A 113,542-nucleotide genomic window follows, 5' to 3' on the forward strand; every position below is an offset into this window, starting at 1 on the left:
AGGCGGTGGCCGACAAGTGGGGTGTGGGACCTGTGTGGGCGGGGGCAAAGTGGTGTGGTTCGAGGGCTGTTGTGGAAAGACCTCCGGGTGCTGAGGCGAGAAGAACTGTTCGCGGAACTGCTGCCGCGTGTGCTGGGCGGGCCCGAATTGACGGCGAGCCTGGCCAGAACCGGCGCCGTGGGTGTGGAGCATCTGCGAAGTGCCGCGGAAGCGAGGCGTGTCGAGATTCTGGGGCAGGCCCGGGAGGCGGAGAACGCTTATCAGCAGGCCGTTTCCAGAAGTCGCTTCGAGGTCCGGCTCCGCAAGCTGCTGGTGGCGACCGGCGTGCTGACGCTGCTGATGTTGCTGACGGCGGCGACGGCATTCGGCTGGAGCGAAGCGCTCAAGGATGCTCTGGCCCATCACCGTCCCGTTACGGTCACGGCCGCCGCGGGCAAGGGTTCCGGACTCCTCCTCGGTGTGGCGGTGATCGCCGCCGGGATGGCCTTCGTACCGTGGTGTGTCTACTACGTTGTGTCGTCCGATGTGCGGGCAGGCGTACCGGCGGCCAAAGGCCGTCAGCTGCTCGTCACCGCGGGGCTCGCGTATTTCTTCCTGGCGGTGACGTGCGCGATGTTCGTCGGGATTTATCCGACGGAGGTCGCCTGGCAACTCGTGCACGATCGGCCGGTGAAGGACCCCGGTGGCTACGGCTGGGGCGGCTGGTTCACGCTGGGCGCGGTGTTGTTGTTCGTGATTCCGCCGCGGCGGCTGCGAAGGCTCGCGAAGAGCGAGTCCGGGCGGTCGTTCTCCCTCTCCCACTCGATCGCCGTACTCGCGCCACGGGAACGGAAGCAGGCGGTAGGGCAGGCCGCCGCCGAGTGGCGGGAGGCCGTACAGCAGGCGTTGCTGAGCTCCTTGCGGCAGGAGATCAGCGACCACACCGAGCGCGTCTTCTCCACGGAGCTCACCATCAGTGACGCCCCTGGCCTGAGGCAGCTCCGCGCCGGCCATGAACATGTGGAGACGCTGGCCGACGAGCAACTGGCCATGATCAGCGCGGGGATGGAGGGCGGAAGCATCGCCCTGTCGGGCCCACGCGGAGTGGGCAAGACGCAACTGCTGCGGATCTTCTGCGAGGGCGATGGGGAGGGTGCCTCGGGGCACTTGAGCATCGTCGAGCCGGTTCCGGTCCTCTTCGACCGGCGGGAATTCATGCTCCATCTCTTCTACAAGCTGTGCGACCGCGTGATCCAGGAAGGCCTCGGCACGGCGCCGGAAGCCGCACGGCACCAGAGCTCGATCCGCTATCTGCAGACCCGCTCGGACGAGGCTGCCCTCAGCGCCGGCTGGCGCAGCTGGAGCCTGTCGGCGAAGAGAGCGACCTCGCTCGCCCAGCAGCCGCAGACGTACCCCGAGATCGTGGACAACTTGAAGCGGTTCCTCGGCCGGACCGCGCTGGAACTGGACGAACAGAACCGGCGGCTGGTCATCGGCATCGACGAACTCGACCGGATCGAACCGGCCGCCACCGCACGCACCTTCCTGAACGAACTCAAGGCCGTGTTCGACGTGCCGAAGTGCCTGTTCGTGCTGTCGGTCTCCGACGAGGCGCTACGGGAGGCCGAGTTGGCGCCGGTCGGCCGACGGGACGCCTTCGACAGCGCGATCGACGAGGTCATCCGGGTCGAACCCCTCGACCAGAGGACAGCCGAACGGCTGCTGGGCCGTCGGGTGGTGGGGCTGCCGGTCCCTTTCACCGCGCTCTTCTACTGCATGTCGGGCGGCATGCCGCGCGACCTCCTGCGGACGGCGCGCGCCGCCGTCTCCTACGTCTCGCCGCAGCAGGCGCACACCCTTGCCGACGTGGCCGTCAGCCTGGTGCACCGCGAACTGGACCGCGTAGCCAACGCTGCCGGCGGCCCCGCGGAGCCGACCGAGCTCGCACAGCTCTTTCGCGCGGACGTGATCGCCGAACACGGCGGACTCGGCGAACTGGGTCGCGTGATCCACGAGCAGGCCGGGACGACCGGCGACCGCGCCCGTATGGGCGCGACGCTGGCCAACCGCGCCTACCACCTCGACACGGTGCTGAGGTTCTTCACGACGGACCTCGACCGAGACCGGATCACCAGGGCCTCGGCCCCCGCCTTCTCCGGTTCCTTCTCGGCCCTCGCGCGAGCCCATCGCGAGATCGGCACGGCCGACACGCTGGCCCGGTCCACACTTCGACGGTTCAGAGAGGCTTGGTCGTTGCCCTTACCGCCTGCCATACCTCCCGTCTAAGTGAGGAGACTCGTGGGACGGAGACTCGCGGGGCTCGGGGGACTCGGCGGAAGGGGCGATGGTACGGCGGTCACCGTGCCCTTCCTCCACGGTCGGCCGCAGCCCCTGCGTAGGGTGGATTTGCAGGAAAGAGTTCAGCGACGAGCGCGTGGGATGATGTCTTCTCAGGGAAAAAAGTGGGTGCCTCGGGAGGTACCGATTGATTCACTTGCATTTGTTGGTAAATCTTGGCGTAAACGGAGTCTGCGGTACTGGGTGCTCCGTTCACTTGTCACGCTCTTCCTGTTGTTGATGACGTGCATGATGTTCGCCATGGCTGCAGGTATCACTATCGGTTTCATTGACTCCGGAGTCTCACCCTGGATATTGATTCCGATTGTGCTGGCGGCCAGTGCACTGAGCGGTTTTAAGACCGGCCGGTCAATGGCCCGAAATGAGCGTGAGCGGTCAGTCGTCCGTGATTACGAACTGTGGGCAGAGGACGCGCGTGAGAGGCGAAGCCGTACTCGACGGGTAGGCGCTGGTTCCGGAGCTCTTGGGTACGGCTTGAGCGCATTGGGTCCTTTTGGTGCGCTTATGATTGTTGTCTGCATGCCCGTGGCAGTGGGCACCTTTCCGGTGGTCCTTTGGTACCACCTGAAGCCACTTCTGCCGGGGGAACTTCGCGCCCGGCGCAAGCTGGCCCGTTGGCTGACGCTCCAAGGCCGTCAAGACGAGATTCCCGCGAGCTGGGGAATGCCCTGATCCGATTGTCAGGTGATGGACGGCTGTTGTCGGGCCCACGGTCGCGGAGCCTGACCCTCACCCGTCAGCGGTTCAGACCGTGTTTGAGATCTACCGTGGCTCGTTGCTGGTGTGATCGTTGAGCATGCCGTGAGCGGTGCTGGGGTTGGTATCCGTCGGACTTGACGGACGAGCAGTGGGCGTTGGTGGAGCCGTTGCTTCCGCCAGTGAGGGTGGGGCCCAAGGGCGGGCGTCGGGAGAAGCATCGACCCGGAGGGAAAGATGGCCGCGGTCGAGACGACGTACAAGCTGAAGTAACCATGCCCGACGGCTCGGCAGCTCCGACGCCGTCAGGCATCTCTATGCGACACCAGTCCCCTCCTGATCACCTGCCGCGTCACCGCCGGCGCGGACCAGGAGCGCCCGCTGTTGTGCACGGAGCTGAAGGCTCCCGCCGCCACATGCCAGCTCACGTTCCCCGTGACGCCGACGAAGCCAGCCGCCCAGCGCACGCCCCCGCCGCCGCTCCTGATCGGTCCAACTTCTCTTTACTTGTTTTTTCAAGGGCGCGCCTTCGGCGCGCCCGCGCGGCCTTGCCGCTCGGCCCGGCGTGCGGCCTTCGGCCGGTCCGGTCCGGCGACAAGCGCGCGGCACCCCAGCCCGCCCCCGACCAACCAGAGAAGCCCCCGCGAATCGCCGCGAGGGGCTTTTGTCGTCTCTCCCGTCGGCCACCGAGAGGCGAGCCGCACGGAGCGTGGCCCACGCTCCCCAACCAAGGCGCCCACACCGCTCGGGCCGATCCGACAGGTGCTCACTGTCCTCAGGCACGTCGGTGAGTCTCGTGCGCCCCTTGCGAGCTTCCGAGCGCCATCACCCCGGGACTACCGGTACAGCAGGGCCGCGACCGGGAATGCTCCCAGCCCATTCACACCTGTGCCAACGAGCACACATAGTCAGGAGGCCTGCCACATGAGCCCCGTACGCCGGTTCGTCACTGCGGGAGCAGCAACCGTCCTTCTCGCACTCGGCAGTATCATGCTAGCCACCCCCGCTCAGGCCGCCCCCGACCCACTTGGAGGGCTCACGAGCCCCGTCGGGTACGTCTCCGACTCAGTCGCGGGCCTCCTCGGGAAGGGGGATTGAACGGCTAGAGCCCGTCCGACGGTTCCGAGTCCGTGATCTCTCACGCCGGTTCCTCACGGAGGCCAACGCAACCCACCGTGGCACACAGCATCGTGACAAACCCTCACCTGGGGCCGGTGGTACCAGGGGCGCTATAGCGCACCCCTGGACCCCGCCCAGCGTGGGAACCTCACGCGCGAATGCGGGTTTCTTCGTGGCCAAGATCCGTGCGCGCGTGAGGTCACCACGCACGTTGACCAGCCACTTTCCCCCCGTAACTGGGTACGGAACCAACTTCCCCCCGTGAGCCGGCACCGGAGTCCTTGGCTGATTGCCCGGCGCAGTTCAGCACCGGTCGCCGGTGTCCGCGCCTGTTGATGTCAGCCTTTGATGTCAACCATCACCCAGGGCTTGGCAGGTAACACTTCTTCGCGTGGGGCCGCGACGAACCGCAACCTGATCTGGCCGACGACGGATAGAGGCGTACTCGGTGGCCTCCTATTTTTCGACCTTCGTCACGCGATAGGCGATCATACCGACTGCTCCGGTCGCATTCTCGGTGTCAATCCTGACTTTCCCCGGGGCGTGCTGTATCCGCTGAGAGACGGTTACACCATCGCACGGCACGTCCCGATGTATCGGGGGCTTCAGGGACACCGAAAGGCTCACTTTTCCGCTGCCCATGCAGACGACGGCGAGCTCGTAAGATTTCCCTCGCGTCATGGCTGACTCTGCGTGGATTCCGTCGCTGGCACGCTCCAGGCCGGATTCGACGAACAGAGGGTCACTGTCGTCGATTGTCTGAGTCCCAAGCGCTTCTTTGGCTCGCTCGCCAAGTCGTTTCTCATCGATCGTCGGAGCAGCCGAGTGACTTCTACTGGGCTCACTCGCCGGCCTGTGATCGCCCCCGGAATCACTAGTGCAACCAGCAATCAGGCCGATGGGCAGAAAAACGCTGCAGAAGAGGAGTTTTCGTTTGATGTGCCGATATCGACAGGTCACGCGTTCGTCACCCACCATTTCCAACCGGTAGAGTTAGTCGGAAGCTTTGCTGTTCCCGATCCCAGCTTGACCTTACGGCAACGATCTCCGCTTGTCCTCCACTTGGTCCACGTCTCCTTGTATCCCCAATCGCCATACTGAAGGTTCCCGTACTTGTTGCTCGGCACATCGTGACTGTACTCGTGGCCCGTCGTTATGGAGACCTTCCCGACCACCCTGATGCCGTATGTCGCCTTCGATTTCGCGATGATGGCGTTCGCGGATGCCTCGATGCTCCCGCTTAGCTCAATCGACACCTCACCCGACTTCTCGACTTTCACCTTCATGGTTCCGCCGGGGCCATCCTTGTAGTGCGTTCCGTTCCACCAAGAAGCAATGAAATAGTTGTCCTTATCAGACACTTCGTACCACGTTTTGACCGGATTGTCGCAGTAGTGCGGTCCGACCACATCGTCTTTACTCTCCGGCAATGCACTCAGCTTGTTTTCGGTAGCAATTTCGCTTGACGTCATGGAGGGCACCTCAGTTACATCATTGGACGTATCCTGAGTTCCAACTTGATCTGATGTGACAACCCCAGATGCTGGGTCGTTCGGGACTTCCTGGGCGTGTGCTGTGGTGGCTAGTGCCGCTGTCAGGGCCAGAGCTGCTGCCGGGACGAGTACACGCTGAACTGATGCCATTCGCATCGATGTTCCCCCTCATTTTTCGACGCCTGGTCTTGGCGGTCACCGGAAATCTATGGCGCTGTCATGGCCATGAGAAGTAGAACGTCGAAGTTTTGAGTAAGATCTGAGCTTGGCGTTTGTCGTCTATCGTCCGTGGTCGGACATGGCCTCGAACTTGCTGACGTTTTCGGCTGAGTGCCTGACGTGAGACCGCGTTTGAGATCTAGGTCGGCGGCCTCTCGGAGGGTGCTCTAGGCTCGGCCAGGTGATCTCCGACAAGTTCCCCCTCGTCGGCGGCTTCAGGGAGCTGGAGTACGGCAGTCCGGACGGGCCGTCGATCCGAGCTGCTGTGCGCATGGCGGCGCCGAGGTGGGAAGGCGATCTGGTTCGGTACCTGCGTGGCGGCGCGACCTTGGTCGCCACGCCTTCAGCCGTGCCTGACGTGCTGAGCGAAATGGGCGCGTTCATCGGAGGGCTGCACCTGCTCACAGACGGACATTGGCTGTGGTACTCCGACTTGGCCCACTACGTGGGGCGCTACCACGTGGAGCTCGACCCGGCGTTCATCGAGCACGCGCGGAGCAACAACTGGACTGCTCCGCAGGTCAGCGACGAGCGCCTCGAAACGATGGTGACGTTGCTCATCGGAGACGAAGTTGAGCCGAACTGATGTTGCTGCCCGCGCCTGGCTATCAGGCCGAAGTTCGGGTCAACGGGCGCCGACCCGCTCGTGAAGCCGGCCTCACCCGGGTCAGGCGGCGGACCATGATGCCGATCATCGCCCAGCGGAGCATCGTCTCGGAACGGGCGGGACTGGTCTCGTAATCGCGGGCCAGGCGTCGGTGGGCGGTGAGCCACGAAAAGGTACGTTCTACCGCCCACCGCTTCGGCTGGACTTGGAAGCCCCGTTGGTCGAGGTCCTTGCGGACGATCTCCAGCTCCCGGCCAAGCACGGTGGTGCTCCAGTCGACCAGGCGGCCGGCGAAGCCCTGGTCCGCCCAGATTTTCTTGACCCCCGGGTGGTCGAGGCGGGTCCACAGCAGTGGTCGGCGGCCGCCATCGCGGTCCTGGACGCTCGCCGCGACGACGTGCACGGCCAGCAGCAGGCCGAGGGTGTCGGTGACGATGAACCGCTTGCGGCCCTTGACCTTCTTGCCCGCGTCGAATCCCCTGGTGGCAGCGGGAACGGTGTCGGCAGTACGGACGGACTGCGAATCGATCAGGCCCGCGCTTGGCTCAGCGTTACGGCCGTCGGCTTCGCGAATCTGGCCACGCAGGGCGTCGTGGATGCGTTCGACCGTTCCGTCGTCGTGCCACCACGTGAAGTACCAGTAGACCGTCGGCCACGGCGCGAAGTCCTTTGACAGCTGCCGCCAAGCGCAGCCGGTCCGCACGACATAGAAGATCGCGTCCACGATCCGCCGCCGCGGATGCTTCTCCCGACGCCCGCCCTTGGGCCCCACGTCTCAGATCCAAGACCCCGAACCGGGCTCCGCATATGGAGGGCATTGAAAAGCGGCACCGAGCAAAGCTTCGGTCCGCTTCCCCTCGTTGATAACCGTGTCCCTCTCGCCGGTCGCCGGTAGCGCGGTCAACAAGCTGCGAGTCGGTCGAACCGGTCATGACGCGTCCGTCGCGCAGTGTCTTCACGCCTACCACTTCACCAAGGCAAGGGCTCCGGGCGGCGGTTCCACCACCATCCGTGCTCTGAGGCGGTGTCCTCGGGCCCGGTCAGCTCTTTGCGGAGCAGACCGGGGTCCTCGACGGTCAGCTGGGTGAACAGGGCGTCCAGAGGCTCAAGGGCATTCTGCAGCAAGGCGGATGCGTTCTCCGGGAGTTGACGGTGCACATGCTCCAGTTTGTCGCGCGATTCGAGGCGTTGACGGAAGAGGGCGGGCGGATACCACCCGGAGGGCGCCCAGCCGGCCTCCATCTGCCGGACTAGTTTTTCCCAGGCCCCCAGGGAATTGCTTGCCCTCCAGATTGGCGTTCCCGGGGTGCTGGCCTCCTCCGGGTGCATGTGGTGCAGGTGCTCTGCGAAGGCATCGGCGAGCGGGGTGGCGATCTTCAGCTCGCTAACCACTTCGGGGATGCGAGCCACGGTGACATGCGAAAGCCGGGCGACGGGAGCCTCGATCCTGTCGATCCTGAAGCGGGGCTCTTCGTCGTCGGGCTCGTACAGACGTGCTCGCGTGACAAGCCCGTCCTCCGTGGCCAGCCAGTACGCGCTCGGCGGCGCTTCCTCAGCGGGAAATAGGACCACGGTGCCTGCCGTACGGGCGAAGGCAGACGCCAGATCGCGCTCCGGGGGCTGTGGTTCCACGGACTCCTGGGCGTAGATGTCCAGGGACGTGGACACATCGCCCGGCACCGGTGCCATATCGCAGAACACCAGGGCGTCCCAGTTGCGCAACTCCTGGTCGGTGTCCTCGTCGGCGACGTCCACCTCCTGCACTCGCACGTGCAGGCACTGCGCGAGAGCCGTAGTGACAGCGTCGAGAGCCAGGGGCTCCACAGTGAGGAGGTTGTACGTCATGGTGGATAGGTCCCGTTGTAGATGTCCAGGGCCTTCTGTACGGCCTGTGGGTTGTTTACGAAGCGCGGGGCATGTGCCAACTGCGGTGCTGCACTGATGTCGCCCTTGGCCTTCGAGATCTGCTGGAGGGCGGCGTATTCGTTCCGGTCGAGCTTGGCGATGCCCTTGCCGCTGTCGGGATACACCCTGCCCGTCGGTTCGACGCCATAGGAACGCCCGTTGACCTCGTAACGGAAAGTTTGATCATTCCATGTACCCTTGCCAGCCGCGATGTCAGCGATGTCCTGATTGATGTGCTGCTCGTAGCCGCGGAGGATGACGCTGTTCACCTCGCTGACATTCTTGCCGCTATGAGCCGCCCCTGAGACGGTATGCCGAGCGTTCGGGGTCATAAGACTCTTATCGGCCGCAGGACCCTCGACGCCGTCGGCCACAGGCCACGGCCCCCTTCCCGGCCCGTTCCCTCCAGCGCCGGAGTCACCAACCCTCATCGCGTAACGCTCACCAGCAGTGAGGTCACCGGAGGCGCCCGCAAGATCACCCGGAACCCCGGCCATGGCCATGCGAGAGCCGGCGAGATCGACATCGATGCCGCCGAAGAGGCCGGACAGACCGCTGGCCCTGACCGTCTGGTAGGTGGCCCCGGCCCCGCCCAGCAAACCGCCGGTGAGTGCTCCGTACACCCCAGCCTGGCGGGCCTCGTCGAGGTTGATGCCGCTCTTCTGCTCACCCAGGGCGATGGCCGTGGGCTGGGCGACGGCCAGGTCCACGGTGATGGACTCCACCCCGCCGAAGGCTGCGGTGGCCAAGGTGGTGCCTGCGATGGCGGCGACCTCCTCGGTTACCGCCACGCCCAGGGAGGCGGCGAGCTCCGTGACGCCCGCGGCCGCGGCCGCCGCGGCGCCCTCGGAGAGGCCGGCGGTGAAGACGGCCAGCGCGGTGCCCGCGACGAGCGTCGCGCCGACGATCTCCAGCTCGTGTTCGAGGTGCTTCTTCGCGCCGTGTACGGCGTCGGCGTATGCGTCCAGCGCCTTGGCCATGTCCCGGGCCGCGTCCGGCAGGTCCTTCAGCCAGCCGCGGCCGTGGTCGTAGTAGCGGCGCCAGAACTTGTCGAAGGCGTCGATCGACTCGCCCTTGTTGTCCTCGATCAGCGCGCGGGCGGCCTTGTTCGAGGCGGCCGTGATGTCCTCGACGTCGTCGGCGAAGGCCCGCCACACCCGCGCGGCCTCCCGCAGCCCGTCCTCGTCGGCGTCCGGCCACCACATGCCCGTCAGGTCCTGGACGACCTTGCGGGCCTTGTCGGCGACGCTCACTGGCCGCCGCCCGTGTCGTGGTGCCCGAACATGCCGCGGATGAGTTCTTCGTTGTCGATGTGCTTGTCGGCCATGTCGACCAGGCCCGCGTGGATGCTGGCCAGACCCTCGATGAGGATCTGAGCCGAGTGCTCGACCGGCTTGACGTGCGGGCCGTAGGCGGCGTGGAACTTCTGGCCCTGCTCGTCGTCGCCCCACGGGGCGCCCGCCGCGGCCAAGCCGTTTTTGAGCTTGGTCAGTGCGTGTGCAAGGGCAACGCTTTCGCGGTGGAAGGCGGGCGCCGCCGTCTTGATGTCATCGACCTTGATATCGAGTATCTCGTCCTTGCCGCCCATGACTTCGCGTCTTCCCCCTCCGTCAACTGCACGGGCGTTCGAGCCTAGTTGGCGGTTGGTGGTTCACGACTGTGAGCTGAGCAAAGCCGGGGCAAAGATCCGTTCGGTGGTCGTGAGCTCCCTCACTAGCCGTCATCGGGGTCGGACTTGCTGAGGTGATGAGGGATTAGACGCTCCAGAGTTCCGACGCAGCCCCGCTAGGCGGGCACAGGGCAATCCAAGCAGCGAAAAGTTCGAGGGATGCTGCCTGAGGTGGTCGTACTGGCTTCGAACTCGGAGAAGCCGCCGCTCTCGTCGCGATACACCACGCCAATCCCGTGTTCGGCTAGCAGGTTACGGAGGTCCTCGCGGGGGAGCTCGGGGGTGAGAACCATCAGGTGAAGCGGCTGGCTGTGGGTGATACTTCGCAAGTGGTGGCGTGCCAGCAGGAGTTGAGCCATGGCTTCCGCGATTGACTCGCTGGCTGCGCTCCCGGTCGGTTCATAGACCGTGTTGCGTGCGGGGTTGTAGAGCTCGAGCATGAGTTGAGCCGTTGCGTCGCGCATGGACACCTCTAGCTGGCCGATCGTTTCTCCTGCGGCCAGAGAGCTCGCTTCGAAGGTGTCCGCCAGGTCATCACGAGCAGCAGCCACATGGTCAGCGTCAGACAACTGGACCCGCTGACGCTTCTGACGTCGGTAGGTGCGGGTGAGCTTGGCCGCGGTGCGGTTGAAACGGGAGCGGGGATGAGTGGCGCGGGGGAGGGTGTCCTCATCCCGCCGGATGTACAGGCCGGTAGGGCGTAAGCGGAAGACGATTACGTTGCGATCTGCACCTAATTCATCCTTCGCTTCCCGTATTTCGAACGGCTTGCGCTCATCGACCTTGAATTCCCCTATGTATCTATGTGTCCGTGTATCGCTTCCGGGGACCTTGCCCGCGGCGATGAACAGGTGCAGGGTGCGACCCTTGTCGATGTGCTCCAGGATTGACTTGTTGCCACCCTCTAACGCTTGATCTCCGCGCTTCCCGACGCCGGTATAGGTGAATATGGGGCCAATGTCATCATCCTCGGCGAGCCACCCATCGCGGTACCCGAAGCGCTCGCCGACCTTGCTGTCGGAGAAGATGAGGACGTTCCGCTTCTCGACTGCTGGGCAGATTCCGGCATAGCCGGACCCGCCAAGTACGGGATGTATTTCTGCGCGCGTAAGGATCTGGCCGGGACGAAACCCGGACGTGTGTGTTGTCATGATCCGAGGTTAGTCGTTTCACTGGGCACAGAGTGGCGGATCTGACGCACGTTGCTCGTTATGACGTTGTGATGCTGTACGGCCCAGGTGAGGATGGTGCCATGGGTGACGCGACGGCGACGGTCTTAGCAGCTGGCATCGGTCTCATAGCAGCAGTCATCGGGGCTGTAATCGCGGGGAGGTATGCCGAGCGGGGAGCAAAGGTCGGTGGGCGCAAGGCTGTTGAGGCTGCGCTCGCACAGGTTCACGGGGAAGCGGCAGCGGAGCACTGGCAGTGGGTGCGTAGCCAGCGGTACCAGTCCTTCGCCTCTCTCCTCGCGGCCTATACGGCCCTTGATGAAGTGCTCGCACGCATCACACCTGAGGTCAGGGGTGGAGCCCCACTTGATGTCGCAACCAGAGATGAATTGCGGCGGGCCGCGCTGGAAATGCAAGACAAGACAAGTCTATTGGCGTTGTGGGGACCGGATGAGGCAAGGGTGCTGGCATACGCCTTGACGCGGAAGGCGGTTGCGGCCGTTAGTTCCGTGCTGCAAGTAGAGCGAGCAACTTCCGAAGGTCGGAGCCGCGACTGGTCGAACTATGAACAGACCAGAAGTGGCATGACCGAGGCCTATGCCACTTTCCTCCAGAGAGCCGGGGAGATAATTCGCGATCCTATGCAGACTGTTAGTTAATTCGACCTGTGGTCTGGGCGATTGTGCCTATGAAGTTCTTCCAGGTGGCCGCGCTGAGCGTCAGTTGCGGCCCTGAGATGACCTTTGAGTCGCGCACTGCAATGACCCCGGCAAGCGCGGCCATCTCCAGGCACTCACCCCCCATGCCGTTGCTATAGCTGCTTCTGCGCCACGGGATGCTGGACGACGGCATCATCGGGAGTGCTCCTCCAAGAGTTTTGTGATCAGCCAGACCGATCGTTGCGGGCTGAGAGCCAAGGCCCTGAGGTGGTCGAACGCCTTCGTGTAGAGGGTCACGTCCTTGGGTTCTTCGAGGTAGACCGAGTCGGTTAGTCCCTCTCGGTAGACCACGTCTGGGTCCTCCTGCTCCGGGAAGCCGAGGATCGTGAACGATCCCGTGGTGGGATAGGCGCCCGCGTCGAACGGCAAGACCTGCACCGTCACGTTCCTCAACTTCTGGATTTCCAGCATACGTTCGAGCTGGCGGGTCATGACCTGGCGGCTGCCGACCGTGTGCAACAGCGCACTCTCGTGGACGACTGCCCATAGATCAGGGGCGGTCTCGCTGGTGAGGAGCTCTTGTCGCCGCATCCGGACGTCGACCATGCGCTCAATGTCTTCGGGGGTGTGATCGATCCATGCGCGGCTCAGCTCGGATGCGTACTCGTCAGTCTGTAGTAGGCCGGGGATGAACTCGGCTTGATAGGTGTGCAGCTCGGAAACTGCCTGTTCGAGGCCGACGTACACAGAGAACCAAGCAGGGATCGCGTCGCTGTGCCCGTGCCACCACCCCTTCGTCTTGGACTCCTTGGCCAGCGACTTCAGAAGATCACGCAGTTCATCGGCCGTCCCGTAGAAGCGGCACAGGGCGTCGACATCCGAAGGTTGGACGCGCCCTTGTCCCGTCTCCATGCGGTTGACCTTGGAACTGCTCCAGTCCAGCTCCTTGCCGACCTGGCTGCAGGTCAGCCGGCTCTCTTCGCGTAGCCGCTTGAGCTCGATTGCAAGACGGCGACGGCGAGCGGTAGGCGATCCGGCCATGGCAACTCCTCGCGAGGTAGCGGAAGTTCCATCCCATCGGAAGGGGCGCGAAAGGCCAATCACTCTATAGAGGGAATCCCGTCGTGCACGTTGCACGACGGGACATGCGCTGAAACTCTGTTACTGAGAGTCATTGGTTGGAACACCGTGCGCTACGAGGAAAGGTGGTCGAAGATGATCTACGTAGGCAGTGGCGTCGGACGAGAGCCCTGGGTGCACACATTTCTTGCCCAGCCAGGTGAACTCTCTGAATTACGGCGGACCTTGAAGCTCCGCCTCATCCTGTGGGGGCTCCCCGATCATGTCGACGCGGCACAGATCTGCGTATCAGAGCTGGTAACCAACGTCATCCAGCACGTCGGGGAGGGAACGCCCACCATGCTGCGCATGGCGCTCAATGAGCCGTATCTGCGCTTGGAAGTTGAGGATCCCGATACGCGGGCGTTGCCCACCCTCCTCGCTGCCAGTAGTGCGCTGGAGTCGGGGCGAGGAGTAGCGCTCGTCGACACCCTGACCGATCACCGCTGGGGTGTCTTTCTCCGAGGGAACTCGAAGGTGGTGTGGTGTGAGCTCGTTACGGATGCTTCCGTCGCCTGTGGTTCGACGAACGGCCCTCGCGTCGCGCGGGCCGGGGCGATTCTCGACCTGTATGGATCGTGGCAACTGCCCCACGCGAGAACCATGTCCCATGGGAGCAGGGTGCTCGGGGCGGCAGCGGCAGAGGAGGCCGCCATCGGGGTCATGGCTGACGTACTGCACTGGCTGCATGCACACGGGCATGACCCTGATGACGTACTCGACCGGGCGCAGACTCACTTCGAGTCTGAGATCGGTGAGCCGGTGTGAGGGCTGAGTCGTCGGCTAGCCCGCCGTGATACCCGAGTACGACCACACATCCGCTGGCAGCTGCTCATGCAGCTGCCAGGTGATGGCCATGGGCTTGCTGCCCTCATGCCCGGCATACGTCGCCGGGCCGAGCAGCATCCAAGGTTGGGCCTTCCCGATGTCGGTGTCTTTGTAGCGCCGCATGAACAGCAGGACGTGGCTTCCGCGTTGCTTGTGCTGCTGGTAGCGCAGACCTGTGGGAGAGGTGGCTGCGGTCGTGCTCTGCGACTCCCAGTGGAAGAGGGAGGGGCTCAACGCGTAGTCCTTGTACCGAACCGTGGGGGAGAAGTCCTTCTCGTTCTTCTCAAGGGTGATCAGCAGGGCGTCCGTCTGGTTCTGCTCGTCCCACAGGACGCCCTGCGCAAAGGATCCCGGCATCTGGCCGCCCAGGCGGGCGACACCAAGCGCGGCCAGGATCTCCGAGCGGTTGTATGCGCTATGGATCTTCAGAGGGATGTGGGCGTGCGGACCCTCCAGAGGAAGGGGGAAGTGGTCGGCTTGCCCCATGACATGGGCGAGTACCTGTCGCAGTTCGCTACGGAAGGCTCGCTGCTCGCGGAGCGATTCAAGCCCTTCCGCGTAGGAGTTGAATCCTCCGGCCTTGTCCCAGAGGTTGAAGAACAGCATGCGCGCGTACGTTTGGTACTTCGCGTTCAGTGAGTCGTACGTCGGCGCGTCATCGCTCAACAAGCGCATGTACGCCTCTGCGCGTTCGCCGTCGTCGACGTGCAAGAACGCGTGCACACGCTTCAACAGGTCCTCTTCGCCGGCTTGTTCAGGAAGATCAGCCAGTCCAGAGCGACGTAGGACTGTCGTCCACGAGTTGCTCGACTTATACAGCTCCCGGATTTCACGGCGACTCTCCTTGAGGTAGTCGGCGAGGACCGGGGTGTCGAAGGCCCTCACTTCCTTGGCGAGGGTCTGGACGGTCGCCTTGATCTGGGTGCGAATGTTGTCCAGCACCAGCTGCTTGGACTTGCCCTCAAGGATGATCTGGCAGCCGGACGGCAGCAGAGGGAAGTCGTGTTCGGCGTGCTCAAGGAGCCGGTTGCGCGACAGGTTGGTCATTGCGCGGAACTGCTCCTCGAACCGGAACTCGGCACGATGTTGGCCGATGAAGTCGAGCACGGTGAGCACGGGCTTGTCCGGGGTCCGGCGCAGACCTCGACCGAGTTGCTGAAGGAAGACGGTAGCGCTGTTCGTGGGGCGCAAGAGGAGGATCGTATCGACGTCCGGGATGTCCAAGCCCTCGTTGAAGAGGTCAACGGAGAAGATGACTTGGATCTCTCCCGCCCTGAGCTGGGACAGAACGTGGTCACGGACCTCGGGCTTGGACGCGCTGTCCAGGGCTTCAGCCTTGATGCCTGCGTCCTGGAAACACTTCGCCATGAAGTGAGCATGTTTCCTGCTGACGCAGAAGCCGAGTGCTCGCATGTTCATCGGGTCGGACACCTTGTCCCGCACCTGCTTGATGACGATACGGGCGCGCGCAAGGTCCCCGGAGAACAAGTCACCGAGCTGGCTCTGGTCGTACGTACCCGAGCGCCAGTTGAGGCGGGTGAGGTCCGTGCCGTCGGGCACACCAAAGTAGTGGAACGGGCAGAGGAGGTCGTTGTCGAGGGCCTCCCACAGCCGCATCTCGGCGGCGATTCGGCCATCGAAGAACTCGTCCTGCACATTCAGGCCGTCTGCGCGCTCGGGAGTCGCGGTCAGGCCGAGGAGCTGCTTCGGCTTGAAGTGGTTGAGAACGCGGCGATATGTCGTGGCCGTAGCGTGATGGAACTCGTCGATGACGATGATGTCGAAGTGTTCCGGGTCGAACTGGTCGAGTCGCTGATCGGTGAGCGACTGAACGCTGGCGAAGACCTGCTTCCAGTCACGGGGTAGCTCGCCGCTGAAGAGCACTTCGCCGAAGGACGCGTCGTCGAGCACTTCGCGGTACATACGGAGCGACTGCCTCAGGATCTCCTTGCGGTGTGCCACGAAGAGAAGCCGTGGATACTCCCTGGCGCCCCATTCCTTGTGCAGGTTGCGGTAATCAAGGGCAGCCATGACCGTCTTACCCGTACCGGTCGCAGCGACAAGCAAGTTGTGATGGTGACCGCGTACCTCACGCTCGACTCGCAGTCGCTCTAGCATGTCGGCCTGGTGCGGGTGGGGGCGAACCTCAAGGCCCGAGAGGCTGATCTTGGCGTCTTGGCTGGACGGCGAACCGCCCGCCACGATCAGAGCCTCGTCCAACTTGCGGGCGTCACGATCGGGGTCATACGACTCGAAGGCGATGTCATTCCAGTACGCGTCGAAGGTGGCCTCGAATTTGTTGAGCACGACTGGAGTGGCCACGGATGACAGACGTACGTTCCACTCCAGGCCGTCGAGCAGTGCGGCCTTCGAGAGGTTGGAGCTGCCTACGTACGCCGTGTCGAAACCGCTCTTGCGTCGGAACAGCCAGGCCTTCGCGTGGAGGCGGGTCGAGCGGGTCTCGTAGTTGACCTTTACCTCGGCGCCGAAGTCGCGGACGAGCCGGTCGAGTGCGTGGCGGTCGGTTGCGCCGATGTAGGTAGTTGTGATGACTCGGATGGGGACGCCGCGTTCCGCAGCGGCACGGAGAGAATCTTCGAGGACGCGCAGGCCGTACCACTTCACGAAAGCGCACAGCAGATCAATGCGGTCTGCTGTTGCCAGCTCAGCGCGCAGCTCACTGCCGAGGCTCGGATCCTCGGGGGAGTTGGTGATGAGCGCGGTTTCCGATAGCGGCGTGAGTGGGCGTACCGCGTAGACACCGGGGGCTTCCCGCTCGGCGAGTGCCAGCAGCTGCCGGGGCCCATCGGCAATGGTGCCTATGACTTCGTCCACATCCGGATCTGGTGCGTGAGCGGCCAATGACTGCAGGATCTGGTTGGCAACGGTCACCCGCTTGTCCTGGGGCAGTTGACTGAGCCTGCGCCCCACGGCCTCGCTGATGTGGCGTGCCAGCACGTGGGGCGCGGACTCTTCGCTGACCTCTTCGTCGATTGCCTTCCAGCCCGCGGCTTCGAGCCGCTCCATCAGGTCATGCAGAGTCCGCGTGATGAGTTGCTCGTAGACACCTGCGACCGGCTGTGCCGGGTCCCCCGATTCCGCCACGACTGCTCCTTCGATCCCTTGCGCTTGATCTCTCGCGTCGGTGTGGATCTGTTCTAACAGGAGTCACTGACAATCGAAGCGCTTCTGCTGAAAGGTGATCGTTTTCAGGCAGGCACCGCACGTCTTTACTGCCGCAAGCCCCATTAGCAGGCGTGTCGCGGGCACGTCAACCTCGGTTGTTCAGGATGGCCGCACATGGTTCCCGAAGCCGAGACTTCAGGCATCGACCACAAGAGCCTCAGGGCTTCCAAGGGGGAACAGAAGACGATGCGTATGAACAAGAAGGTCGCGGCCACGGTCTCGGCGTTGGTGATGACCACAGGGCTGCTGGCCATGTCCGGAGCCACCACCGCCAGCGCCGCGGACGGCTGCAACACGGACGTGGTGTCCGGGACCGCCCGCTCGGCGACCGGGGGCAGGGGCCAACTCTTCGAGCTGAGGTACAACGGCTCCGGGACCAATACTTGTGCCTGGGGCCGTGTTACCAACGGCTCTCCCGGCATGCACGTCTGGGTGGACCGGAGCAGCGATGGCGGCCGCACCTGGGAGCCGCAGCTTGGCTGGCGGGAGATCGACGCCGGAACCAGCGTCCACACCGAAGCCTGGCGTGACAGCAACGGCAAGCTGATGCGGGCCTGCGGCGACTCCGGCTACAACACGCCGATCACCTGCACCGGCTGGTACTAGGGTCTGTCGGGAATGTGCTGGTCACGACCCTCATTGAGGGCTGTGACCAGCACCGCCGCCTCGTAGCGAACGGCGAGGTGATGCCTGTCTCGTGGCCACGGCCCGGTGATGCTTGAGGCTGGATCCCATACTTGGCTGCCTGGCGCTCGATCGCTGCCGCCGGATCCACATGGGCGTCTGGTCCGGCTTGACGCCCCGCGCGGCTCTACGCCCCGTGACACCCCTCATAAACCCGCCCCGACCCGCACCAACAACCCGCCCCCCTCTGCGGCGGCCACTCCACAGCCCGCCCCCGAGCCGCCAGCGTCGTCGCATACTGCGGCAACAACTCCGCCTCCCCAGGCGAAGCCATCTCCGAAGCCGCGAACGCCTCGTACGACGGCACCGTCCCCGTCACGATCCCCAAGTTCGGCGTACCACTCGCTGCCAGCTCCCGCAGTGACCCTTCTATAGTCGCCAGGTGCTCCTCATGCGACGGGTACTCGGCGGCCAGCGTCGGATACGCCTCCACCAGCTCCGTCAGCTCCCCCGCCGGCCAGTGCAGGACCGCCACCGGGAACGGGCGCGACAAGGCTTCCCGATACGTCCCCAACTCCGCCCGCAGACGCGAGATCTCAGCCGCCAGTTCCGCCGGATTGTCCGAGCCCAGCGACCACACCCGCTTCGGGTCGTGGAGCTCGTCCAAAGAAACAGGGGACGAGTGGAGCAGGTCCGCCACCGTGTCCCACTCGTCGTGGGCGACGCCCAGCATCCGGCGTACGCGGTGGCGGCCGAACAGGAGCGGGTGCGTCGAGTACGGGGGCTCCTCCACATCCGTCAGGAGCACACGCGCCCCCTCCGTGAAGGTCTCCTCAGCCGCCTCCAGCTCGTCGTGGGCCTCCAGGGACTCCGCCACGATCACCCAGGGGGCCGGGTCGCGCGGGGACGCCGCCCGGATCCCGTCGATGATCGCTCGGGCCTCGGCCTCGTGGCCGTACTCCCACAGGTTCGAGGCCTTGAGGGCTCGTACCAGGTAGGGGTTCTCCAGGCCCGCCTGGGACGACAGCAGGCGGTCGTAGAGCGTGGTCGCGGCGGGGCGGTCGCCGGACAGTTCCAGGTGGGCCGCGGCCTGGATGAGCAGGGCCTCGGCGTCCTCGGGGTACAGGCCGGCGGTTCGCTCCAGGCGGGCCGCTTCGGCGGTGTGGTCGACGTTCTCGGCAGGCGTGTCGGGGCGCATGAGGGAAACCGTACTGCCCATCCGTGTCGAAGAAGAGGTATGTGCTGGTCAAAGGGCAGGGATCACGTGACCTGCTCGGGACGCCCGCTCGACGCCCACACCATCGTCCCCAACCCCGCCGCCACGAGGCCCGCCCCTACATACAGCGGAGCCGTGTAGCCCAGGCCCGCGCTGATGGCGACCCCGCCCAGCCACGCCCCCACCGCATTGCCGACATTCGACGCCGATACGTTCGCGCTCGCCGCCAGCGGTACGCCGTGGGCGGCGTCCGTGACGCGGGTGATCATGCCGGGGACCTGGGCGAAGCCGAAGACGCCCGTGAGGAAGACCAGCACGACGGAGGCGGCCGGGCTGTCCGCCAGCAGGCCGAACAGAGCGAGGGTGACCCCCAGCGCCGCCAGGGAGATGATCAGCGTGAGGTCGCGGTTGTGGTCCGCGGCGCGGCCGCCGGCCAGGTTGCCGAGGACCAGGCCGCTGCCGTAGACGACAAGGAGCCAGGCCACGTCCGTGTCCGAGAAGCCGGTGACCTCGGTGAAGGTGTAGGCGAGGTAGCTGAAGGCGCCGAACATGCCGCCGTAGCCGAGGGCGGTCGCGGTGAGGGTCAGCCAGACCTGGCCGGAGCGCATCGCCCGTAGCTGAGCTGTCAGGGAACCCCTCGACTCGGCGGCCCTCCCCGCCCATCCCGGCACCAGCACCCCGATCGCCACCGCCGCCGCGACCCCGATCCCCGTGATCGCCCAGAACGTCGCGCGCCAGCCCCAGCGCTCGCCCACCAGGGCGCCGAAGGGGACCCCCAGCACGTTCGCCACCGTCAGACCCGCGAACATCACCGCCACCGCCCGCGATGCCCGTTCCGGTGGGACCAGGCGGCGGGCGACGAGGGAGCCGATGCCGAAGAACGAGCCGTGGCACAGGGCGGCGACGATGCGGCCGAGCAGCATCACCGGGTAGTTCGGCGCGAGGGCGGAGAGGAGGTTGCCGACGACGAACAGGACGACCAGGCCGGTGAGAACCGGCTTGCGGGGCAGCCCCGCCGTCGCGGCCGTCAGGGCTATCGCGCCCACCGCGACGGTCAGGGCGTAACCGGAGATCAGCCGGCCCGCCGCGGCCTCCGACACGGCGAGGCTCCGGCCCACCTGTGGCAGGAGCCCCGCGATCACGAACTCCGTCAGGCCGATCCCGAAGCCGCCGAGCGCGAGCGCCACCAGCCCGGCCGGCATCCGCGACGAGGCAGACGAGGCATCAGAAGCAGGGGGGACCCCCGTGGCCTCGTACGGAGACGTCAGATCGTCACCCCGTCTATCTGCAAGGTCTGCACCGCCTTCCCCGCGATCGACACCGAGACCGACTTTCCGCTCAGGAAGGTGTCCGAGTACGACTTGTACAGGTCGCCGCCGGTCGTCACCGTGTTCCAGCGGGGGACGAGGCCGCCCGAACCGCCCGTCACCGTGGTGAAGTCGGAGAGGTTGAAGGTGAAGGTCTGGGCCGAGGTCGAGGTGTTCAGCGCCACGATCACCAGGCGCTTCGCGCTCGAGTCGTAGGCCGCGACCGCGTTGCTCACACCCGTGTCGAGGATCTTCATGCCGGGGCGGATGTGCCGGCTGAACTGCGCCATCGTGTAGTACTTCGTCTGCACCGCGCCCGCCTGCAGCGTGTTCGCGTCGTACGCGATCATCGCCCAGTTCGAGGACGGGTCCATGACCTGCCAGTAGACCCAGGCGGTCGGGTGCAGCCAGCGGAAGTCGTAGAGGAGGTTGAAGGCGAGCGTGTAGCCGGTGCCGTCGTTGTCGCCGGTCTCGGAGTTCCAGAGGGCCTTGCCCGCCGTCGTCACCACGTCCGTGTAGAGCAGGTCCCGGCGGCCGCCGGAACCCTGGTAGCCGTGGACGTTGACCCGGTTCACATAGCCCTTCGTCGTCGACGAGAAGGAGTTCCACGTCGTGCGGGCCAGGTCGTAGCTCGTCTCGTCCGAGGCCGAGATCTTCGTGCCCGTCAGGCCCCGCTTGTCCAACTCGCTGCGGACGTACGGCAGTACGGCGGACTGGACCGTCGAGTCGATGTGGCAGCCCTCCTGGGTGCCGGTCGCCGTCCACCAGCTGGAGCTGGGCTCGTTGAAGGCCTCGACCGTCGCGAAGTTCACGCCCCAGTTGTTCTTCGCGTAGAGGGCCACCGCCGCGAGGTGGGAGGCATGCTGGCGGTAGTTCCAGGACTGGAGGTTGTTGCCGCCGTCGGAGGCACCGGACGGGTTGTGGTTCAGGCACATCCACCACATGGGGGAGTTGGCGAACAGCTCGGTGGTCGCCCCGCGCGCCGTCGCCTTCACCAGCATCGCGCGCTGGGTGGCGTCCGCCGTCCACTTCCACGCCGAGGACGTCGGGTCCTCGTTGTTCCAGTCCTGCCAGTAGCCCTCGATCTGCTTGAACGCCGGGATGTTCGGGGACGCGACCATGCTCGCGCCGCTCACCGTGTTCGAGCTGCACGCGCCCAGGTTGTAACGGGCGATGTTCAGGCCCAGGCCGGGGAGCGTCGTGCCGTTGTACGCCGTCGACTTGGTGGTGAAGAAGATGTCGGCGAAGTCGTCCCGCGCGCCGAACACATTGGCCCACCAGGCCAGGGAGGTGCCCCAGCCCTCCCAAGTGCCGTACGAGGTTCCGGGGCTGACGGCGATCGTGGCATCCGCGCGTGCGGTGCCGGTCGCGAGAGCGCTGCCGAGGAGGGTGCCGCCGGCTGCGGTCAGCAGGGTTCTGCGTCGGATCATGGCTTCTCCGCCTTCGCTGGGCGACCTGGCCCGTCAGGTCACTGGAGGGAAGCATCGGGTGTGACGGGTGGGGTTGTCGAGAGTTGTGCCAGCCCTTTCTAAAACCTATGTATGAAGTCCCGAACAGCCCCTGTCGTACGGCCGGCGCCGTGCGGGTCTGGTGACTTCGACGTCCGGCCCTTATCGTGCGGGCGGCCCGGTGAAGGAGGCGTACGGATGCGCGTTCCGGTCGTGCAGCACACCACCCGGCGGCAGCGCGCACGCCGCCGACGTGCGCTGTGGACCGGCGGCGAACTCCTCGTCACCGCGGGCCTCGTGCTCCTGCTGCTCGTCGTCCACCAGCTGTGGTGGACCAACCGGGAGGCCAGGCGCGGCGCCGAGCGCAAGGTGGAGGTGCTGGAGCGGGAGTGGGGCGGCGGGGGCACTGGCAAAGGTGACGACTCCGGTACGTCCGTCCCGGCCGCGACGCCCCAGCCGCGCACCGGCACCCGTACCCGCCAACAGACCACCACCGCCGCCGCGCAGCCCCGCCCCTCCTGGTCCCAGGCCTACGCCATCCTCACCATCCCCCGCCTGGGCCTGCGCGTCCCGGTCGCCGAGGGCGTCAGCAAACAGAACGTCCTCAACCAGGGGTACGTCGGCCACTACCGCGGCACCGGGCAGCCCGGCCAGGCGGGCAACTTCGCGCTCGCGGGGCATCGGAACACGCACGGCGAGCCGTTCCGGTACATCAACCGGCTGCGGGCGAAGGACGTCGTGGAGGTCGAGACGAAGACCGCGACCTACATCTACGCCGTCGACGAGACGCTCCCGCAGACCTCGGCCCGTGACTCGGGTGTCGTACGCCCGATTCCACGCTCCATCGTCGAGCCCCGCTACGGGTACTCCGAGCCCGGGTACTACATCACGCTGACGACCTGCACTCCGGAGTACACCTCCAGGTACCGGCTGGTCGTCTGGGGCAAGCTCGTTTCCATGCGCCCCCGTTGAGCCCCCGCGGAGTGACGCCCGGACCGGTCACGCCCGGACCGTCCGCTCCCGCAGCACCAGCACGGCCACGGCCGCCAGCAGGGCCAGGCCCGCCGACACCAGCAGCGCGATGTTCGCTCCGTGCCCCAGACCCCCGCCCGACGACGTCACGATCGCGATCGTCAGGGCGACGCCGGCGCAGGAGCCGATGTAGCGGAACGTCTGCTGGGCGCCCGAGCCCATGGCCGCGCGGGCCGCCGGTACCGACTCCACCGACAGCAGGGGCAGGGCGGCGTTCAGCAGGCCGCTGCCGATGCCGCCCAGGATCAGGCCGGGCAGGAGGCGCTGCCAGGAGCCCGAGTCGATCGCGCCGAGCATGGTCAGGACGCCCGCCGCGTGCAGGGCGAAGCCGACGGCGAGCTGGTGGCGGGGCGGGACGCGGCCCGCGAGACGCTTCGCCTGGAGCGCCACCGTGAAGGACAGGCCGGACCAGAGCAGGAACAGCCAGGCCGTGTCCATGGGGGACAGGCCGAGCATCTGCTGGAACAGGACCGGCAGGAAGCTGAAGAGGCCGATCACCGCGAGGCCCGTGAACAGCCCGCCCGCGGACGAGGCCAGGAAGCCGGGTCGGCGCAGCAGGCCCAGGTCGATCATCGGGGTCGCGGTGCGGTGCTCCACCAGCGCGAACACGGCCATCAGCACCACGGCCGCCAGGAACAGCAGACCCACCTCGGCGCGCAGCCAGCCGTCCCGGCCGAGCGTGAGGGCGGCGACCAGGGACACCAGTGCCAGGCCGAAGGTCAGTGCGCCCAGGATGTCCGGACGGCCGCCCCTCGGTGAGCGGGATTCCGTCAACGTACGCGTCCCCAGGGCCGCCACGATCACCGCCGCCGCGCCCAGCACGCCGTATGCCACCCGCCAGTCGGGCATCGCGCCCGCGAGGAGTGGCCCCGCGGCGATGCCGCCGCTCACGAAGGCTCCCCATACGCCGGTCGCGTGCAGTCGGCCTCGGGGAGTCGGGAAGGCTTGCACCAGCAGGCCCAGGCTGCTCGCCAGGATCGCCGCGCTGGCGGCGCCCTGCGCTATGCGGGCCAGCGTGAACTGCAGCGTGGTGGAGGCCAGGGCGCCGAGGGCCGTGGTGAGGCCGAGGGCGAGGGTGCCGATGAGGAAGATCCGGCGGCGGCCGTAGTCGTCGGCCAGGCTGCCGGCGACCAGGAGGAGGGCGGCGAGGCCCAGCGGGGTGCCGTTGATGAGCCAGGCCTGCGCGGAGAGCGAGGTGTGCAGGGCGAGGGCCGTGTCCCGGAGCGTGACCACCGGGGCTGTGTACGTCATCAGGGTCACGGCCGTGGCCGCGCTGGTCAGGGCGAGGGTGGCACGGGGATGCGGGGGCGCCTCCGCGTGCGGGGCGGCCTGCTCTGGGCGCGGGGCGGGTGGCTTTGCGTGCGATGCGCCGCCTACCGCCTCCTGCACCTCGGCCCCTTCGGCTCCCGTGAGAGTTCGGTCATTGAACCTAGTCATGTCCTGAACCGTAACACCGTAGGTTCGGTCATTGAACCAAGCTCGCGAAAAATGGTTACAGTGGACGCCATGGCACTCGGCAAGGACTACGCGACACAGGAGTGCTCCATCGCCCGCGCGCTGGAGATCGTCGGCGAGCGGTGGACGCTGCTCGTCATCCGCGACGCGCTCTACGGCGTGCGCCGCTACAACGACTTCCTCGTCCACCTCGGCATCCCGCGCGCGGTCCTCGCCGCCCGCCTCCAGTCGCTCACGGCGGAGGGGATCCTGGAGAAGCGGCGCTACCAGGAGTCACCGCCGCGGGACGAGTACGTCATCACCGAGCGCGGCATCGCCCTGTGGCCGACCCTCCGCTCCCTCGGCCTCTGGGGCCGCGAGCACTACACCGAGACCCAGCTGCGCTACTTCCGGCACGCCGACTGCGGTACCGAACTCGGGCCGTACGGCGAATGCCCCGCCTGCGCAACCGTCGTACCCGTCGAGGACGTCCTCATGGAGCCGGGAGCCGGACTCGATCCGGACCCGGCGGATCCGGTCAGCCGGGCGCTGCTCAGGCCGCGGAGGCTGTTGCAGCCCCTGGAACTGCCCGTCGAGAGCGATCAGGTATAACCGAGGCAGACGAACAGAACAGACGAGTGGCAGTACGACGCGTACGAGGGGGCAGTCATGATCCGCAGCCGGATGCCGCTGCGTCCCGTCGCCGTACTGCTGCTCCCGCTCCTCGTCCTCCAGGTCGCGCTGCTCGACACCGGCAGCCTCACCGCCACCGTCGCGCTCGCCGCGACCGCCGCGGCCGGCTCCGCACTCGCCGCCTGCGCCCTGCTCACCGCGCGCTGCGCACCCGCGGTGCCGCCCACGCGCGTGCGCACCGCCATCCGCGACCGTGCCCGCCGTACGGCATTCCTGCCGCAACGCGACCCCGACGCCAAGGGGCGCACCAGGCCCCGAGCCCCCGGATCCGCCCTTCCGGCGACCGCCGCGTAGGGCTCACCGCACGTAGCCGGCCCCGCGCGGGTCGTCATGCCGCCCTGTTCCAGTACCGGCACGACGAGACCCCCGGAGGGCTCATCCATGTCCGTTTTCTCTGTCTTCGCCGACCTGGTCGGAGACTTCGCCGACCTGCTCCAGCCACTGTTCGGTGCCTCGGCGGCGGCCGCCGCCATCGTCCTGTTCACCGCTCTCGTACGACTGCTCGTACACCCCTTGTCCCGGGCCGCCGCCCGCGGGCAGAAGGCCCGGACCGCGCTGCAGCCGAAGATCGCCGAGCTGCGGAAACAGCACAAGAAGGAACCCGAGAAGCTCCAGAAGGCGGTGCTGGAACTGCATGCCGAGGAGAAGGTGTCGCCGGTGTCCGGGTGCCTGCCGTCGCTGCTGCAGCTGCCGGCGTTCTTCCTGCTGTACCACCTGTTCTCCAGCACGAGCATCGGCGGGCAGGCGAACGAACTGCTCACGCATCAGCTGCTTGCCGCTCCGCTGGGTGGGCGGTGGGCGGATGCCCTCGGGGGCGGTGGGGTGTTCGGGGGTGCGGGGCTGGTCTACCTCGGACTGTTCGCCCTGGTCACTGTTGTTGCCGTCTTCAACTACCGGCGTACGAAGCGGATGATGGCCGCCAACAACCCCCTCCCGGTGCAGGACGGCGAGTCCGTGCCGGGGCTCGGTGCCATCAGCAAGGTGATGCCGTTCATGTCCTTCTTCACCTTGTTCACGGTGGCGGTGGTGCCGCTGGCCGCCGCGCTGTATGTGGTCACCAGCACGGCGTGGAGCGCTGTGGAGCGGGCGGCCCTCTACTCCTGATCCAGTGGTTACGGTCCAGTCCGTGAACCGGGTATTGCGGACTGGACTGTGACCTTGGAGGATCGACCAGTCCTCCGATGGCTGCACCCATCGGTCGGGCGCCCCGCGATCGAGGGAGATTGTGATCATGAAGCTGCTGCGAGTCGGTACGGCGGGATCGGAGACGCCTGCGCTGTTCGACGCCGACGGGGTTCTGCGGGATCTGTCCGGTGTCGTGACCGACATCGACGGGACGTTGCTCGCCGACGACGAGGCGCTCGGCCGGATCCGCGCCGCCGCCGACGCCGGCGAGCTGCCCGCGCTGGATGCCACCGGGCTGCGTGTCGGGCCGCCCCTCGCACGGATCGGCAAGATCGTGTGCATCGGGCTGAACTACCACGACCACGCCCGCGAGACCGGGGCCCAGCCGCCCGCCGAGCCGGTGGTCTTCTTCAAGGCCGCGGACACGGTGGTCGGGCCCTACGACACGGTGCTGGTCCCTCGCCGGTCGGTGAAGACGGACTGGGAGGTCGAGCTCGCCGTCGTCATCGGGCGTACGGCCCGCTATCTGTCGGACGACGAGGATCCACTGGCGTACGTCGCCGGATACGCGGTCGCGCACGACGTGTCCGAGCGGGAGTTCCAGATCGAGCGGGGCGGGACCTGGGACAAGGGCAAGAACTGCGAGACCTTCAATCCGCTGGGGCCCTGGCTGGTGACGGCGGATGACGTTGCCGATCCGCAGGATCTGTCGTTGAAGCTGTGGGTCAACGGGGAGTTGAAGCAGGACGGGACGACCGCTGAGCAGATCTTTTCCGTGGGGGAGGTTGTGCGGTACGTCAGCCAGTTCATGACCTTGTACCCGGGGGATGTGATCAATACCGGGACGCCGGCGGGGGTTGCCATGGGGGCGCCTGAGCCGAAGCCGTATCTGCGGGGCGGGGATGTTGTGGAGCTCGAGATTTCGGGGCTTGGACGGCAGCGTCAGGAGTTCAAGGACGCGTAGTCGCTCCGCTGGGAGAGCCGGGGAACTGCGCTGGGTCGTTGTCCGCGGGCCGTGTGTGGCTGGTCGCGCAGTTCCCCGCGCCCCTGAAGGGGCGCTCCGGTCACGCCTTGTGCAGGAACTCCTCCAGGGCCTCCACCACGAAGCGGTGATCTGCCAGTTGGGGCAGGCCTGAGACCGTGACCGCGCCGATCACGCCCACGCCCAGGACGTTGATCGGGAAGGAGCCGCCGTGGGCCGCGTACTCGTCCGGGTCCAGGCGGGAGGAGTCCTCGAAGGTGCTGCCCTTGGCGCGGAAGCGGGCGCCGACCAGGTAGGAGGCGGAGCCGAAGCGTTCGACCACCCGGCGCTTGCGGGTGATCCAGGCGTCGTTGTCCGGGGTCGAGCCGGGCAGCGCCGCGTGGAAGAGCTGCTGGCCCGCGCGGTGGATGTCGATCGCGACCGGGGCCTGGCGCTCGCGGGCCATCTCCACGAGCAGGGAACCCAGCGCCCAGGCGTCGTCGTAGGTGAACTGGCTGAAGACCAGGTGCCGTTCCTGCGCCTCCAGTTCCTCCAGGGGCGGGGTGAGTTCCGGGTGGAACTTCGGGGTGATCTCCTGGTTGTGCGTCACAGCGCCACCGCCACTCCGTCGCGGGCCGAACGGCGGGCCGCCTCGAGTACGTCGAGGGCGGCGGCCGCCTCCAGAGCGGTCACCGGGTTGGGACCGTCGTCGTTGAGGGCCCTGGTCACGGCCGCATAGTAGGCCGGATAGTCGCCGGGGAGGGTGGGTTCGGGGCGGCCTCCTCCGGTCAGTGGGGAGTCGCCGGATCCGATGCGGCCCCACAGCGACTCGGGTTCCGTGCCCCAGTCGGCGGTCGTCTGCGGGCGCCTGCCCTCCCGCAGGGCCGCCTCCTGGGGGTCGAGGCCGTACTTGACGTAACCCGCCTGCGAGCCCAGCACCCGGAAACGCGGGCCGAGTTGGGCGGTCGTCGCGGAGACGTACAGGTGGGAGCGGACACCGCTCGTGTGCGTGAGGGCGATGAACGTGTCGTCGTCCGTCTCGGCGCCCGGACGGCGGATGTCTGACTCGGCGTAGACCTGTGCCGCTGGGCCGAAGAGGACCAGCGCCTGGTCGACGACATGGCTGCCGAGGTCGTAGAGCAGACCTCCGATCTCTGCGGGGTCGCCGGACTCGCGCCAGCCGCCCTTCGGCTGCGGACGCCAGCGCTCGAAGCGGGACTCGAAGCGCCACACGTCGCCCAGCTCGCCCTCGGCCAGCAGCTTGCGGAGGGTCAGGAAGTCGTTGTCCCAGCGGCGGTTCTGGTAGACGGAGAGCAGCAGGCCGCGGTCCTCGGCGAGGGCGGCGAGCTCGCGTGCCTCGGCCGCCGTGCCCGCGACGGGTTTGTCCACGACCACCGGGAGGCCGGCCTTCAGGGCGGTCGTCGCCAGCGGGACATGCGTCCTGTTCGGGGACGCGATGACGATCAGGTCCAGCTCGGCGGCGCGGTCGAACAGTTCGTCGGGGGTGGCCGCGATCCGTACGTCCGGGAACTCGGCGCGGGCCTGCTGCTGCCGCTCCGGGTTCGAGGTGACCACGGTGTCGAGAGTGAGGCCCTCGGTGGCGGTGATCAGCGGGGCGTGGAAGACGGAGCCCGCGAGGCCGTAGCCGACGAGGCCCACGCGCAGAGGAGTACCAGTCATGCTCCCCACTTTGGCAACACTGTTGCTAAAGTGCAAGTGGGGGAGAATGGAGGCGTGGACAGGACGAACGCAGGGGCGGCGGCAGGGGCAGGGGCCGTGCGGGCGGGGATGGCGGGCTCCGCCGGCGTCAATCTGCCGGTGCTGCGCAGCCACAACACGGCGCTCGTGCTCGATCTCCTGCGCACGGCCGGGGCGGAGGGCATCAGTCGGCTGGAACTCGCCGAGCGGACCGGGCTGACCCCGCAGGCCGTCAGCAAGATCACCGGACGGCTGCGGGACGAGGGGCTGGCGGCGGAGGCGGGTCGCAGGGCCTCGACAGGAGGTAAGCCCCCTACGGTGCTGAGGCTGGTGCCCGAGGCGGGCCACGCCGTCGGGCTGCACCTGGACCGCGACGAACTGCGCGCGGTACTGGTAGACCTCACGGGAACCGTGGTGGGGGAGCGGCGCGCCTCGCTGGACCTGGGGGCGGGGGCCGAGGCCGTCGTCGCCGCGGTGGCGGGGGAGGCGGGCGCGCTGATGATGGGGGCCTCGGGCGCCGGTTCCGTCCTCGGCGTCGGTGTCGCGCTCCCCGGTCCGCTCGACCACACGCGGGGTGTCCTGCACCGCGTGACGGGATTCCCCGAGTGGGACGGCTTCCCCCTGCGGGACGCGCTCGCGCGGCGGCTCGGGGGGCCGGTCGTCGTCGACAAGGACACCAACGCGGCCGCGCTGGGACTCGCCGTCGGGGGCGAGAGCGGGTCCTTCGCCTATCTGCATCTCGCTACGGGGCTCGGCGCCGGGCTGGTCATCGGCGGCGCCGTGCACCGGGGCGCCCGCACCGGGGCCGGGGAGTTCGGGCACCAGGTCGTCCAGCTGGACGGACCGCCGTGCGGCTGCGGCAACCGCGGCTGCATCGAGGCGCTGTGCCTGGCCGCGGTGGCCCGCGGCGCGGTCGACGAGGCGGCGCACGTCCTCGGCATCGGCGCCGGCAACCTGGTCGCACTGCTCGACATCGACCTCGTACTCCTCGGCGGCCGCACCGTCACCGCCGCCCCGGATGCCTTCCTACGAGGGGTGCGCACTGTCCTCGTCGAACGCGCCGGCCGCCTCGGCGAGGCCCCGGTACCGGTCCGCCTCGCCTCCGGCGGCATCGCCGAGGGAGCGGCACAGCTGGTACTGGCAGGACTCTTCAGCCCGTCCGCCGTTTGAGGACGAGGCTTTTGCCGTCCCGATCCCCCACCCCCCGGCTGGGGGCCAACCAGCCCGTCCGCCGTTTGAGGACGAGGCCGTTCAGGCCGAAAGCGGGGGTCTGGGGGCGCAGCCCCCAGGGTCGGGACGGGAAGGGGCGGAGGGGGCGAAACACGCACGTGCGGACGGCGGCAGCCCCGTGCACGCATGCGCTGAACGAGCGGACCTGACGGGCCGTACGGAGCGGCACCGCTCCACGCCCGCCGGCACCCGGCAGAGTCACGTGTCCATGCGACCCTGCACGCCCGTCTCCCTCTGCCTGGCGGCAGCCGCCCTGCTCTCCGCGGCACCCCCGGCGCACGCGGCCCCCGTTCCCAGCTGCGCCGCCCCCGACGACCGCCGCTTCCCCCTCACCACCCGCATCCACGGAGGCCCCGACACCTACGAAGCGGGCGGCGGATACGGCATCTGGTATCTCGACCTCACCAACACCACCACCCGGACCTGCGGAAACATCCACCCGGTTGTCGTGCTCGTCGATGACAAGCACGCGCTGAAGCCCTCGCAGCCCCGCCTGGAGTTCTACGACGGCGCCCAGGTGCACCCCGTCCAGTTCGAGACCACGGACGAGGACGAACTGGTCGGCGCCTTCGACGACGGCTTCCCCGGGTTCACCGTCGGCCCCGGACAGACCGTCACCGTGAAGATCCGCCTCGCGCTCACCTCGGACGCCGCACCCAACGAGGTCACCGCCGACGCAGCCGTCGTCCAGCGCCACAACGACGACGGCGACTGGGTCGGACAGTCCAACGACTACGCCTTCCGCATCCACAACGACGCGAGCCCCACCCCCACCCCCTCCATCACGGGTACCGGCACCACCCCGCCCAGCCGCGCCCCCCGCCTCCCCTTCGCCGACGAACTCGCCCGCACCGGACTGGGCACGCCCGGCGTCGCCCTCGCCACCGCCGCGGTCCTCGTCACCGGCGGCGCGCTGCTGCTGGCCCGAAGGCAGCGCAGGCGCCGCTGAGACGCCCATTCCGCAAGATCCGGCCAGTGTCTACGCTGGGGGCGCACACGCAGCACCGCGCACATGCGTACGGCAGGAGATCCCGCACATGGCAGACCGCAGGCCCATCGAGTCGTGGCTCACCGACATGGACGGTGTGCTCATCCACGAGGGCGTACCGATCCCCGGCGCCGACGACTTCCTCAAGAAGCTGCGCGAGTCCGGCAAGCCCTTCCTGGTCCTCACCAACAACTCGATCTACACCCCGCGCGACCTGCACGCCCGGTTGCGCCGCATGGGACTGGACGTGCCGGTCGAGTCCATCTGGACCTCGGCCCTGGCCACCGCCCAGTTCCTGGACGACCAGAGGCCGGGCGGCTCGGCCTACGTCATCGGCGAGGCAGGGCTCACCACGGCCCTGCACGACATCGGGTACATCCTCACCGACCACGAGCCGGACTACGTCGTCCTCGGCGAGACCCGGACATACTCCTTCGAGGCCATGACCAAGGCCGTACGGCTGATCAACGACGGCGCCCGCTTCATCTGCACCAACCCCGACGAGACCGGCCCCTCCACCGAGGGCCCGCTGCCCGCCACCGGCGCGGTCGCCGCACTGATCACCAAGGCGACCGGCAAGCAGCCGTACTTCGCGGGCAAGCCCAACCCGCTCATGATGCGGACCGGGCTCAACGCCATCGGGGCGCACTCCGAGACCAGCGCGATGATCGGCGACCGCATGGACACCGACGTACTGGCCGGCATGGAGGCCGGAATGCAGACGTTCCTGGTTCTCACGGGGCTGACCCGGCCAGAGCAGGTCGAGAACTTCCCGTACCGGCCGTCCAAGGTCGTCGACTCCATCGCGGACCTCGTCGACCGGATCTGAAACCCTGCTTGACCCATTCGGAGCAATGCGGCCCCGCTGAGGATGCGGGGCACGGGCCCGCGGGGGAGTCTCCAGATATCTGGAGGTTTCACGATGGGTTCACTGCGTCTCACTCTCTGTACAGGGGTCCTGGCCGTCTGCGCCCTCACCCCACCGGTGTACGCCGCCGACACGGGCGGAGCCGGTATCTCGGTGAGCCCCTCGTCCCCCGCACCCGGGGCGGACGTGGCGCTCCGGGTGACCGGCTGCTCCGCGAAGGCGGCGAGCGCGGCGTCCAGGGCGTTCGTCGCGGACGTACGACTCGTGGACGCCGACGGCACCTTCACGGGGGACACCCGCGTCCGCGCCTCCGCCGAGCCCGGCTCCTACGACGTGAAGGTCATCTGCGCCGGCTCCGTGACCACGGCCAAGATCACCGTCGTACCCCAGTCCCAGTCGCAGCCGCCCTCGCACCTCCCGGCGTCCCCCGTCGCCCCCGTCCACGCGGGCGGCGGTGGCACCGCGCACTTCGCCACCGTGGATGTCCGCGAGGCCGGACCCGGCACGGGGCAGGAGGTCACCGGGCTGGTGCTCGTGGGCGCGGCCGTGGCCGCGGTGGCGCTCCTGAGCGCGCGCCGGAGCCGCGGAACGGACTGATCCCATGTCCGACGACGAACACTCCTCCGGCTCCGGGCGTCTCCTGATGGGCCTGACCTGGGCGGTGCTGCTGCTCGCGCTGTGGCAGTGGGGGCGGCAGGTGACCGAGGTACGGCAGGACCTGTCCGCGCCCGCCACCGGTGACATGGCCGCGGTCGGACGGCCGCCGGATACGGAACTCCCGCCCGCCGCCCGCCCGTTGGGGAACGCGCTGCCGCAACGCATCGACATTCCCGACCTGGGCGTCCGGGCGCCCGTGGTGCCCCGCGGCCTGGACCGGCAGGGGGCGATCGATCCGCCGCCCTTCGACCGGGCGGACACCGTCGGGTGGTACGCGGGCGGGGCAAGACCGGGCGCCGCCGGTGCCGCGCTGATGGTGGGTCACGTCGACACCGAGACCCGGCCCGCCGTCTTCTACAAGCTGAGCTCCCTGCGGTCCGGCGAGACCGTCCGCGTCATCCGCGACGACGGCAGGGTCGCCGAGTTCACCGTCGACGACGTCCAGGTCCAGAGCCGCGACCGCTTCGACGCCCGGCAGGCCTACGGCCAGCACCGGCCGGGGCGCGCCGAACTGCGGCTGATCACCTGCGGGGGCACCTTCGACCAGGACAGCGGCAGCTACACGGCGAACGTGATCGTCTCGGCATACCTCACGGGAACCGGCCACTGACCCACCCTCACCGGGCCACCCGCACCTGGCCCGGCCGGCGGCCTGCTCCCCCCGGAGCCGCCGACCGCGCTGGTCCTCAACCGCGCGCGCACGGGCTGCGGGAGTGCTGTGTCTTTCCGGGGGCTGGCCCCCGGGCTCCCGGCGGTGGGGCGGGTTGGTCGGGGTGTGGTGCTGGGTGTCGGTACCTGGCCCGGCCGGCGGCCTGCTCCCCCCGGAGCCGCCGACCGGGCTGGTCCTCAACCGCGCGCGCACGGGCTGCGGGAGTAACCCGGCGACCGGCACGGGAGGTTCAGTGGGCCATAGTGGCAAGGATCGGCCGAGGGCTGGGGCCGTCTGAGAAGACTCTAGAACGGATGAGCGCCAGAGCCTAGAGGTTGAATGACGCCAGGTTCCGTTACGGTGGCTCTCCGTCATACACGCTGGTGACCGACGTTCCACTGAGGGTTGTACGACGACCTCCGGACCGCCCCCGGGCTTCCCGGCGCAGCTCGTCGTCGTCCGTCACCCGCTCGACCACCGCCGGCGCGACCCGGTTCAGCGGCAGTCGGCGTCGGCGCGCGTACTGCCTGAGGCTCGCGAACGCCTGGTCGGCGTCGGTGTTCCAGCGCTCGGCGACCATGCTCTTCGCCTGCTGAGGGGCGTGGGGCTGTATCGATTTGCGGCTCCGCCACGTGAGCGCGACCAGCCACGACAACGCCGCAGACGGCACATCGCCGCACATCTCGCGGAGCGCTCAGCACCCACCCTCGCCATGGGGCTGTAACAGCTCGCCGACAAGGTTCGGGCGACCTCGTGGCGAGGCGGGCCGTATGTCAGGATTGGGACCTGGACCGGTGCACCCAAGGGGGAGTTGGATGTACGGCATGAGGGGGGCCGGAATGAGGGCTTCCGCGGCGGTGCTGGGGGCGGCGCTGCTGGTCGCGGGGTGTTCCTCCGGGGGTGGCGACGACAAGGACGCCGGTGCGAGGATCACCCAACAGCCCAAGGACAGCGACCCGTTCTGGGTCAACCCGGACGGCAACGCGGCACGTCAGGTCGCCGCCTTCGCCAAGTCCGGCAAGGACTCCGAAGCCGAGCAGATCCGCAAGATCGCCGAGCAGCCGACGGGAGAGTGGATCGGCCCGGAGAACCCCGAGCAGGAGGCCCAGGGCTTCACGGAGGCCGCCGACAAGGCCGGCCGCACAGCCCTTTTGGTCCTCTACAACATCCCGCACCGCGACTGCGGCCAGTACTCCCAGGGCGGCGCGGCCGACGGCGACGCCTACCGCTCCTGGATCGACGGGGTGGCCGCGGGCATCGGGGACCGAGCGGCCATGGTGATCCTCGAGCCGGATGCCGTACTGCACCTGGTGGACGGCTGCACCCAGTCGCAGTTCCAGGAGGAGCGCTACAGCCTCCTCAACTACGCCGTCACCAAGCTCAAGTCCCTGAAGAGCTCCAAGGTCTACCTGGACGCGGGCAACGCCGGCTGGGGCCACCCCGACCAGATCTTCCAGCCCCTCCAGCGCGCGGGTGTCGCCCAGGCCGACGGCTTCTCGGTCAACGTCTCCAACTTCTACTCCACCCAGGACTCCATCGCGTACGGCAAGCAGCTGTCCGCAAAGGTCGGCGACAAGCACTTCGTCATCGACACCAGCCGCAACGGCAACGGCCCGTACACAGAAGGAAAGGCCGACGAGAACTGGTGCAACCCGCCGGGCAGGAAACTCGGCGAGACCCCGACGACGAAAACGGCGGACCCACTGGTGGACGCGTACCTGTGGGTCAAACGCCCAGGCGAATCGGACGGCACCTGCAAGGGCGGCCCCAAGGCAGGCGAATGGTGGCCGACCTACGCACTGAAGCTGACGGAAGGGTCAGGGTCTTAAGGAGCGCGGGGCTGTGACAAGCCACAGCGCTCCCGCACCCGAAAAGACAACCCGCGGGAGCGCTACGGCACCCTCACCCACTGCGCCTTCGACGGCGTCCCCTGATCATCATCGACGAACAGCATGTACCACCCGGACGTCACCATATTCCGATTCTTCGGCACAGTAACCGTGATCTTGTCACCGGAAACCTTGTAGTCCAACGCAATGGACCGTTGATCCACGTCCGTGACGTGAGTGGACGCACTGGGCCGAATCAACCGCACCTTCTTGATCGCTGAAGCCTGCGGAGACGTGAACGTCCCCGACCCACCCCGAGCGATGGTCTGCGGTCCCCCGGACAGCGACGGCCGCGAATCCCGATAAAGATAGGGCGGGGTGTAAATCTCGATCCGCTGCTCGAACTTCCCCGGCTTGGTGTTCGCCTTGTCGCCGTACAACGAGTCCGACCCGAAGAACATCACCCGCCCGTCCGGCAGCAGAATCGACCCGGAGTGGTAGTTACGCCCCACCTCGGGATCGGCGACCTGCTTGAACGTGTTGGTGTCCGGGTGATACAGCCGGGCCTGCAGGATGTTGGAGTCGCCGCGCCCGCGATAGTCCTCCGACCCGCCGGACACCAGCACCGTGTCGTCGGGCAGCACTGAGGACTGCGGATACCGCGTCCCCTTCTCCAGCGTCGGCCCGTCCACGAACTTGGGGTTCTTGTCCTTCAGGTCGATCAGCCGTGTCTTGTTGCTGGACAGCTTGGACTCGCCGACCCCGCCACCGCCGATCACCATGTACTTCTCGTTCTGCGCCGGAGGCAGCAGCACCGTGCCGGACGTCTCCATCTTGTTGGCGTCGCTCAGCCCGGGCAGCTTGCTGAATGCATTCGTATCGACGTCCCAAATACCCGGAACACGGCCCACGTTGTCCGGCCCGTACCCCGCATTCGACCCCGAGTAGAAGATCTTGCCGTTCTGCATCAGGAACAGCGCCGGGTAGGTCGGGAACTGCCGGATCGTGGACGTGTACGTCCACTTCTTGGTCTTCGGATCGAAGACCTCGTTCTTGCCCGGCACCAGCTGCCCGATGTCGTCGAGACCGGACACACTGAGGATCTTGCCGTCGGACAGAGTCGTCAGCGTCGGGTACCAGCGCGCCTCGTTCATCGGGTCGACCTTGATGTACTTCTCGGCGACCGGGTCGAACTCGAAGGCGTCCCGGATCCCCTGGAAGTCCTTCTTGTCGAGGGCGAGCTTCTGCGCGATGCCGTACGTGTTGCGTGCGTCGGTGCCGGTCAGGCCCTGGATCCGGTAGTTGTCCTGGGTACCGGTCTCGTACTTCGTCCCGCTCTGCTTCGCCTCGACGTAAATACGCCCCAGGCCGGGGTCATTGCGCAGGAACTTGCCGGTCTTCGGGTCGAAGACCTTCTTCGCGCGCGGCACGAGCACCGGGTCCTTCGACACGAAGGTCTTGCCGTTCTCCTTGCCCGTGAACTTCGTCCCCGCGGGCAGAGTTATCGGCTTGTCCGGGTTCTCGTTGTGCACCACCATCAGGCCGCCGGCCTTGGTGACGTCACCCTTCAGCTTCTCGTACCGCTTCGTCCCGCCCGCGATCAGCAGATTGCCGTTCGCCAACTGCGTGTGGCCGGTGCAGAACAGGTCCTTGGGCGTCGGGATCTTCTTGATGGTGCCCTTGACCGGGTCCCAGATGCGGGTGTCGAACTTCTTCGCGTTGAAGTTGTCCTGGTTGTTGCCCGAGCCCGCGATCAGCAGCACCTTGCCGGTGCGCAGCAGCGCCGCGTGGATGGTGTCCTGGCGGTATTCCGGCGGGAACTCGATGATGTCCCAGTGCCCGTTGTCCGCCTTGTACTCGGGTCTGTTGATCTTGTACTCGTGGTATTTCTCGGTCCCGACGCGGTAGAGCCACGGCCCGTTCATCCCGGCCAGCGCGAGTACCACCGCCGTACCGATCGCGAGTCGACGGGCGCGGCGGCGGCCTGCACGGTCGTTCATTCCTTACGTCCCCCAAATCCACCGAGAGCGATCTGCATCGTCTGGTCATTGCCTGCACCCGGACCCCCGCCGGAGGCGGCCCAGGTGGGCTTCTGCCCCGAGCCGTGCGGCGAGTGCGGCGCGTGCTGCCCGGGCAGCGGCTTCGGCTGGTACGCCGTCGCGGGCGCCGCCGAGTCCTGCGGCTCCTCGTACAGCGGCGCGGGCGGCTGCTTCTTCGCCTGCCTGAGGCCGTACCGCCAGGCGAAGATCGGCGACGCGGTGATCAGCAGGGCGAACGTGGCCCAGATGATCATTGCCGGGTGCGAGTGCCCGAGTGTGAAACCGGCGGCGATCGAGCCGCCGAAGACCAGGATGAAGAACAGGTGGATCCGGAAGGTCCCGAACAGCGTGTCCGGGCTGGCCGAGTCGCCCTTGGGCGTCACCACGAACTTGCTCTTGCGGCGCAGCACGGTGTCCATCAGGGAGCGTGCGTAGATCGGCGCCGACAGCGCCGACATCATCATGCCCGCCACACCGCCGGAGCCCTCGGGCTCGTGCGGGGAGACGTTGTGCCGGCGGTTCCAGACGTACAGGCCGATCTGCAGCGCGGACGCGTTGCCGTACAGCATCAGCCAGACCGTCGGGTCGATGTTCACACCCGAGGCGCCCAGGCCCAGGAACAACGCACAACTCAGCGCCGCCAGGATCCAGTTGAGGGCCGACATCGGGTAGAAGATGATCATCATCGTGTAGTTGAAGAGCTTGCCCGGAGGCAGTGAGAACCAGCCCTTCCAGTACTGCTTCAGGATCGTCTCGTACGTGCCCCGGGACCAGCGCAGCTGCTGGGTGAAGAAGTCCGTCCAGGCACCCGGGCCCTCGCCCACCGCGAGCACGTCCGGTGTGTACACCGACCGCCACTTCTTCCCCGTCGCGGGGTTCCTGTGCCGGTGGATCTCGAAGCCGGTGGCCATGTCCTCGGTGATCGAGTCGTACAGGCCGCCGATCTGCTTGAGCGCCTTGATTCGTACGGCATTTGACGTACCGACGAACATCGGGGCGCCGTAGCGGTTTCCGGCTCGCTGGATGAGGGCGTGGAAGAGGAACTGCTGGGATTCCGCCGCCTTGGTGATGGGGTTGTCGTAGTTGCCGTACACCTGTGGGCCGATGACGAAGCCGACGTCCGGGTCGCGGAAGAAGCCGAGCATCCGCTCCAGGTAGTTCGGCAGCGGCACGTGGTCGGTGTCGACGGAGGCGAAGAAGTCGTAGTCGTCGCCGTGCGCCTCGAGCCAGGCGTTGTAGTTGCCGTGCTTGGTCTTGGCGCGGTGCGGGCCCTTCTTCTGGTTCCACTTCTCGACGCCCTTGCGGGAGAAGTGGTGCACGCCGAGGCGCTCGCAGACCGCCTTCACCTCGGGGTCGTCGCCCTCGTCGAGGAGCCAGATGTGCAGAAGCCCCCGGTGGCGGAGCCGCACGGCCGCCTCCAGGGTCTTCGTCACCATCTCCAGGGGTTCCTTGCCGGGCACGTACGTCGTGATGAACGCGACTCTCGTGCCGGTCTCGGGCACCACCGGGATCGGGTCGCGGGCGACCAGCGTGGCGTGCGCGTTCGACAGCACGTTCATGCAGCGGAAGAACTCGATCAGACCGATCGAGACGAGCATGACGACGTCCAGCGTCGGCAGGAAGCTGAAGGCGGGGTAGTCGCGTTCGGTCCAGTGCTCCGGCTGCAGCAGCCAGCCGAGCAGGATCAGTGAGAGCAGCGGCGCCGCGCCCAGCATCAGGGCGGCGCGCAGCCGGTGCGGCTCCTGCGAGAGCAGCGAGCGGTACTGCACCTTGTACGGCTTGTTCGGGTCGGGCTGGGTGAGGGGACCGGCAAGCCGGCTGTAGTGCTCGTAGTCGTATCTCGGCAGTGTCTTCTTGATGCGGCGGAACTGGCCCGTCTGGCTGTTCCGCTGCGATGGCATCCTCAGCTGGGTGGTTTCTGACGGGTCGAAGTTTTGCCGGGCGCCCGTCGGCGTCGACGTCATGAGTCATCCCCCCACACGCAGGTCAACCGCGTGTTGTGTTGGTTCCTTCCGCCCGCGGTCGAGTCCCCCTCGACTCTCCACGGACGTATCAGTGACCGGCCGCAGTCACCACACCTTCCACACCCAGAGACATGGAACCGCGACCTTCCGGTTGCATGATGCCCCCCTCGGCATCCGCTCGTGAACGGGGCCCCTAATCCCCGCGAACCCGGCAACCGCTTACTTGCCCCCCAACTGCCGCGTATCCGCAGCATCTTGGAGAACAGGGTTCTACGGCGTTCATCATGATCGCAAGATGCGAAACGCGGTGTTTACCGGTCATACGCGTTCATTGTGGCGCGTGTGGGGGTCCTGTGGACCAGTTGTGGACAGCCGGGTGCGGATGTTGCCGAAGTGCTTTCTTATCGCCTCCTCCGCCCGTACCGAGTCGCCCGACCGCACCGCGTCGAGGATGTCCCGGTGCTGACTGCAGGTGACCTTCGGGTCCTGGGGCGCGCCTCCCAGATCTGTCTGTACGCGGTGGAAGGCGTCCCAGAACGCCTCCAGGACCTCGCCGAGGAGCACGTTGTCCAGCCCCCGGTACAGGGTGGCGTGAAAGGCGCGGTCGGTGTCCGCGAGGCCGGCGCCTCCTTGCGCGGCCTGGTCTTCCATACGGTTCACGAGGGCGTCGAGTTCAATGAGGTCCGGCTCCGGGATCCGCCCCGCGAGCCGGGAGACGAGCCCTGTCTCGACCGCCTCGCGCAGTTCGAGCAGCTGGAGCAGGGAGTCCTCTCCCCGGTAGTGCCCGGCGACCGTGCGGAAGGCGAGGCCCTCGATCATGGGGGCCAGCGACATCGGGCCGACATACGTGCCGAAGCCGTGCCGGATCTCCACGATGCCCATCGCCTGCAGCGCCTTCAGCGCCTCGCGCACCGAGTTCCGGCTCGCGCCGAGGAACTCCATCAGCTCGGGCTCGGTCGGCAGCGGGGCCCCGGAGGGCAGCCTGCGGTCGACGATCAGCTTCTTGATCCGCTCCTGGAGGTCACGCGCTGCCATGGCCAGAGGGTATCCGGCCAAGCGCTCCGCGGAAGTGGCTCGATGGGCCGCCGATCGCCTACGGCGCCGTCATGACTGTTCGCGCCCACGCGGCGAAGCCGCCGATTGCCACAGCCCAGCGCCCTTCAGGGCCGCTGCCGGGCCTTTGCTGTCTGTGTGCGGCCGGGGACTCGTACCCCGGACCCGCTGCTGGTCCATTTCCCGGGGTGCCCCCCGGACCTTCAGCCGCCTGTGTGGCGCCGTGAGGAATCCGGCGTGCGGGAGTGGAGGCCGGCCGATGGCGAAGGCCCCCACTTCCGCCGGGGGGCTTTGCTGTCTGTGTGCGGGCCGGGGAGTCGAATCCCGGACCTGCTGATGCTGCGTCTCCCGGGGGAGGCCGTCCCGATGGCGAAGGCCCCCACTTCCGCCGGGGGGCTTTGCTGTCTGTGTGCGGGCCGGGGAGTCGAATCCCGGACCTGCTGATGCTGCGTCTCCCGGGGGTGAGGAATCCGGTGTGCCGGAGTGGAGCCCGCACCAATGGCGAAGGCCCCCCGCGCTTGCGGAGGGCCTTGCTGTCTGTGCGCCGCCAGGGACTCGAACCCCGGACCCGCTGATTAAGAGTCAGCTGCTCTAACCAACTGAGCTAGCGGCGCCTGCTGACGTCGTAACTCTACCGGACGGCCGGGGGTGCTCCGGACCACCCGCCCCCCTGGCCCCCCGGGTCACGGACGGCCCTTGTACATCATTCGGACCGTCAACATGCGCGTCGGGAAGAGGGTTGGGAAACTGATCATCGTGGACAGGCGCGGTCATTTTCATCTGGAGTGTGAGGGGAATCGCATGGCGACTCCGGTATTCGAGGAATTCGATCCGGCAAGCGACTGCGACTGCCCGGGATGTGCCCACTGGCGGAGTGTTCTGCCGTTTTCGCGGGCGGGCCGGCACCCGGCGGCCCGCCGGGCAGTGATCGTGGCGGCCGCCGCGTCCGCGGCCCTCGGCGCGGGGCACGTGGCACCGGCGTTCGCCGCCCCGCAGCTACCGCCCGGACCGGGCGTTTCCGCAGGCAGCGAGGTTGTCACCCCGCAGGGCCCCCGGGCCCGGCTGCACGGCCGCAGCGGGCCGCCCATCGAGCCCGCGAGTGAGGTCAAGGCGCCCCAGACCACCCGCGCGGAGATCATCACCCGGGCCAAGAAATGGGTCGACGCGAAGGTGCCGTACAGCATGGAGGCCTACTGGTCCGACGGTTACCGGCAGGACTGCTCGGGCTATGTCTCGATGGCCTGGGGACTGCCCGGAAACGAATGGACGGGCACCCTCGGCCAGTTCGGGGAGCGCGTCAGCAAGGAGGAACTGCAGCCCGGCGACATTCTGCTGTTCCACAATCCGCAGAACCCGGAGAGGGGCTCGCACGTCGTCATTTTCGGCGGCTGGAAGGACTACACGCACACCTCGTACCTCGCCTACGAGCAGCGGCCCCCGCGGGCCCGCCGGAAGGACACCCCGTACGCCTACTGGAACCAGGCGAACCGCTATGTCCCCTATCGCTACAAGGGGCTCAAGGAGGACGCGGCGGCGGGTCCGGACAAGCCGAAGCCGCCGGCCGCCGCGGCGACGCCGTACCCGGGAGCGGCGTATTTCGGCCCCGGCGCGAACAACAAGTACGTGACCCAGCTCGGGCAGATGCTCGTCGCGCGCGGTGCCGGGCCGTTCTACACATTGGGCCCCGGCCCGCGCTGGTCGGACGCGGACCGTCGGGCCACCGGGGCCTTCCAGCTGGCCCAGGGCTGGAGGGGCGCAGACGCCCGCGGGTTGCCGGGGCCGCTGACCTGGGAGCTGCTGGCGTCGGGCGAGGGCAAGGACATCGCTGCGGTCGAGGCGCCCGATCCGCAGGTGCCTTCGTCCCACGGAGTGCCGGGCTACCCGGGGCGGGCGGTGTTCCGCCCGGGCGCCTCCAACCCGTACGTCACCCAGCTGGGGGAGCAGCTGGTGAAGAAGGGATTCGACAAGTACTACACGGACGATCCGGGGCCGGACTGGGACGAGGAGGACCGGCGCAACGTCGAGGACTTCCAGCGCTCCCAGGGCTGGCGGGGCGGCGCGGCGGACGGCGTCCCGGGCCCGGAGACCTGGCGGCGGCTCTTCTCCTGAGCGGTTCCGCCGGTACCGGCTCTTTGTCTTCCCAGCGGTTTGAGCAGTTTGTTTCGACCCACCTGTTGTGACGCATCTGGCGCGGAGGCTGGAGGCACGCATGAGTACGACGACCACTTCACAGACGCCCGAGTCCGAGGGGCCGGGCAGACCCGGTCGCCTCATCCAGAACGAGGCGACCACCGAGATCCCCGTCCATCTGCTGTTCCGCGACGAAGCGGCCCCGGTGTCCGTGCCGCTCAGGCCGACGGTGGTCGGCCGCCGGCAGGGGACGGGCGAACAGCCGCGGTTCCGGCGCCCCATGCCGGCGACGCCACGAGCCGCGCCCGAGGTCGACCCCGACCTGGGCGAGCGGCCCGCCAGGGTGCTGCCCGCGACGGCGGGCGTGCTCGCCGGGGCCTGCGGGGCGGCCGGCTGCGTGGCGACCTCGTGGTGGGCCGGCGTCCTGCCGTCCCTCGCGGTGACGGCGCTACGGCTGCCGACGGAACCGGGCGCCGGACTCGGCCCCGCGCAGTGGGCGGCCTATGCGGGCGCCGCAGCACTGGGCTTCTTCGGGTTCGGCGGCCTCGCGCGCGGCCGGACCGGACGGGCCTGGGTGCTCGGGCTGTACGGCCGCTACCGGGGCACCGTCCGGCGCACCGGCCTGATGTGGGTCAACCCGCTGCTGCTGCGCCGCCGGGTCGACGTACGGCTGCGGCACTGGCGCAGCGAGGAGATGCCCGCGGCCGACGGCAACGGGGTCGCGCTGCGCGTGGTGGTGCTGGTGGTGTGGCGGGTGCGGGACACCGCGCGGGCGGTGCTGGGCATCGAGGACCACGAGACCTATCTGCGCGAGTGCGTGGAGGCGGCCCTCGCGCGCGTTGCGGTGGAGGCGCCGGGGGCGTCGAAGGGGTCGGTGGAGGTGGTCACGGAGGCGCTGACCCGGCTGACGGCGGCCGACGCGGCGCCGGTCGGACTCGAGGTCTTCTCGGTGCAGCCGGTCCGAGTCGAGTACGCCCCCGAGGTCGCCGCCGCGATGCAGCGCCGCCGTATCGCCGCACTGGACGCCGAGCAACGCGCGACCGTGCTCACCTCGGTCGTCGACTCGGTGGAGGACACCGTGACCCGGCTGACCGTGCGCGGCCTGGTGGAACTGGACGACTACGAACGCAAGGCGCTGGTCAAGGACTTGACGGTGGCGTTCTGCGCGGGCCGGGGGGAACCGGGCGCCTGATTGGTATGGACATGCCCTTCATATGGACACGGCCAAGGAGTGGCAATAATCTGAGACTTGGTCTAGACCTGCACGCCTCACAGAACTTCCCCCACGTTCTTCAGGAGCGGCAGCATGCGCAAAAAGACCAAGTGGTACGCCGCCGCGCTCGGACTCACCACGGCAGGAGCCTTCGTGCTCTCCGCCGGAGGCGCGAGCGGCCACGGCTACACCGACCTCCCCGTCAGCAGGCAGAAGCTCTGCCAGAACGGCACCGTGACCAACTGCGGCGAGATCCAGTACGAGCCGCAGAGCGTCGAGGGCCCCAAGGGCTTCCCCGCCGCCGGACCGGCCGACGGCGCCATCTGCTCCGGCGGCAACTCCCGCTTCTCCCAGCTCGACAGCCCGAAGACCCCTGCGGGTGGCGCCTGGCCCACCACCAAGGTCACGGGCGGGCAGAGCTACACCTTCCGCTGGCAGTTCACCGCCATGCACGCCACCACCGACTTCAAGTACTACGTCACCCGGCAGGGCTGGAACCAGAACCACAACCTGGCCCGCTCCGACCTCAACACGACACCGTTCCTGACCGTCCCGTACGGCGGTCAGCGTCCCCCGGCCACCCTCTCCCACAGCGGCACCCTGCCGTCCGGTCTGAGCGGCCACCACGTGATCGTCGCCGTATGGACGATCGCGGACACGGGCAACGCGTTCTACGCCTGCTCGGACGTCACGTTCTGATCCCGAACCCGCCCTACGGGGTCCCCCGGATCTCTGAGCCTTTCTTGAGCGAAACCCGCACTACCCGCGGGTACGTTCCTGACACGCCGACCGAACGGTGGCGGCGTACCCAGACCGGGGGACCTCATGGACGTGTTCTTCTACCTCGTACCCAGCCTCATGATCGCCATCGCGCTCACTGCCCTGATCGGCCTGCTGCTCCGCGCCCGGCGCATCCGCAGCGCCTGGAACAGCGGGCTCACCGCCGAGGCGCGCTGCCTGAACACGTACACGACGACCAGCGGGGGCGGCGGCGACACCTCCGTGAGCACGACCCTCCACCACGTCTACGAGTTCACGACCCGCGAGGGCCGTCCGGTCCGTTTCGAGGAGAGCAACGGGCCGCGGACGATCGTCACCGGCGACATCGTCACGGTGCGCTACGTGGCCGAGCATCCGGAACAGGCCACGGCGAGGCCGCCCCAGCCCGGCCGGCTGCTGGCCGAGCAGGGCTGCATGCTGGCCTTCTTCGGCGTGTTCATCGCCTTCTGCGTCTTCTTCATGCTTGCGTTCCACCTGATGTCGGACGGCTTCGACGCCCCCTTCGGCTTCGGCGACGGCGACGGCGTGGACGACACCACCAACACCGTCGTCGTGGACGGCGTCACGATGACCCCGTGACCCTCCACATCTGACGGTCCATCAATTACCGTGCGCTGCCATGGAGTCGAAGGCGCGCACGGTCGCGGAACTCGTCGCCGGCCGATGGGGCGACCACCGTCCGGGCCTGTGGTGCGAGGGGCGGGTGCTCACCCACCACGAGGTGGCCGCCGGTGCCGCAGCCCGTGCGGCCCTGCTGGCCGACCTGCTGCCGCGCGGCGCCGAGCCGCATGTGGGGGTGCTGCTCGACAACACCGCTGAATATCCCCTGTGGCTGGGCGCGGCAGCGCTCGCGGGGGCGGCGGTCGCCGGGATCAACCCCACCCGCAGGGGCCCGGAGCTGGCCCGCGACATCCTGCACACGGAGTGCCGGACGGTCATCACCGAGCGTGGCCGCCTCCCGCTCCTCACCGGCCTCGAACTCCCCGGCGTACGCCTCCTGTTGACCGACAGCGAGGAGTACGACGACCTGCTCGCGTCGTATACGGACGCCGAACCGGACGCCTCCCGAGCGACTCCCGACGACCGCCTGCTCCTCTACTTCACCTCGGGCTCGACCGGTGCCCCGAAGGCCGCGATCTGCACCCAGGGGCGGCTGGCCGCCGCGGGAGCCTCGCTGGTCGGCCAGTTCGGGGTGCGCCCCGAGGACGTGCACTACATCTGTATGCCGATGTTCCACGGCAACGCGGTGATCGCCGACTGGGCGCCCGCGCTGGTGGCCGGCGCGGGCGTGGCGCTGCGGCGGCGCTTCTCGGCGTCGGGGTTCCTGGCGGACGTACGGCAGTACGGGGCGACGTACTTCACGTATGTGGGGCGGGCCGTGCAGTACATCCTGGCCACCGAGGAGCGGGAGGACGACCGGGACAATCCCCTGCGGCTGGGCTTCGGCACGGAGGCGGGCGCGTGGGACGCGGCGGCCTTCGAGCGGCGGTTCGGGGTGCGGCTGGTGGAGGGGTACGGGTCGTCGGAGGGCGGGGCGGCCGTGCAGTGGTCGCCGGGGACGCCGCCGGGTGCGGTCGGGCGGGCGGCGCCCGGCCTCGTCGTACTCGATCCGGAGACGCGCAAGGTGTGCCCGCCCGCCGTGTTGGACGCGGCCGGGCGGTTGCTGAACGGGGACGAGGCCATAGGGGAGCTGGTGAACCAGGGGTCGAACCCCTTCGAGGGGTACTGGCGCAACCCCGCGGCGGAGGCCGAGCGGCTCCGCGACGGCTGGTACTGGACAGGCGACCTCTTCTACCGGGACACCGACGGCTACCTCTACTTCGCCGGCCGCACCGACGACCGCCTCCGCGTCGACAGCGAGAACCTGGCCGCCGCGATGATCGAGAACATCCTCGCCCGGTACGAGGGCGCCGACGCCGTGGCCGTGTACGCCGTGCCCGATCCGGTGACCGGGGACCAGGTGATGGCGACGATCGCCGGGAGTTTCGACCCGGCGGGTTTCGCCGGCTTCCTGGCCGCCCAGCCGGACCTCGGGACGAAGATGGCGCCCCGGTTCGTGCGGGTCGTGGAGCGGATGCCGGTCACGGCCACGAACAAGATCCACCGGGCCCAGCTCAGAAGGGAGGGCTTCCGCTGCGCCGACCCGGTGTGGTGGCGCCCGCCCGGCGAGCAGACGTCCCCCTACCGAAGGCTGACCAGAAAAGACCGGAAAGCCGCCGAAGGACCTCTCGCCCCCACAAGAGACCCCACCTGAGGGCGCGCGGGCGACGAAGCCCCCACCGCGCACGGCGTCACAGCCGGGGGCCGGCTTCCTCGCCTGCGGCCACTCGTGCCGGCGGTGTGGGTGGCGAAGACTCCCCGCGTCGCGGCGTCTCCGCCGGTGGCTGACTTTGTCGCCCTGCGGCTGCGACAGCGGCCGGTGCAAGGGGGTGTGGGTGGCGCGCCCCCGCGTCGCGGCGTCACAGCTGGGGGCCGGCTTCTTCACCCTGCGGCTACTCCGCTGGCGGTGTAAGGGGGTGTGGGTGGCACCCCCCCGCATCGCGGTGCCACAGCCGGGGGCTGACTTCTTCACCCTGCGGCCACCCCTGCCGCCGGTGTAAGGGGGGTGTGGGTGGCGAAGCCCCCACCGCGCGCGGCGAAGCCGCGCAAAAACGACGATGGCGAGACCGGTTCGCGCTTTCCGCGAACATGCCTCGCCATCGCCATCGTGCGCCGCCAGGGACTCGAACCCCGGACCCGCTGATTAAGAGTCAGTCCGGATCGCCCTAGATCGCCAGGGACAGCAGGACCGGCGCCGCGTTCCGGTTCAGGGTGTCCGCGGCCTGGCGGAGGCGGTGGGCGTCCCCGACCGGGAGGGAGAGGGCCAGGCAGCCGACCGCGGAGCCGGCGCTGATCGGGACGGCCGCGCAGACCGTGCCGACCGCGTACTCCTGGAGGTCCAGGTGGGGCACGGTGGGCGGCTGGGACTCCAGGCGGGAGAGCAGCAGCCGGTCGCTGGTGATCGTGCGCGAGGTGAGGCGGGCCAGCTTGTGGCGGGAGAGGTGGTCGCGCCGGCTGTTGTGGTCCAGCTGGCCCAGGAGGCTCTTGCCGATCGCGGTGGCGTGGGCGGAGTACCGGAAGTCGACCCACTCGTTGACCACCGGGGTGGTCGGGCCGTCGGCGTACTGGGCGATCTTGACCTCGCCGTCCACGTACCGGCTCAGGTACACGGCCGCGCCCACAGAGTCGCGCAGCCGGTCCAGGGTGCGCTGGAGCTTGTCGCGCAGTGCCTGCTCGCGGCCCTGTGCGGAGCCGAGGCGGGTGAGGGCGTCGCCCGTGACGTAGGCCCCGTCGGTGATCTGCTCGACGTAGCCCTCGCGGCGCAGCATCCTCAGGAGGGTGGTCAGCCGCTCCGGGGTGAGGCCGGTGAGCCTGGCGAGCTCGGTGTCGGTGACTCCGGTGCTGTGCCGTGCCACGGTCTCCAGGACACGCAGGGCGTCCTGGGCCGAGTGGTACGGCGCGGTCGGCTCGTGCTTCAGCGCCACGGTGGTCCCCCTGCACTCGCTCTACAACTGGGCCGTATTGCGGACAGTGAATCTCTTCCACAGTAACGGTCAAGCGGCTTGTTGTGAGCGGTTGTTGACGAGATTAAGACCCCGGCGCACGGCTCTCAGCAGGAGCGCAGACACTCTGGCATATGCCCTCGTCATGCCCCGGAGCCCGGACCTCGGAGATTGAATCGTGTTCAACCCCTGAAGCGGCGACATCGCGCCGGAAATTTCCCCGCTCCGGGCCCGGGGCGAGACGGTCACCCGCTGTGAGAGCTTCTTCCCGGGCAGATCAGGTCGTGGTGAAGGTTGGCGACGACTGCCGCCTCCAGCCGGGTGCGCAGCCCCAGCTTCTCGATGATGTGCGCGACATGGGCCTTGACCGTTCGCTCCGCGATGCCCAGTTGGCGGGCGAGGAGCCGGTTGGGCAGCCCGCCTCCGAGGAGGACCAGGACCTGTCGCTCGCGGTCCGTCAGCTCATTCACGGCCGGTTCGGTCTCAACCGGCTGGAATGCGAGCCGACAGGGGCAGTGTGAATCTCCGGACTCGTGCGGTGTGTTGTGGCAGTGGTATTGCGTTGCATCCTTGATCGGCACGGTGATGGCTACCTTCCCCGTTTTCCTTCACCTTCGCTCGACACTCTAGGGCAGAGTCTTCGCGTTCGCGATCAATTAGCGGGATCCCCAGGCAAGTGAAAGGGGATGGGGTTCAGTTGAGGAAGGCGGGCAGTTATTCGCCGTCTTTGCCTGGTCGGTGAAATGCCGAAGGCGTGGGACGGCCCGCCTTCTGCAGGCGGGCCGTCCCGGGAGTGCGGGGTGCAGTCGCAGCTCAGGCCTTGACGCAGACCTTCGCCTCGCTGCGCACCGGGTTCGACTCGTCGAGGGGGGAGTTGACGTAGGCGAAGGCGCAGATGTTCTGCTTGCCCCTCGGGTTCGTCTCCTTCAGGGCCTTGGTGTACACCTTCTTGGCGGTGCCGCGGGCGGTGGTGTGCTTGATGTGGTTGTTGTTGATGCTGATGCCGACGACCACGACCTGGGACATCCGTACCTTGCACTCGCCCGAGGCCGCGCCGTTGGCGGTCCCGCCTGCGCTGACGGCGACGTAGACGCGGCACTTGTAGCGGGCCGGGCCGGTGGCGACCCACTTCCCGTACGCGTCCTTCCCGACCACGGCGGCCGGACCGGAGTGCGCGGTGTCGGCGGACGGTACAGCGGTGGCGGCCGGGCTCGCCGCGCCCAGCAGTGCGAGGGACGCGGCGGCTGCCAGGCCTGCGGCTGCGGTGCGGCCAACGGAAGTGCGGCGAGCGGTGGTCAATGCCATGGGGGGATACCTCCAAGTAGCCGGAACCGGTGACTTGGTTGAAATTCTTCAACGCCGTGTTCCCGGTTGCCATTGGGACTTGGGGAGGTGTCCACAAGTGCAATGCCCTTATGGGCAGTCGCGTTCAGGGAAGCGTGTGAAGGAAAAGTCACCCACCCTTCACGCGACCGCCCAGGGCCGGTTACAGGACGGCGCTCAGGAATTGCCGAGTGCGCTCGTGGTCAGGCTCGGTGAATATCTTCTGCGGAGAACCGGACTCGATTACCCGGCCCGCGTCGAACATGAGGACATCGTCGGAGATGTCCCGCGCGAAGTTCATCTCGTGGGTGACGCAGAGCATCGTGATGTCCGTCGTGTGCGCGATGTCGCGCAGCAAGTCCAGCACCCCGGCCACCAGCTCGGGGTCGAGTGCGGAGGTGACCTCGTCGAGCAGCAGCACCTGGGGGCGCATGGCGAGGGCGCGGGCGATGGCGACGCGCTGCTGCTGGCCGCCGGAGAGCTGGGTCGGGTACTTGTCCGCTTGCTCGGTCAGGTCGACCAGCTCGAGCAGCTCCCGCGCCCGCTCCTCGGCCTCGTCCTTGGACAGGCCGAGGACATGCACAGGGGCCTCGGTGATGTTCCGCATGACGTTCATGTTGGGGAACAGGTTGAACTGCTGGAACACCATGCCGATGTTCTTGCGCACTTCGCGGACGTGCTTCTCGCCGGCCGGGACGAGCCCGTCGCCCCGCACCTCGTGCGTGAGGTACTCGTTGCCGACCTTGATGGTGCCCTCGTCGGGCTTCGTCAGGGTCATCAGCAGCCGCAGGATCGTGGTCTTGCCCGATCCGGACGGGCCGATCAGCGTGACGTGCTTGCCGGACGAGACGGTGAAGTCCAGTGAATCGAGGACGGTGTTGGCGCCGAAGCGCTTGGTGACCTTGTCGAAGCGGATCAGCTCGCTGCCGTCCACCGCGGGGTTGGCCGTTTCTTTCGAGAGGCTGCTGTCAGTGGACAAGGCGACGCTCCAGGACTCGCAGGAGAAGGGACGCAGGGTAGGAGATGACGATGAAGGCGATGCCAACGATCGTGATGGGCTCGACCGTGTGGAAGGTCTGGGCGGAGTACTGCCGGGCCTCGCCCAGCATCTCCAGCACACCGATCACGAAGATCATCGGAGTGTCCTTGAGCATCGCGACGACGTAGTTGCCCAGCGCCGGTACAACGCGCCTGATCGCCTGCGGCAGGATCACCGCGAACCAGGTCCGGGTGCGGGGCAGGTTGAGCGCCGTGGCCGCCTCCCACTGGCCCGCGGGCACACCGTCGATGCCGGCGCGGTACACCTCGGCGGTGTACGTCGAGTAGTGCAGGCCCAGGCCGATCACGCCGGTGCTGAATGCCGAGAGCGTGAGCCCCCATTCGGGCAGCACGTAGAAGAGGAAGAACAGCTGCACCAGCAGCGGGGTGTTCCGTACGAACTCGGTGACCGCCATCACCGGCCAGCGCACCACGACGTGTTCCGAGCGCTGCAACATGGCCCACACCAGGCCGAGGGCGAAGGCGAGCACGGCGCCGAGCGCCAGTGCCTCGAGGGTGACCAGCAGACCGTGCCAGAACATCGGCATGAAGTCGCTGACCGCGTTCCAGTCCCACTTCACCGGACAACACCTCCACCGGGAGTCGCGCCCGACCGCGCGAAGTCGTCGACCTGGCTGCCGTTCATCCGGGCCCGCAGGCCCTCGCGCTTCTGCGGGGCCTGGCCGATGCCGGCCTTGGCGTGCCGCTCCACGACGCGCATGCCGCGGGTGAGGACGAACGCCAGCACGAAGTACATGACGAGGATGATCGTGTAGACGGGTGCGCTCTGGCCGGTGGCGTTGCGCACCAGCGAGGCGCCGAAGGTGATGTCGCCGACGCCCATGATCGAGACCAGGGCGCTGCCCTTGAGCATCTCGATGAGCAGGTTGTTGAACGGCGGGACCATCCCCGGCCAGGCCTGCGGAAGGATGATCTTGCGCAGTTGCTGGGCGGGGCTGAAGCTGAGCGCGATGCCCGCTTCACGCTGGGCCGGCGCCACCGCTTTGACAGCACCTCGCACGACCTCCGAGCCGTATGCGCCGTAGCTCAGGCCAAGGGCCAGCACCGCGGCCCACATCGGGACCAGCTGCCAGCCGAAGCCGATCGGCAGCACGAAGAAGATCCAGAACATCAGGATCAGCGCGGAGGTGCCGCGGAAGATCTCGAAGTACGCGCCGGAGAGGAAGCGCACGATCCACAGCCGATGGGTGCGCGCCAGGCCGATGACGAAGGCCACGACGGCGGCGAGTGCGGCGCTGTAGACGGTGAGCTGGACGGTGACCCATATGCCGTTGAGGAGGAGTTTCCACAAACCCCAGCTGATTTCGCTCATGGCTTGCACTTCTCCTTGGCGGTGATGGTCGTCATCTGGTCCTTCGTGAAGCCGAAGGGCCGCATGACCTCCAGGAGTTCACCGCTCCGCTTCATCTTGTGCAGCTCGCGGTTGAAAGCATCGCGGAGATGGGTCTCGGGGCTGCGGAACGCGAAGGCGCCGACGTCGATGACCGGCTTTCCCTTCACATACGGCGTGACCTCCGGTGTGCCCTCCACCTTCCGGGACTTGCTCTGGTTCACGACATTGCGCACGGTGACCGCCGTGCCGACGAAGACATCGACACGGCCCTGCTCGACCGCGAGGAGGCCGGCCAGCTGGTCGGGCAGGGTCGTGATGTGCTTGACCCCGGCCTCCTTGGCGTAGTCGATCTCCGCGTAACCGAGGCCGGTGGCCATTCTGGCGCCGGTCCTGGCGATGTCCTTGTAGGTGCGGAGGTTCTTCGGATTCCCCTTCGGCACGATGAAGGAATCGAGCATCTGGTATTCGGGGTCGGCGAAGATGACCTGATCGCAGCGCTCCGGAGTGATGTACATGCCGGCCGCGACGCAGTCGAACTGAAGGGAATTCAGGCCGGTGATCAGTGAGCCGAACTCGGTCGCGAACGGCTCTACGTTCTCGACCCCGAGCCGCTTGAAAATGCGCTCGGCGACGGCCGGCGCCTCGCCCGTCATCTTTCCGTCCTTGCCGATGTAACCGAAGGGCTGTTCGCCCGCCAGGCCCAGCCGGACGACGCCTTTCGCCCGCAGTTGGTCCAGCAGATGCCCGCCGTCGCCGGTGTCCGCCGTCGCCACCCTGCTGCATGCGCTGGTCGCGCCCATCGTGCCCACCGCGCCGAGCGCCGCTACCCCCGCGAGCAGCGAGCGGCGCCGGATGCCTCTTGTGTCGTTTCTTGTGTCGCTTCCTGAGTTCTTGCCCTGTGGTGGAGCCATGGGCGCGCGTCTACCCAGACCGATTGCACCTATGCCGTCTGTTTGCGGCCCCTGATGAGGGTGCGGCGCAAGACGACAAAAGAGACGTACCCGATGCCCGGCGCGGACATCGGGTACGTCCTCGGGTGAGCCGTCGTGAAGCGGTCACTGCTTGACAGAGGCGGCTACCACTTCATGCCGACGGTGGCGTTCTCTTGGTACGGCGCAGTCAGCGTCAGCCTGCCCTTCGGCATGTTCTTGCAGGTGAACGTCTTCGCGGGCCAGCGCTCGCGGATCTCTCCGCTGCACAGGATCCTGCCGTTCTGGCGCAGGTCCCAGCCGTACTTGTACGGCTTGTTGCCTCCGGTGAGGTCGACCGTGACCTTCACGGTCCCCTTCCCGGGGTGCACCTTGGCGAGGACGCAGTTGCCCGGTCCGCCGCTGCACGTCTTGGTCGCCGTCGCGGCCTCGGCGGGGGTGGCGCCGAGGGCCGTTCCGGCGGCCATGGCGACGGCCAGGACTCCGAGCAGGGTCTTGCAGGGACGGCGTGCGGTCGTCGAGGTCATCGGGGCGCCTCCTGAGCGGGATGTGCTGATGCTTCACAAGAGGTCACGCGTGGCGTCCTCCTGTGCGGGCACCAAGAGTCTTGTGGCCCGGGCACCACCGCTGCCATTGACTCTTGGGGAGGTGACCGAACGTGCAACGGCGGCGGGGGCGTGGCATACAGGGCTGAGCAGACCCAGCTGAAGGCAGGTCCACAGGAGGGCACATGGCCGACCGTCACATCGAAGTCTCGCTGGTCAAGCGGGGCGTCCACTGCACGGCGAAGCTCCTCGACGAGCGCGCGCCGCACACCTGTGCGGCGGTGTGGGACGCCCTTCCACTGAGTGGCGAGGTCTATCACGCCAAATACGCACGCAACGAGATCTACGCGCTGTTCCCGCCCTTCGCCGACCGGGAGCCACCCCTGGAGAACCCGACGGTCACGCCGATCCCCGGCGACCTCTGCTACTTCTCCTTCGCCGGCACGGAGCTGGGCACCAAGGCCTACGGCTACGGCACCGACGTACGCCCCGGCACCACGGTCGTCGACCTCGCCCTCTTCTACGAGCGCAACAACCTGCTCCTCAACGGGGACGTGGGCTGGGTTCCGGGAATCGTCTGGGGCCAGGTGACCGAGGGCCTCGACGTGATGGCCGAGGCCTGCAACGACCTGTGGCGGTCGGGGGCGGCGGGGGAGACGCTCAGCTTCCAGCGGGTGTGAGGTCACACTCGTCTCACCGCAGTTCGGCGGTCGCGAAGTGGCCGGGGCGGCGGACGCGAGGCGCTCGCTGAAACGCATGAAACACCAGCTCAAAGCATTCCAGGGCAGGCTCCGACCCAGGTTCACCGGACCCTGCGTGGCGTCCCGGCAACCTCCGCCCCGAACAGCGCATGCGCCGCCCGCAGCACCAGTGCGTCCCGGTGCCGCGCCGCCACCAGTTGCAGACCGATCGGCAGACCGTCCCCGTCCGTCCCGACCGGGACGGTCGCCGCCGGCTGCTGGGTCATGTTGAAGGGGTACGTGAACGGGGTCCACCCGGTCCAGCGCCGGTGGCCGGAGCCCTTCGGCACCTCGGCGCCCGCCTCGAACGCCGTGATCGGCAGCGTCGGGGTGACGAGGAGGTCGTAGGACTCGTGGAAGCGGCCCATGCGGCGGCCGAGTTCCATACGGACGTCGACCGCGGCGAGGTAGTCGAGGGCGGAGAGGCGGGCGCCCGCCGCGCAGATCTCCCTCAGGCCCGGGTCGAGCAACTTGCGCTGCTCGGGGCCCAGTTGCTGGGTCACCCGGGCCGCCCCGGAGAACCACAGGGTGTGGAAGGCGTCCACCGGGTCGGTGAAGTCGGGGTCGGCCTCGGTGACGTACGCGCCGAGTTCGGCCAGCCGTTCCACCGCCCGCCGTACCGCGGCCGCCACCGCGGGCTGCACCGCCACCTGGCCGCCGAGGGACGGCGAGTAGGCGATCCGCAGGCCCTTCACCCCGCCGGACAGTCCGGCGACGAAGGAGTCCGGCGCGGCGGGCAGCGCCGACCAGTCGCGGTGGTCGGGCACCCCGATCACGTCCAGGAGCAGGGCCGCGTCCGCCGCGTCCCGGGTCATCGGGCCGACGTGGGCCAGGGTGCCGAAGGCACTCGCCGGGTAGAGGGGCACCCTGCCGTACGTCGGCTTCAGGGCGAAGATGCCGCAGAAGGCCGCCGGGATACGGACGCTGCCGCCGCCGTCCGTGCCCAGCGCGAGGGGCCCCGCGCCCAGCGCCACGGCCGCCGCCGCGCCGCCGCTGGAGCCGCCCGCGGTGCGGGTCGGGTCGTACGGATTGCGGGTGACCCCGGACCGCGGCGAGTCCGTGACGCCCTTCCAGCCGAACTCGGGGGTCGTGGTCTTGCCGATGAACACGGCTCCCTGCTCGCGGAGGCGGGCGACGGAGGGGGCGTCCTCGCCCCAACCACCGTGCTCGGAAATCGTCTTGGAGCCCTTGAGGGTGGGGGCGCCGCGCAGCAGGATGATGTCCTTGACCGTTGTCGGGACCCCGTCCACCAGCCCTTTCGGTTCGCCGCGCCGCCATCGCTCCGTCGACTCCCGGGCCTGGGCGAGGGCCTCGTCGGCGAGCAGCCGCACGAAGGCGTTCACCTCCGGCTGGATCCGCTCGGCCCGCTCCAGTGCGGCCCGCGTGACCTCCTCCGGACTGAACTCGCCCTTGCGGTAGCCCTCGACGATCCGTACGGCGGTCAGCTCGGTGAGGTCGAGGTCGAGGTCGAGGTCGAGATCGCGGTGCGTCATCTGCCCTCCATCGCTTGGCGGTTCAGCGTCCTGGTACGTACCCGCGCTTCTTGTCCACCACGTTCAGCAGAGGTCTGCCCGCCTCCCAGCGCTCGTACAACTCCACGAACTGAGTGCCGAGTTGATCGCGCCAGCCGATCGTGTCACCGCTCATGTGCGGGGACACGATCAGGCCCGGGCACTCCCACAACGGGCTGTCGGGGGTGAGGGGTTCGTGCTCGAAGACATCCAGCGCGGCGCCCGCGATCCACCGCTTGGCCAGCGCCTGGGCGAGCGCGTCCTCGACGACCAGACCGCCGCGCCCGATGTTGATGAAGCGCGCGGAGGGCTGCATCACCCCGAAGCGGCGCGCGTCGAACATGCCGTGCGTCTGCTCGGTGAGCGGGGCGGCCGCGATCACCCAGTCGGCGCGGGCGATCAGCCGGTCCAGGTCGTTCGGGCCGTAGATGCCGGTGTGCGGGGTGCGCCCGACGATCGCCGTCGTCATGTCGAGCGCCTTGAGCGTGCGGGCGATCGTACGGCCGATGGGCCCGGAACCGACGACGCACGCGCGCGTGCCCGCGACCCGCTGCGTCTCGCGGTGCCGCCAGGTCCGCTCCCGCTGCAGCTCCCAGGTCCGCGGCAGGTCCTTGGCCATGGTGAGGACGAGCGCGGCGACGTACTCGGCGATGGGCTGGTCGAAGACACCGCGTGCGTTGGTGACCACGGTGTCGGAGGCGGCGAGTTCCGGACACATCAGGTGGTCCACGCCCGCGCTCGCCGTGTGCACCCAGCGCGGCCGCGGGCCCTCGCCCGGCCAGGCGGAACGTACGGCCCGGGAGGCGAAGTCCCAGACCAGCAGGACGTCCGCGTGCGGCAGCCGCTCGGCGAGCGTCGACTCGTCCGTGTGCTCGATCCGGGCGCGGCCGGTGAGTCTGCCGAGGCGGGGCAGTGGGTCGGTGTCCAGGACGAGAAGCGTCGGGGTGGTCATGCGGAAAGCCGTTTCTACGGGAGGTTGCGGCCGTCTGACATGGGAGGTTTGACCACGCTCGCACCCGAACCTACCTTCGTCAACACGGGTGCGATGGGGGGTCCGTTGCTCCGCTGTTTCTCACGGTGAGGCGGTGGCGCCATGGGTGCCATGGATGTTTCCTTTCTCGGCGGACCACTTCCCCAGCGGGGTGTGGGTGTGGTCGCCCCCTTCGACTTCGCTCTGGACCGCGAGCTGTGGCGCTGGGTCCCGGACGACGTCTCGCTGCATCTGACACGGACGCCGTTCGTGCCGGTCGAGGTGAGCCTCGACCTGGCCCGGCTGGTCAGCGAGCACGAGACGCTGGACGACGCGGTCCGCACCCTGAACGCGGTCGGGCCGGAGGTCGTCGCGTACGCCTGCACCTCCGGCAGCTTCGTCGGCGGAATCGCCGGGGAGCGCGCGATGTGCGCGGCGATGACCCGGGCCGGTGCGATCCCGTCCGTCACCACCTCGGGCGCCCTGCTGGAGGCCCTGGTGGCGCTCGGCGCCCGGCGGGTGGCACTGGTGACGCCGTACACCGTGTCGGTGACACGCGCACTGGAGGAGTACGTCGCCGAGGCCGGCGTCAAGGTCACCGGACGCGCGTACATGGGCCTGACCCGGCACATCTGGAAGGTCCCGTACCGCGATGTGGTCGCCATGGCCCACAAGGCCGTTCGACGGCCGGCCGACGTCCTGTTCATCAGCTGCACCAACCTCCCGACCTACGACGTCATCCCGCAACTGGAGGCCGAACTGCGCATCCCGGTGATCTCGGCCAACCAGGTGACGATGTGGGCTGCGCTGTCCCGACTGGGTACCCGGGCGGTGGGACCGTATCAGGCGCTGATCGATCCGGCGGCGCGCTCCGGTCCCGTACTGCCACAGCTCCCGGACGGTGAACAGCAGCAGGAAGGCAGGTCATGACGGCACTCGGATTCCTCTATCCCGGCCACTCCGCCGAGGACGAATACCCACGCATCGAGCAGTTGCTCGGCAGCAACATCCGCCTCGACGTCGTCCACACCGACATCGGCGAGGACGCCCACCGGGTGGACGCGTTGCGGGAGATGGGCTCGGCCGACCGGCTCGCGGCGGGGGTCGAGGAGCTGCGCATGGCGGGCGCGGAGTCGGTGGTGTGGGCGTGCACCAGCGGGAGCTTCGTCTACGGCTGGGAGGGCGCCCAGGAGCAGGTGCGCGCCCTGGCCCGAGCGGCCGGGCTGCCGGCTTCGTCGACGTCCTTCGCCTTCGTGCACGCGCTGCAGGAGGTCGGGGCGCGGCGGGTGGCGGTCGGTGCGACCTACCCCGAGGACGTGGCCGGCCTGTTCGCGGACTTCCTGCGGGCGGGCGGCGCGGAGGTGACGTCCGTCCGCGGCGCCGGGATCATCACGGCGGCGGAGGTCGGCACCTGGGGCGAGGCGGAGGTGTTGCTGCTGGCTCGCGAGGCTGATCGGGCGGATGCGGAGGCGGTTCTGCTGCCGGATACGGCGCTGCACACTGCTGCGCACATTCCGGCGCTGGAGAAGGAGCTGGGGAAGCCGGTTCTCACCGCCAACCAGGTCACTGTGTGGGAAGCCTTGCGGCTGGCGGATCGGCGGGTGAATGCGCCGATGCTGGGGGCGTTGTTCACTCGGGAGCCGATCGTGCAGGTCTGAGGTTTTTCGCCCCCGCCGCCCCTACCCGTCCCGTCCCGTCCCGTCCCGGGGGCCAGCCCCCGGGCCCCCGCTCCTCAAACGCCGGAGGGGCTGACTTCAGGCCCCAGGGAATAAAGCGGAGAGTGCCTCCTGTTACCGCTGGACGGACAGCAAGGCCGAAAACAGGAGGCACTCACCGTGACGGCAGACGAGAACGTGGCGGCGGACGGTATCCGAGGGACGGCACAGGGCACCGCCCCGGTACCCCTCTCCGTGCTGGACCTGGTCACCGTCGGCGCCGGGCGCACGGCCAGCGATGCCCTCCGTACCAGCGTGGCACTGTCCCGCCTCGCAGAGAACCGTGGCTTCCACCGGTACTGGGTCGCCGAGCACCACTCCATGCCGGGCGTCGCCTCCTCGTCCCCCGCCGTGATCCTCGCCCACCTCGCCGCCCACACCGAACGCATCCGGCTCGGCTCCGGCGGTGTCATGCTCCCCAACCACGCGCCGCTCGTCATCGCCGAGCAGTTCGGCACGCTGGAGGCCATGGCTCCGGGCCGCATCGACCTGGGCCTCGGCCGCGCCCCCGGCACGGACGGCGCCACCGCCGCGGCCCTGCGTCGCACGGACCGCCTGAACGAGGGCGCCGACGACTTCCCCGAGCAGCTGGCGGAGCTCACCCGCTTCCTGGACGACGACTTCCCGGACGGTCACCCGTACCGCCGTATCCACGCCGTGCCCGGCCCGATCCAGTCGACCTCGCCCGGCGGTGTCCAGTCCCCCCACCGTCCGCCGCTGTGGCTGCTCGGCTCCTCCGGCTTCAGTGCCCGCCTGGCCGGCGTCCTCGGCCTGCCCTTCGCCTTCGCGCACCACTTCTCGGCGCAGAACACCATCCCGGCGCTGGACCTGTACCGCGAGTCCTTCCGGCCCTCCGCCGTCCTGGACGCCCCCTACGCCCTCATCGGCGTCTCCGCGCTCGCCACCGACGACGAGAAGGAGGCCCGCCGCCAGGTCCTGGCCGCCGCCCTCAACATGGTCCGCCTGCGCACCGGCCGCCCCGGCCTCGTCCCGACCCCCGAGGAGGCCGAGGCCTACGAATTCAGCCCGATGGAGCGGGAGTTCGTCGACTCCTGGAACGCCAACGTCATCCACGGCACCCCGGACGAGGTCCGCACCGGCCTCGACGACCTCCAGAAGCGCACCGGCGCCGACGAGTTGATGATCACAGGCAACGCCCACAGCGGAGACGTACGACTGCGCTCGTACGAACTCATCGCGGAGGCTTACGGCTTCCCGACCACCTGATCCCGCTCGGGGCAGCGGGGCCAAGTGGTCCGGCGCCGTGATCCGGCCGGCAGGCCTCGGTGGAGGGCGGGTCGTCGTCCGTTTGATGTTGGGCGCGCGGCCGGGAGTGGGGTGGTTCGGTGGTGTGATCACACAGCACGGCGGACAACCCGAAGACACACGCCAGCAGTTCACACGAACGCAGACCAATCCCCCCGGGGCCCCACCCAGACCTCCCGCCGGGTCGGGACGGCGCTCGCGCGAACTGGCCTTGTGGGGCTACGAGTTGCCGATCAGGCGTTCCCCGGCCCGTGGTCGGGGGCCGAGCAGTTCGGAGATGCGGTCCGGTGACACCGGTCGTGAATACAGCCACCCCTGGCCGGTGTCGCAGCCGATGCGTCGCAGGCGGGATGCCTGTGCCGATGTCTCCACGCACTCCGCGGTGACCGTGATGCCCAGGCGGTGGGCGAGCTGGATCATCGCCTCGACGACGACCTCGTCGGCCGGGTTCGGCGGGACGGCGCCCTCCTTGTCGCTCTCGTACTGGAAGCCCCGTACGAAGGAGCCGTCCAGCTTCAGGACCGACACCGGCAGCCGGCTGAGGTACGCCAGGTTCGAGTAGCCCGTGCCGAAGTCGTCGATCGCGATGCCGACGCCCATACCGCTGAGGGCCTGGAGGGCTTGCAGGGGGCGGCCCGCCGAGCCCATCACCGCGGACTCCGTGAGCTCCAGCTGGAGCAGATGGGGCGCGAGCCCGGTCTCGGCGAGCGTCTCGGCCACATCGGCCACCAGGTCCGAGTCCCAGACCTGACGCACCGCCACATTGACGCTCACGAACAACGGCGGCTCCTCCGGGTGGTCCACCTGCCAGCGACGCGCCTGGCGGCAGGCGGTGCGCAGGATCCAGCGGCCCAGTGGCACGATCGAGCCGTCTTCCTCCGCCAATCCGATGAACCGATTCGGCGTCAGCATGCCGAACTGAGGATGGTTCCAACGGACCAGGGCTTCGACACCGCGCAGCCGCCCGTCCTCCATCCCCACCAACGGCTGGTATTCGAGAACGAATTCGTCGCGTTCAATGGCGGGGCGGAGTGTTGAGGCCAGGGCCTGGCGGGTCATGCGGTGGGCGTTGCGCTCCGGGTCGAAGAGCGTCCAGCGGGCCTTTCCGTCGGCCTTCGCCCAGTAGAGCGTGGTGTCGGCCGCCTGCATCAGGGCGGTGGCGGTGGTGTCGGCCGCGCGCCGCTCCACCACACCGATCGACGCCGACACCGACACCCGCTGACCGGCGAGGTCGAACGGCGCCTGCACCGCCTCCAGCACCGCCTCCGCCAGCTCGGCGAGTTGCTCCGTGCCCGTGGAGTCCTCCACCAGCAGGGCGAACTCGTCGCCGCCGAGTCTCGCCACCAGCGGTGCGCTCGTTCTGCCGTAACCCGCCTCGTCGGCGCAGCGCGTGAGGCGTTCGGCCACAGCGGCCAGCAGCCGGTCGCCGACGCGATGGCCGAGTGTGTCGTTGACGGCCTTGAAGCCGTCCAGGTCGAGATAGCACAGCCCGATCCGCCCGGTGCCGCTCTCCTCGTACGACTCCGCCTCCAGCGTGGCCGTAAGCCGCTCGAAGAACAGGGTGCGGTTGGGCAGCCGCGTCACCGGGTCGTGCATCTGCAAGTGCCTCAGCCGGCCCTGCAGTTCACGGTGGGCGCTGATGTCGGTGAGGCACACCAGGACGCACCCGTCCTGGCCGAGGGGGGTGACGGAGACCTGCACCCACACCGAATGCCCGTCGGGGTGCTTCAGCCGGCGCGTGCAGCGCAGCCTGGCCTCGCGGCCGCGCAGCACCTCGCGGTACGCGTGCCAGGTGCGGGCGTCGGACGCCAGGTCCACCAGGTCGGCGGCGAGGCGGCCGGCCAACTCCTCGGGTGCGCTGCCGAACAGGGCGCCGAACCCGTCGTTGGCGCTGACCACCAGCCCCTCGCGGTCGACGACCGCCATGGCCAGCGGCGCAGCCGTGAAGACCGAGCGGTACGCAGGCGACTCCGTGCGAGTCGTCAGCGGCTCGGTACGAGGAGACGCATAGTTGTTACTCTCTGTTACAGCGCCCCGGTCGAGGTCTGCCGCGGGCGCCGGCCCTTCGGACGTTCCGCTCACCGCTCGCTCCCGCAGTGCACTCGATCTCTGTCCGTGCCGGAAAGTGTGCCGATCATAGAGGCAGACCCGAGGGCCTTCCACCCCACGCCCAGTGTCCCGGATCGGGCGGCACTTCTGACAGATCGTTTCTGCCCGCGGCTGGACGGGTCGTTGGGGCGCCTGACCGCTTGTGACGTTCCGTGAGCGTTTCGGGGGTGTCGGCTCTGATCGGGCCTCGTGGCCGAGTCACTCTTCTGGGGCAGGCGAACAGGGCGTAATACGACAAACTGACTCAGGCTGGGTGCGGTGTCCCGAGTACCGCCCCCGGAGGTCCCTGTGCCGTGTCAGTCCCCCCTCAAGGATTTCAGGGGTTCCCGACTGCGCAGCACCGCCGCCGTGTTCACCACCCTGTCGGCGCTCGCCGCGACCTCGCTGGTGACCGGGCCGTCGATCGCCGAACCGTTCTCGGCGGTGCCGTGCGCACTGCAGCGCACCGACGCCCATCACTCGGAGGGCCTCGACACCTGGAACGCCGCATATCCGCGGCCGACCCGTGCGCTGAACGCCGTGATGATCTTCCTTTCCTTCCCGGACGCCGTCCCGCGGACCACGCCCGCCCAGCTGACCGCCGACCACTTCCCGGCCACCAGCCGCTACTTCGAACGCGCCTCCTACGGCAGGTTCACCCTCCATCCGCATCCGCTGCGGCACTGGATCCGGATGCCGAGGCCGTCCACGGCGTACGCCATGAAGCGGGACTGGAACGCCGAGCACCGGTCCGCATACCTGCACGACGCGCTCGCCGTCGCCGACCCGCAGGTCGACTTCTCCCGCTACGACATCGTCTACTTCGTCGCCGACCCGGACGCGCCCGGCGTGGACTCGGACGCGACGAAGGTCGTCAACCTGGACACTCCGCTCAGGGCCGACGGCACGGACATCCGCCGGGTCGTGACGGTGTTCGAGAAGCACCCGCCGGACCGGCTTGTGCTGGCCCACGAGACCGGACATGTCTTCGACCTGCCGGATCTGTACCACCGGCCCGACGACGGCAAGGGCGACTGGGACACCTATGTCGGGGACTGGGACCTGATGGGCAGCCAGTTCGGGCTGGCACCTGATCTGTTCGGCTGGCACAAGTGGAAGCTGGGGTGGCTGGCGCCGCGGCAGGTGGTGTGTGTGCGGGAGGCGGGCGTCACGCGGCTGACGCTGGAGCCGCTGGGTGCCTCGCCGGGGGCCGCGGTCGGGGGGGTGGCGGGGCCGCCGGCCTTCGGGCTCGGGCGCGGCGTGAAGCTCGCGGTGGTGCGGACCGGCCACGACAGCGTGCTCGCCTTCGAGGCGCGCGGGCCGGTCGGCAACGATACGGCGGCCTGCCGGTCGGGGATCCTCGTGTACCGGGTGCGCGGCGGTGCGCAGTCCGGCGGCGGCCCGATCGAGGTGATCGACGCCCACCCGCACACGGAGGCGTGCTGGGAGAACTCCGTCTATCCACCCCTCGCGGACGCCCCGGTCGCCCTGGGCGAGACCTTCACAGTTCCGGGGGAGGGGATCCGGGTGGACGTGGAGGGGCGGCGGACGGTTTCGGGTGCGTGGACGGTGAAGATCACAGCCGACGGGTGACTTCTTCGCCCTGCGGTGACGGCAGCCACCGGTGAAGCGGGGCGGCGGAGCCCTCGCCGCGCGCGGTCTCAAGGACGGGGGCCGGCTTCTTCACCCTGCGGCCACGACAGCCGCCGGTGTATGGGGGGTGTGGGTGGCGAAGCCCCCACAACGCGCGGCGAAGCCGCGCAAAAACAACGATGGCGAGACCGGTTCGCGCTTTCCGCGAACATGCCTCGCCATCGCCATCGTGCGCCGCCAGGGACTCGAACCCCGGACCCGCTGATTAAGAGTCACGGCCGCCCAGAGCAGGATCTCGGGGCCCGGCAGCCAGGGATGACGGGTGTCCGGAGCGACCAGCCAGCGGGAGTCGGGGGAGGCCGGCGGGGTGGGCGCGAGCAGGGGTGGGACGGTCACCGCGTCGCCGTTGCCGTGGCACAGCAGTGGCGGGATCGCTCCCGTGCGGCCGAACTCCTCCCAGCGCAGCAGCGAGGGCAGCCGCTGGGCCGTGCCGGGCGCGGCGAACAGGAGCATCCGGCCCCGGAAGGACGCCACCGGACCGGAGCCCGGCCCCTCGTCCCACAGCCGGTCGACCATCCGGCGCGCGAAGACCGCGGGCGCACTGACGACGTCGAAGGCCGTGCCGCACGGGAGCACCACCGGGGCGTCGGCGTGCTCCTTCCAGAGGGCGAGTGTGCTGCGCGGATACGCCCCTGCCGAGGCGAGCCAGGCGGCTCCGTCCGCGGTGACTCCGCTGATGTCGTAGCGGTCGGAGAACAGGTCGGTGCGTTCGCTGCTCATGACATCTATGTCTACCGGCTGTGAACGCACCGCTCCCGACAGTTGCCGGAAACCGGGACAGGTGGGAGAGGGGAGGAGTATCTTGCCCGCCTGGCATATGCCAAAGCGAAGCGGACCGTGTTCACACCGGGTCCGCGGAGCCCCGCCCTTCGGCCCCGCTCATCAGGTCCCGTCCGTACTCGACCATCTTCTTGGCATAGTCCTCGGTCCACTCGGCGCGTTCCGCGATGTCCGCCGGCGTCAGCCGGTCGAACCGCCGCGGGTCCGCCAGCTGCGCGGCCGCCATCGCCTGGAACTCCACCGCCCGGTCGGCCGCGGCGCGGAACGCCTGCGCCAGCTCCGTGGAGCGGGCCAGCAGCGCCCGCGGATCGTCGATCGACTCCAGGTCGAAGAAGTGCTCAGGGTCGGAGGCCGCCTCCGCGGGCTCGAAGAGCAGGGGCGCGGGGCGTAGCCGCGGTTCGTTCCGACGCGGCGTGGGCTCCGCCATGTCTTCTCCTCCTCGTACGTCGCGATCGACCCGTCCAGGGACCGGGCCACCGTCCATTGTCCCGCGGCCACGCAAGTGGGCCCGGGACCCCGGGTCTCTCAAGGTCGGAACGCCACCCGATGTTCCCCGAGCCGGGCCGGCACCGCGGTCACGGCTGCCAGCCCACCCGGTGCTCGGCCAGCCGTGCCAGCACCGCGTGGTTGGCCTCCCAGCCGTCCGGGAACTTCACCAGCGTTCCCAGCTGCACCGGCTCCGTGGACGGGTAGTCGTCCAGGAGCTCGCTCACCCCCGCCCGGCAGACCACGATGCATGCGTGGCGGTGGCGGGAGGCGAGGACGCACAGGCGGCCTGTTTCCAGGTGGAAGGCGGTGGCGTCGGGGCGGCCGGAGAGGGGGTGGAGGACCACCGTGACGTCGTATTCGCGGCCTTGGAGGCGGTTCGCCGTGTCGACCGTGACGTCCATGACCCCCAGCTCCGCGAGTGCCGCGCGGACGGCCGCCGCCTGGTCGCGGTGAGCCGTGCCGACGGCGATCCGGTCCGCGGTCAGCGGCGCGGGCTCCTCGGGCGCGCGCTCCGAGGTCGCCGCACCGCCTCGGTCCAGCAGCCGCCGTACGACGGTCGCCACCGCCCGCACCGCCTCGGGGTCGGTGCGCGGGGTGTGCCGGGCGGGCAGCTCCAGCAGGCCCCAGCCCGACTCGGCCGCCTCGTCGATCACCCGGTCGGGGCCGGAGCCGTCGGACGGGACGGCGAAGGAGAGGCCGCGGTCGCCGTGGTCCGTGCCGCTGCGGAAGGGCGTGTACGGGTAGAAGGCGTCCGAGACCAGGGGAGCCGCGGAGGCCGGGAGGCGCCAGGACACCGGCAGGCGGTGCTGCGGCAGGTCGGGGTTGTGGGCCAGGAGGGTGGTCACGGCGGAGGCCGAGGGGTCGTACGACAGCCCCGCCCACTGCTCGCTGCCCACGATGGAGAAGGGGTCGAGCTGGCCCGGGTCGCCCACGAAGAGTGCCCGCTCGAACAGCCCCGCCACGGCGAGCAGCGCGTCCGAGCGCATCTGGTACGCCTCGTCCACGATGGCGTGCCGCCACGGCTCGTCGACCTTCACATGCGCCCACTTCGCGGCCGTGGAGACGACGACCGAGAGGCCGCTCAGGTCGCCCGCCTTCGCCGACTTGCGGACGTTCGGCAGGTCGTCGAGCGCCTTGTCGTAGGGGTCCGTGTCGCTGCTGTGGAGACGGCCGACGGGGAGTTCCCCGTTCTTCTCCGCGAGCCGCAGCACGAGGTCGTCGACCTGGGCGTTCGTCTGGGCGACGATCATCAACGGGCGTCCCGCATCGGCCAGTTCGAGGGCCGCACGGACGACGAGCGTGGACTTTCCGGCACCCGGCGGGGAGTCGACGACCACGCCCCGGTGGGTGCCGTGCAGGGTGTCGCGGAGGATGGCGTCGGTGGCCTCGGCGGCCAGGGCGCTGGGGTCGGGCGGAGCTTCCCGAGTGCGGCTCGTCACTGGTTGTGCCATTCGGGTGACGGATGGTAGTGCCGTCGCGTGCTGAGCGAGAACCAAGCCAGCACAGCAACCTCCAATCTCTGGGGAAACCGGGCTGGTTCCAACCCGGCTGGTGTTGATCGCGGAAGACTCGTTCGCTCGCCGAGCGATCGAGCAGCGTGAGCCAGGAATCCGTCTCGTTCGCGGGATGGAGGGTTCAAAGGACGTCCTCCGCGGTCACGTTGTCGGCGATTTCGGGCATGGCGGCCGCCTCGCCCGGCGGTCCGCCGTGCGTCCAGGGAGTCTCCTCCGGGTCGGGCAGCTTCGGGCCGCCGCGCTGCTCGTGCTCGAAGAGGGTGAAGCAGAGCCGGTCGCCCTTCTCGGGCACCGAGCCGGCCTCGGGCTCCTTGCCGCGGCCCATCTTGTCGACGACGCGCAGCACGAGCAGATCCTCCGCCTCACGCCCGACGAACTCCGCCGCCTGCGGCTTGCCGCCCAGCGAGCGGTACACCTTGACCCGCTCGCCCAGGTGCGGACGGTCCTCCGTCCGTACGGTGACCAGCGGGCGGGGGCTGGGCCGCTTGCCCTCGCTGTACGCCATCACGACATCCGTCACCTCCCCGGCGAACGCCTCCCCGGACAGCCGCCGCCCCGCCATCACCAGCGGATCGTCGAGCGCCTCCTGGGCCTCCAGCCGGGCCTGTTCGCGCTCGCGCGCGGCGAGCTTGTTGGCGGCGGTGACCGCGTCGTCTCGGCGCGGCTGCGGCGGCTCACCCGCGACGATCCGGTCACGGTGGCCGGTGAACGACCAGCGGTCGCGCGTCCACCGCTCCTCGACATGCGCCCCGTCGGGCAGCGCCCGCAGCAGGTCGAGGCCCTGCCAGACCCTCTCCCAGGTGGGCAGGGTGCGGCTCAGCACCAGCTCGCGGATCTCCCGCTCGGCGGCGGTCAGTTCGCCGAGCCGGTCGTCCGCCTCCAGACCGTCCTCGGCGGCGGCGAATGCCGTACGCGCGCGGTCGTAGCGCTCGATCGCGGGCGCGAGCAGCTTGTTGTCGAACGCCGGGTCGGTGGCCGGTCCGGCGGGCGGGCAGAGCAGTTGGCCCTTGGCGTCACGCGCCAGCTCGGCGTGCAGGGCGGCCTCGGCGCCCGTCGAGCCGTCCGGCGCATCGATCCAGGCGAGCAGGGCGCCCAGGTGCTGGTCCTCCAGGGTGGACTGACCGGTCGCCCAGTGCCGGGACAGGACGTCCGTCATCGCCAGCAGGAGGGAGGAGCCGGGGACGCGGGCGCGCTCCCCGAAGTGCGTCAGCCAGCGGCCGAGCAGCGGCACGCGCGGGGGAGCGGGATACGGGGTCTCCGGGTTCTGTTCCGCCGTACGCCTGAAGCGCATGGAGCGGCCCAGCAGCCGTACGAAGTCGACACCCGCGCGGCTCGGCACGATCAGCTGCGGGGCGTCCGCGCACAGTTCGACCTCGACCTTGACCCGCTTGCCGGTCTCCGGGTCGGTCTCGTTCCGCTCGGCGGCCTCCACGTCCTGCGCGTACGCGTCGAGATACGGCAGGACGACATCGGCCAGTTCGGCCAGGAACGCGAACCTGAGGTCACGGTCGCGCGGTTGCGGCACGGCCAGCAGGCGCGGCGCGTCCCGGTCGGTGCCCACCAGCGCGCCGAGCGGGGCGCCGGCCTCGCCCGCCGTGGTGAGCGGCACGAAGACGAGGGGCCGCTCGGACAGATGCCGGTGCCGGACGGTGGCGGCGGGCTGGGCGCGGCCGGTGCGACAGGCTTCCAGCCGGGCGAGCGTCGTGATCAGCGACACGAGGCCTCCTCCGAACAGGGGGCCGGGACCTGTGGTCCGCAGTTCTGCAGTGCCTCGGCGCGCAGCCGCGCCGCCCTCCGCAACGCCATCACCGCTGGATCCTCCGGGTCTCCGGTTGCTCCCCGAGCCGCGGACAGGACCTCCTCGACCGTCGTCAGGCCGCCCAGTTCGGCGCGGAGCGAGCGGCCCAGGGACGTCACCGCGCCGGCCGCGCGGGAGCGGTCGCGGCAGTGGAAGGCCAGCTCGCAGGCGGACAGGCACTCGGGCGCGTATGTCGCCGGGACCGACTCCACGGCCGAGGTCAGCTCGGCGACGGGCAGCTCCGGGGAGAAGCAGGTGCCCTCGGGGAGCGTGTCCGCGATGTCCTCGATACGGGTGAGACGGGCCAGCTGGCGGCCGGTGACCGCACGCTGCTTGCGCACGTCGACGGCCGAGGCGGTCGGGAGGTTGGAGAAGTCCTTGGGGCAGACCAGGAGGATCCGGTGCCGTACCTCGGGAGCGGGGTCGAGGTGGGCGGCGACCTCTTCCAGTGCCAGCACGTACACCGCTGCCTGGCGTGCCGCCGCGCCCACCTTCGCCGGGTCCGCGGACCCGTCCAGCATCGGGAAGGACTTGATCTCCACGACCGTCCAGCTGCCGTCGGGGTGCACCACCACGGCGTCCGGCTCCAGGAACGCGGGGGAGCCCGCCACGTGGAGCGCGAGCATCGGGTGGTCGAGGAGCGTCCAGCTGCCGACGGCCGCGGTGGCCTCGCGCAGCGCCAGCGCCGTACGCGCCGCGCGACCCTCGGGGCCGGGCGCGGAGAGGTCCGGCACCTGGGCGTCGGCGGGCGGCTCCGCCCGCTGGTCCAGCTTCTCGTGCACCAGCCTGAGCAGCTCCGCGCCGCCGTCCGCCTTGACCTTCGCCTCGAACGCGTTGCCCCGCGTGAACGCGAACTGCGACTGCCCGAAGGCCGAAGGCGCACCCAGCGCGCTCGCCACCGCCGCCTTGTTCACCCCGGCGCCGTCCAGGATCGCGCGCCGTCTGCAACCGGGGTTGGCGGCGAGGGCGGCCAGGGCGCGCGCGTCCAGCGCCTTGGCCGGTACGTCGGGACCGCGCAGCTCAGCGAGCCGCTGCCGGAGCGCCTTCCCCCGCGTCCGTGGGAGAGGCACCCGGCTCGGCTCCGGATCCGATCCGGGACTCGCGCTGCCGTGGAATTCGCTCACCCGCGGAAGTCTGGCATCCGGCACTGACAATTGAGGAACCTGCGACCTGAGCGTCCCCTGCGCCGAAGGACAGCCGCTCCCTGATCGCGTCCGCGCCCCGCATGACGTACGGCGTCAGGAACAGCCCGACGCCCATCACGGCCACACCCGCGACCGCGTCGAGGAAGTAGTGGTTGGCGGTGCCCATGACCACGATCGTGGTGAGCAACGGGTAGGCGACGGCGGCGACCTTCGTCGTACGCGTCCTGCCGTACCGCCACAGCATGACCCCGCACCACAGTGCCCAGCCCACATGCAGGCTCGGCATGGCCGCGTACTGGTTCGTCATCCCCCCGAGACCGCGCGGGGCACTGGCCTCGCCGCCCCACCAGCCGTACGAGCTGTACTGGGCCATCGTGTCGACGAAGCCGTGGCCCGCGGAGAGGAGGCGCGGCGGGCAGGTCGGCAGGAGGGTGAAGCCGATCAGACCGAAGAAGGTGGACGTCATCAGCCAGGTGCGGGCCGCGCGGTAGTGCACGGCGCGCGATCTGAACAGCCAGACCAGGATCGCCGGCGTGACCACGTAATGCAGCGACGCGTACCAGAAGTCCGCCGGGACGCCGAGCCACGCCTCGCGCGTGAAGAGCCGGTTGAGCGGGTGCTCGGCGTTGATGTGCAGGAACTTCTCGATGTGCAGGATCGTCACGCCGTGGTCGACGGCGTTCGAGGTGTCACCGCGTGCGAGGAGGCGGCCGGCCGAGTAGCAGGCGTACACCAGCAGGATCAGCGGCAGCTCGGTCCACCAGCGCAGACGGGTCGGCGGGGTTGCTGCCTCGATGCCCGGTGTCGTCTCGGTCCTCGGCATCCGATCGCCTCCCCCTTCGTTCTCGCGCGGCGCCCGGCGGGCCGGTCGTGCCACTTTACGGCGTACGTGCGCACCCGCTTCGGGTGCCCCGGTCCTCAAAGACGCAGAGATCGCCCACCGGGTTGCCCGCCCCCAGCGTGCGCGATGATGGACTGGTTCCGCCTGCGATTTCTCCCGGAAGGCCTCTCAGCTCATGGCACCGCGCATTCTGCTGGCCCGGCACGGACAGACCGCGTGGTCGCTGTCCGGCAAGCACACCGGCAGGACCGACGTGCCGCTCCTGGAGGAGGGGCGGCGTGGTGCAAAGCTGCTCGGGGAGCGCCTGCACCGGGCGCCGTTCGAGGGGCTCCCCGGGGTCGCCGTCCGCACCAGTCCGCTGGCACGCGCGCGTGAGACGTGCGAGCTTGCCGGGTTCGGGGAGCGGGCGGTCGTGTGGGACACGTTGATGGAGTGGGACTACGGGGCGTACGAGGGGATGACGCCCGAGGAGATCCAGGGCGTGCGGCCGGGGTGGCTGATCTGGCGGGACGGGGTTCCGGAGGGGGAGTCGCTTGCCGAGGTGGCGGCTCGGGCCGATGAGGTTGTGGCTTGGGCGCGGGGGGAGGAGCGGGATGTGCTGGTGTTTGCGCACGGGCACATTTTGCGGTCGATCGGGGCTCGGTGGTTGGGGCTGCCGCTGGACTTTGCCGCGCGGATTCGACTGAATCCGACCTCGCTGTCGGTGCTGGGGTGGGCTTATGGCGAGCCGGCCATTGAGAGCTGGAACGACTTGGGGCACTTGACCGGGGTGTGAGCCGTGCTCGGGGGTGGTGCCGGCGGGCGGGGTGTCGCCGGCCGGCGCTTGCCGGTGCCGCTTTCTTTGGGACGGGTGCCGCCCCAGCGGCACGACTGCCCGCAGCTACGCGGATGCCCGCGGCTGCGCCTGTGCCCGCAGCTACGGCGGCTGTCTCAAGCCATCCGTGGCTGGGATGCATGGCGTTCCAGGAAGCCTGATACTCCTGACGCCCGGCGGTGGGGGAGCAGGACCCTCGCCGTTCCCGCCAGCATGGTCTGGACCCTGGACGACTGGACCTGGTCGAGGAGGTCCAGTACTCGCATGCCTGCTGCCGCTGCCTCGTCCGGGCGGCCGCCTCTGGCCAGGTCGTCTGCCAGTTCCGCCGTGTACAGGGCGATGTTGCGGGTGAAGTGCGGGTTCTGGAGCTGGGCCGCGCGGCGCGCGTGGCGGGCGGCGCGCGGCCAGTCGCCCAGGGTCGACCAGCACTGCGCCTCCAGGCCCTCCAGCTCGGCCTCCCCGTAGAAGCTCATCCACTCGGGGTCGGCGTCCGAGGGGCCTCGCTCGAAGAGGGTCTGCGCGCGGACGAGTGCCTGTTCGCAGGCGGTGCGGTCGGCGAGCCCCGCCCAGCCGCCCGCCTCGCGCAGCGCGAGCAGCGACATCAGCCGGACGGAGCCCAGGGGGCGCGCGACGCGTTGTGCGGCCTGCGCGGCCCGGACGGCCTCGCGGGGGCGTCCGGCGTCGCGCGCGAGGAACGCCGTGTTGCAGAAGCCGTGCGCCTCCAGGGCGTCGTCGCCGGTCATCCGGGCGGTCGCGAGCGCCTCCGCGTAGTGCGAACGGGCATCGTCGAACCGCCCCGAGTCGTGCGCCAGCCAGCCCACGGAGATGGCGAGTTCACCGGCGCCCGAGTGGAGCCGGTCGGCGGTCGTCTGCCGGGTCGCCCCGGCGTCCAGGAGCGCATAGGCGGCGCGCAACGGAGCCGATGCGCGCCGGTAGAGCCCGTCCGCGCCGTGCCGGTCGTCGAGCAGCCGGATTCTGCGTACGGCCTCTTCGAGCGCGTATGCGTCGTTCGCGCCGGGGCGGCGGACGGGACGTCCCGCTGCCGCGGCGTCGAAGGCGAGCCCGATCGGGCCCAGCGAGGCGGCGGCCACCGTGGCGCCACCGCCGGTCATGAATGCGCGACGCAGCACGTCGCTCTCCTCGTAGTTCTCGTGAAGCGCATGGCTCTCGTGATGCCCATGCGGGTCGTAAGGCAGTTGCGGGTTGTAAAGGACCTGCGGGTCCGGGTTGTCCTGCGTTTCATACGGCTCGTACGCCCCCTGCGTCTCACCGGTGGTGTGCGCCCGGCGTCCCCGTACGGACGAGCGGGACGCGAAGCCCAGGTCGGTGAGGGTGCGGCCGGGGAACATGTGCAGGAACACCCGTTCGTATGCGTAGTTGGGGCAGCGGATCTCGCCCGCCTCGACCCGGCCGATGTAGCGCGCGTCGCAGCTGACCCGCTCCCCGATCTCGCGCGCGGCCCGACGCACCGCGGCGGCGAACTCGGCCGGCGAGCGCTGTCCGCGCAACTGCCGGAAGACGAGGTTCGGCCGCGGTGGCCTGGGGGGCGTGGGCTGGGACGAGGTCAACTGTGACGACGCCATGGCCGGGTCCTCTCGTGCGAACCGTCGAACCATGCCGGATTCAGGGTGGGTTGCCCGTGTAGAGCCCTGTCTCCAGCGGGGAAGAACGTACCTGCTGTGCCGGACCGCTCACGCTGTGTTTGGCTACAAACCGGATATCTCATACGGGATCTGCCATGAACTGCCATCCTTTGTGGCTGACTTCCGCCGTAGCCGTTGACGCGCCGCCGCGTTGAACTCTGCGGACCGGGAGCCGCCCGACTCCCGACCCGCTTCGTTCAAGGAGGGGTTCCGTGGTGGAGGCCGGGATGGAGACCAGCCGGAGAGTCGTTCCTCGTACGCCGCCCGCGACCGTGGCGCACGCCCCGGCCCCGGGGCGCGGCGAGCCGCCCCTCCCCGACGGCGCGTGCGACCTCGTCACCGTGCCCACCCGGCAGGGACTGGAGGCCGTCGACATCCTGCGGCGCGGCGCGGGCGACGCGGTCGGCCCCGTCCTGCACGACGACGACTGCAACACCCTGGGCTTCGTGGTGCCGCCCGGTACGGCCGCCGCCTGGGACGTCCCGGGCAGCACCTGTACGGAGACCAACGGCCGCGGTCTGAGACTGAACCCCGAGCCCCCCGTGGAGGGCTCGGACTGGCTGCTCCCGCCCGGCGAGGCCGACCTCGCGACCGACCCGGCGGTGCTGCGCGCCGCCCTGGGCGAGGCGGCACGGATCATCGAGGCTGCGGACAACTGCCGCTGACCTGGTCGCTCGTACCACCCTGCGCAGGCGTGGCCGCTCAGGGCTGCCGATAATGGCGCAATGGGAAAGTCCAGGAACCCCCGGCGCGGAAGCGGCGGCGCCGACGCCGTCGTCGAGGCCGTCGACGGCGGGCTCGCCGAGCTCATGCCCGACCGGGACCGGGCGCGGGCCTGGACGCTGCTGATCGACGGGGCGCCGCAGTCGCACGTCGATCTCGACGACCCCTCCTACCTCTCCTTCGAGTACCAGCGCCGGCTCGGGCACGTCATCGACCTCGTCGCACCGGCCGGGAAGCCCGTGCACGTCGTGCACCTCGGCGGCGGAGCCCTCACCCTCGCCCGCTACGTCGCCGCCACCCGCCCCCGCTCCACCCAGCAGGCCGTCGAGCGGGACGCCGCGCTCGTCCAACTGGTCCGCCGTGAGCTGCCGTTGGACCCGAACGCCCGGATCAGGGTGCGTTCCGTCGACGCCCGCGAAGGGCTCTCCAAGGTGCTCGACGGCTGGGCCGACCTCGTCATCGCCGATGTGTTCAGCGGGGCCCGCACGCCCGCCCACCTCACCTCGACCGAGTTCCTCGACGACGTCCGCCGGGTCCTGAAGCCGAGCGGTTGCTACGCCGCCAACGTCGCCGACGGGCCGCCGCTCGCCCACCTACGCGGCCAGATCGCCACCGCAGCCGCCCGTTTCCCCGAACTCGCGCTGGTCGCCGACCCGGCCGTGCTGCGCGGCAAGCGCTTCGGCAACGCCGTCCTCGTCGCCTCCGACGCCCCGCTGCCGGTCGCGGAACTGACCCGCCGGGCCGCCTCCGACCCGCACCCCGGCCGAGTCGAACACGGCCGCGCGCTCCTGGACTTCACCGGCGGGGCGACCCCGGTGACGGACACGGCGGCGGTCGCGTCACCGGCGCCACCGCCCTCGGTGTTCCGTTGATCAGCAGGGGCGACTAGTAGTTCCCGATCTCCACATGCGGGGGCCCGTCGTGCCAGGTGCAGATCACCGAGACCTTGTTCGTGCCCGAGGTGAACTCCACCCGGATCCAGGTCTCCGTCTTCCACGTCTGCATCGACCAGCCGGTGTCCGGGGTCGCCATGACGAGCGTCGCCGCGGTCCTGCCGAGGTCGAAGACCACCCGCCCGCCGTCGGTGTCGTAGCTCTTGACCTGGCCGGATGCGGTCGGCGTCGGGGTAGGGCTCGGTGTCGACGTCGTCGACGGCGTGGGCTTCTGGGGGCGCGTGCGCGACGCGCTCTTGGACGGTGACGGCGACGGCCGTTTCGTCGACGACGCGAGCGGCTTCGACTCCTGTGTGGTCGCGTCCGCCGCAGTGATCGGCAGGGCGCGCGGCGGGTCGTACGCCGTGCCCGCCATCACCGTGTGGACGCCCCACCACGACAGCGTGACCGCCGCGCCCGTGGCGAGCGACCAAGCCAGTACGTGTACGAGTCCTCTGCGCATCGCGGGCCATACTGCCTCACGTGTCCCACGGGTGTCCCGTCCGTTGTCCACAACCGAAGAGTTGTCCACAGGCTCCGATGCGCCTCTTGCGCATGGCGTACGGTGCCGCGCATGGCAAGTGTGCTCGTGGTCGAGGACGACCAGTTCGTACGCTCGGCGCTGATCCGGCACCTGACCGATGCCGCGCACACCGTGCGCAGTGTCGGGACGGCGCTGGAGGCGCTGCGCGAGGTCGCCCATTTCCGTTTCGACGTGGTGATTCTGGACCTGGGACTGCCCGATCTGGACGGGTCCGAGGCGCTGAAGATGCTGCGCGGCATCACTGACGTGCCCGTGATCATCGCCACCGCGCGGGACGACGAGACGGAGATCGTCCGGCTGCTCAACGCGGGCGCCGACGACTACCTGACCAAGCCCTTCTCCGTCGAGCACCTCTCCGCCCGGATGTCCGCGGTCCTGCGACGGTCCCGGTCCGCCCCCTCGGACGCCACGCCGTCCACCGTCCTGCGGGTCGGCGGCCTCACCGTCGACCCGCTGCGCCGCCAGGCCGAGCTGGACGGCGTCCGCCTCGACCTCACCCGCCGCGAGTTCGACCTGCTCGCCTTCCTGGCCGCCCGGCCGGGCGTCGTCGTCCCCCGCAAGGAACTCCTCGCCGAGGTGTGGCAGCAGTCGTACGGCGACGACCAGACCATCGACGTCCATCTGTCCTGGCTGCGTCGGAAGCTGGGAGAGACGGCGGCGCAGCCGCGCTATCTGCACACCCTGCGCGGGGTCGGAGTCAAGCTCGAACCGCCTGGTGGGGAGCCGCCGCGATGAGATGGGCACTGGTCAAGGTCTGTCTGGCGGTCACCGCCATGGTCGTGGTCGCCTTCGCGGTGCCGCTTGGGCTGGTCATCAAGGAGATGGCCCGCGACCGCGCCTTCTCCAACGCCGAGCGGCAGGCGGCCGCGGTCGCCCCGGCGCTGTCCATCACCACCGAGCGCGACCAGTTGGAGCGGGTCGTCGCCTCCGCGGGCTCGGACTCCGGGATGGCCGTGCACATCCCCGCGGCCGCCGGACAGTCGGCCGTCGACATCGGGCGGCAGCGTGCCGCAGGCGAGGACATCGCGACCGTGCGCAAGCTGGGCCGCGCCTCCACCACCGCGGTCTCCGGCGGCTCCACACTGCTCCAGCCGATCGCGCTGAGCACCGGCGCGATAGCCGTCGTCGAGGTGTACGTCCCGGAGTCCGAGGTCAGCAACGGCGTCGGTACGGCGTGGGCGGTGCTCGCGGGTGTCGGGATCGCCCTGATCGTCGGATCCGTCGCGGTCGCCGACCGGCTGGGCGTACGGATGGTGCAGCCCGCGCAGAAGCTGGTCGAGAGCGCACACGAGCTGGGAGAGGGAAAGCTGGGAGCGCGGGTGCCGGAGGAAGGGCCGGCCGAACTGCGGCTGGCGGCGGTCGCGTTCAACTCCATGGCCGACCAGGTCGTACAACTCCTGGCGAACGAGCGGGAGTTGGCGGCGGACCTGTCCCACCGGCTGCGCACCCCGCTCACCGTTCTCCGCCTCAACGCGGCCTCGCTCGGCGACGGACCGGCCGCCGAGCAGACCCGGGCCGCAGTCGCCCAGCTGGAGCGCGAGGTAGACACCATCATCCGCACCGCCCGGGACGCCAAACCGCAGACCGCGGCCGCCGGTCCGGGCACCGGATGCGACGCGGCCGAGGTGGTCCGCGAGCGGATGGCGTTCTGGTCGGCGCTCGCCGAGGACGAGGGCCGCAAGTGGCGGATGGCCGGCGCCGACCGGCCGGTGCGGATACCCGTGGCCCGGGCGGACCTCGCGGCCGCACTGGACGCCCTGCTCGGCAATGTGTTCCGGCACACCGCCGAGGGCACGGCCTTCGCGGTCGACCTGCACAACGGCGAGGACGCGGTGATCGTGCTGGTCTCCGACGCCGGTCCCGGGATCCTGGATCCCGAGGCCGCCATGGCGCGCGGGCGGGGCTCCGGCAGCGACGGATCCACCGGACTCGGCCTGGACATCGTGCGCCGGCTCGCCGAGTCGACCGGCGGTGACGTACGGATCGGGGCCTCGGTGCTGGGCGGGACCGAGGTGCGGATCTGGATCCAGCTGGACGGGCGGGAGCGGACGCCAGGACGGGGCCACCGCTCCGTACGGCGACGCCGGCAGAAGAAATTGGTCTCTACCTTTAACCGTCCCCGATCCCTTCCTTAAGCGCACCCTAAGATCCTCAACCCCCGTCCGGATCAGGCACTTTGCCCGATTCCGGCTCGCTAGCGTGCTGCCTCACCCACCCCCGGGAACCCCCGTGAATCCCCGCGAACAGCGAAGGCAGGCACGCGCATGAGCACGCACCGGCGCAGGATCAGTGGCAGAAACAAGGCGATCGGCGGAGCTGTCGCCGCGGCTGTGATCGGTGGCGGCGCGCTCCTGCTCACCGGTACCGCACAGGCGGCCGGCGTGGGCGCCGCGTACACGAAGACCAGTGACTGGTCGACGGGTTACACCGCGCAGTACGTCGTCACGAACAACACCGGCCAGACGGAGAAGAGCTGGAAGCTGGAGTTCGACCTGCCGTCCGGCGCCAGGCTGAGCTCGCTATGGAACGCCGAGTCCAGCATGAGCGGACAGCACGTCACCGTGACACCGGCCAAGTGGGACACGGACGGCCTCGCGCCCGGCAAGTCCGTCACCGTCGGCTTCGTCGTCAACGGCACCGGAGACCCGAACAGTTGTCTCGTCGACGGCGCCAAGTGCTCCGCGGACGACGGCCCGACACCCGAACCGAGCGGCCGCCCGACACAGTCCGCGACGCCCACTCCCACCCCCACCGGAACGGCGACCCCCACGGCCACCCCCACCCCGTCCGAGAGCTCCGGCACCGGCACCAAGGCAAGCACCGGCTTCGCCCCCTACGTCGACACCTCCCTCTACCCCGCCTTCGACCTCCTCGCGAGCGCCGACGCGACCGGCGTGAAGAACTACAACCTCGCCTTCGTCACCGACGGCGGCGGCTGCACGCCCAAGTGGGGCGGTGTGACCGACCTCGGCAGTGACGGGGTCGCCTCACAGATCGGCGCGCTCCGCGCCAAGGGCGGCGACGTCCGCGTCTCCTTCGGCGGCGCCTCCGGTTCCGAACTGGCGACGACGTGCTCCTCGGCGGACGCGCTGGCCACGGCGTACGGCAAGGTCGTGGACCAGTTCAAGCTGACCAAGGTCGACTTCGACGTCGAGGGCGGCGCCCTCCCGAACGCCACGGCGAACACGAACCGCGCGAAGGCGATAGCCAAGCTCCAGGCGGCCCACCCCGACCTGGACGTCTCCTTCACCCTCCCGGTCATGCCCGAGGGCCTCACCCAGGACGGCGTGAACCTCCTCTCCAACGCCAAGTCCAACGGCGCGAAGATCAACACCGTCAACATCATGGCCATGGACTACGGAGCCTCCTACAGCGGCGACATGGGCACCTACGCCGAGCAGGCGGCCACCGCCACCCAGGCGCAGGTCAAGAGTGTGCTCGGCCTCTCCGACGCCGCCGCGTGGAAGGCGGTCGCGGTCACCCCGATGATCGGCGTCAACGACGTCTCGTCCGAGATCTTCAAGGTGGACGACGCCACCCAGCTGACGGCCTTCGCCAAGTCCAAGGGCCTCGGCGGTCTCTCCATGTGGTCGGCGACCCGCGACAAGCAGTGCGACGGCGGCACCAAGCCCACGGCCGACGCCACCTGCAGCTCGGTCGTCCAGGACAAGTTCGCCTTCTCGAAGGCGTTCGGGGCCTTCAACTGAGCACAGGCACAACCGACCACCGCGCAACGGGGGGCGATGCGCCCCGGCCGGACATCCCCCCACCCGGCCGGGGCGCGGCTCAGTCGGCCTCCGGCGCAGGCAGCGTCCCCGTCCGCGCCGCCTGCCCGTACCAGAGGGCGCTCGACTTCGGCGTACGAGTGAGGGTGGCGTAGTCGACATACACCGCCCCGAAGCGCTTCTCGTAGCCGTACGCCCACTCGAAGTTGTCCATCAGGGACCACAGGTAGTAGCCGCGCACGTCCGCCCCGTCGGTGATCGCGCGGCGCACCGCCGCGAGATGCTTCTCCAGGTAGGCGATGCGCTCGGGGTCGTGGACGCGGCCGTCGGAGTCGGGTTTGTCGTCGTAGGCCGCGCCGTTCTCGGTGATGTACAGCGGCAGTCCGGGCGCCTCCCTCGTGTACCGCATGATCAGCTCGTGCAGGCCCGTCGGGTCGATCGTCCAGCCCATCTCGGTGCGCTCGCCCGGGGTCTGGTGGAAGGCGACGTCGTCCGCGCCCGGCCAGGGGGAGTGGTTGCTGGCGCCGTGGCCGTCGGCGCGCGGACCGCTCGGGTCCGCCTCGGCCGCCGAGACCAGCGCGGGCGTGTAGTAGTTGAGGCCCAGCGCGTCCAGCGGCTGGTTGATCGCGCCCAGGTCGCCGTCGAGGACGTACGACCAGTCGGTGATCAGCTCGGTCGCCGAGAACAGGGACTCGGGGTACGCCCCGTGCAGGATCGGGCCGTGGAAGACGCCGTTGGCCAGGTCGTCGATCTTCCGCACCGCCGCCAGATCCGCCGGGTCCTGCGGCGAAAGGGGCCTGACCACCGAGGAGTTGAGGCTGAGCGCGACCGAGTTGCGGGCCGGCATCACCGACCGCAGCGCCGAAGTGCCGAGCCCATGCGCCAGGTTCAGGTGGTGCGCGGCCCGCAGCGAGGCCTCCGGGTCCGTCCGGCCCGGCGCGTGCACCCCGGAGCCGTAGCCCAGAAACGCGCTGCACCACGGCTCGTTGAGCGTGATCCACTGCTCCACGCGGTCGCCCAGCGCCTCGCCCACGATCTGCGCGTACTCGGCGAACCTGAGCGCCGTGTCCCGCTCCGGCCAGCCGCCCGCGTCCTCCAGCTCCTGCGGCAGGTCCCAGTGGTAGAGGGTGACGGCCGGCTTGATGCCGCGCTCGAGCAGCTCGTCGACCAGCCGCCGGTAGAAGTCCAGGCCGACCTGCACCGCAGGCCCCCGGCCCGTCGGCTGCACCCGCGACCAGGAGATCGAGAAGCGGTAGGCGGTCAGGCCCAGCTCGGCCATGAGCGCCACGTCTTCGCGGTACCGGTGGTAGTGGTCGACAGCGATGTCACCGTGCTCGCCGCCGGCGGTCCTGCCCGGCGTATGACTGAAGGTGTCCCAGATCGAGGGCGTACGACCGCCCTCCCGCACCGCCCCCTCGATCTGGTACGCGGACGTCGCGGCGCCCCAGAGGAAGGCGGGGGGAAAGGTCACCGGGGTCGCCGGCTGTGCGGACTCAGGCATGGAAGCGCTCCCATAAGTGGTCGTGGAGACCGAAGAGTTGGAGGGGAGTGGGGGAGGAGAGGGGCCGAGGCTGCGCTGACCCGGCCCCGAGGGACGTACGACGGCGCACGGCAGCACCGGATGAAGGCGTCAGCCCTTGATCGCGCCCTGCATGATGCCGCCCACGATCTGCTTGCCGAACAGGAGGAACGCGATCAGCAGCGGCAGCGTGCCCAGCAGGGCGCCCGCCATGATCACCGCCTGGTCGGGGACGTAACCGGTGCCGAGCGCGTTGAGGGCGACCTGCACGGTCGGGTTCTGCTGGTTGAGGGCGATGATCGGCCACAGGAAGTCGTTCCAGGCGAACACGAAGGTCAGCAGGCCGAGGACCGCCATCGCGGGCCGTGCGGCAGGGAAGACCACGTGCCAGACGACTCTCAGGCTGCTCGCCCCGTCCACCCGGGCCGCCTCGATCAGCTCGGTCGGCAGCGCCTGCACCAGGTACTGCCGCATGAAGAACGTGCCGAACGCGCTGACCAGGGTGGGCAGGATGACCGTCTGCAGCTGATTGGACCAGCCCAGGTCCGCCATCCACAGATACAGGGGTACGACGGCCAGTTGCGGCGGGATCATCATCGTGCCGATGGTCAGCAGCAACAGGGTGCTCGAGAACCTGAACCGCAGCTTGGCGAAGGCGAACCCGGCGAGCGTGGAGAACAGGACCGTACCGAGGGTGATGGTCCCGGCGACGATCGTGGAGTTGACCATCGCGGTGCCGAGTCCGGCCTGGTCCCAAGCGGCCTGCAGGTTCTTGAACAGGTTCGCGCCGAACCACAGGGGCGGCGGTGACTGCGCGAGCCGCTCGTTGTTGCGCGACGCCGCGACGGCCGTCCAGACCAGCGGGGCCAGCGAGATCAGTGCGAAGAGCGTCAGGACGAGATAGGTGACCGGACCCGCGTGCATCTGCTTGCCCGCGCCGAGCACCCGGCGGCGTCCGGGGCCACGGCCCCCGCTCTTCCCCTTTGTCTGAGGGAGTGTCAGTTCACCGGTCGTCATGGGACTTCCTCAACCGTCGGGTGATCAGCAGGTTGATCGCGGCGACGATCAGCAGGATCAGGAACATCGTCCAGGCGATCGCGGAGGCCTTGCCGAGGTTGCCGATGCCCCAGCCCTGGTCGTACATGTACAGGCCGAGCGTCTGGTACTGGTGCGCGGAACCGCCCTTCGAGCCGCTGACCCCGCCGAACAGGAGCGGCTCACCGAACAGTTGTGTAGCGCCGATCGTGGAGACGACCACCGTGAACAGGATCGTCGGCCGCAGCATCGGGATCGTCACATGGCGGAACTGCTGCCAGCGGCCCGCGCCGTCGATCGCCGCCGACTCGTACAGGTCGGAGGGGATCGCCTGCATGGCCGCGAGGTAGATCAGCGCGTTGTAGCCCGTCCACCGCCAGATCACGATCGTGGAGACGGCGAACTGCCCGCCCCAGTCGGACTCGCGCCAGTTGATCGGGTCGACCCCCACGAAATGGAGCAACCAGTTGATCATGCCGCCGTCCCACGAGTACAGCAGCGTGAAGACCAGCGTCGCCGCCGCCACCGAGGTGGCGTACGGGGTGAGCATCACGACCCGCCACAGGGTCGAGCCGCGCAGCCGGTAGTTGAGCAGATGCGCGATCCCGATCGCCATCAGCAACTGCGGAACCGTGGAGATCACGCCGATGGTGAAGGTGTTCTCCAGGGCGTTCCAGAAGAACTCCGAGGACAGCAGGTGCTTGTAGTTGTCCAGGCCGGCCCAGGTCTGGTGGTCCAGACCGGACAGCTGCACGTTGTGCAGCGAGTACCAGGCCGTATAGAGGAGCGGGACGAGCCCGAAGGCCCCGAAGATGATGAAGAAGGGGGCGATGAACGCGTACGGGGACGCCTTCATGTCCCAGCGGTACAACCGGCTGCGCCATGAATCGGGGCCCGGCGGTGTACCGCGACCGTGAGCGCCCCGGGCCGCGCCCGGCGGGATGCCGGGCGCGGCCTCGGCGCTCGACGCGGAAAGCGCGAGAGCCTGCTTGGAGCTGGTCACTGGCCGAGCACGTCCTTGACCTCGTTCTTGGCCGCGTCCCAGCCCTGCGTCGGGCTCTTGCCCTTCTGCTCGACCTGGAGGATGCCGACGTCGGTGATCGCCGTGTTGATCGGCTGGTCCTTGACGCCGAAGTACTGGACCGGGATGGTCTTCGCCGAGTCGGCGAAGATCTGCGTGATCGGCGCGTTCGAGAAGTAGGCCGTGGTGTCCGCGGCCGGCTTCAGGGTCGAGTACGCCGACGGGGTCGACGGGAAGCTGGCCTGCTTCGCGAAGACCTTCGCCTGCTGCTCGGGCGCGGTCAGCCACTTCGCCAGGGCGATGGCCTCCTTCTGGTGCTTGCCCGCCGTCGGCACGCCGAGGAAGGAGCCGCCCCAGTTGGACGCGGTCGGGGCCGCCGCCACGTCCCAGTTGCCCTTGCCGGAGGCGCCGGACTTCTGCTCGATGTAGCCGATCATCCACGCCGGGCAGGCCACCGTCGCGAAGGTGCCCTTGGCGTAGCCCTGGTCCCAGGTCGGGTCGAACTGCTTCAGCTTCGCCGACATGTTGCTGGTGGCCACGGACATCGCGACGTTCCAGGCCTTCTTCACGCCGTCGGACTTGTCCCAGATGACGTTGCCGTCCTTGTCGTAGTACCGCTCGGTACCGCCGCCGAGGGCCGCGTTGTAGACGGAGGAGGCCGAGTCCACGAACTTGGTGCCCTTCGGCGCCTTCTTCATGTACTCCTTGCCCACGTCCACGTACTTCGCCCAGTCGCCCTTCCACTGCGTGGCGAGCTTGGTGCGGTCCGTCTCCAGGCCGGCCTTCTTGAAGAGGTCCTTGCGGTAACAGATCGCCATCGGGCCGACGTCCGTGCCGAGGCCGATCAGCTTGCCGTCCTTGGTGGTGGCCTGGGCGTTCTTCCAGTCCAGCCACTGCGACTTGTCGACGTCCTTGCCGAGGTCGACGAACTTGCTGCCCTGCGTCTGCACGGCCTCGGTGACGTTGCCGACCTCGATCGCCTGGATGTCGTCGGTGCCGGAACCCGCCTGCAGCCGGGTGAGGACCTTCGGCCAGTACACGTCGGTACGGGTGGTGACGTTCTCCTTGATGCTGATGTCCGGGTGCAGCTTCATGTACTCGTCGTAGAGACCGGCCTGCTTGTAGCCGAACACACCGAAGGTGCCGATGGTCAGTGTGGTCTTGCCCTTGCCGTTGCCGCCGCCGTCGTTCGACGAGCTGTCGTCCGAGTCCTTGGAGCAGCCGGCCAGCAGCCCCGTGGTCAGCGCGGCGACGGCCGCGAGGGCCATCAGCCTGCGGGACCGTCGGGTACTCGTGCCCATTTGCGTCCTCCTGTTGCCTGACGTGCCGACCCCCCGGCCAACTGCATTGTTGGGCCCGTTCTACACGCTGCGGCTCGGGCGGGGAACGTGCGGGATGTGTATGTGTCAGGTACTGTGGGAGCGCTCCCACAAGTGATGTGTTGAAGGTTCGTCGGTTCGGGCGGGGGTGTCAAGGGAGTCGACGTGGCGAGATGTGTTCGGTTATCGGGCTGTTAACTGGACGAAAGGAATCCGGTACCGGTCGGGTTTTCCAGCCCTCTCGGCTTCTGATGGCGAGGCCGTCAGGCCGGACGGGGGCCCGGGGGCGGAGTCCCGGGGACGGTCGCTGATCCCCCGGGGCTGTTAGATTCCAGGCCAGCTGCAATAACGGCGGAAAGGGCGTAGCCATGTCGCGGAGCCGGAGCGGTGGTAGGCCCACCCTCGAAGAGGTCGCCGCGCGCGCGGGCGTGGGCCGCGGCACGGTCTCCCGCGTGATCAACGGCTCGCCCCGGGTCAGCGACGCGACCCGCGCGGCGGTCGAGGCGGCGGTGGCCGAACTCGGATACGTCCCCAACACGGCCGCGCGCGCCCTCGCGGCGAACCGTACGGACGCGATCGCCCTGGTCGTTCCCGAGCCGGAGACGCGTTTCTTCTCGGAGCCGTACTTCTCGGACATTCTGAAGGGCGTCGGGGCTGAGCTGTCCGACACGGAGATGCAACTCCTGCTGATCTTCGCGGGCGGCGACCGCGAGCGCCGCCGCCTCGCGCAGTACCTCGCCGCCCACCGCGTGGACGGCGTCCTGCTGGTCTCGGTGCACGCGGACGACCCGCTCCCCGACCTGCTCGCGCAGCTGGAGATCCCCGCCGTGATCAGCGGCCCGCGGTCGGCCGCCGAGACCCTGACCTCGGTGGACTCGGACAACTACGGCGGCGGTCGCTCGGCGGTGGAGCACCTGCTCTCCCGGGGCCGCCGCAAGATAGCCCACATCACCGGCCGCCTGGACGTCTACGGCGCCCAGCGCCGCGTCGACGGCTACCGCGACGCCCTGAGCGACGCGGGCCAGGAGGTCGACGAACTCCTCATCGAGACCGGCGACTTCACCGAGGAGGGGGGCCGCCGGGCGATGACGAAGCTGCTCGGCCGCTGCCCCGACCTGGACGCGGTCTTCGCGGGCTCCGACGTGATGGCGGCGGGCGCCCGCCAGGTCCTGCGCGAGGAGGGCTGCCGCATCCCCGACGACGTGGCGCTGGTCGGCTACGACGACTCGGCCATCGCCCGCCACATGGACCCGCCCCTCACCAGCGTCCGCCAGCCCATCGAGGAGATGGGCCGCCGCATGATCGACCTCCTCCTCGGCGAGATCGCCGACCGCCGCCCGGCCGTCTCCCGCGACCTGGAACGCCGCCAGGTGGTCCTGGCGACGGAACTGGTGCCGCGTACGTCTTCCTGACCGAGTTTCGGCCATACGACGTCACAGCCTCGTTCCGGCAGGTCGAACGCCGCGGTGGGGCGGCGAGTCGTGAGAGCGGCGCATGTGTGTGCGGTGTGGGGGATCGCGTACGGGGGCCTGGTTCCGTGTCGCTGCGGCCCGGGGCGCCGCCATGTCGGTGTCCACGCGCTCGGAATCAACGGCCTTTGACCGTCCGGGAACGCATGCTGGTTCCCATGACTCTCCATCCCCTGCTGGACGCCCACGACGTTCCCGCCGTCGAGCCGTACCTCCGTTCGGTGGGCGAGGTGTTCCGTGCCTTTCGGGAGCAGGACTCGGGCTGTGTGTCGTACGGGGTTCTGCTCCCGGACGGCCGGCGCTGGTTCGTCAAGGAGGCGGTGACGGACCGGGCCCGGCGGTCCCTGGACCGGGCCTGGGCCTTCCACCGGGCGTTACGCCACCCGGTGATCGTCCCCCAGCTCCACCGCATCGCCGTACGGGACAGCAGTCGTACGGCGACGGTGATGCCCTGGTGCAAGGGCGAACCTCTCCACGGCGCCACCGCCCGCTCCCGCTTCCGCGCCCTCCCGGTCCCCCGCGTCCTGCACGCCCTGGACCGCATCCTCGACGCCCACCTGGCCGTGGAGGCGGCGGGCCACGTCGCGGTCGACCTCTACGACGGCTCCTTCCTCCACGACTTCGACGCCGATGACCTCCACCTCATCGACCTCGACGAATACCGCCCGGGCCCCTTCGTCCTGACGGAGGCCCGCCTCCCGGGTTCCCGCCGCTTCATGGCCCCGGAGGAGTGGAGGCGGGGTTCGGTGATCGACACCCGTACGACCGTCCATGTCCTTGCCCGCGCGGCCCGTCTCCTCCTGGACGCCGGTGACGACGAGCGCGCCTGGCGGGGTACGGCGGCGCAGCTGGCGGTGGTGGAGCGGGGGACGCGGCCGGATCCGGGCGAACGGTTCGCGGGCGTACGGGAGTTGGCGGCGGCGTGGCGGGCGGCGACGTCAGCGGGGTAGCGAGAGCCGCCACCGCTGCTCGCCGTCCTGCACCTCGCCCGTCGGGACGAGCCCGGCCGCCCGGGCCACGGCTGCGGAGGCGAGGTGCCCGGGATGGATGTGCGCGAGGACCGTACGCACGGACTGCTGCCGCAGCCGGCCGACGAGCCCGCGCGCCGCCTCCGAGGCGAAGCCGCGCCCCTGCCAGGGCGTGCCGACGACCCAGGCGATCTCCGCGACCGTCCCGACGACCGTCGCCTGGACGGTCCCGACCAGCCGGGACTCCTCCCTCTCCCGCAGCACCCAGTTGCACCACGAGACGGCGGGATCGGGGGAGCCGGCGACGAGGCGTTCGTAGCGGACGCGCAGGGCCGCGGGGGAGTACGGGCTGCCGCCGATGAAGGTGTGCAGTGCCGGGTCGGAGAGGACGTCGGCCATCTCGTCGGCGTGCGAGACGCGGAGGGGGAGCAGGTCGAGGCGCGGGGTGCTGATGGTGTCGGCGTGCACGACGGCCTCTCGGTGAACGAATCAGCCGGGAAACGAATCAGCCGGTGACCCTGTTCCCAGGGTCACCGGCTGATTACTCAGGGTGAGTGACGGGACTCGAACCCGCGACATCCTGGACCACAACCAGGTGCTCTACCAGCTGAGCTACACCCACCACGACCGGCGGTCTACTTCGTGGTTTTCCGACCGGCCGAGAAAAAGTGTACAGGGTCCGAAGGGGTGCTCGCGCACGCCTTTTGCGGTGCCCCCTCAGGGTCCTTACTCCGCAGGCAGGACGTGCTTCGCGGCGATCGACCTGGCGGTGTCGGAGTCGGGGCCGGGCTGCGGCACGAAGATCGCCTCGCGGTAGTAGCGCAACTCCGCGATGGACTCGCGGATGTCGGCGAGGGCGCGGTGGTTGCCGTTCTTCTCGGGGCTGTTGAAGTAGGCCCGCGGGTACCAGCGGCGGGCGAGCTCCTTGACGCTCGACACGTCGACGATCCGGTAGTGCAGATAGTCCTCCAGCGTCGGCATGTCGCGGAGCAGGAAGCCACGGTCGGTGCCGACCGAGTTGCCGCACAGCGGGGCCTTGCCGGGTTCCTTGACGTGTTCGCGGACGTAGGCGAGGACCTGTTCCTCCGCGTCGGACAACGTCGTGCCGCCGGCGAGTTCGTCCAGCAGCCCGGACGCGGTGTGCATCTGACGCACCACCTCCGGCATCGTCTCCAGTGCCTTGGACGGCGGACGGATGACGATGTCCACACCCTCACCGAGGATGTTCAGCTCGGAGTCGGTGACGAGGGCGGCCACCTCGATGAGAGCGTCGTCGGACAGCGAGAGGCCGGTCATCTCGCAGTCGATCCACACCATGCGATCGTTCATGCGACCACCCTAAGGCTGGCGCCCGCAAAATCGGCCCCTCGGGTGTTCGAGGAGCAGGGGTACGGGGAGAGGGGGCGGGTGGCCTCGGCCACCCGCCCCCTCTACGCCGTCACGTACCGCTGCGCTGCCCCGGCAGGCTCGCCCGGCTCGTCACATAGGCCTCGCGGCCGTTCTCCGCCGCGGCCGCGGCGGAAAGCGACGGACCCGATCCGACGGCACTCGCCGCAGCGCGACGGCTCTGCAGCGGAACCGGCCCCTCCGGATGCAGCAGGGGCGCAGGCCCCGGCGCCCCGGCCGTACCCTCCACGTCGGCCGGCTTGTCGCCCTGCGGACGGCGAGCGCGGTACGCGGCACGGTAGGCGGCAGGAGACGACCCCAGCTGACGGCGGAAGTGGCCGCGCAGGGCCACCGGCGAGCGGAAGCCGCAGCGGCCCGCGACCTCGTCCACCGAGTAGTCCGACGTCTCGAGCAGGCGCTGCGCCTGCAGCACCCGCTGGGTGATCAGCCACTGCAGCGGGGCGCTGCCGGTGAGCGAGCGGAACCGGCGGTCGAAGGTGCGCCGGCTCATGTACGCACGCGCGGCGAGGGTCTCCACGTCGAACTGCTCGTGGAGGTGCTCCAGCGCCCAGGCGACGACCTCCGCGAGCGGGTCGGCGCCGATCTCCTCCGGTAAAGACCGATCGAGGTAGCGCTCCTGACCGCCCGAGCGGCGCGGCGGTACGACCAGACGCCGGGCCAGTGCGCCCGCCGCCTCGTTGCCGTGGTCCGTCCGCACGATGTGGAGACAGAGGTCGATTCCGGCCGCCGTACCGGCGGAGGTGAGCACGTCGCCGTCGTCGACGAAGAGCTCTCTCGGATCGACGTGCACCGACGGGTAGCGCTTGGCCAGCGTCGGTGCGTACATCCAGTGTGTGGTCGCGGGGCGGCCGTCCAGGAGTCCCGCCGCCGCCAGTACGAAGGCGCCGGTGCACAGCCCGACTATGCGGGCGCCCTCCTCGTGTGCCCGGCGCAGCGCGTCGAGCGCCTCCTCCGGCGGCGGAGACGTGATCGAGCGCCAGGCCGGCACGACGACCGTGCCGGCGCGCGATATCGCCTCCAGGCCATGTGGCGCGGTGAGTTCCAAGCCCCCTGTGGTCCGCAGCGGGCCTTCCTCGCCGCCGCACACCAGCAGTCGGTAGCGCGGTACGCCGGCGTCCTGGCGGTCGATCCCGAACACCGACAGCGGTATGGAACTCTCGAAGATGGGGCCGCCGCTGAACAGCAGCACCGCGACGATCTCCTTGCGGCGTCGCCCGGAAAGCTTCCGGGCCGCGGCTTCCGGCGCGGCAGTGGAGTCGTGGCTCATACTGCTAAGCCCCCCTCGGTGGTCGCGGCTCCTCGGTTGTGTCGCTCCTGCACGTTTCCCCTCGGTCCTGCACGAGTCCCCCGCCGTAAGACGTCAAGATCGAATCTACTGTGTCGCGTGGTGCCGGTGTGAGCCAGTTCGGCAACCGGCACATTGTCGACATGGCAACTTGGCGTGAAGCATTCGATCACGAAGCGTTGCACTCGCGGGCCGTGCAGGGAAGTGCGCCTTGTCGCAGTGGCCAATCCACGTAGGGTGCGCGGGGTCCCCGAGCCCCTTTCTCTGCAGGTGGAACGGGGGTTGGGGGGTGGTCGGGGCAAGGGATGCGCAGTGTCCGGAAGTTGGCTGAAAAGCGTCGGACGCGTGCGCGGAAACCGGTCAGCCGACCGGTGTACTTCCCCCAGTGTGACGCCTGCCTCTGTGAGCACCCGTGCCGCTCCTGTGATGGCGGCCCCGGCGGGACGTGTGATCCTCGCTCGGCGGGCGGGCCGCCACGCGCTCGGACTGGCGCAGCAGCAGCCGGCACACCGCGGTGACGGCGGCGAGGCCGAGCGCCGTGCCCGCGGCGCCGGCGAGCGAGGTGCCGTACCAGAGAAGGACCACGGGGACGAGGACGCAGCTGAACGCCGCCCAGCGGACGACATCGGTCACGGTGTCCTGGGGCGGGGCGGTCGCGCGGGGAGTCTCGGGGGTGAGGTGCGGTCCGGACATGCGTGCTCCCTGGGGGCCTGGGTCTCGGTGTTCAACGCGTGTTCGACCGGGCGGTCACTGTACGCGGGTCGCCGCCGGCCCCCGGGGCAAGTGAACCCTGTGCAAACCGCCTGTACAGCGCAGCAACCATTGCGTTACGGGCGCCCCTCGTGCATGCTCCCTGGAACCCCCACGACGGGGGTCCCCCTGCTCGCGCGAAGCCGAGAGCGGGGGAGCGGGCGGGATCTGGGCTAAGGAGGCGTGCCGCCGTACCCTTGGGGGTATGGGGTTGGGAAGATGATTCCCGGACACAGCTCCGCCGCACATGCTGCATCCGTCAGCGAGTTCCGCTCGCGGGCCCTCCCATAAAGGATCAAAACGCCGAGACAGCCATGGCCGGTCACGAATTCTTCGAACCCGCGGACCGCAAGCGCCCCGTCGCCGACCCCACGGCGGCCGAGCCCCAGGCGGCCGAAGAGCCACGCCATTCCTGCGATCCAGCCTTCAAGCACGGCGTGGTCGTCGGCTTCGACGGCTCCACGTCCAGTGAGCGCGCCCTCGCCTACGCGATCGGCATGGCCCACCGTTCCGGATCGGCCCTGATCATCGTGCACGTCGCCAACCGGCTGCCCACCACGGTGTGGGCCGGCTGCGAGCCACCGGTCTTCGTCGACGTGCCGGACCACCGCACCGAGGTGCTGGGGCTCGAGCTCGCCTGTGCGGACTATCTGGCCGAGGTGCCCTGGATCCTGGTCGAGCGCGGCGGCGACATCTGCCACGAACTCGAAGAGGTGGGGCGGGAGTACGAGGCGGACGCGATCGTCGTCGGCTCCACGCACGGCATCGTGGGACGGATTTTCGGCTCCGTCGCGGGGCGGCTCGCCAAGCGGGCGAAGCGGCCCGTCGTTGTCATTCCGTAACTCCTCGTTCTCCCAGGTGAGATGCGATCCGGGAACGGTCTCCCTCCTTTGTGCAGCGCGCAAATCTACTCGCGCGTAGAGGTGTTTGTGCCTTTGTGAAGGGCATATATCGGTCACCGCACAACTGCACATGCATGAAGGGAGCCCGCCGTGGACAACGACGTCTCCGCGGGAAGCGGAACCACTACCGTGGTCGGCCGACTCGCCCTGGGTATCACCCTGTTGGCGTTCGGACTCGGATACACCGACGTGATCAATGGCGTGTCGGCCGCTGACGCCGTCTCACTGGCCCACTACGTAGGCGGCGTTGCGCTCTTCGTCGCCGGACTTCTCGCCTTCCGCGACGGTGACTCCGTCAACGGGACGGCGTACTCGGCGCTCGGCGCCCTCTGGTTCACCTGGGCCGTGACGGCCGGCAACTCGATGTCCGCCAACGCGACGGGGCTGTTCCTGGCCCTGTTCGCCCTCGTGGCCCTGACGTTGACCCTCGCGGGCGGGGATCAACTCACGCAGGGTACGTACGGGTTGTTCTTCGTCTCCCTGGCGCTTCTCGCCATCGCGCAGTTCGCGACGAGCGGGTCGATTGCGAAGGTGGGCGGTTGGTTTGCCGTGGCCGCCGGGGCGGTTGCCTGGTATGCGGCTACTGCGGCGCTGGCTCACTGGCCGACGGTGCTTCCGCGGCGTGCTGCCGGTCGGGGCGTGACGGCCACCGGCTAGCTGCGCAGGCTGGGGGGTTGGGCGGCTCCCCGGCGCATATGGGCGGACCCCCCGTGCTTGGTGGCAGCACGTGGGGGTCCGTCATGTTGTTTGGCCTCTGCAGGCCGGTGGGGGTTGCTCGCGCAGTTCCCCGCGCCCCAACGGTCGAAGGGGCCGCTACTCGACCGTTACCGACTTTGCGAGGTTCCTGGGCTTGTCGATGTCCCGCCCGAGGGCCAAGGCCGTGTGGTACGCGAGGAGTTGGAGGGGGATGCCCATCAGGATGGGGTCCAGTTCGTCCTCGTTCTTCGGGACGACGATCGTCTCGTCGGCCTTCTCCTCGTGCTGGTGGGCCACCGCGAGGATGCGGCCGCTGCGGGCCTTGATCTCCTCCATGGCGGCGCGGTTCTTCTCCAGGAGGTCGTCGTCGGGGACGATCGCGACCGTGGGGAGGGCCGGCTCGATGAGGGCCAGGGGGCCGTGCTTGAGCTCGGAGGCCGGGTAGGCCTCGGCGTGGATGTACGAGACCTCCTTGAGCTTGAGGGAGGCCTCGCGGGCGACCGGGTAGCCCCGGACGCGGCCGATGAAGAGCATCGAGCGGGCGTCGGCGTACTGCTCGGCCAGCTTCTTGATCTCCTCCTCCCGCGCCAGGATCTCGGTGATCTGGGCGGGGAGCTTGCGCAGCCCCTCGATGATCCGCTTGCCGTCGCGGACCGAGAGGTCGCGGGTGCGGCCCAGGTGCAGGGCGAGCAGGGCGAAGGCGACCGTGGTGTTGGTGAAGCACTTCGTCGAGACGACGCAGACCTCGGGGCCCGCGTGGACGTAGATGCCCGCGTCCGCCTCGCGGGCGATCGCCGAGCCGACCACGTTCACGATGCCGAAGACCCGCGCGCCCTTGCGCTTCAGCTCCTGGACGGCCGCGAGGACGTCGTAGGTCTCACCGGACTGGGAGACGGCCACGTAGAGGGTGTCGGGGTCCACGACCGCGTTGCGGTAGCGGAATTCGGATGCCGGCTCGGCGTCCGCGGGGATGCGGGCCAGCTCCTCGATCATCTGGGCGCCGATCATGCCCGCGTGGTACGAGGTGCCGCAGCCGAGGATCTTCACCCGGCGGATCTGGCGGGCCTCCCGGGCGTCCAGGTTGAGGCCGCCGAGGTGCACGGTGGAGAAGCGGTCGTCGATGCGGCCGCGCAGCACGCGGTCCACGGCGTCGGCCTGCTCGTGGACCTCCTTGTGCATGTACGTGTCGTGGCCGCCCATGTCGTACGAGGCGGCCTCCCACTCCACGGTGGTGGGCTCCGCCGTGGTGCGGGTGCCCTCCGTCGTGTAGGTGCGGAAGTCGTCGGCCTTGAGGGTGGCCATCTCGCCGTCGCCGAGAGTCACTATCTGCCGCGTGTGGGCGACCAGGGCGGCGATGTCCGAGGCGACGAACATCTCCTTCTCGCCGATGCCGAGGACCACCGGGGAGCCGTTTCGGGCCACCACGATCCGGTCCGGGAAGTCGGCGTGCATCACGGCGATGCCGTACGTCCCCTCGATGACCCGGAGGGTCTCGCGGACCTTCTCCTCCAGGGACTCGGCCTGGGAGCGGGCGATGAGGTGGACGAGCACCTCGGTGTCCGTCTCGGAGAGGAACTCGACGCCGTCCGCCTCCAGCTTGCGGCGCAGGTCGGAGGCGTTGTCGATGATGCCGTTGTGGACGACGGCGACCTTGCCCTCGGCGTCCAGGTGCGGGTGCGCGTTCACGTCGGAGGGGGCGCCGTGGGTGGCCCAGCGGGTGTGGGCGATGCCGGTCGTGCCCTTGAAGCGGGCCGGGACCTTGGCCTCCAGGTCGCGGACCCGGCCCTTGGCCTTGACCAGCTTCAGGCCGGCCGTCTTGGGGGACGTCACGACGATGCCGGCCGAGTCGTAGCCGCGGTATTCGAGCCGCTGCAGGCCCTCCAGCAGGAGGGGGGCCACGTCACGTTTCCCGATGTATCCGACGATTCCGCACATATATATACGTAGTCCTAGCCGTAGACGATGCGGCGCAACTGCCTGAGCGTAAGCTCCGGCGGTGCGACCGCCCGGTATTTCAGGTCCGCCTCGATCCGTTCGAAGATCTCCGTGTTCACCAGGCCCTGGGCCTGCAGTTCGCGGTGGCGGCGACGGACGTACTCCACGGTCGTCTCGTCGAAGTAGGCGAGCACGTCCTGGATCACCCGCAGTGCCTCGCCCCTGCTGAGGGGCGTGGACCGCGTCAGGTGATCAACAAGTTCGTCGTGCACCCGGTAGATCCTGAGGTACCGGAGGCCGTTTCGCAAGAATCCTGCCCGATATCGGGCAAGGGGCCTGTTGCGGCTCTTTGGTGTTCTTATGAACCTCTGTTTGCAGACTGTCCATCCTGAGTCTTGTGCCCCGTCGTTCATGTGGACGAGTTTCAGACGTCATGGACATACCTCGTATGGGAGTACCGGAGCAGCTGGCCGAGCGCATGAGCATGGCCGAGCAGCACGAGTACCTGCGCGCGAGATTCTCGCGCCGCAACCTGATGAGAGGCGGTGCCGTGACGATCGGCGCCGTCACCGGTGGCGCGTTCGTGCCGGGTGCCGTGGCTCAGGCCGCCGTTCCCACGCAGCGCACCGCCCCCGCCACCGAGACGGTCGACGGCTCGCTCGTCGCCCCGTTCGGCCGCCACCTCGCCTACGGCAGCGACGCCAGTACCGAGATGACCGTCTCCTGGCAGGTGCCGGTCGCGGTGAAGAAGCCCTTCATCCGCATCGGCGCCCACCCCTGGGACCTCTCCCGCAAGATCGAGGCCGAGGTCCGCAGCCTCTACACCCCGGCCGGCGTCGGCGCCAGCGGCGACCACACGCAGTACTACCTCCACGCCAAGCTCACCCACCTGCGCCCGGGCAGGACGTACTACTACGGCGTCGGCCACCAGGGCTTCGACCCGGCCGAGCCGCACCTCGTCGGCACCCTGGGCACCTTCACCACCGCGCCCTCGCACAAGAAGCCGTTCACCTTCACGGCCTTCGGCGACCAGGGCGTCAGCTACCACGGTCTGGCCAACGACAGCCTGATCCTCGGCCAGAACCCGTCCTTCCACCTGCACGCGGGCGACATCGCCTACGCCGACCCGGCCGGCGCGGGCAAGACCGCCGACACCGGCTTCGACTCGCGGGTGTGGGACCAGTTCCTGTACCAGACCGAGTCGGTCGCCAAGTCCGTGCCGTGGATGGTGAGTTACGGCAACCACGACATGGAGGCCTGGTACTCGCCCAACGGCTACGGCGGCGAGGAGGCCCGCTTCACGCTCCCCGACAACGGGCCGGACAAGGCGAACCTGCCGGGCGTCTACTCCTTCGTCCACGGCAACACGGCGATCATCTCGCTCGACCCGAACGACGTGTCGTACGAGATTCCCGCCAACCTCGGTATCTCCGGCGGCACCCAGACCAAGTGGTTCGAGGCGCAGCTGAAGAAGTACCGGGCGTCGAAGGACATCGACTTCATCGTCGTGTTCTTCCACCACTGCGCCTACTGCACCTCCACCGCGCACGCCTCGGAGGGGGGCGTGCGCCAGGAGTGGGTACCGCTGTTCGAGAAGTACACGGTGGACCTGGTCATCAACGGCCACAACCACCAGTACGAGCGCACCGACGTCATCAAGGGCGACAAGGTCGTCAAGAAGCTGCCGATCGGTGAGACCGCGTACCCCGAGACCGAGGGTGTCGTCTACGTGACGGCGGGCGCCGCGGGCCGCAGCCTGTACGCGTTCACCGCGCCGGACTCCTACGAGGGGCACGAGCACGAGGTCGACTCCGTCGCCTCGTTCATCAACACCAAGGACGGCAAGGTCAACGAGACCGTCGCCTGGTCCCGGGTGCGCTACCTCAACTACTCCTTCCTGCGCGTGGACGTCGAGCCCGCGTCGAAGGGCCACTACGCCAAGCTGAAGGTGTCGGGCATCGCCGAGACCGGTGACCGCATCGACCACTTCACGGTGGCACGCAAGGCCAAGTAGCCCTGCCCGTGCGCCCGGAAGGCAGGGCGTACGTCTCACCCGCAGGCGGTCCTCACATTCTCTTGAGGACCGCCTGTTTGGCCATCGTGAACTCCTCGTCCGTCAGGACGCCCGTGCGGTGCAGCTCGCCGAGTTCGCGCAGCCGTCGCAGCAATGCGTCGTGGTCGTCCTCGTGTCGGCCTGCGGGCGCCAGTTGCTTCGGGGGTTCCTGCGGCGGTACGTCCAGTACGGCCGCCGCCGCGGGGTGCGGCAGCCGGGCCTGCACGGCCGCCGCGACCAGCGCCATCAGCGGGTCCTTCTTGAAGCCCCACAGCTCCACGGAGTTGGGGTCGTACTTGGGCGGCGCCTTGGTGGCCGCGCCCCGCACGGTGAAGCGCAGATACCCGTTCTCCAGACCGGCCGCGGGCTGCCACTCCACGGCGACGACATCGGTGACGGCCAGGGTGCGGGCGCCCGCGGCGGCCTTGGCGTCCTCCGTCTTCCAGTTCCACTCCAGGCGGATCTGCTCACCGTCGAAGCTCGCGGTGCCGTCCCCGGCGGAGACGGAGAGCGGGACGGACGGGCCGGGGAGCAGGTATTCGTCCACCGGGTCGGACGGGACCTCGTCGAGCAGCAGGGCGTTGCGTACCTCGTCCGTGAAGTACTCCGCGACGCCGTACCGGTCCGACTCGACGAGCAGCTGATAGGGGTCGTTCGGCTCGATGAGCCGTCCCCCGGAGGCGTGCAGCAGCGGGTCGGCGCCGTCGCGCAGCCGCAGCCTCAGCCGCCCCGACTTCTTGCCCTGCTCGAAGGAGATCCCCGCCAACGCACCCAAAGGGACGACGAGTTCACCCAGTGTCCGGCGGAGCAGGCTGACGTTCCTGTCCCGCCCGGGCGTCAGCCGAAGGGCATCGCCGTCGAAGACCCACGTGCCGTCCCTCTGGATGATTTCCGCCATGGGGGGATTGTTTCACCGGATCTGCGAGAGAGTGGTCTCTACCAATCGGAGGGAGCGCATGTGAGACTGCACCGCGTTCTGGTGTCGCTGCTGCTCGTCGCGGCCGCCGGCATTTTCACGTCAGGAGCGACCATGCTGACGAAAGCGAGCCCGACCCCGCTCGGCCGGGTGGTCCCGGCGCCCGCGTCGGTCAAGGCCTGGGGCTCCCCCTACCGCATCACCGGCGCCACCGCCATCCGCATCGACGACTCCCCGCGGGTGCGCCGGATCGGCCAGTACCTCGCGGACATCCTGCGCCCGTCGACCGGCTACCGGCTGCCCCTGGTCCACTGGGGCCGCGGCGGCATCCAACTCCGGCTTGAGAGGCAGACGAAGGGCGGGTTCGGGGCGGAGGGCTACCGCCTGGACAGCTCGGAGGGCGGCATCACCATCACCGCCACCGAGCCCGCCGGCCTCTTCCACGGCGTCCAGACCCTGCGCCAGCTGCTGCCGCCCACGGTGGAGAAGAAGTCCGTACAGCCCGGACCGTGGCTGGTCGCGGGCGGCACGATCAAGGACAGCCCGCGCTACGCCTACCGCGGCGCCATGCTCGACGTCTCCCGCCACTTCTTCACGGTGACCCAAGTCAAGCGCTATGTGGACGAGTTGGCGCTCTACAAGATCAACAAACTGCATCTGCACCTCAGCGACGACCAGGGCTGGCGCATCGCCGTCGACTCCTGGCCGCGGCTCGCGACCTACGGCGGCTCCACGGAGGTGGGCGGCGGCGAGGGCGGTTATTACACCAAGGCCGACTACCAGGAGATCGTCCGGTACGCCGCCTCCCGTTATCTGGAGGTCGTTCCCGAGATCGACATGCCCGGCCACACCAACGCGGCCCTCGCCTCGTACGCCCAACTGAACTGCAACGGCACGGCACCCCCGCTGTACACCGGCACCGACGTCGGCTTCAGCTCCCTGTGCGTCGGCAAGGACGTCACGTACGACTTCGTGGACGACGTCATCCGTGAGCTGGCGGCGATCACTCCGGGCCGCTATCTCCACATCGGCGGCGACGAGGCGCACTCCACCAGCCACGACGACTACGTGAAGTTCATGGACCGGGTGCAGCCGGTCGTCGCCAAGTACGGCAAGACGGTGATCGCCTGGCACCAGATCACCGGCGCGCACCCCGCGAAGGGGGCTCTGGCCCAGTACTGGGGCCTGGACGACACCGACGCGGCGGAGAAGGCGCAGGTCGCGAAAGCCGCGCAGAACGGCACCGGGCTGATCCTCTCGCCCGCCGACCGGATCTACCTGGACATGAAGTACACCGGGGACACCCCGCTCGGGCAGGACTGGGCCGGACTGGTGGAGGTGAAGCGGTCGTACGACTGGGATCCGGGCAACTACCTCGCCGGGGCGCCCGGTTCGGCGATCAGGGGCGTCGAGGCGCCGCTGTGGACCGAGACGATCGTGACGGACGCCGACATCGACTACATGACCTTCCCGAGGCTGCCCGGAGTCGCCGAGCTCGGCTGGTCGCCCGCGTCCACCCACGACTGGGACACGTACAAGGTGCGGCTCGCGGCGCAGGGCCCGCGGTGGGACGCGCTGGGGATCAGCTACTACCGGTCGCCGCAGGTCCCGTGGCCGCCGAAGTAGCCTGAACATGCTGGATGGGCACCCCGGAGGACCGTACTCCGGGGTGCCCGTCCGTCTTGATCAGAACCCCGAGACGGGATTTTTGAGGGTTCCGATCAGCTGAAGGGCCCCTGCAGGGTCGGCCAGGTCGACCATCTGCCTGTTGTTGCGCAGCTGGAGCCGGTTGAGGCAGGACAGCGCGAACTCCGGGGCGAACATGTCGTACCGCTCGAACTTCTCGGCGAGTTCGGGCACCGACGCCTGGTACTCGCGGGTGACCTCCGCGACCGTCCGCCAGAAGTCGTCCTCCTCCAGGATTCCCTCGTCGGCGAGGTTCGCGGCGAGGAAGCGGAAGAAGCAGTCGAAGACGTCCGTGAAGATCGACAGGAGCTTCTTGTCGTCGGGGACGTCGACGCGCAGCCGCTCGACCGTCGGCGGCAGCACCGCGTCCGGGTCCATGACGGCGATCTCCTCCGCGATGTCCTTGTAGATCGCGCGCTGCACGACCCCGTCCCTCAGCACCAGGATCACGTTCTCGCCGTGCGGCATGTAGACCAGGTCGTAGGCGTAGAAGCTGTGCAGGAGGGGCGTGAAGTACGCCCGCAGGTAGTGTCGCAGCCACTCCGTCGGCGCGAGGCCCGACCGCTCGATCAGCGCGCCCGCGAAGGACGCACCCTCGTGGTCGACGTGGACGAGGGAGGCCATGGTGGCGAGCGACTCTCCGTCCCGGAGGCCGCGGACCGGGCTCTCGCGCCACAGGGCCGCGAGCATCTTGCGGTACGGCGAGTAGCGGTCCGTCGCCTTCTCGTACTCCAGGTGCCGGTAGCCGACGGCGGCCCGCTCGCGGATGATCGACAGGCCGGTGGACTTCAGCACCGGGTCGCCCTCGATGAGCTGGGCCAGCCAGTCGTTGATGGCGGGGGTGGCCTCCATGTAGGCGGCCGACAGTCCGCGCATGAAGCCCATGTTGAGGACCGACAGGGCCGTCTTCACATAGTGCTTCTCGGGGTGCGAGCTGTTGAAGAAGGTGCGGATGGACTGCTGGGCCAGGTACTCGTCGTCGCCCTCGCCCAGGCACACCAGGTGCCGGCGGGCGACCTCGGCGGCGAAGGTGACGGTGAGCTTGTTCCACCACTGCCAGGGGTGGACGGGGATGAGGAGGTAGTCGGCGGGGTCCAGGTCCTGCTCGCGCAGGATGCCGTGGAACCGCTCGACGGTCTGCTCACCCAGCTCCTCCCGTACGAAGGTCTCGTACTCGATCCCGACACCCGCCGTGAAGGCAGCGCGCGACCTGTGCGCTGCCAGCCACACCAGACGGACCGGGCTTGCGGTCTCGGGGGCGTACGACAGGTACTCGTGCATGCCGAAGCCGAGCCGTCCGTTGTTGGCGACGAAGCAGGGGTGGCCCTCGGTCATACCGGTCTCGATGGCCTGGAAGCCGGATCGCGCCAGCTCGGCGGCCGGGATCTGTGGTTTGGTGAGCTTGTAGCAGGTGCCGGAGAGGGTGGAGGAGATCTCCTCCAGGTAGACGGGGAGGATCTCGTCGCTCAGGCCCAGTGCCGTCCTCAGCTCGATGAAGAAGTCCAGGGCGGCGAGGGGGAGTTCGGCGCCGTCGCGGGTGCGGGTGATCGAGGCGGCGTCGATCTGCCAGTGGTCGAGGGCGCGGATCACGGCGGTGAAGGTGTACCGGGTCAGGCCGTCGTCGCTGCGGACGACGTAGCGGCCGTCCTGCTGCTCCGGCGTGATCAGGCGCTCGTGCGCGAACTCGGCGAGGGCCTTGCGGACCAGGAGGCGGTTGGCCTGCTCCCACCGTTCGGGGGAGAGGTGGGCCACGGCGTCGGCGAGGGTCATGCGGGCACCCCCGTCGTGACGAAGAATCGCTCCCGGGTGCAGAAGCTCAGCAGCGCCCTCTTCTCCGGCTTCTGGATCTCCCGTTCGGGCACGAACCCGACGGCATCGTTCAAGGCGTGGACGGCCGTGTTGGATACGTCCGGTTCGACGACGACCCGCCGCACCGCCGGGTCCTCGAAGAGGCGCGCCATCACCGCGGTGATGACGGACCGGGTGAAGCCGTGCACGGGCGTGTCGGTGGCGGGGGTCAGGAAGTGCATGCCGATGTCGCCCGGCTGCGGCTCGTAGAGGCCGACCAGCTCACGGTGGGCGGGGTCGTAGTACTCCATCAGGAAGGCAGGTTCGCCGTCCCTGTCGAGCCCGAGCAGCGCGTGATGGTGCTCGTCGGCCGCGATCTCCATGTAGGCGCGCTCGACGTCCTCCAGTTTCGCGTCCTGCATCATCCAGAAGGCGGCCTTGGGATGGGTGACCCAGCCGTGCAGGAGTTCGGCGTCGGTCAGCGGGTCGAGAGGGCGGAAGGTGAAGGTCGTCGGGCTCATGCGGTGAACTCCTGGAACGCGATGGTCTTCTCGACCGGGTAGTACTCGGTGCCGAGCAGCTCGCGGACGATGTAGCTGTTGCGGTAGGCGCCCATGCCCAGGTCGGGACTGGTGACGCTGTGGGTGTGCACACCGGCGTTCTGCAGGAAGACGCCCCGCCCGGTGGTGTCGACGGAGTAGTTGCGGGCGACGTCGAAGTTGCCGTGCGAGTCGTAGAGCAGCCGGTCGCGTACGGGCTTCAGGAACTCCGGCTCGGCGTACCTGTATCCGGTCGCCAGGATCAGCCCCTCGGACTCGATCTCGTACTCCTTCTCCTGCTCCTCCTGACGGAAGGAGAGGGTGTACGCGCTGTTCTCGTAACGTGCGCTGTTCAGCGAGGAGTTGGTGAGCAGACGCGTGGGCACGGGGCCGCCGAGGTTCTTCCGGTAGAGCAGGTCGAAGATCTCGTTGATCAGGTCGCCGTCGATGCCCTTGAACAGGCCCTTCTGCTCGGCCGTGAGCCGGTAGCGGGTGGCCTCCGGCAGCTCCCGGTAGTAGTCGATGTACTCCGGGGAGGTCATCTCCAGCGTGAGCTTGGTGTATTCGAGGGGGAAGAAACGCGGGGAGCGGGTGACCCAGTTCAGCCGGTAGCCGTGGACGTCGATCTCGCTGAGCAGGTCGTAGTAGATCTCGGCGGCGGACTGGCCACTGCCGACCAGCGTGATCGACTCCTTGCGCTGCAACTCCGCCTTGTGCTGCAGATAGCGGGAGTTGTGGATGAAGTCGCCGCCCAGGCCCTGGCAGGACTCGGGGATGTACGGCGGGGTGCCCGTGCCGAGGACGAGGTGGCGGGCGCGGTACACGTCTCCGGCCTCGGTGCGGACCAGGTAGTGCTCGGACCCTTCGTCGTACGTCACCTCGGTGACCGTCGTACTGAAGCGGACGCTGCTCAGGTTGTTCGCGGCCCAGCGGCAGTAGTCGTCGTACTCGACGCGCAGGGGGTAGAAGTTCTCCCGGATGTAGAACGAGTACAGCCGGCCCTTCTCCTTCAGATAGTTGAGGAAGGAGTACGGCGAGGTCGGGTCGGCGAGGGTGACCAGGTCCGACATGAACGGGGTCTGAAGGTGGGCGCCGTCCAGGAACATGCCCGCGTGCCACTCGAAGTCCGGCTTCGACTCCAGGAAGACCCCGTCGAGCTCGGCGATCGGCTCGGTCAGACAGGCCAGGCCGAGGTTGAACGGGCCGAGCCCGATCCCGACGAAGTCATGGGTTCCGGTCGGGTTTTCAGGACGCGCGGTCAAGGGACTCTCCCAGGTACTGCTCGGCGTGGCCGGCTATCAGGTCCAGGACGGCGACGATGTCTTCGGTCGTCGTCTCGGGGTTGAGCAGGGTGAACTTCAGGTAGTGGCGGCCGCCCACCTTGGTGCCCGCGACCACCGCGTCACCGGAGGCGAACAGGGCTTTGCGGGCGTACAGGTTGGCGCGGTCGATCTCGGCCGGGTCGGTGACGGCGGCCGGGACGAAACGGAAGACGAGGGTGGAGAGGGTGGGCTCCACGACGACCTCGAAGCGCGGGTCGGCGGCGAGCAGCTTCCAGCCCTCGGCGGCCAACTCGCATACCTCGTCGAAGAGTTGACCGATACCGTCGGCGCCCATCACGCGCAGCGTCATCCACAGCTTGAGGGCGTCGAAGCGGCGGGTGGTCTGCAGGGACTTGTCGACCTGGTTGGGGATGCGTTCCTGCACCATGCGGCGCGGGTTGAGGTACTCCGCGTGGTACGTGGCGTGGCGCAGGGTCGAGGCGTCCCGCACCAGTACGGCGGACGAACTCACCGGCTGGAAGAAGGACTTGTGGTAGTCGACCGTGACCGAGTCGGCACGCTCGATGCCGTCGATGCGGTCCCGGTACTTGAGCGAGGCGAGCAGTCCGCAGCCGTACGCCGCGTCCACGTGCAGCCAGGCGCCGAACTGGGCACACAGCTCGGCGATCTCGGGCAGCGGGTCGATGGAGCCGAAGTCGGTGGTGCCCGCGGTGGCGACGACGGCCATGGGGACCAGGCCGTCCTTCCTGCAGCGCTCCAGCTCACGGGCGAGGGCGACGGTCTGCATCCGCTTGTCGTGGTCGACGGGGACGGAGACCACCGCGTCCTGGCCGAGGCCCAGCAGTTTCGCGGACTTCTTCACGCTGAAGTGGCTGACCTCGGAGGCGAAGACACGCAGTTTGGCAAGGGTGTCCGTCTTGGCCTCCTCCCGGGCCAGCAGCAGCGCCTGCAGATTGGACTGGGTGCCGCCGGAGGTGAACACGCCGTCCGCTGCGGGGCCGAGGCCGATACGGGCGGTCGTCCAGTCGATGAGCCTGCGCTCGATCAGGGTGCCGCCGGCCGACTGGTCCCAGGTGTCCAGGGAGGAGTTGACGGCGGACAGGACGGCCTCACCGAGCACCGCCGGGATGACGACCGGGCAGTTGAGGTGGGCGAGGTAGCGGGGGTGGTGGAAGTAGACCGCGTCGCGGAGGTAGACGTCCTCCAGCTCGTCCAGGACCGCGACGGTGTCGCCCAGCGGCCGGTCGAGGTCGATGGCGTCGATCCGGGGAGCGAGGGCGTCGACGGTGACACCGGTGAACGGACGGTCGGTGGTGGCGAGTTTGGCCGCCACCCGCTCGACTCCTTCGGTCACGGAGCGGCGGTAGTGCTCCGCGGTCAGGTCATTGAGCAGGTGCGAGCGCATTGGGGGTCCTCCGGTGGGGACAGTCCGTGCGGGCGGGGGAGGGGCGAAGCTGCCCGATTAACTTAGGTAAGCCTAACCTAAGTCGCTTGGGTTCAATCCCGCCCCTCCCGTGACCGCCGTCACTCCTGCTCGCGCAACTGCTCCTCGCTCAGGCCCCGTCGCCAGTACCCGACGAAGGTGACCCGCCGCCGGTCGATGCCGCACTCCCCGACGAGGCGCCGCCGCAGCTGCTTCACGCATCCGCTCTCGCCCGCGATCCAGGCGTACGGGTGTTCGGCGAGCGGGAGTTGAGCGGTGCGCAGGGCGTCGAGGGCCATGGGGGACCCCTCGACGCCGCCTGCGTCCCGGACCAGCCAGGTGATCTCGGCGTCGGCCTCGGTCACCAGGTCCTGGATGTCCCCGGCGTCGTGCACCTCCAGCCAGACCCGGGCACGGGTGCCGGCCGGCAGCGACTCGAGGATCGCCGAGACGGCCGGAACGGCGGTCTCGTCCCCCCAGATCAGCATCAGATCGGTGTCCGCGGGCGGCCGGAAGCGGATCGCGCGGTTGTCCGCGACGGCGGGCCCGAGCAACACGACACGATCACCGGCGGCGGCCTTCGCGGCCCATCGCGAGGCGGGACCGGCCGGGGTGTGCAGGACGAAGTCGATGTCGATCTCGTCGGGGTCGCGGCGCAGGCTCCGCAGTGTGTACGACCGCATCACGGCCCGTACGTCGTCGGGCAGTTCACGCCAGGCCTGCCACCAGCCGTCGCCGAGTTCGTACGGTACGGCCGGCTCGCTCTGGCCTGGTTGCGGCAGGAAGAGCGACAGGGACTGGTCACGTCCGTCGGAGAAGAAGTACTGCAGGTCCTCCCCGGCGAGGGTCACCCGGACCAGAGACGGCCCGAGCCGCCTCGTCCGCACGACCTGAAGGGAAAAGAAACGGAACGGGGCGGCTACGGTGGTCGTCATCACGGCTCCTGAATCATCGTCAGGTCGTAGGCGTGGAGATGGGCGGCCTCCCTAGGGGGCGCGGGGAACTGCGCGACCAGCCACAACGGGCCCGCAGTCGCCCACGAGGTGGAGCTCCCTCTCAGCCGACCTTCTTTGCCTTCTCGAGGGCCTCGGCCAAACTGGTAAGCAGCGGCACGCACTTGTCGTAGGACAGGATCGGCTCGGGCGACCGAGAGATGACCTGCCCCGCCTTCACCGCCGGCAGTTTCTTCCACGTGGCCTTGGTGATGTCGGCCGGCTGGATGGTCGAGGACCGGTCGTCCATCATGATGATGTCGGCCTTGTACTTGTCGACGTTCTCCCAGCTCAGCGACTCGAACCAGCCGCCGCCCTTGGCCTTCGCCTTCTCCGGCGGCTCGACGAAGTTCACGCCGAGCGCCTTGAAGTACTCCAGGTCGATCGAGAGGTTCGTGCCGGAGACGTAGAAGAGCGCGTCGCTCGCGGAACCCGCCATCACCTTGATGTGGGGCTTGGCCTTCGCGGCCTTGCGCAGCCGGGCGGCGGCCGCCTCGAACTTCTTCTTCGCCTCGGTGACCTTCGCCGCCTTCATGTCCGCGCCGAGCGACTCCGCGAGCGCCCACATGCGCTGCAGCGGCTCGGTCAGCTGGCGGTCGTAGACGGAGATGCCGACGCTGGGAGCCAGCTTGGCGATCTTGTCCTTGGAGGCCTCGGGGACGTACCAGAGCGTGCCGGCGTCGTCGAACATCGTGGAGATGAGGACGTCGGGCGCGAGGGCCGCGTATTTCTCGACGTTGAACTGGTCCCAGACGTTGCCGAGGATCGTGACCTTGCTGATGTCCATGTCGCCGGCCTGGACGTCGGGCTTGCCGTCCGCGGTCCTGGTCGGGCCGAAGACGCCCTTGACGCTGATGCCGTAGTCGTGGAGCGCGGCGGCGACACCCGTGAACGCGACGATGTTCGCGGGCACTTCGTCGAGCTTCACCGTCGTGCCGCGGTCGTCCTTGAACGACCAGGGGCCGGACTTGGCGGCGGTCGTCCCGTTGCCGGAGCCGCCGCTTTTCGCGTCGTCGTCGCCGCAGGCCGCGAGCGCGGCCCCGAGGCCGAGGGCGCCGCCCGCGGCGAGGATGCCGCGTCGGGTCAGGTGGGTGGCTCTGGCGTTGAGCATGCTGAGGCTGCTTTCGAACGGGGAACGGGGCGGAGCGCCCGCCGGACAACTTCGAAGGTAGGTTAGCCTAACCTCACTCGATGTCCAGGGGTGGGGGCGTTTCGGTCCCGAACCTGTCAGCAGCCTGTGCGCCGGAGCCGTGGCACCATCGCTGTGGTCAGCCGGCCAGTCCCAACTCCCTTGCGATCAGCATCCGTTGGACCTCGCTGGTGCCCTCGCCGATCTCCAGGATCTTGGAGTCGCGCCACATACGGGCCACCGGGTACTCGTTCATGAAGCCGTAGCCGCCGTGGATCTGCGTGGCCTCGCGCGCGTTGTCGACGGCGACCGTGGAGGAGTGGAGCTTGGCGAGCGCGGCCTCCTTCTTGAAGGGGGCGCCGCTCACCAGCCGGGCGGCCGCGTCACGCCAGGCGAGTCGGGCCGTGTGGGCCCTCATCTCCATGTCGGCGATCTTGAACTGGATCGCTTGGTTCGCGCCGATCGGGCGGCCGAAGGCGTGCCGTTCCTTCGCGTACTTCACCGACTCGTCCACACAGCCCTGGGCCAGCCCGGTCGCGAGAGCCGCGATGGCGATCCGGCCCTCGTCGAGGATGCGCAGGAACTGGGCGTAACCGCGGCCCTTCTCGCCCAGCAGGTTGGCCGCCGGGACGCGGACGTCCGAGAAGGACAGCTCACGGGTGTCCGAGGCGTTCCAGCCGACCTTCGAGTACGGGGCCGCCACCGTGAAGCCCGGGGTGCCGGACGGCACGATGATCGAGGAGATCAGCGGTTTGCCGTCCGGCTTGCGACCGGTGACCGCCGTGACCGTGACCAAGCCCGTGATGTCCGTGCCCGAGTTGGTGATGAAGCACTTCGTGCCGTTGATCACCCACTCGTTCGTCTCCTCGTCCAGCCGGGCCGTCGTACGGGTGGCTCCGGCGTCGCTGCCGCCGTCCGGCTCGGTGAGGCCGAAGGCGCCGAGGATCTCGCCGGAGCAGAGGCGGGGCAGCCACTGCTGCTTCTGCTCCTCCGTACCGAAGAGGTGGATCGGCATGGCGCCCAGGGAGACACCGGCCTCCAGGGTGATGGCCACGGACGAGTCCACGCGGGCCAGCTCCTCCAGCGCCACGCCCAGCGCCAGATAGTCGCCGCCCATACCGCCGTACTCCTCCGGGAACGGCAGCCCGAACAGGCCCATGCGGCCCATCTCGCGGACGATCTCGTACGGGAACTCGTGGTGCTCGTAGAACTCGCCGATCTTGGGCGCCACGACGTCGTGTGCGAACTCCTCGACGGTGCGGCGGAGTTCCTCCAGCTCGGGTGAGAGTCGGTAGTCCATGGCTGTGATCACTGCTCCTGGTGGGAGAGGGCGCGGACGGTGCGGGACGGGCTGGGTCGGCCCAGTTGTTCGGCCATCCACACGCTGGTGGCGACGAGGCGGCCGAGGTCGACTCCGGTGTCGATGCCGAGGCCCTGAAGCATCCACACGAGGTCTTCGGTGGCGAGATTTCCGGTGGCGGACTTGGCGTACGGGCAGCCGCCCAGCCCGCCGGCGGAGGCGTCGACCGTGGTGACGCCGTGCTGGAGGGCGGCCAGGGTGTTGGCGAGGGCCTGGCCGTAGGTGTCGTGGAAGTGGACGCCCACCTTCTCGACGGGGACGTCGAGTTCGGTCAGCAGGGCGCGTACGTGGCCCGGGGTCGCCACCCCGATGGTGTCACCGAGGCTCAACTCGTCGCAGCCCATGTCGAGCAGCGCCCTGCAGACCCGGACCACCTGCGGGATCGGGACCGCTCCCTCCCAGGGGTCGCCGAAACACATGGAGAGGTAGCCGCGGACATGGACCTGCTGGGACTTGGCGCGGGCCACCACCGGCTCGAACATGGCCAGCGCCTCGTCCACCGTGCGGTTGAGGTTGGCCTTGGCGAAGGACTCGGTGGCGCTGGCGAACACCGCGACGCGACCGGCGCCGAGCGCCAGCGCGCGATCCAGGCCGCGTTCGTTGGGGACGAGAACCGGGAGGTCCACCGGGAGATCGCTGATCTGCGGGAACAGCTGCTCCGCGTCGGCGAGTTGGGGCACCCACTTCGGATGCACGAAGCTCGTCGCCTCGATCGTCGTGAGCCCCGCCTCGGCCAGGCGGCGGACGAACTCCGCCTTCACCTCCGTCGGCACCGTCGACTTCTCGTTCTGCAGGCCGTCACGGGCGCCGACCTCGTGGATGCGGACGCGGGCCGGCAGACCGGGGGCCGGTACGGCCATGGGCAGCGTCATTTCTCCTCCTCCGCCGAGTTCTCGACCGGCGTGATGACGGCGAGCACCTGGTCCATGGCGACCGTCGTGCCCGGCGTGACGTCCAGTTCGGCGACGGTGCCGGCGTGCGGGGCGGAGATGACGTGCTCCATCTTCATCGCCTCGACGACCAGCAGGCTCTGGCCGGCGCTCACCTCGTCACCGACGGCGACCTTCACCACCGTGACCGTGCCGGGCATCGGTGCGGTGAGCGAGTCGGCGCCCGCGTGCCGCGCGCCCGTGAGGGACGCGGCGACCGGGTCGTGGTCGCGCACGTGCCAGGCGTCGCCGTCGCGGCCGATCCAGTCGGCGGCGCGGTGGAAGGTGTGGCGGACGCCGTCGAGGGTGACGGAGACGGTGTCGTCGGTGAGGGTGTGGCTGCCGCGCGGCACGTACTCCACGGGGTCCTGCACCCGGAGGTGGAAGCCGACGGGCTTCGGCACCCCGCCCAGCCGCCAGCCGCTCGGCACGGAGAACGGGTCGGTCCAGCCTTCTCCGCGAGGCTCCAGGGCCTCCAGCCGCACGGCTGCCGCCGCCTCGTACACCTCCTCCGGCACGTCCGCGGAGACGAGGCCGTCCACCTCCCGCTCCACCAGCCCGGTGTCCAACTCGCCCGCGACGACGGCCGGATGGGCCAGCAGCCGCCGCAGGAACCCGGCGTTGGTCTGCACGCCCAGCGTCACCGTCTCCGCAAGGGCGGCCCGCAGCTTCCGGATCGCCGTCTCCCGGTCCGGCCCGTACGCGATCACCTTCGACAGCATCGGGTCGTACAGCGAACCGACCTCCGTGCCCTCGCTGAGCCCGGAGTCCGTGCGCACGCCCTCGCCCCGGGGCTCGTGGAGCCGCAGCACCGTGCCGCCGGAGGGGAGGAACCCACGCGCCGGGTCCTCCGCGCACACCCGCGCCTCGATCGCGTGCCCGGTCAGCGTGATGTCGCCCTGCTTGTACGGCAGTTGCTCACCGGCCGCCACTCGCAGCTGCCACTCCACCAGGTCGAGGCCTGTGATCAGCTCGGTGACCGGGTGCTCCACCTGGAGCCGGGTGTTCATCTCCATGAAGTAGTACGAGGACGGGTCGCCGCCCGGCACGATGAACTCCACCGTGCCCGCGCCCCGGTACCCGCACGAGCGGGCCGCCTGGACCGCCGCCTCGCCCATCGCGGCCCGGGTCTCCTCGTCGAGGAGCACGCTGGGCGCCTCCTCGATGATCTTCTGGTGCCGGCGCTGCAGCGAGCACTCGCGCTCACCCAGGTGCACCACGTTCCCGTGGCCGTCCGCCAGCACCTGGATCTCGATGTGCCGGGGCCGGTCCACCCACCGCTCCACGAGGAGCGTGTCGTCGCCGAAGGAGGCGCGGGCCTCGCGGCGGGCGGCGGCGATCTCGTCCGCCAGCCTCTCCGCCTCCCGCACCAGCCGCATGCCCTTGCCGCCGCCGCCGGCCGACGGCTTCAGCAGCACCGGCATGCCGATCTCCCGGGCGGCGTCGGCGAGTTGGGTGTCGGAGAGCCCGCTGCCGCTGGACCCGGGGACGACCGGCACCCCGGCCGCCTTCACCGTCTCCTTGGCGCGGATCTTGTCGCCCATGAGGGAGATGGCCTCCGCGGGCGGCCCGATGAAGACGAGCCCCGCGTCTGCGCACGCGCGCGCGAAGCCGGCGTTCTCCGCGAGGAAGCCGTATCCGGGGTGGACGGCCTGGGCGCCGGTGCGGGCGGCGGCCTCCAGCAGCCGCTCCACCGACAGATAGCTCTCGGCTGCGGGCGCCGGACCGATCCGTACCGCCGTGTCTGCCTCCCGGACGTGCCGTGCGTCGGCGTCGGCGTCGGAGAAGACGGCCACCGAGCGCACGCCCAGCGAGCGGAGCGTACGGATCACGCGGACGGCGATCTCGCCCCGGTTGGCCACGAGCACTGTGTCGAACATGGGTCCCCTCCTCACATCCGGAAGACGCCGAACTGGGGCTCACCCAGCGGCGCGTTGGCACAGGCGGTCAGCGCGAGTCCCAGCACCTGGCGGGTCTCCAGCGGGTCGATCACGCCGTCGTCCCAGAGGCGGGCGGTGGCGTAGTAGGCGTTGCCCTGGCGCTCGTACTGCTGCCGGATCGGCGCCTTGAAGGTCTCCTCGTCCTCCGTGGGCCACTCCTCGCCCCGCGCCTCCAGCTGGTCACGCTTGACGGTCGCGAGGACGGAGGCGGCCTGCTCGCCGCCCATGACGGAGATCTTGGCGCCGGGCCACATCCACAGGAAGCGGGGCGAGTAGGCCCGCCCGCACATCGAGTAGTTGCCCGCGCCGTACGAGCCGCCGACCACGACCGTCAGCTTCGGCACGCGGGTGCAGGCCACGGCCGTCACCATCTTCGCGCCGTGCTTCGCGATGCCGCCCGCCTCGTAGTCCCTGCCGACCATGAAGCCCGAGATGTTCTGCAGGAACACCAGCGGAATGCCGCGCTGGTCGCAGAGCTCGATGAAATGGGCGCCCTTCTGGGCGGACTCGGAGAACAGGATGCCGTTGTTGGCGACGATCCCGACCGGGTGGCCGTGGATCCGGGCGAACCCGGTGACCAGGGTCTGCCCGAACTCCGCCTTGAACTCCGCGAAACGGGAGCCGTCCACCACGCGCGCGATGATCTCGCGGACGTCGTACGGGGTGCGGGGATCGACCGGCACCGCGCCGTAGAGGCCGTACGGATCCACCTTGGGCTCTGCGACCGTCGCGACCTCCCAGGGCAGTGCCCCGCGCGCGGGGAGCGTGGCGGCGATGTTCCGCACGATCCTGAGCGCGTGCGCGTCGTCCTCGGCCAGGTGGTCCGTCACGCCGGAGACCCGGGAGTGCACCTCGCCGCCGCCCAGCTCCTCGGCGGTCACCACTTCACCGGTGGCGGCCTTCACCAGGGGCGGCCCGCCAAGGAAGATCGTGCCCTGGTTGCGGACGATGACCGCCTCGTCGCTCATCGCCGGGACATACGCCCCGCCGGCCGTGCACGACCCGAGGACCGCGGCGATCTGCGGGATCCCCGCTCCGGACATCCGCGCCTGGTTGTAGAAGATCCGCCCGAAGTGCTCCCGGTCCGGGAAGACCTCGTCCTGCATGGGCAGGAAGGCGCCCCCGGAGTCGACCAGGTAGATGCACGGCAGGTGGTTCTCCAGGGCCACCTCCTGGGCGCGCAGGTGCTTCTTCACGGTCATCGGGTAGTACGTGCCGCCCTTGACGGTGGCGTCGTTGGCGACGACCACGCACTCGCGCCCACTGACCCGCCCGATGCCCGCGACGACCCCGGCGGCCGGGGCGGCCCCCTCGTACATCCCGTCGGCGGCCAGCGGTGCCAGCTCCAGGAACGGTGAGCCCGGGTCGAGCAGCGTGTCCACCCGGTCCCTCGGCAGCAGCTTCCCGCGCGCGGTGTGCCTGGCCCGCGCCTTCTCGCCGCCGCCGAGCCGGGCCGCGGCCAGCTTGCCGCGCAGCTCCTCGACGAGCGCGCGGTGCGCCGCCTCGTTGGCCCGCCAGGCCTCCGACGCGGGGTCTGCCGCGCTCGTCAGCTCCGGTGCCTCGTGCATCCTGCGGTCCCCTCACCCAGTGGTCGACTGTTAATGAGCGTTAACCATTTCCTTCAGGTTAACGACCGCTAACCTCCCTGTCTAGAATTGCTTCCATGGCCACCAGAACCGACGCCCCCACCCGCCGCGAGCAGATCCTCAAGGAGGCCGCGCGGCTCTTCGCCGAGCGCGGTTTCCACGGGGTCGGAGTCGACGAGATAGGTGCCGCCGTCGGCATCAGCGGCCCCGGTCTCTACCGCCACTTCGCGGGCAAGGACGCGATGCTCGCCGAGCTGCTGGTGGGGATCAGCGGCCAGCTGCTGACCGGTGCCAAGCGGCGCCTGGCGGAGGCGGACGGTGGTCCTGCGGACGCGGTCCTCGACTCGCTCATCGAGGGGCACATCGACTTCGCGCTCGACGACCGCCCCCTGATCACCCTGCACGACCGCGAGCTGGACCGCCTCCGGGACAGCGACCGCAAGCTGGTGCGGCAGTTGCAGCGGCAGTACGTCGAGTTGTGGGTGGAGGTGCTGAGGGAGGTCTATCCGGGTATCGCGGAACCCGCCGCCCGCTCCGCCGTGCACTCGGTCTTCGGCCTCCTGAACTCGACCCCGCACCTGGGCCGCCCCGGCTCGCTCCCGGGCCGCGGGGCGACGGCGGAGCTGCTGCACCGGATGGCGCGGGGGGCCTTCGCGGCGGCCGCGGCGGAGTGACGAGCGTTACGGCTGGAGGCCTCTGGACGTCATTCGTACTCGCCGGTACGGTTGTTTCTGAGCAAGCGCTTAGCCACTGTGGGCCGCAACCATCAATTGAGGAACCCAGGCGGCGAGCAACCACGTACGCGAGAGCGGCGCCGGTTTAGGCGCAGAGAGGGGCCGGCGGTGCGCCGTACGGTGTTCAACGAGGACCACGAGGCGTTCCGGGAGACCCTCCGGGCCTTCATCGAGGCCGAGGTCGTTCCTGTCTACGACGAGTGGTTCGCCGCGGGCCAGGCGCCGCGCGACTTCTACTACAAGCTCGCCGAGCTCGGCATCTTCGGCATCCGCGTGGACGAGGAGTACGGCGGCGCCGGCATCGACTCGTACAAGTTCGAGGCCGTGATGTACGAGGAGACCGCGCGCGCGGGCGTGCAGTTCGGCGGCTCCGGCGTGCACGTGCTGCTCGGCCTGCCGTACATCAAGATGCTCGCCAGCGACGAGCAGAAGAAGCGCTTCCTGCCGAAGTTCGTCTCCGGTGAGGAGATGTGGGCCCTGGCGATGACCGAGCCGGGCACCGGCTCCGACCTCGCGGGCATGAAGACCACCGCCAAGCTGAGCGAGGACGGCACGCACTACGTCCTCAACGGCTCCAAGACCTTCATCACCGGCGGCGTGCACGCCGACCGTGTGATCGTCTGCGCCCGCACCTCCGCGCCCACCGCCGAGGACCGCCGCTTCGGCATCTCCCTGTTCGCCGTGGACACCAAGTCCGAGGGCTACTCCATCGGCCGCAAGCTCGACAAGCTCGGCCTGAAGACCTCCGACACCGCCGAGCTGGCGTTCGTCGACGTGAAGGTTCCGGTCGAGGACCTGCTCGGCGAGGAGAACAAGGGCTTCTACTACCTGGGCCACAACCTCGCCTCCGAGCGCTGGGGCATCGCCTTCGGTGCCTACGCGCAGGCCAAGGCCGCCGTGCGGTTCGCCAAGGAGTACGTCCAGGAGCGCACCGTCTTCGGCAAGCCCGTCGCGTCCTTCCAGAACACCAAGTTCGAGCTGGCGGCCTGCCAGGCCGAGGTGGACGCCGCGGAAGCGGTCGCCGACCGCGCGCTCGAAGCCCTCGACGCCGGTGAGCTGACGCCCGCCGAGGCCGCCTCCGCCAAGCTGTTCTGCACCGAGGTCGCGCACCGCGTCATCGACCGCTGCCTCCAGCTGCACGGCGGCTACGGCTTCATGAACGAGTACCCGATCGCTCGCCTGTACGCGGACAACCGCGTCAACCGCATCTACGGCGGCACCAGCGAGATCATGAAGACGATCATCGCCAAGGACATGGGCCTGTAAGGCCCAGGAAACCCCAAGAAATCACTGGCGGGTACAACTGTCTGCCATGAGCCAGGCACTACAGGGCCTCCTCGATCTGCTCGACCTCGAGCAGATCGAGGAGGACATCTTCCGCGGCCAGTCCCGGTCCGCCGTCGTTCCCCGCGTCTTCGGCGGACAGGTCGCGGCCCAGGCGCTGGTCGCCGCCGGTCGCACGGTCCCCGCGGACCGGCACGCCCACTCGCTGCACGCGTACTTCCTGCGCCCCGGCGACCCCGGCGCACCGATCGTCTACCAGGTCGACCGCATCCGGGACGGCCGCTCCTTCACCACCCGCCGGGTGGTCGCCGTCCAGCACGGCAAGCCGATCTTCCATCTGTCGGCCTCCTTCCAGACGGACGAGGACGGCCTCGACCACCAGACGCCGATGCCCGCGGCGCCCGACCCGGCCACGCTGCCCACCTCCCACGAGCGGCTGCGCGGCTACGGCCACCTCGACCCCGCGGTGGTGGAGAAGTTCCTGGAGGCGCGCGAGGCCGTCGACCTGCGCTACGTCGAGGAGCCGCCGTACGGGAAGTTCGGCGAGCCGCGGGAGCCGCACTCCCAGGTGTGGTTCCGCACCAACGGCAAGCTCGACGACGACCCCCTGCTGCATGTCGTCCTCGCCACCTACGTCTCGGACATGACCCTGCTCGACTCGGTGCTGCTCGCGCACGGCCGGGGCGGCTGGGCCGTCGGCGACGTGGTCGGAGCCTCGCTCGACCACGCCATGTGGTTCCACCGGCCCTTCCGCGCCGACGAATGGCTGCTCTACGACCAGGAGTCGCCGACGAGCCACGGCGGCCGCGGACTCGGCCAGGCCCGTATCTACACCCAGGACGGGCAGCTGGCCATCTCGGTGATCCAGGAAGGGCTGGTCCGGGTCCCACGCGAACTCGGTTGATACGGTCCCGCCGCCGCGCCGGGATGGGCCCATGAGTGAATCGTGGAACTGGCGGGGCGGGCGGATCCGGGGCGCATTCCTCGAGGCGGCGGACACCGTCTCCGAGCTGCTCGCCGAGCCCGCCGTGGCGGCGGCCTGGAACGAACCCAGCGTGCTCGAGGACTTCGGCGTGCGCGGCCTCGCCGGGCACACGGCTCTGCGCGCGCGTGCGTGAGGCGCTGGAACGGCTGCGGGCCGAGGTTGACTTCCCCAAGAAGCGGGTGGGCCCAGGTTCGCACCTGGGCCCGGGAACTCGCCGGTGTGGCGTCTGCACCGGTATGCCGCTCAAGGCATTGCGGTGATCTTGCCTTCGCCCGGTCGGAAGATGATCATTGGGCGGGTCACTGCAGGCCCGCCTCCGCCAGCAGGTACGCCGTCATCGGGTCGTAGTGGCGTGGGCTCGGCACATGGTCGTCGAGCGGGACCGTCACCTGTACGGTGCCCTCGGCCTCGGCGAGGAAGAGCGCCGGGTCGTTGCAGTCGGCGTAGCCGACGGAGTCGACGCCGTGCTGGCCGGCGTAGCCCGCCCAGCCGTGGTCGGCCACGACCAGGTCGGGCAGCGGGCGGCCCTCCTCCTCGAGTGCCGTGAGGATCGCCTTCATCGGCTCGCCGGAGTGCGTGTGCCACAGGGTGGCGCCGTGCTCCAGGACCGCCACGTCCGCGAGCTGCCAGACGTACCCCTCGTCGGTCTGCAAGCCCTCCGGGATCACCACGATCTCGCAGCCGGCTGAGCGCAGCGCGGCCGCCGTGGCGCGGTGCACGTCGAGCAGGCCGCCCGGGTGGCCGGTCGCGAACAGCACCCGCTGCTGCCCATCGGCCGCCTTGCGCAGCCGGGCCGCCATCCGCTCCAGACCGCCCACCGTCAGCTCGGGATCGATGGTGTCCTGGCCGTACCGGTACTCGGGGTCGTCGTTCACCCCCACCCGCTCCGCCATCACCGCGAGCACGTCCTGCTCGTCGGTCCACCGGTCGCCGAGTTCCAGGCCGAGCCAGAAGTTGCGGACGCCGTTCGCGAGCTGGCGGTAGTGGGAGAGGTTGTTCTCGCGCGGGGTGGCGACGTCGCCCGCGATGCGGGTCTTCACGAG

Annotated in this window: 101 protein-coding genes, 3 tRNA genes and 1 pseudogene (1 of these 105 only partly in view); 42 read left to right on the forward strand and 63 right to left on the reverse strand. The window is 69.1% G+C overall.

From position 1 onward, the window contains the following. The first annotated feature begins 87 nt into the window (after positions 1-87). Positions 88-2,265, forward strand: coding sequence for a P-loop NTPase fold protein (locus IH68_RS0135945; protein ID WP_030943721.1), 2,178 nt, complete (start codon positions 88-90; stop codon positions 2,263-2,265). Between the two features lie 2,843 nt (positions 2,266-5,108). Here IH68_RS0135945 and IH68_RS53930 read toward each other — a convergent pair. Further along, positions 5,109-5,624: a hypothetical protein gene (locus IH68_RS53930; protein WP_234341709.1), complete on the reverse strand. Its 516-nt coding sequence runs from the start codon at positions 5,622-5,624 to the stop codon at positions 5,109-5,111. Between the two features lie 421 nt (positions 5,625-6,045). Between IH68_RS53930 and IH68_RS0135955 the strand changes: the two genes are divergently transcribed. Then, a complete protein-coding gene (locus IH68_RS0135955; RefSeq protein ID WP_030943723.1) occupies positions 6,046-6,450 on the forward strand; it encodes a hypothetical protein in 405 nt (134 codons plus the stop codon). 22 nt (positions 6,451-6,472) lie between these two features. Here IH68_RS0135955 and IH68_RS0135960 read toward each other — a convergent pair. From IH68_RS0135960 to IH68_RS0135980, 5 genes and pseudogenes are all read right to left on the reverse strand, one after another. Continuing rightward, positions 6,473-7,234, reverse strand: a pseudogene (locus tag IH68_RS0135960) (IS5 family transposase); the annotation flags it as partial. 206 nt (positions 7,235-7,440) lie between these two features. Then, positions 7,441-8,316, reverse strand: a complete 876-nt coding sequence (locus IH68_RS0135965) for a hypothetical protein (RefSeq protein ID WP_030943729.1) — start codon at positions 8,314-8,316, stop codon at positions 7,441-7,443. Next, positions 8,313-9,629 (reverse strand): hypothetical protein, encoded by a 1,317-nt coding sequence (locus tag IH68_RS0135970; RefSeq protein ID WP_030943732.1) that lies wholly within the window; start codon positions 9,627-9,629, stop codon positions 8,313-8,315. The genes IH68_RS0135965 and IH68_RS0135970 overlap by 4 nt, the downstream gene beginning before the upstream one ends. Then, positions 9,626-9,964, reverse strand: coding sequence for a hypothetical protein (locus IH68_RS0135975; RefSeq protein ID WP_030943734.1), 339 nt, complete (start codon positions 9,962-9,964; stop codon positions 9,626-9,628). The genes IH68_RS0135970 and IH68_RS0135975 overlap by 4 nt, the downstream gene beginning before the upstream one ends. Positions 9,965-10,161: 197 nt before the next feature. Next, positions 10,162-11,196 carry a hypothetical protein gene (locus IH68_RS0135980; protein ID WP_030943738.1) on the reverse strand — a complete coding sequence of 345 codons (1,035 nt, stop codon included), beginning with the start codon at positions 11,194-11,196 and terminating at the stop codon, positions 10,162-10,164. Between the two features lie 101 nt (positions 11,197-11,297). On the opposite strand from IH68_RS0135980, the gene IH68_RS56620 reads away from it, so the two are divergent. After that, a complete protein-coding gene (locus IH68_RS56620) occupies positions 11,298-11,873 on the forward strand; it encodes a hypothetical protein (RefSeq protein WP_159403774.1) in 576 nt (191 codons plus the stop codon). Here IH68_RS56620 and IH68_RS58490 read toward each other — a convergent pair. Together IH68_RS58490 and IH68_RS0135990 are read right to left on the reverse strand one after the other, a co-directional pair. Then, positions 11,866-12,069 carry a DUF397 domain-containing protein gene (locus IH68_RS58490; RefSeq protein ID WP_030943747.1) on the reverse strand — a complete coding sequence of 68 codons (204 nt, stop codon included), beginning with the start codon at positions 12,067-12,069 and terminating at the stop codon, positions 11,866-11,868. The two genes, IH68_RS56620 and IH68_RS58490, sit on opposite strands and share 8 nt — an antisense overlap. Next, positions 12,066-12,914, reverse strand: coding sequence for a helix-turn-helix domain-containing protein (locus IH68_RS0135990; RefSeq protein WP_030943761.1), 849 nt, complete (start codon positions 12,912-12,914; stop codon positions 12,066-12,068). Before IH68_RS0135990 ends, IH68_RS58490 begins: the two co-directional genes overlap by 4 nt. 174 nt (positions 12,915-13,088) lie before the next feature. Between IH68_RS0135990 and IH68_RS0135995 the strand changes: the two genes are divergently transcribed. After that, positions 13,089-13,760 carry an ATP-binding protein gene (locus IH68_RS0135995; protein WP_030943772.1) on the forward strand — a complete coding sequence of 224 codons (672 nt, stop codon included), beginning with the start codon at positions 13,089-13,091 and terminating at the stop codon, positions 13,758-13,760. Between the two features lie 15 nt (positions 13,761-13,775). Here the strand turns inward: IH68_RS0135995 and IH68_RS0136000 are convergent, their stop codons facing one another. Beyond that, positions 13,776-16,847 (reverse strand): DUF3427 domain-containing protein, encoded by a 3,072-nt coding sequence (locus tag IH68_RS0136000; protein ID WP_420719024.1) that lies wholly within the window; start codon positions 16,845-16,847, stop codon positions 13,776-13,778. Between the two features lie 273 nt (positions 16,848-17,120). On the opposite strand from IH68_RS0136000, the gene IH68_RS0136005 reads away from it, so the two are divergent. Continuing rightward, complete coding sequence (locus IH68_RS0136005; protein WP_051833896.1) at positions 17,121-17,612, forward strand: hypothetical protein; 492 nt, start codon at positions 17,121-17,123, stop codon at positions 17,610-17,612. A gap of 205 nt (positions 17,613-17,817) precedes the next feature. On the opposite strand, the gene IH68_RS0136010 is transcribed toward IH68_RS0136005, so the two are convergent. From IH68_RS0136010 to IH68_RS0136020, 3 genes are all read right to left on the reverse strand, one after another. After that, the gene (locus IH68_RS0136010; protein WP_030943779.1) at positions 17,818-18,828 is read right to left on the reverse strand and encodes an SEC-C domain-containing protein; all 1,011 of its coding nucleotides are present in this window, start codon (positions 18,826-18,828) and stop codon (positions 17,818-17,820) included. A gap of 62 nt (positions 18,829-18,890) precedes the next feature. Further along, positions 18,891-20,048 (reverse strand): MFS transporter, encoded by a 1,158-nt coding sequence (locus IH68_RS0136015; RefSeq protein ID WP_037885783.1) that lies wholly within the window; start codon positions 20,046-20,048, stop codon positions 18,891-18,893. A gap of 62 nt (positions 20,049-20,110) precedes the next feature. Continuing rightward, complete coding sequence (locus IH68_RS0136020; protein ID WP_030943783.1) at positions 20,111-21,583, reverse strand: beta-1,6-galactanase; 1,473 nt, start codon at positions 21,581-21,583, stop codon at positions 20,111-20,113. Positions 21,584-21,799: 216 nt separating this feature from the next. Between IH68_RS0136020 and IH68_RS0136025 the strand changes: the two genes are divergently transcribed. After that, on the forward strand, positions 21,800-22,573 hold the full coding sequence (locus tag IH68_RS0136025) for a class E sortase (RefSeq protein WP_030943784.1): 774 nt from the start codon (positions 21,800-21,802) through the stop codon (positions 22,571-22,573). 27 nt (positions 22,574-22,600) lie between these two features. Here the strand turns inward: IH68_RS0136025 and IH68_RS0136030 are convergent, their stop codons facing one another. Beyond that, positions 22,601-24,070, reverse strand: coding sequence for an MFS transporter (locus IH68_RS0136030; RefSeq protein WP_037885784.1), 1,470 nt, complete (start codon positions 24,068-24,070; stop codon positions 22,601-22,603). 69 nt (positions 24,071-24,139) lie between these two features. On the opposite strand from IH68_RS0136030, the gene IH68_RS0136035 reads away from it, so the two are divergent. The 4 genes from IH68_RS0136035 to IH68_RS0136050 all read left to right on the forward strand — a co-directional run bounded on the left by IH68_RS0136035 (position 24,140) and on the right by IH68_RS0136050 (position 26,849). After that, positions 24,140-24,679: a winged helix-turn-helix transcriptional regulator gene (locus IH68_RS0136035; protein WP_037885785.1), complete on the forward strand. Its 540-nt coding sequence runs from the start codon at positions 24,140-24,142 to the stop codon at positions 24,677-24,679. A 57-nt stretch (positions 24,680-24,736) separates the two neighbouring features. Beyond that, positions 24,737-25,054 carry a DUF6412 domain-containing protein gene (locus tag IH68_RS0136040; RefSeq protein ID WP_030943797.1) on the forward strand — a complete coding sequence of 106 codons (318 nt, stop codon included), beginning with the start codon at positions 24,737-24,739 and terminating at the stop codon, positions 25,052-25,054. A gap of 87 nt (positions 25,055-25,141) precedes the next feature. Beyond that, a complete protein-coding gene (locus IH68_RS0136045) occupies positions 25,142-25,864 on the forward strand; it encodes a YidC/Oxa1 family membrane protein insertase (RefSeq protein WP_030943800.1) in 723 nt (240 codons plus the stop codon). Positions 25,865-25,991: 127 nt separating this feature from the next. Further along, positions 25,992-26,849: a fumarylacetoacetate hydrolase family protein gene (locus tag IH68_RS0136050; protein ID WP_030943803.1), complete on the forward strand. Its 858-nt coding sequence runs from the start codon at positions 25,992-25,994 to the stop codon at positions 26,847-26,849. Positions 26,850-26,949: 100 nt separating this feature from the next. On the opposite strand, the gene IH68_RS0136055 is transcribed toward IH68_RS0136050, so the two are convergent. Both IH68_RS0136055 and IH68_RS0136060 read right to left on the reverse strand, forming a co-directional pair. Next, positions 26,950-27,456 (reverse strand): heme-degrading domain-containing protein, encoded by a 507-nt coding sequence (locus tag IH68_RS0136055; protein ID WP_030943806.1) that lies wholly within the window; start codon positions 27,454-27,456, stop codon positions 26,950-26,952. Beyond that, on the reverse strand, positions 27,453-28,526 hold the full coding sequence (locus IH68_RS0136060) for a Gfo/Idh/MocA family oxidoreductase (protein ID WP_030943809.1): 1,074 nt from the start codon (positions 28,524-28,526) through the stop codon (positions 27,453-27,455). Before IH68_RS0136060 ends, IH68_RS0136055 begins: the two co-directional genes overlap by 4 nt. Positions 28,527-28,634: 108 nt before the next feature. Here IH68_RS0136060 and IH68_RS0136065 point away from each other — a divergent pair, with 108 nt between their 5' ends. The 5 genes from IH68_RS0136065 to IH68_RS0136085 all read left to right on the forward strand — a co-directional run bounded on the left by IH68_RS0136065 (position 28,635) and on the right by IH68_RS0136085 (position 32,897). Next, positions 28,635-29,714, forward strand: a complete 1,080-nt coding sequence (locus tag IH68_RS0136065) for an ROK family transcriptional regulator (protein ID WP_037885810.1) — start codon at positions 28,635-28,637, stop codon at positions 29,712-29,714. 268 nt (positions 29,715-29,982) lie between these two features. Beyond that, positions 29,983-30,723 (forward strand): hypothetical protein, encoded by a 741-nt coding sequence (locus IH68_RS0136070; RefSeq protein WP_107057577.1) that lies wholly within the window; start codon positions 29,983-29,985, stop codon positions 30,721-30,723. Positions 30,724-30,811: 88 nt separating this feature from the next. Further along, entirely contained in the window at positions 30,812-31,591 is a 780-nt protein-coding gene (locus IH68_RS0136075; RefSeq protein WP_030943815.1) for an HAD-IIA family hydrolase, read from the forward strand. 93 nt (positions 31,592-31,684) lie between these two features. Continuing rightward, on the forward strand, positions 31,685-32,227 hold the full coding sequence (locus IH68_RS0136080; protein WP_030943817.1) for a hypothetical protein: 543 nt from the start codon (positions 31,685-31,687) through the stop codon (positions 32,225-32,227). A 4-nt stretch (positions 32,228-32,231) separates the two neighbouring features. Further along, complete coding sequence (locus IH68_RS0136085; RefSeq protein ID WP_030943819.1) at positions 32,232-32,897, forward strand: class F sortase; 666 nt, start codon at positions 32,232-32,234, stop codon at positions 32,895-32,897. Positions 32,898-33,291: 394 nt separating this feature from the next. On the opposite strand, the gene IH68_RS0136090 is transcribed toward IH68_RS0136085, so the two are convergent. Further along, the gene (locus tag IH68_RS0136090) at positions 33,292-33,618 is read right to left on the reverse strand and encodes an ANTAR domain-containing protein (protein ID WP_078912761.1); all 327 of its coding nucleotides are present in this window, start codon (positions 33,616-33,618) and stop codon (positions 33,292-33,294) included. 133 nt (positions 33,619-33,751) lie between these two features. Here IH68_RS0136090 and IH68_RS0136095 point away from each other — a divergent pair, with 133 nt between their 5' ends. Next, a complete protein-coding gene (locus tag IH68_RS0136095; RefSeq protein WP_030943825.1) occupies positions 33,752-34,765 on the forward strand; it encodes a glycoside hydrolase family 6 protein in 1,014 nt (337 codons plus the stop codon). 62 nt (positions 34,766-34,827) lie between these two features. Here the strand turns inward: IH68_RS0136095 and IH68_RS0136100 are convergent, their stop codons facing one another. From IH68_RS0136100 to IH68_RS0136115, 4 genes are all read right to left on the reverse strand, one after another. Next, positions 34,828-36,765 carry a kelch motif-containing protein gene (locus IH68_RS0136100; protein ID WP_030943828.1) on the reverse strand — a complete coding sequence of 646 codons (1,938 nt, stop codon included), beginning with the start codon at positions 36,763-36,765 and terminating at the stop codon, positions 34,828-34,830. Next, positions 36,762-38,768, reverse strand: a complete 2,007-nt coding sequence (locus IH68_RS0136105) for a glycosyltransferase family 2 protein (protein WP_030943830.1) — start codon at positions 38,766-38,768, stop codon at positions 36,762-36,764. Before IH68_RS0136105 ends, IH68_RS0136100 begins: the two co-directional genes overlap by 4 nt. Before the next feature lie 318 nt (positions 38,769-39,086). Further along, entirely contained in the window at positions 39,087-39,803 is a 717-nt protein-coding gene (locus IH68_RS0136110; protein WP_030943833.1) for a FadR/GntR family transcriptional regulator, read from the reverse strand. A gap of 558 nt (positions 39,804-40,361) precedes the next feature. Beyond that, positions 40,362-40,435 (reverse strand) — tRNA-Lys (locus tag IH68_RS0136115). Between the two features lie 187 nt (positions 40,436-40,622). Here IH68_RS0136115 and IH68_RS0136120 point away from each other — a divergent pair. The 5 genes from IH68_RS0136120 to IH68_RS0136140 all read left to right on the forward strand — a co-directional run bounded on the left by IH68_RS0136120 (position 40,623) and on the right by IH68_RS0136140 (position 46,198). Then, positions 40,623-41,930, forward strand: a complete 1,308-nt coding sequence (locus tag IH68_RS0136120; protein ID WP_030943835.1) for a peptidoglycan-binding protein — start codon at positions 40,623-40,625, stop codon at positions 41,928-41,930. Between the two features lie 100 nt (positions 41,931-42,030). Next, a complete protein-coding gene (locus tag IH68_RS0136125; protein WP_030943837.1) occupies positions 42,031-43,143 on the forward strand; it encodes an SPFH domain-containing protein in 1,113 nt (370 codons plus the stop codon). A gap of 114 nt (positions 43,144-43,257) precedes the next feature. Then, complete coding sequence (locus tag IH68_RS0136130; protein WP_030943838.1) at positions 43,258-43,863, forward strand: lytic polysaccharide monooxygenase auxiliary activity family 9 protein; 606 nt, start codon at positions 43,258-43,260, stop codon at positions 43,861-43,863. Between the two features lie 126 nt (positions 43,864-43,989). Next, positions 43,990-44,523, forward strand: a complete 534-nt coding sequence (locus tag IH68_RS0136135; protein WP_063763570.1) for a DUF3592 domain-containing protein — start codon at positions 43,990-43,992, stop codon at positions 44,521-44,523. 40 nt (positions 44,524-44,563) lie between these two features. Beyond that, positions 44,564-46,198, forward strand: coding sequence for a long-chain-fatty-acid--CoA ligase (locus IH68_RS0136140; protein ID WP_030943853.1), 1,635 nt, complete (start codon positions 44,564-44,566; stop codon positions 46,196-46,198). A gap of 454 nt (positions 46,199-46,652) precedes the next feature. Here the strand turns inward: IH68_RS0136140 and IH68_RS56625 are convergent. From IH68_RS56625 to IH68_RS0136180, 9 genes are all read right to left on the reverse strand, one after another. Further along, a tRNA-Lys gene (locus tag IH68_RS56625) sits at positions 46,653-46,739 on the reverse strand. Next, positions 46,710-47,468 carry an IclR family transcriptional regulator gene (locus IH68_RS0136145; RefSeq protein WP_030943855.1) on the reverse strand — a complete coding sequence of 253 codons (759 nt, stop codon included), beginning with the start codon at positions 47,466-47,468 and terminating at the stop codon, positions 46,710-46,712. Before IH68_RS0136145 ends, IH68_RS56625 begins: the two co-directional genes overlap by 30 nt. A 263-nt stretch (positions 47,469-47,731) precedes the next feature. Further along, positions 47,732-47,956, reverse strand: coding sequence for a LuxR C-terminal-related transcriptional regulator (locus tag IH68_RS0136150; protein WP_030943859.1), 225 nt, complete (start codon positions 47,954-47,956; stop codon positions 47,732-47,734). A gap of 343 nt (positions 47,957-48,299) precedes the next feature. Next, positions 48,300-48,791, reverse strand: a complete 492-nt coding sequence (locus IH68_RS0136155) for a hypothetical protein (RefSeq protein WP_030943861.1) — start codon at positions 48,789-48,791, stop codon at positions 48,300-48,302. 181 nt (positions 48,792-48,972) lie between these two features. Beyond that, entirely contained in the window at positions 48,973-49,743 is a 771-nt protein-coding gene (gene ehuA / locus IH68_RS0136160; RefSeq protein ID WP_078912762.1) for an ectoine/hydroxyectoine ABC transporter ATP-binding protein EhuA, read from the reverse strand. Between the two features lie 34 nt (positions 49,744-49,777). Beyond that, positions 49,778-50,428 (reverse strand): ectoine/hydroxyectoine ABC transporter permease subunit EhuD, encoded by a 651-nt coding sequence (gene ehuD, locus IH68_RS0136165; protein ID WP_030943864.1) that lies wholly within the window; start codon positions 50,426-50,428, stop codon positions 49,778-49,780. Next, on the reverse strand, positions 50,425-51,180 hold the full coding sequence (gene ehuC, locus IH68_RS0136170) for an ectoine/hydroxyectoine ABC transporter permease subunit EhuC (RefSeq protein ID WP_030943866.1): 756 nt from the start codon (positions 51,178-51,180) through the stop codon (positions 50,425-50,427). Before ehuC ends, ehuD begins: the two co-directional genes overlap by 4 nt. Then, complete coding sequence (ehuB, locus tag IH68_RS0136175; RefSeq protein WP_030943867.1) at positions 51,177-52,112, reverse strand: ectoine/hydroxyectoine ABC transporter substrate-binding protein EhuB; 936 nt, start codon at positions 52,110-52,112, stop codon at positions 51,177-51,179. Before ehuB ends, ehuC begins: the two co-directional genes overlap by 4 nt. Positions 52,113-52,276: 164 nt before the next feature. Continuing rightward, positions 52,277-52,657, reverse strand: a complete 381-nt coding sequence (locus IH68_RS0136180) for a hypothetical protein (RefSeq protein ID WP_030943869.1) — start codon at positions 52,655-52,657, stop codon at positions 52,277-52,279. A 203-nt stretch (positions 52,658-52,860) separates the two neighbouring features. Between IH68_RS0136180 and IH68_RS0136185 the strand changes: the two genes are divergently transcribed. After that, positions 52,861-53,355 (forward strand): DUF3830 family protein, encoded by a 495-nt coding sequence (locus IH68_RS0136185; RefSeq protein ID WP_030943875.1) that lies wholly within the window; start codon positions 52,861-52,863, stop codon positions 53,353-53,355. Positions 53,356-53,477: 122 nt separating this feature from the next. Here the strand turns inward: IH68_RS0136185 and IH68_RS0136190 are convergent, their stop codons facing one another. Further along, the gene (locus tag IH68_RS0136190) at positions 53,478-54,908 is read right to left on the reverse strand and encodes an amidase (RefSeq protein ID WP_051833898.1); all 1,431 of its coding nucleotides are present in this window, start codon (positions 54,906-54,908) and stop codon (positions 53,478-53,480) included. 22 nt (positions 54,909-54,930) lie between these two features. Next, complete coding sequence (locus IH68_RS0136195; RefSeq protein WP_030943881.1) at positions 54,931-55,878, reverse strand: D-2-hydroxyacid dehydrogenase; 948 nt, start codon at positions 55,876-55,878, stop codon at positions 54,931-54,933. 150 nt (positions 55,879-56,028) lie between these two features. Here IH68_RS0136195 and IH68_RS0136200 point away from each other — a divergent pair, with 150 nt between their 5' ends. From IH68_RS0136200 to IH68_RS0136210, 3 genes are all read left to right on the forward strand, one after another. Next, entirely contained in the window at positions 56,029-56,826 is a 798-nt protein-coding gene (locus IH68_RS0136200) for an aspartate/glutamate racemase family protein (protein ID WP_030943883.1), read from the forward strand. Next, on the forward strand, positions 56,823-57,554 hold the full coding sequence (locus tag IH68_RS0136205; protein WP_030943886.1) for an aspartate/glutamate racemase family protein: 732 nt from the start codon (positions 56,823-56,825) through the stop codon (positions 57,552-57,554). Before IH68_RS0136200 ends, IH68_RS0136205 begins: the two co-directional genes overlap by 4 nt. Before the next feature lie 195 nt (positions 57,555-57,749). Then, positions 57,750-58,838 carry an LLM class flavin-dependent oxidoreductase gene (locus IH68_RS0136210; protein WP_030943895.1) on the forward strand — a complete coding sequence of 363 codons (1,089 nt, stop codon included), beginning with the start codon at positions 57,750-57,752 and terminating at the stop codon, positions 58,836-58,838. 258 nt (positions 58,839-59,096) lie between these two features. On the opposite strand, the gene IH68_RS0136215 is transcribed toward IH68_RS0136210, so the two are convergent. Beyond that, on the reverse strand, positions 59,097-60,959 hold the full coding sequence (locus tag IH68_RS0136215; protein WP_078912763.1) for a putative bifunctional diguanylate cyclase/phosphodiesterase: 1,863 nt from the start codon (positions 60,957-60,959) through the stop codon (positions 59,097-59,099). Positions 60,960-61,274: 315 nt separating this feature from the next. Here IH68_RS0136215 and IH68_RS0136220 point away from each other — a divergent pair, with 315 nt between their 5' ends. Next, the gene (locus tag IH68_RS0136220) at positions 61,275-62,558 is read left to right on the forward strand and encodes a M6 family metalloprotease domain-containing protein (RefSeq protein ID WP_051833899.1); all 1,284 of its coding nucleotides are present in this window, start codon (positions 61,275-61,277) and stop codon (positions 62,556-62,558) included. A gap of 90 nt (positions 62,559-62,648) precedes the next feature. Here IH68_RS0136220 and IH68_RS0136225 read toward each other — a convergent pair whose 3' ends face one another. From IH68_RS0136225 to IH68_RS0136250, 6 genes are all read right to left on the reverse strand, one after another. Further along, positions 62,649-63,338, reverse strand: a complete 690-nt coding sequence (locus tag IH68_RS0136225) for a bifunctional DNA primase/polymerase (RefSeq protein ID WP_234341710.1) — start codon at positions 63,336-63,338, stop codon at positions 62,649-62,651. Between the two features lie 121 nt (positions 63,339-63,459). Beyond that, positions 63,460-63,825 carry a hypothetical protein gene (locus IH68_RS0136230; protein WP_030943902.1) on the reverse strand — a complete coding sequence of 122 codons (366 nt, stop codon included), beginning with the start codon at positions 63,823-63,825 and terminating at the stop codon, positions 63,460-63,462. 148 nt (positions 63,826-63,973) lie between these two features. Beyond that, positions 63,974-65,326 carry an AAA domain-containing protein gene (locus IH68_RS0136235; RefSeq protein WP_030943904.1) on the reverse strand — a complete coding sequence of 451 codons (1,353 nt, stop codon included), beginning with the start codon at positions 65,324-65,326 and terminating at the stop codon, positions 63,974-63,976. 196 nt (positions 65,327-65,522) lie between these two features. Next, positions 65,523-67,118, reverse strand: a complete 1,596-nt coding sequence (locus IH68_RS0136240; RefSeq protein WP_030943907.1) for a hypothetical protein — start codon at positions 67,116-67,118, stop codon at positions 65,523-65,525. Next, on the reverse strand, positions 67,109-68,269 hold the full coding sequence (locus IH68_RS0136245; protein WP_030943910.1) for a hypothetical protein: 1,161 nt from the start codon (positions 68,267-68,269) through the stop codon (positions 67,109-67,111). Before IH68_RS0136245 ends, IH68_RS0136240 begins: the two co-directional genes overlap by 10 nt. Continuing rightward, positions 68,220-69,167 (reverse strand): phosphatase PAP2 family protein, encoded by a 948-nt coding sequence (locus IH68_RS0136250; RefSeq protein ID WP_030943913.1) that lies wholly within the window; start codon positions 69,165-69,167, stop codon positions 68,220-68,222. Before IH68_RS0136250 ends, IH68_RS0136245 begins: the two co-directional genes overlap by 50 nt. A 193-nt stretch (positions 69,168-69,360) precedes the next feature. On the opposite strand from IH68_RS0136250, the gene IH68_RS0136255 reads away from it, so the two are divergent. Beyond that, positions 69,361-69,960, forward strand: coding sequence for a histidine phosphatase family protein (locus tag IH68_RS0136255; RefSeq protein WP_030943916.1), 600 nt, complete (start codon positions 69,361-69,363; stop codon positions 69,958-69,960). 155 nt (positions 69,961-70,115) lie between these two features. Here IH68_RS0136255 and IH68_RS0136260 read toward each other — a convergent pair whose 3' ends face one another. Further along, positions 70,116-71,582 carry a hypothetical protein gene (locus tag IH68_RS0136260; RefSeq protein WP_030943919.1) on the reverse strand — a complete coding sequence of 489 codons (1,467 nt, stop codon included), beginning with the start codon at positions 71,580-71,582 and terminating at the stop codon, positions 70,116-70,118. A 272-nt stretch (positions 71,583-71,854) separates the two neighbouring features. On the opposite strand from IH68_RS0136260, the gene IH68_RS0136265 reads away from it, so the two are divergent. After that, the gene (locus IH68_RS0136265; protein WP_234341711.1) at positions 71,855-72,307 is read left to right on the forward strand and encodes a hypothetical protein; all 453 of its coding nucleotides are present in this window, start codon (positions 71,855-71,857) and stop codon (positions 72,305-72,307) included. A gap of 60 nt (positions 72,308-72,367) precedes the next feature. Further along, on the forward strand, positions 72,368-73,237 hold the full coding sequence (locus IH68_RS0136270) for a spermidine synthase (protein WP_030943923.1): 870 nt from the start codon (positions 72,368-72,370) through the stop codon (positions 73,235-73,237). A gap of 13 nt (positions 73,238-73,250) precedes the next feature. Here IH68_RS0136270 and IH68_RS0136275 read toward each other — a convergent pair whose 3' ends face one another. Next, positions 73,251-73,760, reverse strand: a complete 510-nt coding sequence (locus tag IH68_RS0136275; RefSeq protein WP_030943927.1) for a hypothetical protein — start codon at positions 73,758-73,760, stop codon at positions 73,251-73,253. A gap of 111 nt (positions 73,761-73,871) precedes the next feature. Between IH68_RS0136275 and IH68_RS0136280 the strand changes: the two genes are divergently transcribed. The 3 genes from IH68_RS0136280 (at position 73,872) to IH68_RS0136290 (ending at position 77,548) form a co-directional block, all read left to right on the forward strand. Then, on the forward strand, positions 73,872-74,576 hold the full coding sequence (locus IH68_RS0136280; RefSeq protein WP_030943930.1) for a response regulator transcription factor: 705 nt from the start codon (positions 73,872-73,874) through the stop codon (positions 74,574-74,576). Next, positions 74,573-75,976: a sensor histidine kinase gene (locus tag IH68_RS0136285; protein WP_030943932.1), complete on the forward strand. Its 1,404-nt coding sequence runs from the start codon at positions 74,573-74,575 to the stop codon at positions 75,974-75,976. Before IH68_RS0136280 ends, IH68_RS0136285 begins: the two co-directional genes overlap by 4 nt. A gap of 129 nt (positions 75,977-76,105) precedes the next feature. After that, on the forward strand, positions 76,106-77,548 hold the full coding sequence (locus IH68_RS0136290) for a cellulose binding domain-containing protein (protein ID WP_030943935.1): 1,443 nt from the start codon (positions 76,106-76,108) through the stop codon (positions 77,546-77,548). Positions 77,549-77,627: 79 nt separating this feature from the next. On the opposite strand, the gene IH68_RS0136295 is transcribed toward IH68_RS0136290, so the two are convergent. The 4 genes from IH68_RS0136295 to IH68_RS0136310 form a co-directional block, all read right to left on the reverse strand. Then, the gene (locus IH68_RS0136295; protein ID WP_030943938.1) at positions 77,628-79,067 is read right to left on the reverse strand and encodes a GH1 family beta-glucosidase; all 1,440 of its coding nucleotides are present in this window, start codon (positions 79,065-79,067) and stop codon (positions 77,628-77,630) included. A gap of 129 nt (positions 79,068-79,196) precedes the next feature. After that, the gene (locus IH68_RS0136300; RefSeq protein ID WP_030943940.1) at positions 79,197-80,102 is read right to left on the reverse strand and encodes a carbohydrate ABC transporter permease; all 906 of its coding nucleotides are present in this window, start codon (positions 80,100-80,102) and stop codon (positions 79,197-79,199) included. Continuing rightward, positions 80,089-81,123 (reverse strand): carbohydrate ABC transporter permease, encoded by a 1,035-nt coding sequence (locus tag IH68_RS0136305; RefSeq protein WP_030943942.1) that lies wholly within the window; start codon positions 81,121-81,123, stop codon positions 80,089-80,091. Before IH68_RS0136305 ends, IH68_RS0136300 begins: the two co-directional genes overlap by 14 nt. Further along, the gene (locus IH68_RS0136310; RefSeq protein WP_030943943.1) at positions 81,120-82,442 is read right to left on the reverse strand and encodes an ABC transporter substrate-binding protein; all 1,323 of its coding nucleotides are present in this window, start codon (positions 82,440-82,442) and stop codon (positions 81,120-81,122) included. Before IH68_RS0136310 ends, IH68_RS0136305 begins: the two co-directional genes overlap by 4 nt. Before the next feature lie 386 nt (positions 82,443-82,828). Between IH68_RS0136310 and IH68_RS0136315 the strand changes: the two genes are divergently transcribed. Further along, positions 82,829-83,872 (forward strand): LacI family DNA-binding transcriptional regulator, encoded by a 1,044-nt coding sequence (locus tag IH68_RS0136315; RefSeq protein ID WP_030943944.1) that lies wholly within the window; start codon positions 82,829-82,831, stop codon positions 83,870-83,872. Positions 83,873-84,087: 215 nt separating this feature from the next. Further along, positions 84,088-84,879: a serine/threonine protein kinase gene (locus IH68_RS0136320; protein WP_030943945.1), complete on the forward strand. Its 792-nt coding sequence runs from the start codon at positions 84,088-84,090 to the stop codon at positions 84,877-84,879. On the opposite strand, the gene IH68_RS0136325 is transcribed toward IH68_RS0136320, so the two are convergent. From IH68_RS0136325 to IH68_RS0136345, 5 genes are all read right to left on the reverse strand, one after another. Next, positions 84,868-85,365: a GNAT family N-acetyltransferase gene (locus IH68_RS0136325; RefSeq protein ID WP_030943946.1), complete on the reverse strand. Its 498-nt coding sequence runs from the start codon at positions 85,363-85,365 to the stop codon at positions 84,868-84,870. The two genes, IH68_RS0136320 and IH68_RS0136325, sit on opposite strands and share 12 nt — an antisense overlap. Before the next feature lie 81 nt (positions 85,366-85,446). Then, a tRNA-His gene (locus IH68_RS0136330) sits at positions 85,447-85,519 on the reverse strand. Between the two features lie 104 nt (positions 85,520-85,623). Beyond that, the gene (gene orn, locus IH68_RS0136335) at positions 85,624-86,226 is read right to left on the reverse strand and encodes an oligoribonuclease (RefSeq protein WP_037885792.1); all 603 of its coding nucleotides are present in this window, start codon (positions 86,224-86,226) and stop codon (positions 85,624-85,626) included. 109 nt (positions 86,227-86,335) lie between these two features. Further along, positions 86,336-87,571, reverse strand: a complete 1,236-nt coding sequence (locus IH68_RS0136340; RefSeq protein ID WP_030943948.1) for a helix-turn-helix domain-containing protein — start codon at positions 87,569-87,571, stop codon at positions 86,336-86,338. 378 nt (positions 87,572-87,949) lie between these two features. Continuing rightward, positions 87,950-88,282 carry a hypothetical protein gene (locus IH68_RS0136345; RefSeq protein ID WP_030943949.1) on the reverse strand — a complete coding sequence of 111 codons (333 nt, stop codon included), beginning with the start codon at positions 88,280-88,282 and terminating at the stop codon, positions 87,950-87,952. 371 nt (positions 88,283-88,653) lie between these two features. Here IH68_RS0136345 and IH68_RS0136350 point away from each other — a divergent pair, with 371 nt between their 5' ends. Together IH68_RS0136350 and IH68_RS0136355 are read left to right on the forward strand one after the other, a co-directional pair. After that, the gene (locus tag IH68_RS0136350; RefSeq protein WP_030943951.1) at positions 88,654-89,181 is read left to right on the forward strand and encodes a universal stress protein; all 528 of its coding nucleotides are present in this window, start codon (positions 88,654-88,656) and stop codon (positions 89,179-89,181) included. A 150-nt stretch (positions 89,182-89,331) separates the two neighbouring features. Continuing rightward, on the forward strand, positions 89,332-89,898 hold the full coding sequence (locus IH68_RS0136355; RefSeq protein ID WP_030943955.1) for a GPR1/FUN34/YaaH family transporter: 567 nt from the start codon (positions 89,332-89,334) through the stop codon (positions 89,896-89,898). A gap of 156 nt (positions 89,899-90,054) precedes the next feature. On the opposite strand, the gene glmS is transcribed toward IH68_RS0136355, so the two are convergent. Then, complete coding sequence (gene glmS, locus IH68_RS0136360; protein WP_030943958.1) at positions 90,055-91,872, reverse strand: glutamine--fructose-6-phosphate transaminase (isomerizing); 1,818 nt, start codon at positions 91,870-91,872, stop codon at positions 90,055-90,057. A gap of 14 nt (positions 91,873-91,886) precedes the next feature. Next, positions 91,887-92,144 (reverse strand): hypothetical protein, encoded by a 258-nt coding sequence (locus IH68_RS0136365; protein WP_030943968.1) that lies wholly within the window; start codon positions 92,142-92,144, stop codon positions 91,887-91,889. Between the two features lie 176 nt (positions 92,145-92,320). Between IH68_RS0136365 and IH68_RS0136370 the strand changes: the two genes are divergently transcribed. Beyond that, the gene (locus IH68_RS0136370) at positions 92,321-93,886 is read left to right on the forward strand and encodes a purple acid phosphatase family protein (RefSeq protein ID WP_030943971.1); all 1,566 of its coding nucleotides are present in this window, start codon (positions 92,321-92,323) and stop codon (positions 93,884-93,886) included. Positions 93,887-93,938: 52 nt separating this feature from the next. Here the strand turns inward: IH68_RS0136370 and IH68_RS0136375 are convergent, their stop codons facing one another. After that, positions 93,939-94,823 carry a DUF4429 domain-containing protein gene (locus tag IH68_RS0136375; RefSeq protein ID WP_030943974.1) on the reverse strand — a complete coding sequence of 295 codons (885 nt, stop codon included), beginning with the start codon at positions 94,821-94,823 and terminating at the stop codon, positions 93,939-93,941. Positions 94,824-94,883: 60 nt separating this feature from the next. Between IH68_RS0136375 and IH68_RS0136380 the strand changes: the two genes are divergently transcribed. Continuing rightward, the gene (locus IH68_RS0136380) at positions 94,884-96,467 is read left to right on the forward strand and encodes a beta-N-acetylhexosaminidase (RefSeq protein ID WP_030943976.1); all 1,584 of its coding nucleotides are present in this window, start codon (positions 94,884-94,886) and stop codon (positions 96,465-96,467) included. 60 nt (positions 96,468-96,527) lie between these two features. On the opposite strand, the gene IH68_RS0136385 is transcribed toward IH68_RS0136380, so the two are convergent. The 10 genes from IH68_RS0136385 to IH68_RS0136435 all read right to left on the reverse strand — a co-directional run bounded on the left by IH68_RS0136385 (position 96,528) and on the right by IH68_RS0136435 (position 109,478). After that, positions 96,528-98,297: an IucA/IucC family protein gene (locus tag IH68_RS0136385; protein ID WP_030943980.1), complete on the reverse strand. Its 1,770-nt coding sequence runs from the start codon at positions 98,295-98,297 to the stop codon at positions 96,528-96,530. Then, positions 98,294-98,836 (reverse strand): GNAT family N-acetyltransferase, encoded by a 543-nt coding sequence (locus tag IH68_RS0136390; RefSeq protein WP_030943983.1) that lies wholly within the window; start codon positions 98,834-98,836, stop codon positions 98,294-98,296. The genes IH68_RS0136385 and IH68_RS0136390 overlap by 4 nt, the downstream gene beginning before the upstream one ends. Then, positions 98,833-100,116, reverse strand: coding sequence for a lysine N(6)-hydroxylase/L-ornithine N(5)-oxygenase family protein (locus IH68_RS0136395; protein ID WP_030943985.1), 1,284 nt, complete (start codon positions 100,114-100,116; stop codon positions 98,833-98,835). Before IH68_RS0136395 ends, IH68_RS0136390 begins: the two co-directional genes overlap by 4 nt. Continuing rightward, the gene (gene desA, locus IH68_RS0136400; RefSeq protein WP_030943988.1) at positions 100,100-101,542 is read right to left on the reverse strand and encodes a lysine decarboxylase DesA; all 1,443 of its coding nucleotides are present in this window, start codon (positions 101,540-101,542) and stop codon (positions 100,100-100,102) included. The genes IH68_RS0136395 and desA overlap by 17 nt, the downstream gene beginning before the upstream one ends. Before the next feature lie 119 nt (positions 101,543-101,661). Continuing rightward, positions 101,662-102,495 carry a siderophore-interacting protein gene (locus IH68_RS0136405; RefSeq protein ID WP_030943992.1) on the reverse strand — a complete coding sequence of 278 codons (834 nt, stop codon included), beginning with the start codon at positions 102,493-102,495 and terminating at the stop codon, positions 101,662-101,664. A gap of 121 nt (positions 102,496-102,616) precedes the next feature. After that, the gene (locus IH68_RS0136415) at positions 102,617-103,663 is read right to left on the reverse strand and encodes an ABC transporter substrate-binding protein (protein ID WP_030943995.1); all 1,047 of its coding nucleotides are present in this window, start codon (positions 103,661-103,663) and stop codon (positions 102,617-102,619) included. A gap of 157 nt (positions 103,664-103,820) precedes the next feature. Beyond that, entirely contained in the window at positions 103,821-104,981 is a 1,161-nt protein-coding gene (locus tag IH68_RS0136420) for an acyl-CoA dehydrogenase family protein (protein WP_030943998.1), read from the reverse strand. A gap of 8 nt (positions 104,982-104,989) precedes the next feature. Further along, positions 104,990-105,913, reverse strand: coding sequence for a hydroxymethylglutaryl-CoA lyase (locus tag IH68_RS0136425; RefSeq protein WP_030944001.1), 924 nt, complete (start codon positions 105,911-105,913; stop codon positions 104,990-104,992). Next, complete coding sequence (locus IH68_RS0136430; protein WP_030944004.1) at positions 105,910-107,850, reverse strand: acetyl/propionyl/methylcrotonyl-CoA carboxylase subunit alpha; 1,941 nt, start codon at positions 107,848-107,850, stop codon at positions 105,910-105,912. The genes IH68_RS0136425 and IH68_RS0136430 overlap by 4 nt, the downstream gene beginning before the upstream one ends. 11 nt (positions 107,851-107,861) lie before the next feature. Continuing rightward, a complete protein-coding gene (locus tag IH68_RS0136435; RefSeq protein WP_030944006.1) occupies positions 107,862-109,478 on the reverse strand; it encodes a carboxyl transferase domain-containing protein in 1,617 nt (538 codons plus the stop codon). 95 nt (positions 109,479-109,573) lie between these two features. Here IH68_RS0136435 and IH68_RS0136440 point away from each other — a divergent pair, with 95 nt between their 5' ends. The 4 genes from IH68_RS0136440 (at position 109,574) to IH68_RS0136455 (ending at position 112,632) form a co-directional block, all read left to right on the forward strand. Continuing rightward, positions 109,574-110,170, forward strand: a complete 597-nt coding sequence (locus IH68_RS0136440; RefSeq protein WP_030944008.1) for a TetR/AcrR family transcriptional regulator — start codon at positions 109,574-109,576, stop codon at positions 110,168-110,170. 168 nt (positions 110,171-110,338) lie between these two features. Further along, complete coding sequence (locus tag IH68_RS0136445) at positions 110,339-111,496, forward strand: acyl-CoA dehydrogenase family protein (protein ID WP_030944010.1); 1,158 nt, start codon at positions 110,339-110,341, stop codon at positions 111,494-111,496. Between the two features lie 46 nt (positions 111,497-111,542). Continuing rightward, entirely contained in the window at positions 111,543-112,418 is an 876-nt protein-coding gene (gene tesB / locus IH68_RS0136450) for an acyl-CoA thioesterase II (RefSeq protein ID WP_030944013.1), read from the forward strand. Between the two features lie 31 nt (positions 112,419-112,449). Next, on the forward strand, positions 112,450-112,632 hold the full coding sequence (locus IH68_RS0136455; RefSeq protein ID WP_030944016.1) for a hypothetical protein: 183 nt from the start codon (positions 112,450-112,452) through the stop codon (positions 112,630-112,632). A gap of 166 nt (positions 112,633-112,798) precedes the next feature. Here IH68_RS0136455 and IH68_RS0136460 read toward each other — a convergent pair whose 3' ends face one another. After that, positions 112,799-113,542, reverse strand: partial view of a phosphatase gene (locus tag IH68_RS0136460; protein WP_030944018.1) — the 3' portion only. The gene runs 45 nt beyond the window's last position; 744 of the gene's 789 nt are visible here — the last part of the coding sequence; the start codon falls outside the window, past its right edge; it ends in the stop codon at positions 112,799-112,801.

The organism is Streptomyces sp. NRRL S-646 (genome assembly GCF_000720765.1).
In the GTDB taxonomy this organism is placed as follows: Bacteria; Actinomycetota; Actinomycetes; order Streptomycetales; family Streptomycetaceae; genus Streptomyces.

Coding starts and splice junctions, on each gene's coding strand:
- IH68_RS53930 (WP_234341709.1), bottom strand. CDS start 5,624: ATGACGTCAAGCGAAATTGCTACCGAAAACAAGCTGAGTGCATTGCCG.
- IH68_RS0135965 (WP_030943729.1), bottom strand. CDS start 8,316: ATGACGTACAACCTCCTCACTGTGGAGCCCCTGGCTCTCGACGCTGTC.
- IH68_RS0135975 (WP_030943734.1), bottom strand. CDS start 9,964: ATGGGCGGCAAGGACGAGATACTCGATATCAAGGTCGATGACATCAAG.
- IH68_RS0135980 (WP_030943738.1), bottom strand. CDS start 11,196: ATGACAACACACACGTCCGGGTTTCGTCCCGGCCAGATCCTTACGCGC.
- IH68_RS56620 (WP_159403774.1), top strand. CDS start 11,298: ATGGGTGACGCGACGGCGACGGTCTTAGCAGCTGGCATCGGTCTCATA.
- IH68_RS58490 (WP_030943747.1), bottom strand. CDS start 12,069: ATGATGCCGTCGTCCAGCATCCCGTGGCGCAGAAGCAGCTATAGCAAC.
- IH68_RS0135990 (WP_030943761.1), bottom strand. CDS start 12,914: ATGGCCGGATCGCCTACCGCTCGCCGTCGCCGTCTTGCAATCGAGCTC.
- IH68_RS0135995 (WP_030943772.1), top strand. CDS start 13,089: ATGATCTACGTAGGCAGTGGCGTCGGACGAGAGCCCTGGGTGCACACA.
- IH68_RS0136000 (WP_420719024.1), bottom strand. CDS start 16,847: ATGGAGCGGCTCGAAGCCGCGGGCTGGAAGGCAATCGACGAAGAGGTC.
- IH68_RS0136005 (WP_051833896.1), top strand. CDS start 17,121: ATGGTTCCCGAAGCCGAGACTTCAGGCATCGACCACAAGAGCCTCAGG.
- IH68_RS0136010 (WP_030943779.1), bottom strand. CDS start 18,828: ATGCGCCCCGACACGCCTGCCGAGAACGTCGACCACACCGCCGAAGCG.
- IH68_RS0136015 (WP_037885783.1), bottom strand. CDS start 20,048: ATGCCGGCCGGGCTGGTGGCGCTCGCGCTCGGCGGCTTCGGGATCGGC.
- IH68_RS0136020 (WP_030943783.1), bottom strand. CDS start 21,583: ATGATCCGACGCAGAACCCTGCTGACCGCAGCCGGCGGCACCCTCCTC.
- IH68_RS0136025 (WP_030943784.1), top strand. CDS start 21,800: ATGCGCGTTCCGGTCGTGCAGCACACCACCCGGCGGCAGCGCGCACGC.
- IH68_RS0136030 (WP_037885784.1), bottom strand. CDS start 24,070: ATGACTAGGTTCAATGACCGAACTCTCACGGGAGCCGAAGGGGCCGAG.
- IH68_RS0136035 (WP_037885785.1), top strand. CDS start 24,140: ATGGCACTCGGCAAGGACTACGCGACACAGGAGTGCTCCATCGCCCGC.
- IH68_RS0136040 (WP_030943797.1), top strand. CDS start 24,737: ATGATCCGCAGCCGGATGCCGCTGCGTCCCGTCGCCGTACTGCTGCTC.
- IH68_RS0136045 (WP_030943800.1), top strand. CDS start 25,142: ATGTCCGTTTTCTCTGTCTTCGCCGACCTGGTCGGAGACTTCGCCGAC.
- IH68_RS0136050 (WP_030943803.1), top strand. CDS start 25,992: ATGAAGCTGCTGCGAGTCGGTACGGCGGGATCGGAGACGCCTGCGCTG.
- IH68_RS0136060 (WP_030943809.1), bottom strand. CDS start 28,526: ATGACTGGTACTCCTCTGCGCGTGGGCCTCGTCGGCTACGGCCTCGCG.
- IH68_RS0136065 (WP_037885810.1), top strand. CDS start 28,635: ATGGCGGGCTCCGCCGGCGTCAATCTGCCGGTGCTGCGCAGCCACAAC.
- IH68_RS0136070 (WP_107057577.1), top strand. CDS start 29,983: ATGCGACCCTGCACGCCCGTCTCCCTCTGCCTGGCGGCAGCCGCCCTG.
- IH68_RS0136075 (WP_030943815.1), top strand. CDS start 30,812: ATGGCAGACCGCAGGCCCATCGAGTCGTGGCTCACCGACATGGACGGT.
- IH68_RS0136080 (WP_030943817.1), top strand. CDS start 31,685: ATGGGTTCACTGCGTCTCACTCTCTGTACAGGGGTCCTGGCCGTCTGC.
- IH68_RS0136085 (WP_030943819.1), top strand. CDS start 32,232: ATGTCCGACGACGAACACTCCTCCGGCTCCGGGCGTCTCCTGATGGGC.
- IH68_RS0136090 (WP_078912761.1), bottom strand. CDS start 33,618: ATGTGCGGCGATGTGCCGTCTGCGGCGTTGTCGTGGCTGGTCGCGCTC.
- IH68_RS0136095 (WP_030943825.1), top strand. CDS start 33,752: ATGTACGGCATGAGGGGGGCCGGAATGAGGGCTTCCGCGGCGGTGCTG.
- IH68_RS0136100 (WP_030943828.1), bottom strand. CDS start 36,765: ATGAACGACCGTGCAGGCCGCCGCCGCGCCCGTCGACTCGCGATCGGT.
- IH68_RS0136105 (WP_030943830.1), bottom strand. CDS start 38,768: ATGACGTCGACGCCGACGGGCGCCCGGCAAAACTTCGACCCGTCAGAA.
- IH68_RS0136110 (WP_030943833.1), bottom strand. CDS start 39,803: ATGGCAGCGCGTGACCTCCAGGAGCGGATCAAGAAGCTGATCGTCGAC.
- IH68_RS0136120 (WP_030943835.1), top strand. CDS start 40,623: ATGGCGACTCCGGTATTCGAGGAATTCGATCCGGCAAGCGACTGCGAC.
- IH68_RS0136125 (WP_030943837.1), top strand. CDS start 42,031: ATGAGTACGACGACCACTTCACAGACGCCCGAGTCCGAGGGGCCGGGC.
- IH68_RS0136130 (WP_030943838.1), top strand. CDS start 43,258: ATGCGCAAAAAGACCAAGTGGTACGCCGCCGCGCTCGGACTCACCACG.
- IH68_RS0136135 (WP_063763570.1), top strand. CDS start 43,990: ATGGACGTGTTCTTCTACCTCGTACCCAGCCTCATGATCGCCATCGCG.
- IH68_RS0136140 (WP_030943853.1), top strand. CDS start 44,564: ATGGAGTCGAAGGCGCGCACGGTCGCGGAACTCGTCGCCGGCCGATGG.
- IH68_RS0136155 (WP_030943861.1), bottom strand. CDS start 48,791: ATGGCATTGACCACCGCTCGCCGCACTTCCGTTGGCCGCACCGCAGCC.
- ehuC (WP_030943866.1), bottom strand. CDS start 51,180: ATGAGCGAAATCAGCTGGGGTTTGTGGAAACTCCTCCTCAACGGCATA.
- ehuB (WP_030943867.1), bottom strand. CDS start 52,112: ATGGCTCCACCACAGGGCAAGAACTCAGGAAGCGACACAAGAAACGAC.
- IH68_RS0136180 (WP_030943869.1), bottom strand. CDS start 52,657: ATGACCTCGACGACCGCACGCCGTCCCTGCAAGACCCTGCTCGGAGTC.
- IH68_RS0136185 (WP_030943875.1), top strand. CDS start 52,861: ATGGCCGACCGTCACATCGAAGTCTCGCTGGTCAAGCGGGGCGTCCAC.
- IH68_RS0136190 (WP_051833898.1), bottom strand. CDS start 54,908: ATGACGCACCGCGATCTCGACCTCGACCTCGACCTCGACCTCACCGAG.
- IH68_RS0136195 (WP_030943881.1), bottom strand. CDS start 55,878: ATGACCACCCCGACGCTTCTCGTCCTGGACACCGACCCACTGCCCCGC.
- IH68_RS0136200 (WP_030943883.1), top strand. CDS start 56,029: ATGGATGTTTCCTTTCTCGGCGGACCACTTCCCCAGCGGGGTGTGGGT.
- IH68_RS0136205 (WP_030943886.1), top strand. CDS start 56,823: ATGACGGCACTCGGATTCCTCTATCCCGGCCACTCCGCCGAGGACGAA.
- IH68_RS0136225 (WP_234341710.1), bottom strand. CDS start 63,338: ATGAGCAGCGAACGCACCGACCTGTTCTCCGACCGCTACGACATCAGC.
- IH68_RS0136230 (WP_030943902.1), bottom strand. CDS start 63,825: ATGGCGGAGCCCACGCCGCGTCGGAACGAACCGCGGCTACGCCCCGCG.
- IH68_RS0136250 (WP_030943913.1), bottom strand. CDS start 69,167: ATGCCGAGGACCGAGACGACACCGGGCATCGAGGCAGCAACCCCGCCG.
- IH68_RS0136255 (WP_030943916.1), top strand. CDS start 69,361: ATGGCACCGCGCATTCTGCTGGCCCGGCACGGACAGACCGCGTGGTCG.
- IH68_RS0136260 (WP_030943919.1), bottom strand. CDS start 71,582: ATGGCGTCGTCACAGTTGACCTCGTCCCAGCCCACGCCCCCCAGGCCA.
- IH68_RS0136270 (WP_030943923.1), top strand. CDS start 72,368: ATGGGAAAGTCCAGGAACCCCCGGCGCGGAAGCGGCGGCGCCGACGCC.
- IH68_RS0136275 (WP_030943927.1), bottom strand. CDS start 73,760: ATGCGCAGAGGACTCGTACACGTACTGGCTTGGTCGCTCGCCACGGGC.
- IH68_RS0136280 (WP_030943930.1), top strand. CDS start 73,872: ATGGCAAGTGTGCTCGTGGTCGAGGACGACCAGTTCGTACGCTCGGCG.
- IH68_RS0136285 (WP_030943932.1), top strand. CDS start 74,573: ATGAGATGGGCACTGGTCAAGGTCTGTCTGGCGGTCACCGCCATGGTC.
- IH68_RS0136290 (WP_030943935.1), top strand. CDS start 76,106: ATGAGCACGCACCGGCGCAGGATCAGTGGCAGAAACAAGGCGATCGGC.
- IH68_RS0136295 (WP_030943938.1), bottom strand. CDS start 79,067: ATGCCTGAGTCCGCACAGCCGGCGACCCCGGTGACCTTTCCCCCCGCC.
- IH68_RS0136300 (WP_030943940.1), bottom strand. CDS start 80,102: ATGACGACCGGTGAACTGACACTCCCTCAGACAAAGGGGAAGAGCGGG.
- IH68_RS0136310 (WP_030943943.1), bottom strand. CDS start 82,442: ATGGGCACGAGTACCCGACGGTCCCGCAGGCTGATGGCCCTCGCGGCC.
- IH68_RS0136315 (WP_030943944.1), top strand. CDS start 82,829: ATGTCGCGGAGCCGGAGCGGTGGTAGGCCCACCCTCGAAGAGGTCGCC.
- IH68_RS0136320 (WP_030943945.1), top strand. CDS start 84,088: ATGACTCTCCATCCCCTGCTGGACGCCCACGACGTTCCCGCCGTCGAG.
- orn (WP_037885792.1), bottom strand. CDS start 86,226: ATGAACGATCGCATGGTGTGGATCGACTGCGAGATGACCGGCCTCTCG.
- IH68_RS0136340 (WP_030943948.1), bottom strand. CDS start 87,571: ATGAGCCACGACTCCACTGCCGCGCCGGAAGCCGCGGCCCGGAAGCTT.
- IH68_RS0136345 (WP_030943949.1), bottom strand. CDS start 88,282: ATGTCCGGACCGCACCTCACCCCCGAGACTCCCCGCGCGACCGCCCCG.
- IH68_RS0136350 (WP_030943951.1), top strand. CDS start 88,654: ATGGCCGGTCACGAATTCTTCGAACCCGCGGACCGCAAGCGCCCCGTC.
- glmS (WP_030943958.1), bottom strand. CDS start 91,872: ATGTGCGGAATCGTCGGATACATCGGGAAACGTGACGTGGCCCCCCTC.
- IH68_RS0136370 (WP_030943971.1), top strand. CDS start 92,321: ATGGGAGTACCGGAGCAGCTGGCCGAGCGCATGAGCATGGCCGAGCAG.
- IH68_RS0136375 (WP_030943974.1), bottom strand. CDS start 94,823: ATGGCGGAAATCATCCAGAGGGACGGCACGTGGGTCTTCGACGGCGAT.
- IH68_RS0136385 (WP_030943980.1), bottom strand. CDS start 98,297: ATGACCCTCGCCGACGCCGTGGCCCACCTCTCCCCCGAACGGTGGGAG.
- IH68_RS0136390 (WP_030943983.1), bottom strand. CDS start 98,836: ATGAGCCCGACGACCTTCACCTTCCGCCCTCTCGACCCGCTGACCGAC.
- desA (WP_030943988.1), bottom strand. CDS start 101,542: ATGCGCTCGCACCTGCTCAATGACCTGACCGCGGAGCACTACCGCCGC.
- IH68_RS0136405 (WP_030943992.1), bottom strand. CDS start 102,495: ATGACGACCACCGTAGCCGCCCCGTTCCGTTTCTTTTCCCTTCAGGTC.
- IH68_RS0136415 (WP_030943995.1), bottom strand. CDS start 103,663: ATGCTCAACGCCAGAGCCACCCACCTGACCCGACGCGGCATCCTCGCC.
- IH68_RS0136420 (WP_030943998.1), bottom strand. CDS start 104,981: ATGGACTACCGACTCTCACCCGAGCTGGAGGAACTCCGCCGCACCGTC.
- IH68_RS0136425 (WP_030944001.1), bottom strand. CDS start 105,913: ATGACGCTGCCCATGGCCGTACCGGCCCCCGGTCTGCCGGCCCGCGTC.
- IH68_RS0136430 (WP_030944004.1), bottom strand. CDS start 107,850: ATGTTCGACACAGTGCTCGTGGCCAACCGGGGCGAGATCGCCGTCCGC.
- IH68_RS0136435 (WP_030944006.1), bottom strand. CDS start 109,478: ATGCACGAGGCACCGGAGCTGACGAGCGCGGCAGACCCCGCGTCGGAG.
- IH68_RS0136440 (WP_030944008.1), top strand. CDS start 109,574: ATGGCCACCAGAACCGACGCCCCCACCCGCCGCGAGCAGATCCTCAAG.
- tesB (WP_030944013.1), top strand. CDS start 111,543: ATGAGCCAGGCACTACAGGGCCTCCTCGATCTGCTCGACCTCGAGCAG.
- IH68_RS0136455 (WP_030944016.1), top strand. CDS start 112,450: ATGAGTGAATCGTGGAACTGGCGGGGCGGGCGGATCCGGGGCGCATTC.